The organism is Bartonella sp. B30(2025) (assembly GCF_053793825.1).
This window is the reverse complement of sequence record NZ_CP200034.1, coordinates 865,072-980,414: the sequence shown is the minus strand read 5'-3', so window position 1 is coordinate 980,414 and position 115,343 is coordinate 865,072. Positions and strand designations below refer to the sequence as shown.

The following is a 115,343-nucleotide window of genomic DNA, read 5'->3' as shown; positions in this document are numbered from 1 at the left end:
GTGTGAGTTCATGGGCTGGGCGCAGTAACTTGAATGATACATCTATTGGGATTGAAATAGTGAATTTAGCAATTGAAAAGGGGGGAAAGTTTGTATTTCCTCCTTATAATCCAATACAAATTGATGCAATTAAAGAGCTTGCGTTGAATATTCTTCAACGGTATCCAGATATTATGCCGACTTATGTTGTTGGCCACAGCGATATAGCGATTGGAAGAAAGGTTGATCCAGGCGCAGCTTTCCCATGGAAAAAACTTTATGAAGCTGGTGTGGGGGCATGGTATGATGATGAAAAAAAATGTCACTATATTGGACAGTTTTCTAAGGAGCTTCCAGTTAAAGCAGATGTCTTGGATAAATTGAGACGCTACGGATATGATATTTCAATGGCTGAAACTGATGCTGGATATAATGCTCTCATTAAGGCATTTCAGCTTCATTTTCGTCAAGACAATTATGATGGTATTTTGGATGCTGAAACAGCAGCGATACTTTATGCATTGGTAGATAAATATTTTCCTTCAAATTAGCTTAAGTAGGTATCATTTTACCAGAGTAGATTTTTTTATTGACAGTATGTTGTAGTTCTTTGCTAATGAAATTTGTATAAAAATGGTTCTTATGTGCATGGGTAAAGTTGCATAGAGTATCTATCTTTAGTGCGAAAGGACTAGGCAAAAAAATACAATATGACATATAGAAAAATTTAAAATTTTGTTTTTCATTGTAATGCCACGGGCAGTTTTCAAGAACTATAAAACTCAAGATGTTGTGTGCAGTGCAAAGAGATATATTTAAAAAATAGTGTATCAAGAAAGAAACATTCAATTTATTCTTACCCATTTACAATGTAAAATGCGAAAATAGAGATTATCAGTTTTGTATTTATATTTTATGGAAAAAGCTTAATGATAAAGATGAGAAGAGGATATATACTCTGGGGAAAAATGCTCTTCTCTTCACGTACTTTAAGATTTTATTTGAGCATAGTTGTTTTGACTAAGTTAGTGTCTATTGTTTTTTTAGATGTATGCAATTTATCTTAGATTTTTTCAAGGGTATGAGCCAAAACTCAACAAAGCCTTGTTTTAGTAATTATAAAATAGTCTCTGTTGCTTAAATTATATCAGCAAAAACTTGTAAAACACACTTATCAGCACTTTCCTGGTTATTTTGCTTGGAAATATTCCTGAAAAGCAAGAAGCTGTTTTTATCCAGAAAAAAGAGTAGTGTGTAAATATATAGAGAAAAAGATGATGATATGCCATCATAATTATCACGGATGGCTTTAAAATAAAAAGCTGGTAACTTACGCTACCAGCTTTTAGAAGAATAATTGAAGAAATTAGAATGAATTTTGGATACGGACTAGAAAACGTAAAGCATGTTTTCCATTCAGAGCATTTGTATACGTTTTACTGTCATCCACATTCTTGAAAGTACGATTATCGTTCCAAGCAACATAAGCTAGCTCAGGTGTAAGAACGAGACCTGGAACGAGCGTATATGAAACATTTACAGAAGCCGCAAAAGTTTTTACCGCACTATAAGAAACCTGAGCGTTCAAGTTCATTTGTGGGTTAATTTTATAAGTTGCACCAGACCATGCAGCCCATTTCCCGCCCCAGTTTGCATAGATTGTGGTATTTTGTCGTGACAATACAGTACCATCTTCTCCTTCTGTTGCGTAATAGTCAACGTTATTTTTATAGCCACCCATTGCCCATAGATTTAAATTATCATTGATATTTAAATCGACACGCAATCTTCCAGCCCATTTTTTATAGTAAGAGTCATGAGCAACAACCGTTGAAAAACCACCCCATTTTTGCATAAATTTCAAACCAGCAACAAAATTAGGAGTGTAATCTTTTATTTGTTTACTTAAATCTGGTAAACCATCATCGGAAATGTTAGCAATTTTGTCATTTTTATTGACGTAAAAATATTCGTTTTTAATACCTGAGGCATTTCCTAGTTCAAGTCCAATAATAGCAGAAAAACCACCTTCGCCATTAAAGGTATAAGAAATAAAGTTTGTTCGCGTAACACCAGATGGATCTATGCCATCATCGTTTATAACATTACCATAGCCACCAGTCCAATTGTTGAAAATGGTATCATCAAGACCTACGCGAAAGCCACCAAGTTCGAGGTAAGCAGCTGAAAGTGTTGCGCCGGCTTTGTCTTTACCATTACCCCATTGCGAGTAAACTCTTGCATATGAACGAAGTGTTCCAAATTCTGTTTCAGAAGCGGTTTGAAAAGCAAGAGTAAGACGTGATGATGCGCTATAGGTTTTTCCACCTTCTTCTAATTCTGAATCTGTTATTGCATCAATATTATCGCCAGCCATAAGATCAGCGCGAACACTTCCTGATAGACGTACACATGTTTCCGTTCCTGGAATGTAAAAATACCCCTTGCCATATGCATCGCAAACACGCACATATTTCATAGGCTCAGCTTTTGCAGAAGGTACAGAAGTTGCGTGTGCTCCCGCAATTGTTAAAAAAACTGCTGTGGAGCCTAAAAATAGGGATCTGATATTTATCATATTGGGGTCTCCAGTAGAAGATAATCTAACTTTGTTTAAAAACTCAATTAATTTATTTTATTAAGAACATATTGAAGTTCAAAAGAGAATCTTTGCAACTGCCTATACTAATTTTTGTTTATATACAAATATGAAATTGTCTTTTTGAATGATATTCATGTGTTATTCAATGCTAAGTTGTAAAAAAGTCACAGTTTTATTCGCTAAATCCTTATCTTATTGAAATAATGATAAAGAAAAATATTCGATATTTTTGAAAAAAAAGTGAAAATGTCTTGAACTTTCTTTTGATACCGTTTATTCACCAATCTTGGAGAGGTGGCCGAGTGGTCGAAGGCGCTCCCCTGCTAAGGGAGTAGGGCTCAAAAGGCTCTCGAGAGTTCGAATCTCTTCCTCTCCGCCATATATTATCTGCAGATTTTATATTTTTAAAAATTTTGTAAATATAGCTGAAAGCATTAATATTGCTAAAAATTTGTGTGAGTAAAAAGTCGCTTGTTATTTTAATTTAGCTAAAGGGTAGACTGTGAAGTCTAAAAATAAGTATATAAACTGTTTATTATATTTCATTGTTATATGAATATTGCCTAAAAGAGTACTCGTTTCTTTTTTCTTTAAAGTTTTTATACAGTTAAATAAGAGTGTTGCTTATCTTTTTTATGTAATAACTAATTGTTTTATTGTAATTTATTCTTTCTTTTTCTGTAATTTTGATCCCAGATAAAAATATCTTCAGTACCGTTTAAAAGGTGATTTTTAAGAATATATGGGATAAGTGATTTGTCTTAGCAGTCAAAATTGGTCAAAAATAAATATGTTGAAGGAATGATTTTATAGTTTATCAAACAGCGTCAGATTAAAGACGTTGAGTTTTTATATTTGATCTGAAATCAAAGGTGCTGTGAGATAAGAGTATCGCCTGTGATGATGATGTCTTTAAGAGAAACAAGATTTAATCTGCAGCTGGTTGTGAATTTTTAGGCTAAAGGATTAGTCTAATTCGCAAAAGAAAATTATAGCAGATTGGTCGGTGACGATCTTTATGAAAGATTGCTTTATGTGCTTTTAAGACAAAAATAAAGTAACTGAAGAATGAGAGGAAAAGCTGCAATATGGTTTGCATTTCTTGAGTTATACGTTTTTCTTACATTTGGAGATCTAGCAGTTAATGAATTAAATCGGTTCTATGTGATAGAAAATGTTTTTCTCTTGCTTATTCCATCATCTGTTTTTTTCAATAAAAATTGTCGCAACATTCTATAATGTTTTTAGCTAGATCACATATGACATAACAGTAATCAGGAACTTCTCCTAAAAGGATATTGGGCGCCTAGATGAATCTGTTATTTTACCTTTTCGAATTGTTTTTAGATAAGTTAAGAGTTGATGAATAGGATTTTTGTTGGAACCATCTCCATTGAACGTTTAATTCTTGTGATCGTGAGAAACGCTACAGGTTTATTATCTTTTTGTTTGAGATCAAAATAGGAGAGTCATACAAATTTAAAACACATATATCAGGTTTTGTTCTGCTTGTTGAATCTGTTATCTGGTTTTGATTTCTCATAAGATCGAAGCTAAATACGCATGAAAAACATTAGCTTTTCATCTATCAAACATAAATGACAGTTATTCATAGCAATAGTGTCAGAAATTTCTCTATTGGCACAATAAGGCGATAAATAACATTTTCTTTAACATACTTTTTCTTACTTTGATTACTGGTGTTTAAAAGATCTTTGAAAAATAAGAAAAAATCATTACACTGTTGGTGCCCAAAAGAGGACTCGAACCTCCACGCCTTGCGGCACAGGTACCTGAAACCTGCGCGTCTACCAATTCCGCCATCTGGGCTATAAAATTTCATCTAAGCTTACGCAGCAACTCTGTCAATAAAATTATGAATTCACGTTTCAGTTGAAAATTATTCAATGAATAAATTGTGTTTGTTACCGTTTTCAAAATTTAAGATGATAAGATTGTTTTTGATGAAATTGTTAAATCGGAATGAAATGTGTAAATAATAGGGATACCAGTTGCTAATTCCTGAGAGACAATTTCTTCGCTATCTAAGCCTTCAAGTGCCATAATAAGAGCACGAAGAGAATTGCCATGGGCTGCAACCAAAACAGTTTGAGAGCGCAGAATGTGAGGTTGGATATGGTAAATATAATAAGGCCAAACGCGTGCACCAGTATCACGTAAGCTTTCTCCATTAGGTGGTGCAACAGCATAGGAACGGCGCCATATTTGTACTTGTTCTGCTCCCCATTGTTGGCGTACTTCATCTTTATTTAAACCCGATAGGTCACCATAATTACGCTCATTTAATGCGGGGGTTTTTATTAATTGCAAATCTGGTTGCTCCGTTTGTTCTAAAATGTACTGGGCTGTTTTTTGTGCGCGTTGTAAGGCAGATGTATAAGCAATATCAAATTTTAAACCAGCTGCTTTGAGATTTCTTCCAGCTGTTATTGCTTCTGCACAACCTTTTTCCGTTAAATCTGGATCTTTCCAGCCAGTAAAAAGGTTTTTAACATTCCATTCACTTTGTCCATGACGGATTAATACCAGTGTGCGTTCCATTATGAATTTCCTGCTTTAACTTTTGATGATGGTTTATTATTCATCGTTCAATCCTAAAACATCGAGCATTGAATAAAGACCTTTTTTCTGATTTTTGGCCCATAATGCTGCTTTTAATGCACCATTAGCAAAAATAGAACGCTCTTGTGCTAAGTGTGAAAGAACAATGCGCTCATTTAAGCCAGCAAAGGTAACACTGTGGTCGCCAATAACGGTTCCACCTCTTGAACAAGCAAAACCAATAGTGCCTTTTTCACGCTTCCCTGTGTAGCTACTACGTTCATTAAGACTAACATCCTTTAGCATAACATTCCGCCCTTTAGCTGCTGCATTGCCAAGAAGAAGAGATGTTCCAGAAGGGGAATCAACTTTGCTGGCATGATGCATTTCGTAAATCTCAATATCAAAATCTTCAGGTCCTAATGCTTGGGCAGCTTTTTGTACAAGACTTGCTAAAAGATTAACTCCAAGGCTCATATTTCCAGATTTTACAATAGTGGTGTATTTCGCTGAATCTGCAATTTGCGTTTCCTCTGTTTGATTAAATCCAGTTGTCCCAATGATATGAATCAAGCCTTTTTGAGCAGCATGGTTGGCATAGAGAACACTGGCTTGGGGACGAGAAAAATCCAAAATCCCTTCTGTATTAGAAAAAGCACTTTCGGGATCATCAGTAATACGAATGTTAAGAGGATCTGAACCAGTTAATTTGCTGATATCTTTTCCTACAAAGGGCGATCCTTCACGGACAAGCACAGCAGAAAGTTGTACATCTTTTCTATGTTGGATAGCTGTAATGAGTTCACGCCCCATTTTTCCATTTCCACCAACAACTGTAAGTCTCATATTCCTCTCCTTATAATACTTTATTCTCTGAATATAGGAAAATTTTCTTTTTTCTTAATGGTTATCTTTTCACATAAGAGGAAGTTTTAATGATTCATAGTTATTTTATAAGAGGTTATTTAAAAAATGCATGCGTTATCTTGATAAAATAGATTAGCACAAATGGAGGCGTAATAAATTTTAAAACGCGCGTTTGGAAATACTTTAAGAATCATACATTGTATGTAAGCGCATAATTTTTTGTAGTGGAGATGTTAAAAGCTTTCTTATCTACTATAATGTTGTTTTGATTTCCAAAGGAAAGATGTTTAAAAATCAAGATCTGTATAATGAGGGCTAGCTGCAATTCCTCGAATGCGATCCGTTAAAAGAGAACGAAAAGAGGGCCGTGATTTAATTCTCATATACCAGTCTTTGGCTGCTGGGGAATGTTCCCAATCAATTTCTCCCAAAAAATCCAGTACAGAAACAGTAGCAGCAGCGGCTAAATCTGCGTAGGATAACTCAGAACCAACTAACCAGTCGCGAGATGCGCAGAGCCAATTAAGGTAATTCATATGCGGTGAAATATTAGCACGTGCATTGCGCAAAATTTGTGAATTTGGAGCGCCTCCACCAATAGCTAGCGGCATTTCACGCTTATAGATTCGTTCTCTCACAATATGGCGTGTGGCTTCATTTTCAAATTTATTTAAAAACCAGTCGTTGAGACGTCGCACTTCTGCACGATCTAAAGGATTTGCTGGAAAAAATTTAGTCTCTTGTCGCAAACTTCCACGTGTTTCATCTAAATATTCAAAAATAACGTTAGCTCCTGATAAGGGAACTTCATTTTCAGCTAGAAGAACAGGGACATGTCCTGCTGGGTTAAGTAAAAGAAATTCATGTCTTCTTGCCCATTCATGTTCTTCAATCAGTTGCGTATTTACAGCGTATTCTCCAAGAACAAGACGTATAAAGCGAGAAGCAGAAGATAGAGGTGAGTGAAAAAGCGTTAGCATAATTTACACTATTAAATAGAGTTGATGAATTTTGCAAAAAGTAACAAACTCTACTTTATAAAGATGCTTTACTGGAAGTACAAGATCATGAACCGCTGTAAACAACCATATTTAATAATTAATAACAGAGATATACTTTGATTATAAGAAAATCATACTTTATTGTGTGACTGATTGTAAAATTGCAGCGCGCAATTCATCTAGACCTAATGCTTTTTCTGAAGATGTTACAAGAAGCTCAGGATAAGCTGCTGGATGTTTAAGGAGTGTTGTTTTCGTGACCATTACTAATTTTTCAAGCGCGTTTGATTTAACTTTATCACTTTTTGTCAAGACAATCTGGTAGGAAACTGCTGATTTATCAAGAAGACTGAGAACATCTGCATCATTCTTTTTGATTCCATGACGTGCATCAATTAAGACATAAACACGTTTCAGTGTAGTACGTCCTCGTAAATAGCTAAAAATCAGATTTGTCCACGCATCAACCATATTTTTGGGGGCTTCAGCAAAACCATAGCCTGGCATATCGACCATCGCTACAGGAGGAAGATCTTCAGATTGACCGCTAAAACCATCAGGTACAAAGTAATTAAGCTCTTGAGTCCGTCCTGGTGTATTCGAAGTGCGTGCGAGATTTTTTTGCTGAACAAGCGCATTTATTAATGATGATTTTCCAACATTGGAACGTCCTGCAAACGCAATCTCTGGAGGTCCTTCAGGAGGCAGCAGATGTATTGCAGGTACGCCACGAATAAAAATCCAATTGCGAGAAAAAATTCTAGAAAGAGAAGAACATGTTGTCATTCATGCATTTCTTTTTTTGGTGATTTTGTCCACATGGATTTCAAATTATTTAAAAGTTCAATTTTAACACCTTGGCGTTTCATCATGATACCTTGCTGAATCATTGATAATATATTGTTCCATGCCCAATAAATAACGAGACCAACAGGGAAGGAAGCTAGCATAAAGGTAAAGATGACAGGCATCCATGTAAAGATTATTGCTTGTGTTTGGTCTTGAGGAGCTGGATTCATACGCATCTGTAAGAACATTGTTATCCCCATGATGAAAGGCCATGCTCCAAGCATAAGAAATGAGGGAACCGTATAAGGCAAGAGTCCGAACAGGTTAAAAAGAGAAGTTGGATCGGGCGCTGCTAAATCTTGGATCCATCCAAAGAAAGGAGCATGCCGCATTTCAATAGTAATATACAAAACTTTATAAAGAGCAAAGAATATGGGGAATTGGATCAACATAGGCCAACAGCCTGCGAGAGGGTTGATATTTTTGCTTTTATACAATTTTATCATTTCTTGTTGTTGTTTGGCAGTGTCATTTGCATATTTTTCTTTGATTTCTTGTAGCATTGGCTGCAAGAGCTTCATACGCGCCATAGATTTGTAAGATTTATTGGCAAGAGGGAAGAGTAGTGTTTTTAGAAGCACTGTAACCAAAAGAATGGCAACACCAAAATTACCTGTTTTCTTATACAGTATATCAATGATGGCAAACATTGGCTTTGTGATGAAATCAAACCAACCCCAGTCAATTAAAAGAGCAAATTTTTTAATGTTTAATGCATTTTGGTAATGATTAATAATTTCAACTTGTTTGGCACCAGCAAAAAGATGATTCGTAATGGTTTTTGTTTCGTGTGGTCCGATAGTTAAAGGTGTGCCGAGCAAGTCAGATTGATAATGGGTGTTTAAACGATCAAAGTAAATAAAGCGACTAGTGTATTCTTTATCTTGTGGAGGAATAACTGTTACGGCCCAATATTTGTCTGTAATACCAACCCAACCTCCTGTCACTTTAGAAAAAGTCATACTTTTTTGACCATTCTCAGGGTTAGGGCTAAGCTCTGCCATATTTTTGTACTTTTCCGTTTTAAGCGTATCACCCGCAATTGCTATCATACCTTCATGTAGCAAATAGGTTGCGCTTGCATCTTCTGGCGGAGCTGCCCGTGCAACACGGGCATAGGAAGAAAGATAGATCGATTCGTTACTCTCATTGCTAATAGAATCTTTAATGGTAAACATGTAATGATCATCAACAGAAAGAGTGCGGCGGAAAATCTGTCCCTGTCCGTTATTGTAGATTAAAGTGACAGGTGTTGAAGGTGTTAGTGTCGTGTTATTGCCTTCTATTTGCCACTTAGTATCAGACTGGGGTAATGCTTTTTTTGAAAAAGAAGCACCTGTAAAACCAAACTCAGCAAGATAAGTTGTATTAAACCCTTTAGGGTTAAGCAGAGCGATTTTTGGTGATTGCTTATCCACTGTTAAGCGATATTTTGTGAGAAAAAGATCATCAAATTGTGCACCAACAAGATTAATGGAGCCTTCAAGCTCTCCTGTTTTTATCGCAATACGGTTTGTTTTAGCCAATTCAACGCTCCGAGTTTCAGGAGTCATTGGAGAATCAATTATAGGTACCGACCCATGCTCATATGTTGATGCAACGTTAGGGGAATTTTCTTCGATAGTGGAAAGTGTAGATTGCTGTTGTAACGACTTTTGAACATTCATTTGCTGTTGTTGCAGTTCGTTTTGTTTAGGAGCAATGTAAAGGAAATGCCATGCGATAAGCACTAAAAAAGACAATCCAATGGCGGTAAAGAAATTGCGGTTATATTCCATTCTCACTATCCTGTTGCCGTTGCTGATGTTTTGTTTTCGGCTTTGTCTGTATCCGTTTACTTAACTCGCTAATTAAAGACGTAAATGGTACGTGTAGTACATCTCGGTGGGCGACAATAACATAGTCTGTTCCTGCTTCCATGCTATCTGTTAAACCAACTCTAACCGCTTCACGCAAGCGTCTCTTGATACGATTACGCTTGACAGCATTACCATTTTTACGCGTGACAGTAAAACCTACACGCGCAACAAGAGGAGACTTCATTTTCACTGTCTGTTCACGAGGTTTAACTTCAAGCAAAAACAAAGGACCGCGTCGTTTTTCTCCTGTGCGTACAGCTAAAAAATCTGCTCTTTTACGGATACGGCAGGGATGTTTTTTTTTCATAAAAAACGTTTTTTAACTTTAATCAGTGCCTGAAAAGCAGGCATTAGAATTTCACAAAAAAAAATCACAAAAGAAAATAGTGAATATATTTAGCCTCTTGTGAAAAAAATGGCTAAGCAGATAATCGCTTACGTCCACGAGCACGTCTTGCTGCAATCACTTTACGACCACCGGCTGTTGCCATGCGAGCACGAAACCCATGACGGCGTTTACGAACAATTTTAGAGGGGTTGTAAGTACGTTTCATTTATTTTGATACCGCGGTGTGCGGCCCTTCTTATTTCTACAGGAAATTAGGCGTCAGATAAACAACCTTACTTCTATCAGACGATTGCCAATCCATAAGGAAAAACACCAAAAAAGTCAATCTCAGATTGTTTTTCTATTGCATCAAAAAGTACAAAAAAGTCAATAATGGGTATTCATTTTATATGTGATATTTTCAAGTTTCAAAAAATAATTATTAGCTAATTGGTTAAATTTAAGTTTATTTTTTTCACATCACAGACAAATAATCAGCAAAAAATGATAATAATTTATTGTTATGCAATTATAAAATGCATTATTTTGAACATATATTTTTATTTGCACTGTGAAAAATCCATTCTTTTTTGTAAGGTGTTTATCACAATATTCATGAAGTGAATGTATAACAAAACGCCATCTACGCTGGATTGGATTTTATAACAGATTTTATTATCAAAGTTCTCTATTTGAGATTGGTTTCGTATTTTGAAAAAAATGAGATATCTCTTTAGTCGCACTCCAAAATGGAAAACTTTTCGATAATTAAGTTTAATTTTTTAGCTTCATTGCTGTGTTATTTGGCATTTATTTAATAAAGAGGAAAGAGTGTGAATTTCGTCACAAGCGAGGCTATTCGCAAAGAGTTACAGAAAATTAAAGGACTAGATTTTGAACGTGATATTGTATCGTTGGGACTTCTTTCAGAAATATTAATTGTTAATGGTAAGGTTTTCTTTTCCATTACTGTTCCTGATGGACGTATACGGGAATTTGAATTGTTGCGTCGTGCGGCTGAAGAAAGAGTCAACGCTATGGATGGAGTTGAATCTGTTGTTGTTACACTTACGGCAGAAAAAAAAGCCAAGCCATCTTTGTCATCGCGTAAAGATGCGATTTTGTCTACGCGTAGACGCAAAGCAAATTCACTTCCTGCTAAAACAGCGATAGAAGGTGTACAACATGTCATTGCAATTTCTTCTGGAAAGGGTGGGGTTGGTAAATCTACCATGGCAATCAATATTGCCTTAGCTTTACAAGATTCAGGTTTTAAAACAGGTGTGATGGATGCAGATATTTATGGTCCATCTTTGCCGCGTTTAACAGGGCTTGTTAACGAAAAACCACAGCTAATTGGTGAGAAAAAACTTCAACCACTTGAAAAATTTGGTCTTAAATTAATGTCAATGGGATTTTTGGTTGAGGAAGAAAAGCCCATAGTTTGGCGTGGACCAATGGTGATGGCGGCTGTAACACAATTGCTAAGAGACGTTTCATGGGAACCGCTTGATGTCTTGGTGGTTGATATGCCACCAGGTACAGGAGACGCACAATTGACACTGGCACAACAAGTGCCATTAACGGGCGCGTTAGTTATTTCTACTCCACAAGATCTTGCTTTGATTGATGCTCGTAAAGCGATAGAAATGTTTATGAAGGTCGATGTTCCCATTTTAGGGCTTATTGAAAATATGAGTTATTTTATTGCTCCTGATACACAAAAACGCTACGATATTTTTGGTTATGGCGGTGCCCGTGCAGAAGCTGAGCACCGAAAAGTTCCTTTCTTGGCAGAAGTTCCGCTTGATGCCGCATTGCGATCTTCTTCAGATGATGGGGTGCCAATTTTTGTTGCTAACCCCAATGGAGAGCATGCAAAACTTTATCGTACAATCATTGATCAGATAAAACACAATTTTTTTTAAAATTGTGTTTTTCTAAAAGATTTTCTTAAGATACAATCACAAAAAACATAAAGGAATCTCGTATGGAAACGGCAGAAAGCGATCGTCTTATTGTTGGATTAGATGTTCCGAACGTGAAACAAGCGGAAAAATTGGTCATGCAATTGGGCGATCATGTCTGTTTTTATAAGATAGGCTATCAATTGGCTTTTGCTGGCGGCATGGGGTTGATTAAGGATCTTGTTCGAGCGCGAAAAAAGGTCTTCTTTGATATGAAGTTGCTGGATATAGATCATACCGTTGAAAAGGCTGTGGAAAATATTGCTAAATTAGGTGTTTCGATGCTAACGGTTCATGCTTATCCAAAAACAATGCAGGCTGCTGTTTCTGCTGCTCAAGGAAGTGATTTGTGTGTGCTTGGGGTGACGGTTTTGACGTCGATGGATGAAGATGATTTAAGAAATGCAGGTTATAAAGATAACGCAGAAAATTTAATCTTGAAAAGGGCTGAACAGGCTCGAAATATAGGAATGGGTGGAATTGTAGCTTCGGCTCTTGAAGCAGAAGCTGTGCGGAGAGTGATCGGTGCTGATATGTCTCTGGTTACACCAGGAATTCGTCCTGCTGGAAGCAATCATGATGATCAAAAGCGGGTTATGACGCCAAAACAAGCATTAGCAGCTGGGGCAAGCCATCTTGTTGTGGCAAGACCGATTATTCGTTCTGATGATCCTTTAGCAGAAGTGAAGAAAATTTTGGCAGAAATGGCCGATGATGATCATGATAAAGGTCTTGGAAAGATTGAGTAGTGAAGGAATATTTGGTTATGAAAGAAAGGTATGAGTGAAAAAGTATATTTTATAGGTGCTCATGCTTATTCTGCTCCCATTATAGAACCAGCACTTTATTTGGTAGCAACACCTATTGGAAATCTTGCGGATATAACAATTCGTGCTTTGCAAGTGCTTGCAGGAGTTGATATTTTGGCATGTGAAGACACGCGGGTAACACGTGTTTTGTTAGAACGTTATGGTATCCAGAAAAAAACATTTCTTTATCATGAACACAATGCGCAAAAAGCAGGGTCAAAATTACTAGCAGCTTTGGCAGAAAATAAAGCTGTTGCGCTTGTTTCAGATGCTGGAACACCACTTATTTCTGATCCTGGTTTTAAATTAGTAGAGCAAGCACGTGAAGCGGGTTATAAAATTGTTCCCATTCCTGGTGCCTCAGCTCTTTTAACAGCCTTAGTGGCGACGGGACTTCCCACGGATAGCTTTTTCTTTGCAGGTTTTTTAAGTGCGCGTAAGACACAGCGTCAAAAACGATTGGAACAATTAAAAACTATTCCTGCAACTATGGTTTTTTATGAATCGCCTCATCGTCTTGTTGAAACTCTACAGGATATGGTCTCTATTTTTTCAGCGGATCGTCCTGCTGCAATATGTCGTGAATTAACCAAAAAATTCGAAACAGTGGATGTTTCCAATTTAGGAAATTTACTTGAAAATTATAGAAATCAGTCACGGATTCGCGGAGAAATTGTTGTGCTTGTTGGAGCGGTATTTTCTCCTTTGAAAGTAATGAGCGACCAAGAAATTGATGAAATGTTATTAGAACTAGCGAATGCGCATCCTGCGGCAAAAGCAGCGGCAATCGCTGCAAAAAAAACAGGACTGAAAAAGCAGGAACTTTTTCAGCGGTTGACTCTTTTAAAAGGTGCATAAGTATTGTGCAAAAAGAGCGCAGACATAGACAAAAAGAGCGTAGGAAAAAGTCTTTTTATAGAGGTGTTCGTGCAGAAAAATGGGCAGCTTGGTGGTTACGTTTCAAGGGATTTCATATCGCTGAAACTCGTTTTAAAACAAAATGTGGTGAAATTGATTTAATTGCACGGCGTGGAAATCTTGTTTTAATTGTTGAAGTAAAAGCTCGTCCAACATTGGCTGAAGCTATGATTGCGGTTTCTCGAATGAGCGAGAAACGCATTGAGGCTGCAGCTGATATCTGGTTAACGCGGCAAAAAGATCGTTCTCTTTTATCTATACGTTTTGATTTGATTGCTATATCGCCTTGGCGTTTGCCTCGTCATATTCCAGCGTTTTTTATGTCCGATAAATGAGGTGCTCTCTATTGTCTTAACTATTAGGCAAAAACAAATAACAGCTTGGATATTATTATAAGGAATGAAATATGGACGATTATGAAAAATTTGCAACTAGTTTATTGATTGTTTTGGGAGCGCTGATTATTGGTGGTTTAATGGCAGTTCATATTGTACTTATGAATAAGCCAGGATTCTTATTTGCATTAACTGCTGCTATTGTTGGTTGGTTTTCTGCTTTTGCAGTTCTTTTTGATAAGCCAAAACTCTATTTGGGGTTGGTTATTCTTGCTGTATTATGCGTCGCTTCTTCAATTAGCATCTATGTTAGTTAAAATAAATAAAGCGTTGGGTAAGATTCTATTTAAAAGTATAAAAGCGAGGAATAGAAATGAAAATTGGCTTTTTAGGAACAGGTACAATTAGTACCGCAATGGTGGATGGCTTAATGGCGAGCACTTTTGAGGACTTTTCAATTATCATTTCGCCACGCAACGCACAAACAGCAGAACGTCTTTCGCGTAAATATGATAAAGTTACAATTGCTGAAAGTAATCAAGCGCTATTGGATGAGAGTGATTGTGTTTTTTTATGCCTGCCTAACCAAACTGCAGAAGAGATTTTGCGTTCTCTGCGGTTTCATCCAGAACAGCTTGTTGTTTCCGTTCTTGCTATGGCAAAAGCAGCAGAAATTGAGGAGTGGATAAATCATAAGGTTTATCGTGCTGTTCCACTCCCTTTTGTTGCAGAATGTAAAAATTTAACACCAATTTATCCCGATCATCCATTTTTATGCACTGTATTTAATGCTTTGGGTGGTACAGTGGTATTAGAGGCAGAAGATCAGTTTAATCTTTTTATGACGGCTGGTTCATTAATGGGAGTCTATTTTAATTTTATAGGAACAGCACATAAGTGGTTTGTTGAGAAAGGGTTAAAAGAACAGCAGTCAGCAGAGTTTCTTACCATGATGTTTGGTAATCTTACAGATGAAATGCGTAAAATTATAGCAACTGATCGTATTGCATCTCTTGATTTTGCATTGCTTGAAAAAGAGTTTTCAACAAAAGGGGGAACAAATGAACTTTTGTCGAATTGTTTTTCTCATCAAGGAGGAAGCACTGCTTTGATCACAGCTCTTGAGACCACTTTGAAAAAAATGAATGATTCGCGTAAAAGTTAAAGCTATTTGCTCAGTATTTTTGGTCTCAAAGTTGTAAGATATTGATTAATTTGTTCACATTCATATAGAGGCAAAAGCCATAAAATTTTTTGCCGGGCATGTCCAAGAACAAAGAGATTGATAGTTATGATTCTCTGTGGCGCACTAAAATGTTTAGTATTTGATTATTGTTTTGTCGTTGGGAGATAAAATATAACAGATTTTCTTTATCGAAAACTGCATATAGTGAGTCAAAGATTTTATTGTAGGTGAGATATCAAAGTGCATTTTACTTTATACAAAAATTATGCAGATTGATGGTTCAAAAAAATTGAGCTGAAGTGATTGAATTTTTTTGATCTAAAACTTTAGAAAAATGCAAAATTACTACATATTTGGATAAAGAGGGCCTTCACCGCCTTGCGGGCAGGTCCAAGTGATATTTTGATTAGGGTCTTTGATGTCACATGTTTTGCAATGGATGCAGTTTGAAGCATTGATAACATAAGTCTCGTAATCATTATATTCGAGCCATTCATAAACTGCGGCAGGACAATAGCGTGCAGAAGGTCCTCCATATACAGCGTATTCAGAGTTTTTTTGTTTTTCAAGTGAGGCGATTTTTAAATGAGAAGGTTGATTCTCTTCATGGTGCGTATTTGAAAGTGCAACACTGGAAAGACAATCAAAGGTTACAACACCATCAGGTTTTGGATAAGCAATGGGATGGAATTTTTTTGCTGGTTCAAGATATGCATAATCTGCTTTCTCGTGGGAAAGTGTTCTAAATAAAGAGAATCCAAACAGTTGTTGCCACCACATATCAAAACCGGCGAGTTTCATTCCGTATTTTGTGCCGTACTTTGTCCAGAGTGGCTTGACATTGCGTGCTTTGTAAAGATCTTTCCCAATAGGACTTTTGCGCCAGTGCATTTCTATTTCTTTTACTTCGTCATGGGCTCGTCCTTGAGAAAGAGCTAAAGCGATTTTATCTGCTGCTAGTATGCCAGATAAGATTGCATTATGTGATCCTTTTATGCGAGGAACATTGACAAAGCCTGCTGCACAGCCAATAAGTGCTCCACCGGGGAAGGTGAGTTTTGGTACAGATTGCCAACCGCCTTCATTGATGACGCGTGCTCCATAAGCGAGACGTTTTGCATCCTTGAAGATCTCATATAATTTGGGGTGTGTTTTAAAACGCTGAAACTCTTCAAAAGGAGAGAGGTAAGGATTTTTATAATCTAAGTGTACAACAAGACCAACAGAAATTAAATTATTTTCTTGGTGATAGAGAAAACCTCCTCCTCCCGTGTTATCATCTAGGGGCCAACCTGTAAAATGCTGAACTAAACCTTGCTTATGTTTTGCAGGATCAATTTCCCAAAGCTCTTTGATGCCAAGTCCAAATTTTTGTGGGTCACGACCTTTACTGAGGTCAAACTTCTGTATTATTTGCTTTGCGATTGAGCCACGTGCTCCTTCGGCAATGAGAACATATTTGGCCATTAAGGCCATCCCTGGCATATAATTTTCTCCGGGTGTTCCATCTTTGTTTAATCCCATATCACCTGTGAGAACACCAATGATTGCTCCGTTATCATTTTGGATGGTATGCGATACAGCAAAGCCAGGATAAATTTCAACGCCGAGTTCTTCGGCTTTTTTGCTGAGCCAGCGACAAACATCACCAAGTGATACGATATAGCAACCATCATTTGATAAAATTTTAGGGCGGAAAATGTTGGGAAATATTGTGGCGTGTTTTGGTTTTAGAAAAAAAAACTGGTCACTGGTGACAGGGGTTTTAAAGGGATGATTGAGCTCATTTTTCCATTCTGGCAAGAGGGTATCTATGCCGATAGGATCAACAACTGCACCAGAGAGAATGTGAGCGCCGACTTCAGCGCCTTTTTCAATGATTGTAACAGACAGTTCAGGATTAATCTGTTTTAATCGTATTGCCGCGGAAAGCCCAGCAGGACCAGCCCCTACAATGACAATATCAAACTCCATACTTTCCCGTTGATGTTGTTGAGATCCAGTCATAGCTTATAAAGCTTTCTCCAATTCAGGAATGATTTGGTGAAGATCACCTACAAGGGCATAATCAGCGATCTGCATAATAGGAGCTTCTTCATCCTTATTAATAGCGACAATGATCTGGGCGTCCATGATACCAGCTAAGTGTTGGATAGCACCAGAAATACCAACGGCTATATAAAGTTTAGGAGCAACGATTTTACCAGTTTGTCCAATTTGCCAATCGTTAGGAGCATAGCCTGCATCAACCGCGGCTCGGCTAGCACCTAAGGCTGCTTCTAGTTTATTTGCAAGGGGGGAAAGAAGTGCCATAAATTGCTCTTGCGAACCAAGACCACGTCCGCCAGATACAATAACACGTGCTGAAGTAATGTCAGGGCGATCACTTTTATTGGTATCTTCTTTGATAAAAGACGACAGATTTGGATTGGGAGCTGGCGTTATTATTTTAATAGGAGCGTTATTGTCCTGAGATGGGGTTTGATTAAAGCAGGCAGTGCGAACTGTTATCACTTTTTGACGATCATTGGTTTGTACAGTTTCGATGGCATTTCCTGCATAAATTGGTCGCTTGAAAGTATCAGGTGCAACAATAGCGATAATATCTGAGATTTGCATAACATCGAGGAGAGCAGCCACGCGTGGCATAACATTTTTGCCAATGCTGGTAGAAGCCGCCATGATGACTTCATAATCATTGGCTAATTGAATGATCGTATCTGCCACAGGTTCAGCAAGTTGATGAGCTAAATAATCTGCTTCAGCGACAAGAACTTGCCGTACACCAGAAAGTTTAGCACTTTTCTCAGCAAGTGTTTTCGTGTTTTCTCCGCAAATTAAAATATCAATATCACCATTAATCGCTTGAGCAGCGGTAAGTGCTTTTGCGGTTTCTTCTATATTATGTTCGGCTAATAAAAGAATTGCCATAGATTAATACCTTTGTATGCGTCGTTATTTTAGACTTATTTGTTATCAAATGTTAAATGCACTTTGCGCGCTTTAGTGCACTGACAAGTTCTGTTACATTGGCTACTTTGACACCAGATTGACGAGATTGTGGTTCTTCAACGCTAAGGACAGTTAAGCGCGCTTGCGTATTCACATGAAGATCAGCAAGAGCCTTTTTTTCAATGGGTTTCTTTTTTGCTTTCATAATATTAGGAAGAGAAATATAACGTGGTTCATTTAATCGAAGATCAGCTGTCATCACTATGGGCAGAGGAAGATAGAGGGTTTGTGTACCGTTATCCACTTCTCGAGTAACCGTAGCATGTCCATTGTTTAACTCTAGATGTGAGGCAAAGGTCGCTTGTCCCCACCCAAGAAGGGCGGCTAACATTTGTCCAGTTTGGTTGCTGTCATCATCGATAGCTTGCTTGCCTAAAAAGACCATATCTGGTTTCTCTTCATGAATCACTGCTTTGAGAATCTTTGCAATTGTTAAAGGTTCAAGTGTTTCTTCCGTAGCGACAAGGATAGCTCTGTCAGCACCCATTGCAAGTCCTGTCCGTAAAGTTTCTTGTGCTGCTTCTGGTCCAATGGAAATAAGAATAATTTCTGAAATTTTTCCAGCTTCTTTTTGAAGCACGGCTTCTTCTACGGCAATTTCGTCAAAAGGGTTCATAGACATTTTTACATGAGACAGATCAACTCCTGTGTGATCAGGTTTGACGCGGACCTTGATATTATAGTCAACAACACGTTTAACAGCGACAATTACCTTCATAATGATCCTCTTTGTTTGTATGACCACGAGTTTATAATAATCTTTAAAAGAAACCAAATCGTTTAAAGCTAAATTTTATTACAATTTTTTTCGTTATATAAGCTTTGTATACTTGCTTGTATTTTTTCATTATCGTTCTCGATTTACATTTTTCTTTTTTGCCCTTTTAATAAAACCTTGTTCATTTGCATAAAAAATTAATGATCATATTAAAAAAATTCAGTGTGTTTAGCATAGTTTCCGAGATAGTTTACAAAGGACGTCTGCAATAAGGATGGGAGCTGAGAATATTCTATATAAAATGGGAATATCATTTTTGGGTTCCACATACCCATTTGGTAACGGATATGTAGCACGTCCGTTCAGTGCAGTGCTATGATAAATAATAAAGTGATTTCTTCACCTAAATATGAGAAATAAGTAAATCAACAGTTATTTTTTTTAAATATTTTTCGTAATCTTTAAAGCTCTGTTTACGAAAATAAAGCATATTCCTCATTTATTTATTTGTGTGTTTCTCTTTCCTTAGAGAATATAAATGAGGGGATAGCGTCTGTGAATAAGAAAAATCATATTATAAAACATGCAGCGCACGATAAGTCTTCTTTTTCTACTGTTGGAAAAAAGGGGATTGTGGGTGAATCTACTGAAATAACAATGTCGGATATTGCTAAAAAATTACATTATGTTTCAGCACAATTGCAAATGAAACACCCGCTTCATTCTCAAGCTTCGCAGCGTTTGGCAAAAGATGATTTAAAATCTTATTTAGATGATATTAGTCGAGCAATTTTGGCTGAACATTACATACGTCGTCAGAAAGAGAAAACGCTTTTTGAGCATTTAGAGCAGATTAAAACGCTTATTAGAGATTTGCATAACGAAAAAGTAAATTTACAAAAAACGACCATAACAAATCCTGTGACTCGCGCAAAATCGTCCGATTCTATTGTGCATCATCTTGCTCATATGCCATGTGAAAAAAGCCAAGAAAGCGCGTCACTTCAAAAAAGACAAAATATTTTAAGGAAAAACACTGTACCAGCTCAAACGAATGTCCCAAATTCGTCGCAACAAAGTAAAAAAAAATCTTTGCCAACAGAAGTTTCGCAGCTTGTTGTAAAAGAGTCTAAAAATTTTGCAGCGCATTCTGTCGTAAAAGGAGTCCACTCTGATGTGCAAACATCTACTTATTGCATTAAAAATGATCAATATACGCTTCCATCACAAACAAAATTGTTGAAGTCTTTGTTTTTTTCACGCTATTCTGTTAAAAAATGGTGTACTCGTTTTTTAATTATTGCATTTATAGCTACGATAACGTTATGCTTCTATGGTTTTAGAGAAGCTCATTTTTTTAATTTTATGATGTTGTGAGTAGATGAATAGCACGTGGGAATGCGCAGTATATTATTTTTTGCGTACCGGTTTTTCAAAAACACAACAGAGATATAAAAAAAGAGTTTTGACATTATCCAAAACAAGCCTCAGAGTGCGTTGAAGGTTGTATCAGTGAGTATCTATTTACCAATTGCTGAAATGTCGCTCAATATGCTAATCTTGATTAGTATGGGGGTGGTTGCTGGTTTTTTTTCTGGTCTCTTTGGGATTGGTGGTGGTTTTTTAATCACGCCTTTTTTGATCTTTTATAATATTCCTCCTGCTATTGCTGTTGGAACAGGGGCAAATCAGATGATTGCATCCTCTGTAACTGGAGCGATTACACATTTTAGACGACGTACTCTTGATATTAAACTTGGCATTTTTTTGACGATTGGAGGGGGTATTGGTTCATTTGTAGGGATTCAGATATTTTCCCTTTTAAAAGAAATGGGACAGTTAGACCTTATCATTTCGCTTCTTTATGTGTTTCTTCTTGGAAGTGTAGGAAGTTTGATGATTATTGAAAGCTGGTTCGATATGAGAAGACGGCGCAAATCACAAAAAGTTTCTGTTCGTCTTGCTGGCAGACATAATTGGATTCATAAATTGCCGTTAAAGATGCGTTTTCGAACATCGATGATATATGTGAGCATCATTCCAGTTTTAAGCATTGGTTTCATTGTCGGGTTGTTATCTTCTATTATGGGAATTGGAGGAGGATTCTTTACTGTTCCAGCTCTGGTTTATCTTTTGCGTGTTCCCACTAGTGTTGTGATTGGAACTTCACTTTTTCAGATTACATTTGTTTCCTCCTTTACGACAGTGTTACAAAGCGTAAGCAATCAGTCTGTTGATATTGTTTTGGCTTTTTTGTTGATGCTTGGGGGAAGTGTCGGTGTACAGTATGGAATCCGCGCCGGACAAAAGTTAAAAGCTGAACAATTGCGTATGGCGTTTGCATTTTTAGTGTTGGTTGTGTGTATGCGTTTAGCTTTTCAATTATTTATACGCCCTGATAACCTTTTTTCTTTGGCTATTCTTACGGGATAAAAATGGGTAGACTCTTTCCTTTTTGCATATTTGCCAATTTGTTTTGTCTCATTTTTTTCCCCACGTGGGTGTATGCTGACAAAGAAGCTCCATCAGTTAATTATGAGACCCTCCAAATTATCGTAACAACCAGTACGATTATGGTTGATACACATTTTGATGGTCGTGATCTTTATATTGCCGGTGTTCTAGAAAATACTGATCCACTTTATTCTCGACAAAAACTCTATGATATTGTTGTTAGTTTGGAAGGGCAATCCCGATCAATGGTTATGCGAAAAAAGGAGCGCAATGCAGGGGTTTGGGTTAATGCAGATTCTCTTGTTTTTGAAAATGTTCCTCTTTTTTATTCAATGGTCACAACGCGTGAGGTTGAAGATATCACTAGCATTGAAAATTATAAACGTTTAAAGTTGGGATTATCTTATTTCCCATTGCAAACGAATGAGCAGAATCAAGAAAGAGTACAAAATTTTCGTGATGAACTTATAAAATTGCAAAAAGCTAAAAAACTTTATAGTGAAGAAGTGGGTGGTGTGCGTTTTGGCTCTGGTTCACTTTTTACAGCGCATTTTCAACTACCAGCAAATATTCCTGTTGGACATTATCAGGTTCGTGCTTATCTTTTTCGTGATGGACAATTTATTGATAGTGCGGAAACGAATCTTGAAATAGTTAAAGCGCATATTGCTTATACAATTTTTTATGGAGCTCATAGATATAGCTTTTTATATGGTATTATTGCGGTTTTTGTAGCTATAGTTACGGGCTTTGTGTGTCGTTTTATTTTTCGAAAAGATTAATGATAAGAAAGGTTATACAGAGGTTCTTTATTTTTTGCATTTTTTACAAAAAATACGTAAAAGAAAGAAAATAGGCAAAACAATAACCGCTCCCATTAAAGTAGTGTGGAATAAGTTTGTAAAAAAAGCGGCAAATCCTATTTCACATAAAAAATTTATTGTTTTTTGTAAGAGACTACGAGGGGTCCAGGAAAAAAAGTTCATCACGATACCAACGAGAAGTGAAATGATGAGCAATCTTACAAAAACATGCCTTAATGCACCTCTAAAAAATGAATGCAAAGAATTGAATGTTTTTTTCTTTTTGTTCATTTTATTATACTCTCAACTCTATTTTATTGTACTTCAGTTATAAAAGATATCATTGTTATTTCTATAAAAAGGACAATAGAGTCCTTTTTAATTCTTTCTCAAGTTTAGTGCCTTGTGTTATTCGTTTGTTTTTTTTGTGGCATTTCTTAATGTTTTCTTTTTTAATTTTCAAAGGGGTACGATAAATTTTAACGTTTTTTATAAGAGGTAAAATTTTTTGAGTGTATTGATAGTTTTTTCTCGTCTCAAGAGAGTCTGTTTTGTATAGAATATGATTTCAAAACATCCTATTTTATAAAGATATTTTTCATTTTTGTGAAGATATGTTTGTGCCAATATTAGGATTGAAGATTTTATTATCCCTAGAATTGAAAAAAAATGACAAATTTATTTTCTGAAAAACCAGTGTTCACAAATGTAGTGGAATTTAGTGTTTCTGAAATAGCAGGAGCTTTAAAACGCGTTGTTGAAGAAAAGTTTGGTTATGTGCGGGTGCGTGGAGAAATATCAGGTTATCGCGGTGCTCATGCTTCAGGTCATGCTTATTTTGCCTTAAAAGATGATAAGGCGCGGTTAGAAGCTGTCATTTGGCGCGGCGTTATGGAAAAGCTTAAATTTCCTCCGGAAGAAGGGATGGAAGTGGTTGCTGTTGGCAAGCTTACAACTTATCCTGGATCGTCAAAATATCAAATTATTATTGAAGCACTTGAGCCAACAGGAGTTGGCGCTTTAATGACACTTCTAGAAAATCGTAAAAAGCAGTTTGCGGATGAAGGTTTATTTGATGAAACCAAGAAGAAGCCTTTGCCTTATATGCCCAGAATTATAGGTGTTGTAACATCACCAACGGGAGCTGTTATTCGCGATATTATTCATCGTATATCAGATCGCTTTCCGTTACATATTTTAGTTTGGCCTGTACGGGTTCAAGGAGAAACAAGTGGGAAAGAAGTGGCTGCTGCTGTTGAAGGTTTTAATGCGTTGCCTGCAGGAAGTTTTATTCCAAAACCTGATCTTATTATTGTTGCTCGAGGAGGAGGAAGTTTAGAAGACTTATGGGGGTTTAATGACGAAGCTGTTGTTCGTGCTGTTTACGCATCGTCCCTTCCGGTTATCTCTGCTGTTGGGCATGAAACGGATTGGACTTTGATTGATTATGTAGCTGATTGGCGTGCACCAACTCCCACGGGAGCAGCAGAGAAGGCTGTTCCTGTTAAACTTGATCTCGAAGTGGAAGTGGCTTCGCTTGGTGCACGTTTACGCAAAGGAATAGTCCGTTATTTTGATTTTCATAAACAAAAATTGCGTGCAGTTGCGCGGGGTTTGCCAACAGCTGATCAGCTTTTTGCTGTTCCTCGGCGCGTTTTTGATGAAGTTTCAAGCCGGTTACAGCGTGCTTTTCATGTAAACTTTGATAAAAAACATTCTTATTTTTATATGCTTTGTGTACGTTTATCGCCACGTTTATTGAATGTTGAAAAAACACAACATAGTTTTAATGAAATTTCAAGTCGGCTACAGCGCGCCTTTCATGTAAATTTTGATAAAAAATTCTCTTATTTTTATGTGCTTGGTATACGTCTTTCGCCACGGCTATTGAATACTGAAAGAGTTAAGCAAAAAAACAAAGAATACACTGTGCGTCTCCGCCGTGCTTTTTTGCGCATTGTTGAAAAACAACGAGCTCAAGCAGAGTTAGCATTTAGACTTTTAAAAAATACATCATATCAAAGTATTTTAGAGCGTGGTTTTGTTTTGGCTTTGGAGAAAAATAATAAGCCTATTAAACGGTTAGTACAATTTCCAAAAACAGGATCAATAAATTTGCGTTTTTTTGACGGTGAGATCAGTGTTTCCCCACAGAATCATGATTCTAGTCGATCTCCAAAATCTAAACACATAAAACCAAAACAAGATGACCAAGGAACGCTCTTTTAGTAAACAAAATGTCATTCTTAATGAAGGGCTTCTTATGGGAGCGGATGGAAAAGTTCGCTGTTCGTGGGCAGGAACTGATCCACTTTATTGTGCTTATCATGATCATGAATGGGGAAAACCTGTTTTTGATGATTATCATTTATTTGAAAAAATTTGTCTCGAAGGTTTTCAGGCGGGGCTTTCTTGGATAACAATTTTAAAAAAAATTTCCTCTTTTCGAAATGCATTTGATCACTTTGATTTTGAAAAAATTGCGTATTACGATGACGTAAAGGTGCAAATATTGATGCAGAACAAAGGTATTGTTCGTCATAAAGGAAAAATTCAATCGGTGATTAATAATGCTATAAAAGCGCGAGAAATAGTGACAGAATGGGGTAGTTTGTCTGATTACTTCTGGTCTTTTCAGCCACCGCAGTCTGAGCGTTATGAAAAGGTAACTTTTCATATATTGCGGGATAATCCTATTACTCCCACCTCTATTCGTCTCGCAATAGATTTAAAAAAACGTGGTTGGACGTTTGTTGGTCCTACGACTTGTTATGCTTTTATGCAGGCAACAGGGATCGTTAATGATCACCTTGAAGGATGTTTTTGTCGTTAATCTTTTAATGCAATGGAATAAAAGATATTTTTATTATTAAGTGTTTGTTAATGCAGTATAAAAAAATGATGATAATGAAAAATTGATGTCAATCACTTAGAATACTTGTGTGACGCATTATTATCTGATAGCTTTCTCTTTAAACGCTGTTTTTATGTATATGTTTCAGCTTTTTAGATAAAAGGCTGAAGGGATTATTGGCTACAGTGCATAGTTGAAGCTTTAGCATTTGTCATTGAAGCCAGTGATATTGGTATATGGCTGTATGAGTACATAAAACGGTGGTAGAAGCCGAAATTAAAATTTGAAAAGATCGATTCGGCTTTTTATGGGGAGTAGAAGATGAACTTTAACTTTATCAGTAAAAGCGTGTGTTTAATTGTACACTTTTTTCTGCGTGATTTTTTTTCATGTTTCACTCACTACTCAATTCAAATCTGACAATACAAGAGGGATAGGTGTTTGCATTTTAAGAAGCTACTATTATTCTTTTACAATTCAATGAAATGAATGATCAATCCGTAGGTTTTCATGTAAAAATTTTATCTATGCTTTACATTTTTTATGATTGGTTTAAAGATAGTCTCTGCTTGTTGCGGCTAATAGGGGGATATTATAGAGTATAGATAAAAATTAATAAAATCATCCATATCGTTCGTTTTTTATGGTTTTATATAAGATACAAACTAGTGGATTGAAAATGAAACAGATATGTGCAGACTATTCATTATATTGGTTCAGTTTTGATTATGTTATTTAAAAATAATAAATTAATTAAGATATTATAAAGGGAAGAATTTATGAGTTTGAAGAAAAAGATATTGAGAGGGAGTATTTCTTTTGTTGCGGCTTGTATGGTTATGAATGCGTCTTTGCAACAAGTATCTGCAAAAACTCCTGCTAATACACTTGTGATGGCTTGGAATATTGATTCCATTGTTACGTTTGATCCAGCACAAATCAACGAAGTTATTCCAGCTGAAATTATTTCCAATCTTTGTGACAGTTTGGTTAGTTCTTCTCGAGATAATGCAGCTCAAGTGGTTCCATCTTTGGCAAAAAATTGGGATGTTGTAAGAGACGATCACAGCTTAACGATTACTTTTCATTTGCGTGATGGTTTAAAGTTTGATGATGGTCGTCCTGCAAATGCATATGATCTTCTTTGGAGTATGAAGCGAGTTATCAAATTAGGTATGAGTAATGCGGCGACATTTACTGATTACGGGATTACCACCGAGACAATGGATTCTGCTCTTCAAGCGCCAGATGAAAAAACTGTGGTAATGAAATTTGATAAGCCTTACCCAGAGGAACTTATTCTTGGTAATATTGGCGCTCGATATGCTACGACCTTGCTTGATCGTGAAACGATTATGCAAAATGAAAAAGATGGCGATATGGGAAATCGGTATTTGGCTAGCCATGTTGCTTGTGTTGGTCCTTATCAGTTGGCGAGTTGGCGTTCTGGAGAAGCGGCTTTATTGCGTGCAAATCCAAATTATTGGGGAGAAGCGCCCAAGATTAAGCAAATTTTAATTCGTCATGTTGCTGAGTCAGGGACACAACGCCTCTTATTACAAAAACACGATATTGATATTGCACGTAATTTGACATCTGAAGATTTAGAAGATGTTCAAAAAACAACAGATGTTAAAGTGGAAAGAATATTAAGGCCATCTATAATGTATTGGGGCTTTAATGTGACGAATCCTATTTTTGCTAACGAGAAGGTTCGTTTAGCAATGCGCTACCTTATTGATTATGAAGGTCTTGCAAAAACAACCCTTAAAGGAATTGCTGTTCCGCGTGCAAGTTTTCTCCCTCTCGGTACTTTAGGAGCTTTGAATGAAAAAGAAGGGCAACCTTTTAAAGTAGATTTTCAAAAAGCTAAGCAACTTTTGACTGAAGCGGGTTATCCAAATGGATTTGAGGCAAATGTTATAGTCGCAGAATCTTCTAGTAATTTGCCTATTATACAATCTATTCAAGATAATGCTGCAAAGGTCGGTGTGAATTTGAAAATTGAACGCTTAGGAGGCGCACAATTATTTTCAAAAGTTTATGCGCGCTCTTTTGATACTGCTTTTGTTGGTTGGAGTAATGATTCTGCTGATCCTCATACAATGGCTTTACGTCTTATTTACAACCCTGATAATCGATTTGAAGCTAGAAATACAGCTTATCCAAGTTGGCAGATGGGGTATCTTGATGTAAATATGAATCAAGAGGTCTATGATGCCTTATTTGCAAAGACCCCTCAAGAAAGAGCAAAAATATATGGTGATTTGCAGCGTGAACTTATGAAAAAAGGACCTTATGCGTTCATTTTCCAAAATTATAGTGTTGTTGCTATGTCTCCTGTTGTCAAAAAATGGGTTTGGAACAATGCTCCGCATATTTTTTATAGCGCAATTGAGAAATGATGCACTTTTAATGCATAATACAGAAAAAATGTAGTATGACATAAGTAATGCTTCTGTTCCCTGCATAGCAGCAATTCTAGAACCATCTAAAATAAGAAATTGCAGGGAACCCATATGTTGCTTACTATTGGTGCAATTTATAATAAGGGAAGTAGTCTATATTTATCACCATTAAATAGTTTTGGGAGATTTCTGTTTGGGTGGTTAAAGTGGTATAGACTTCAAAATTCTATTTTAATGAGAACTAGAATAGAAAAGTTATAAATATTTTGCGTATCATATGCTCAAAATAAAAAATGGGGGAAATGCAATGCAAAAGCTAAAAGCTTTTAAAAGGCTTTGCCTTTTATTAGGTGGGATGGTTTTTGTTAATGAGTCTACATCCCCAGCATTGAGTACATCATTGCCAGATACATTGGTCATGGCATGGAATATTGATTCAATCAGTAGTTTTGATCCAGCACAATCACTTGAGAGTGTAATGAGTGAATTATTGCTGAATATGTGTAGTGCGCTGGTACAATATGATAAATCTGATGCTACAAAAGTTCGTCCTGCGATGGCTCGGTCTTGGGATGTTTTCGATAATGGTAAAAGAATAGTTTTCCACCTTCGTGATGACTTAAAATTTAATGATGGAAGAGCAGCAACAGCACAAGATCTTGCCTGGTCTATGCAGCGTATTGTTAAATTAGGGTTTAGTTATGCTCGGTTTTTGGTAGATTACGGATTTACTAAAGATAATATCGAAACAAGTATTCAAGCTTTGGATAATAAAACGCTCCAATTAAAATTAGATGAGCCTTACCCTGTCGAGCTTATATTGACTATGATTGGTCAGTCCTATGCTTCTGCTTTACTTGATCGAAAAACGATTGAAGAAAATAGTGTTAATGGTGATATGGGAAATAAATATTTGGCAACCCATTCAGCATGTGTTGGTCCTTATAAATTGGTGCGCTGGACACCAGGAGATAGGGTTATATTAGAAGCAACCCAACATTATTGGGGAGAAAAGCCAAAAGTTCAGAAAATTATGATACAGCATGTAGCTGAATCTGCAAGTCAGCGATTTCTTTTGGAAAAAGGTGATGTCGATATCGCGCGTGATCTTTCTTCAGAGGATATTTTGGATATTGAAAAACAAGAGGGACCTATCAAAATTAGTCGTGTTTTACGACCACAGTCTGTTTATTTATCTTTAAATAATAAACATGCGATTTTAGCTAATGAAAAAGTAAGATTGGCACTTCGTTATTTGATTGATTATGAAAATCTTGGAAAAACTGTTTTAAAAGGTATAGCTATTCCACGTGCAAGTTATATGCCATTGGGCATTCCAGGAGCTTTAAATGAAAAAGAAGGATTGCCATTTAAATTAGATTTGGAAAAAGCTAAGCAGTTAATAAGTGAAGCTGGCTATCCTAACGGCTTTAAAGTTAATTTTTTAGTTGGTAGTCTTCCTTATATGTCCCCTGTTGCACAATCTATCCAGGAAAATGCACGTAAAGTTGGTATTGAACTTATAATTAAAAGAATGGCACAAAATCAATTGTTGAGTCATGTCCGTGCTAGAAATTATGATATTGCTATTATGAGATGGGCGAGCTATGAGCTTGATGGACATCCTGTTTCATTAAATAGTATTTTTAATCCTGGTTCAGCATCTAAAAAAAAATACAGTATATATGGTGCTTCGCGTTCTGGTTATTATGATGAAAAGGCTAATAAAATGGTGATGGATGCCTTATTTGAGCCAGATCCCAAAAAGCGTATCGAGCGATATCATGCTTTACAGCATTATATGTTTGAGCATGGACCTATGGTTTATTTATTTCAGACATATTATACCGTTGGTATAGCGCCTACAGTTAAGAACTGGGTTTGGAATAGCTATAGAATTTATTACAACGATCTAGAAAAATATGCATAATCGCATGGATGAAGTGAGCTCTATGTCTATAAACAGAAAAAAATCATATTTTGAAAAGTATTTTTGTACTATAGGGTCTATATATCAATTTGTGGATTAATACTTGAAAATATGCTTTTGAAGGGTCAGTAACTATGATCGTGCTTTTAAGGAATGAAATAAAAGGATTAGGGTTTTCTCGCGTACTAAAATTTTCAAAGGATAAAATACAATGCAAATTTAAAAGAGAGAAAAAAATCAAAAAGAACAAGTCATTTAAAAAATTTTGTCTTTTATTAGGGATGGTAGGTTTTTTTAATGAATCTATATCCTCAGCATTGAGTACATCATTGCCAGATACATTGGTGATGGCATGGAATATTGATTCAATTAGTAGTTTTGATCCAGCACAGTCATTTGAAATTGTAACAAGCGAATTATTGCTGAATATGTGTAGTGCGCTGGTACAATATGATAAATCTGATACTACAAAAGTTCGTCCTGCGATGGCTCGGTCTTGGGATGTTTTCGATAATGGTAAAAGAATAGTTTTCCACCTTCGTGATGATTTAAAATTTAATGATGGAAGAGCAGCAACAGCACAAGATCTTGCTTGGTCTATGCAGCGTATTGTTAAATTAGGGTTTAATTATGCGCAGTCTTTAATAAGTTATGGATTTACCAAAGATAATATCGAAACAAGTATTCAAGCTTTGGATGATAAAACTCTCCAATTAAAATTAGATAAGCCTTACCCTGTCGAGCTTATATTGACTGTGATTGGTCAGTCCTATGCTTCTGCCTTACTTGATCGTAAAAGGATTGAAGAAAATAGTATTAATGGTGATATGGGGAATAAATATTTGGCAACCCATTCAGAATGTGTTGGTCCTTATAAACTGGTGCGCTGGACACCAGGAGACAGGGTTATATTAGAAGCAACCCAACATTATTGGGGAGAAAAGCCCAAAGTTCAGAAAATTATGATACAGCATGTGGCTGAATCCGCAAGTCAGCGATTTCTTTTGGAAAAAGGTGATGTCGATATCGCGCGTGATCTTTCTTCAGAAGATATCTTGGATATTGAAAAACAAGAGGGACCTATCAAAATTAGTCGTGTTTTACGACCACAGTCTGTTTATTTATCTTTAAACAATAAACATGCGATTTTAGCTAATGAAAAAGTAAGATTGGCACTTCGTTATTTGATTGATTATGAAAATCTTGGAAAAACTGTTTTAAAAGGTATAGCTATTCCACGTGCAAGTTATATGCCATTGGGTATTCCAGGAGCTTTAAATGAAAAAGAAGGATTGCCATTTAAATTAGATTTGGAAAAAGCAAAGCAGTTAATAAGTGAAGCTGGCTATCCTAACGGCTTTAAAGCTAATCTTTTAGTGAGCAATTTGCTTTATGCATCACCTGTTGCACAATCTATCCAGGAAAATGCACGTAAAGTTGGTATTGAACTTACAATTGAAAAAATGGCACATACTCAATTATTGAATTATGTGCGCAATGGAAATTATGATCTTGCTATTATGAGGTGGGGGAGTTCTGATCCTGATGGGCATCCTGTTTCATTAAATAGTATTTTTAATCCTGATCCAACATTTACAAAAAAGTACAGTATGTATTTGGCATGGCGTGCTGGCTATTATGATGAAAATGCAAATAAAATGGTGATGGATGCTTTATTTGAGCCAGACCAAAAAAAGCGTATCGCGCAATACAGCACTTTACAGCATTATGTTCTTAAGCACGGTCCTATGGTTTATTTATTTCAGCCATATTATACCGTTGGTATGGCGCCTACAGTTAAGAACTGGGTTTGGAATAGCTTTAGAATTTATTATGATGGAGTAGAAAAGTAAGCTCAATGACATGGATAAAAATTGTGTGTGGTATTTAATTACAGTTTGTTTGGGTGTGTGGCGGGGGAAAACGCCATGCTCATATTTTAGTAAGTGTATAGGATCTATAAGATGACTTTATCATTTTCAGAAACTAATGTAACAAACTTCTCAAGGCAGAGAAGTTTGTACTTATGGACCTTTTGTTTAAAGGTATTTAAGTTATTGATTTCGATATTTATAACATTGCTTGGCTTAGTGACCATTACTTTTTTTATTGGTCATATTCTTCCTTTAGATCCTGTTCTCTCTATTCTTGGTGATAATATTAGTCAAGAAGCTTATGATGCAATGTATTATAAGCTTGGTCTTGATAAGCCATTGATAGTTCAATATTGGAATTATCTGCGTGATGTATTTTCTCTTAATTTGGGAGACTCATTAACTTCTGGGCGTCCTGTCTTAGAAGATATTGCACACGTATTTCCTGCAACGTTAGAGCTTGCAACAATTTCTACTATTTTAGGTACAAGTTTAGGTATTCCGCTTGGTATTTTTGCAGCAATGTATCGTGATTCATTCATTGATCATTTTGTTCGTGTTTTTACGCTTCTTCGTTATTCAACACCAACTTTTTGGCTTGGGTTGATGGCGTTATTAATATTTTATGCTAAGCTTGGTTGGGTTGGTGGTCCTGGGCGGATTGATTTTATTTATGAATATTCTTTTGAACCAAGAACTGGATTTTTTCTTTGGGATACTGCTCGGCAGGGGCAGTGGGAGGCTTTTCGCAATGCTTTCAGCCACATTATTACTCCGGCCTTAATTTTAGCTCTTGGTTCTATGGCTTACATCACACGTATGACTCGTGGATTTATGATTGAACAGCTTAACCAGGAATACATTATTACTGCACGTGTGAAGGGATTATCTTGGATGCGAACGGTTTGGGGGCATGCTTTGCGCAATGCTGCTGTTCAGATTATCACTGTTGTTGCGCTTTCTTATGCTTCTTTATTAGAAGGTGCTGTTTTAACAGAGACAGTTTTTGCTTGGCCTGGTTTTGGGCGCTACTTAACGAGTGCTCTTTTGGCTGGGGATATGAATGCAGTCGTAGGGTGCACTTTGATTATAGGATTTATCTTTATCGCTATTAATTTATTTTCTGATTTTCTTTACAGTATATTTGACCCGAGGACACGTTTATGACAACAATTAATCATCATAATTTGCAATCATCATTTTCTTTGAGAAATTGGTTAAATGACCCTATTCCAAAATCAATAATTCAAGCAAATGTACAAAAAATTTATTACTCAGCAATAAAATTTTCTCATAATCTTTCGGCTGTTTTTGGTTTGATGATTATTCTTATTATTGTCTTGTGCGCGATATTTGCTCCTTGGATTACTTCTTATGATCCTTTGAGTAATGATCTGTTGCATCGGTTGCAACCACCATCTATGCAGCATTATTTTGGAACAGATGAGCTGGGGCGGGATATCTTTAGTCGAATTGTTTTTGGTACACGAATCACGCTTTATATTGTTTTTCTCACCACAATTATCGTAGGTCCTATAGGATTGATTGTTGGTACTGTCTCTGGTTATATGGGGGGGGTAGTTGATACTGTTCTGATGCGTATCGTCGATATTTTTCTTGCTTTTCCAGGTTTGATTTTAGCGCTAGCGTTTTCAGCGGCTTTTGGACCAGGGATTGAAAATGCAGCTATTGCGATTTCAATTGCAGCGTGGCCACCAATAGCACGTTTAGCACGTGCTGAAACTTTGACCATACGCTCCTCTGATTATGTCTCAGCAATCCGATTGCAAGGCGCATCTATTTGGCGAATTATTTTGTTTCATATTGTCCCTATGTGTATTCCCTCGGTGATTGTACGATTAGCATTAGATATGTCTGGAATTATTTTGACAGCTGCTGGTCTTGGTTTTTTGGGACTAGGCGCACAACTACCAAGCCCTGAATGGGGCGCAATGCTTTCAACCGGTCGTGAATTTATGATGACAAGTTGGTGGTTAGCAGCGGTGCCAGGTTGTGCAATATTGCTTGCAAGCCTAGCTTTCAATCTTTTAGGTGATGGACTTCGTGATATATTGGATCCACGTAATGGCTAAAAAAATATTAGAAATAGAGAATTTGCGTATTGCTTTTCCTACAACGCGTAGTGCTACAGAAGTTGTACGCGGCATTAGTTTTTCTGTTGGAAAAGAAAAAATTGGAATTGTTGGCGAGTCTGGGTCTGGAAAATCAACGACTGGACGCGCAATATTAAAATTAAATCCAAAGTCAGCAATCGTTAAAGCTGATAAAATGTACTTTGATGATATCGATTTGCTAAAAGCAAATGAACAGCAAATGAGAACTATTCGTGGAAAACGTATTTCGATGATTTTACAAGATCCTAAATATTCGCTTAATCCATTAGTGAAAATTGGGGATCAGATCATGGAGGCATATCGTATTCATTATCGTGTTTCAAAGACGGAGGCATGGGAAAAAACAATTTCTATGTTAGAATCTGTTCATATTCGTAATCCTGAACATGTTATGCGACTCTTTCCTCATGAAATATCAGGAGGAATGGGACAAAGGGTTATGATTGCAATGATGCTTATTCCTAAACCTGATTTGATTATTGCAGATGAACCAACTTCTGCACTTGATGTTACTGTGAGATCTCAAGTCTTATCAGTGTTGGATGAGCTTGTGACAAAATCTGGAATGGGGCTTATTTTTATTAGTCATGATTTAAATATGATTGCAGATTTTTGTGATCGTATTTTGGTGATGTATGCTGGTCGGATATTAGAAGAATTGCCTGCGCGTGATTTATCATGTGCATGTCACCCTTACACTCAGGCTTTATTAGAGAGCTTACCGCGGCTTGATAAAACAGTAGATGTTTTGGCGATTCCTGAGCGTGATCCAGCTTGGCTAGATGGTCCAACCATTGTTAATGGTGTTGAAGGGGGGATGACATGAACCGTTGTCAAAATATTATTGATGTTTCTAATTTATCTGTAACCTTTGAGCATGGGCATAAAGCAATAACAGTTGTTAAAGATGTCAATTTCCATATTAAGCGTGGTGAAGCTTATGGCTTAATTGGTGAATCTGGATGTGGAAAGTCAACAATTTTAAATGCATTGGTAGGGCTTATTTCTCATTATAGCGGGGACTTTATTTTTCATGGAGACAAAATATTACAGAAAAGAAGAAAAGATCTTTTACGGCGTATTCAAATTGTTTTTCAAGATCCTTATGCTTCACTTCATCCAAGAAAAATGGTTTACACTGTTCTTTCTGAATCTCTAAAAATCCATAATATGGATAATCGAAAAGAGCGGATAAAAAATGTTTTGGATTCTGTTGGTTTGAATTCTTCTTTCCTTTACCGGTATCCACATGAGTTATCCGGAGGGCAGCGTCAGCGTATTGCTTTAGCGCGCGCTTTGATTATTGAACCAGAAGTTTTGTTACTTGATGAACCAACATCTGCTTTAGATGTATCGGTGCAGGCTGAAATTTTGAATTTGTTGAAGTCATTACGAGAAAAGCATCAATTGACTTATTTGATGGTATCTCACGATCTTCCCGTTATTGCTCATATATGTGAGCGTGTTGGTATTATGCACCGAGGAATTATTCTTGAAGAACTGAGCAATAGTGATCTACGCCATTTACGTGCAAAGAATGATTACACAAAGGTATTTTTTGAAGCCAGTATCGATCCCATAATTCGCAAAGAAGAAAGAGAAGTAAGAAAAGAAAGAGCGTAATATTTTTTACTCTTGAGAAAATAAAAAACTATGTACATGCAAAGGAGTACAAGAGTTTATTTGTTTCTGTTTTTTAGTGTTCTCTAACATAAATTTTAAAGTGTTGATTAGCGCTACTAAAACAGAAAGTTATCAATTTTTGAGTGCCTATTTGGATATCATTATTTTATATTGAACATAAGTATTTGTTTTATTTATTGCGTGGTAGATAATAGTTATATTTGACTGTTCATAGAGTATCACGCAATATTTAAATTTATATTCTTACATTTTTTATATTTTAAAATAATAGAATTATTTTTGAAATTTAGTTTATAAATGTTATTAAAACAATTTTCTTGTTTTTACTTTGTATTATTTTAAGTGTAAATCGTATTTATATATTATAATTTATTATATATAAAATATAATTAAATTTAATATTAAATGTTTTTATTATTAATAAGTATATGATAATAAAATATAAGTATCAATTGTAATTTTTTGTTATTTTTCTTGATAATCTGAAATTAATTTCAGTAAGAAGATTTGTACATTTTTCAAATTAATCTTAATATTTTTGTATTTTATTGGAGCAGAAAGAGTAAATAGTAACGTGTTTTCATTTTAAAATATTGATGTTGCGAAAATACTTTATCAAACAATATGTTTTGATATACAATATTATTAATATAATTTTTTGTTATATTCTATGATATGTTACTTATACTATGGTTTGTATGATTTAAAAAAAGAATGTATTATATCATTTTATGAAAATGGTTTTATTTTTAACGGATTTTAATATTTTATTTGTATTAACATTTTTATTCTTATAGAAATACTTTTCTATTGTTCAGTATAACAAGTATAAGTCTCTATATAATTATTTTAAGTTTCTATTCAATTACGTAACTGTGAATTAAACTATTACATAAAACTTTATTATTTTTTATGAAATAAATTATTTCATTATTATAATAATGTAGATTTAATAAGTCTTATCATAATTATTTTTAATTACACTATATACCATTTTATTTAACATTAAGTCGTGTTTTGTCATTTTACAAGTAGAGAGAAATAGCTTTAAAAAAAACTGTTAAAGAAATATTATGAAGTGTAGAACAGCTTTTAGAAACTCTATAAAATCAATTGAAAAAATAAACTATTACAAAATTCAGTAAAAATTATACAAAAAAACATAAAATTTTCAAAATACGTTATACATAAAGAGGAAAATGGTAGCGGAGGAGGGATTTGAACCCCCGACACAAGGATTATGATTCCTCTGCTCTAACCTACTGAGCTACTCCGCCACAAAAAACAAGTATCTCGCGACGCATCTTATCCTTTGGCGATATAAGAGGTAGAATAGTGATATGTCAAGCATAGTTTTTAAGCTTTTCTCTTGTCATTCTACTTTATCCTCGATATGGAGTAGATGGAGATATATTTTTTTTATGATAGGGTGGGGAAAAGCGTAAGAATGTTGCCACGTGTAGCGGTTTTAGGGTGTGGAGCATGGGGTGGGAATCATATACGAACACTTCATAGTCTTGGAGTTTTATCAGCTGTTTCTGATATTGATTTTAGTCGTGCTAAAGATTTTGCTAGCGTGTACGATGTAGAGGCTATTGCACCTGATGGTCTTTTTGTTCGTGATGATATTGATGCGTTAGTGTTCGCATTACCTCCGCAATTTCATACAGAAAATGTGTTACGTGCTATTAAAAGTGGCAAAGATGTTTTGGTTGAAAAGCCGATTGCCTTGAATGTAAGGGATGCTGAACAGCAAGTTCAAGTCGCTGGTGAGTATGGGCGAATTTTTATGGTAAGCCATATTTTGCGTTTTCACACGGCTTTTGAGAAAATGTGTGAATTAGTAGCGGTAGGAGAACTTGGCGATGTGCGGTATATTTATTCTCATCGATTAGGATTTGGAAAGTTTCATACACAAAGTGATGCTTTATGGGATCTTGCTCCTCATGATCTCTCAATGATTTTGGCGTTAACAGGGTGTGAACCTTCTAAAATTCAGGGAGAAAAAGCTGCTGTCATTGATAAGCTTGCTGATTTTGCTCATATTCATATGACTTTTCCAAATGGTATACGTAGTCATCTTTTTGCTTCGCGTTTTAGTCCTTATCGTGAAAGACGTTTAACCGTTGTCGGTACAAAGGCTGCGCTTGTTTTTGATGATATGGAGCCTTGGAGCCGTAAATTGGCACTGTATCGTTTTTCTATTTGGAAAAATGGTGAAGAGTGGGCGTTTGAGAATGATAAGCCCAATTATATTGGTCTTTGTGAGAATTTGCCGCTTACTTGTGAATTACAGCATTTTCTTCATTGTATAAAAACACGTCAATTACCCCGTACCAATGGTAATGAGGCTATTGCTGTTTTACGGATTTTGGCTGCTGCCAGTGTTAATAAAGAATAAACAGTGCTTTGCACTATTGTAATTATCGGGGGGAGTGAATATGCAATTCATAGATCTTAAGACTCAACGTGTACGCATTGAGGACAAAATTCATGCTGCAATTACAAGTGTTGTCGAGAGTGGAAAGTATATTTTAGGACCAAAAGTAACAGAATTTGAAGAACAATTGGCAGATTATCTTGGTGTAAAACATGTGATTGCGTGTGCTAATGGAACTGATGCTTTAAAAATGCCACTTATGGCTAGAAATATTGGTTTGGGTGATGCTGTTTTCTGTCCTAGCTTTACGTTTTCTGCAACGGCTGAAGTTGTTGCTTTAGTGGGAGCTGAACCTGTCTTTGTTGATGTTCTGCCTGATACATTCAATATTGATGTTGAGAAGTTGTATGATGCGATAAATATGATTAAAAAAGAAGGGCGTCTCAAACCAAAGGCTATCATTGCTGTTGATTTGTTTGGGCTTCCTGCCAATTATTCCCAGATTACTGCAATAGCAGCAAAAGAGAATCTTTTTGTTATTGAGGATAGTGCTCAATCGATAGGGGGGAGAAGTGGTAATGTTATGTGTGGAGCTTTTGGTGATGTAGCTGCAACCAGCTTTTATCCTGCAAAACCATTAGGATGTTATGGTGATGGAGGTGCTATGATGACCAATGATGATGATTTAGCTGCACTTTTACGTTCTATTCTGTTTCATGGCAAAGGTGAAACGCAATATGATAATGTGCGTATTGGTATAAATTCGCGTCTAGATACAATTCAAGCAGCAATTTTGCTAGAAAAGCTTGCTATTTTTGAAGATGAGATGGAAAAACGTGTGGCAATTGCACAATATTATTCTGATAATTTAAGAGATATTGTTACAGTTCCAGAAGTAGATGAGAAAGACCGCTGTGCTTATGCACAATATACCATTAAGGTGAAAAATCGCGATAAATTAAAAAACTATTTGCAAGAAAACTCTATTCCTACAATGATTTATTACAAAACGCCATTACATCAACAGCCAGCCTATAAAAACTTTCCCTATGTAAAGGGATCTCTTTCTGTTTCAGAATCTCTGGGAGATTACGTTTTAAGTTTACCTATGCACCCTTATTTAACACAAAATGAGCAAGATACAATTATTCAACGGATAAGAGATTTTTATCATACTTCATAAAAATGTCTTTATCTTTAAAGTGATTTAAGAAAAAAGTCTTCTTGTTATGTTCTAGAAGAACTTTTTAGGCTAAAGTCAGAATTATAAAAAGTACTTTGTTCATAAAGTCAGTTTATATGAAGAGTCTATCTTACATGCGTTTTGAATGCGATTTATGTAGTGGACGCTTTAGAGGTGTGGGCGATTTTTTGTCGAATACAGGATGCTAGATCATTTTTGCTTTTAGAGTTTTGTATCAATGTATTAATAGGGGAAGATGGACCTTCTTGTAGAGCGACTTGGGCGGCTAGTGTTGCAGCTAATTCTTTTGTTTCTTCGCGCAGTTCATCCATGATTTGAGGAGTAGCAGAATTCTCAGATTCATTGTTTTGAATTTTTTCTAAATGCTGCAGATTTTTTTCTAAACGCTGCAGATAGTGTGTAATTTTCTCACGCATAGTTTTGATTTCCGTTATAAAATTATTTTTTATATGTGCGTCTTGTGCATTTTTTATTGTGGTAGATTCCTTTTTATGAGGAAAAGAAGCAGTATATTGCGTGTGGAAACATAATCGATAAAGCTGTTCTGTTGTTTGGCTAAGTTGTATTTTTTGTTGAGCGTATTTTTCTTGCAAAGAGTCATATTTTTGTTCGTTACGCACTCGTTCTACAGCATGCTGAGCAAGAAGAAAATCATAATTTGCTTTCATTTCAGTAACAGATGATGGAATTTGTGCAGAAATGAATTTATGTGCAAAATAGACAGCTCTTCTCCAAATAAGAGGAGAAAAAAGTACTAATAGCCAAGAAATGGAGGCAACTCCAAGAATAAAAAAAAGAAGTGATTGAATAAGCATAAGTGTCCCCCTTTAAATGAAGCTCCATTTAAAATGGATTCCACGTTGGTGCTGATGTTAATTTTAAATATCCGACGTTAATGCCAAGGCGTGCACCAATTCCTGTACGAATTGGAATTAACAAGACATTTTTCCGTTTTAAAACATGAAAACCAACTCCTGCAATTAAGTAGGCCGAACCTGAAACACCTCCATAGCGTCCCCACAAATTATTTATATTTTTAAGATCATAAACTAAAATCATTAAGCGTGAACCTTGACCACCGAAATCCCATCCAACAGAAGGACCTTGCCAAAAAACTTTATGCCGACCATGAAGTTTGGTAAAAAGCTGTCCTTCTCCATAGGTTAACCCTGCAAAAAAAGCGCCAGAAGCTTCTTCGCCTAAAATATAAGCATTGGGATAACCATATTGCGAAAAGATGTTTTCAATTGCAACTGCTATACTACCTGCAGTTTTTCCAAAAAAAATATGACCAGAATCAATAATTTCTTGCAGAGAATAATGTGGCCCATTTTGTTCTGTTTGCTGAGGTTGGGTATAAGATTGGATATGCGGATGGGTATGAGGTTGAATATAGGGTTGAGAGTATGCGGTATTCATCGTTATGAATAAAAGAAATATGAAAAATATGCCACCTTTGTATGAGCGCAACAAGAGAGAGAGAGTCATGAGATGTTCCCTTTTATTAGTTATAAACAAAGAGATAATATAAAAAAATAATATTAAGATTTTTATTTGATTCAAATAAAAAATAAAATGCAAGCTTATTTAAATTGCTGAATTTATTTTTAAAAAATTTATCGCATTTGTTAAATTTGCATGTATGTATGAGATATTAAGACTTTTTCTTTAGAATGATATTATTTTAAAATCTGGAGTGATCAATAATTATGACGTTAGCTGTTTCTTTAAAGTCTATAGATCTTGCCGCTATGCTTTGTAGCCGAATTTGCCATGATTTGATTTCACCCATTGGTGCCATTCAAAACGCAATGGAGCTCTACGATGAAGGAGGAGCTGAGGAAGATGCTTTGCAATTGGTACGTTGGTCTGTTGCAAGTGCTTCTGCATGTTTACAATTTGCACGATTAGCTTTTGGTTTTTCAGGAACTATTGGATCCCAAATAGATACGCGCTCTGCTGAGAAAGTTGCTGAGCAATATATGAAGGAAGAAAAAGCGGTTTTAAAATGGCAAGTTCCCGCGCTACTCTTACCCAAAGATGAAGTGAAGCTTTTGCTTAATTTATTATTGATTGCAAACGCAACAGTTTCGCGTGGTGGTGAAATAATTGTTACAATTTTGCAAAATGAGAATAAACAGACTTTTCGATTAGAGATTCACGGCAAAACTTTACGTATTCCTTCTCCTTTCCTCGAATTATATCACGGAAAAGTACAAGAAGAATTTATCGATGCTCATGTAGTTCAGTTTTATTATACGCTCTTACTTATTGAGATGACAGCGATGAAACTCAACATAGATGTAAGTGATAATTGTGTTATTTTAGAAAGTGAGAAGAATTTTTGATTCAGGTAAAACAGTTTAAATTATATCATTATACCTGAGAAAAAGAATCTTAGATTTTATTGGAATGAGGGAAAATCTTTTAATCTCTTAGGCTGAAGAGGTTTTTTATAGAAAACCTTTTTTGTTCGTTTTTTTAATAGAGGATAAAAAAAATCCCGGCCCGCTCTCCGAGATTTTACAATATGTATTTCATTGCGTTTTAAGCGGTTTTGCGTACATTTTCCTCAACTGGATCACGTAAGACATAACCGCGTCCCCAAACTGTATCAATGTAATTTGCACCAGAAGATACTGCTTCCAATTTTTTTCGCAATTTACAAATGAATACATCAATAATTTTTAGCTCTGGCTCGTCCATTCCACCATAGAGATGATTGAGAAACATTTCTTTTGTTAGTGTAGTCCCTTTGCGTAGAGATAACAGTTCTAGCATTTGATACTCTTTACCCGTTAAATGAATAGGGTGTCCTGCAACTTCGACTGTTTTCGCATCAAGATTAACGACAAGATCACCAGTAGTAATAACTGATTGTGCATGACCTTTAGAGCGACGCACAACTGCATGAATACGTGCAACTAATTCATCTTTGTGGAAAGGCTTTGTCATATAATCATCGGCACCAAAGCCAAAACCGCGCACTTTATCTTCAATGGCTCCCATGCCAGAAAGAATAAGAACAGGAGTTTTTATTTTTGCTAATCTTAATGTTTTTAAGACATCGTAACCTGACATATCAGGTAAATTAAGGTCAAGCAAGATAATATCATAATCATAAAGCTTACCTAAATCGACACCTTCTTCACCTAAATCTGTGATATAAACATTAAAATTTTCTGATTTCAGCATTAACTCAATGCTTTGAGTGGTTGCTTTATCATCTTCAATTAACAATACGCGCATCTTAGATCCCTCACTTCGCTCCTTTGGAATCAAGCGGAGCTGTTTTGTTTTATAACAGTGGATAAAACCACTGTTTATAAAAATGATTCATAAAAACAGACACTTAGTTATTACAAAGAGTCCATAAATATTTCAGCAGTACGCGTAACAATCACCACTGAACTTCCCAATTTACGATAACTTCTTACTATGTACGATAGTGGTTAACAAAACATTTTTATTTTTAAAAGAGGTTAACAAAATTATTTTTTAAAAATCGTATATTTTGAAATTTATTAAAAAAATAAACTGTTTTGTATACAGTAAGTTTTCTGTACCATCTTCACGCATTTTCTGATTTAAAAAAAAATTATAATATTTGACAATTTAATTATAGTGTTTGTTTACCGAGCTTTAAATTTCTTCATTTTATAACGGAAGTGAAATTTTATAGTGGGGACAAAAAGTAAAAGCATGATTATTATTTTTAAGCAGATTTTATGTTTGCAGATGCTTTAATAGAAGTCAAGAAAGCTATAATTTCACTAAATAATAGTTTGTTTTTCTTAAAAGATGCAACTAAAAACATGCGTAATAATGTGAATGCGAATGTGGGGTTGGCGCAAGCAAGGAGTAATGAGTATGAAGTCACGAAAAAGTCTGGTGCAATTAAAGACGTTTCAAGTACGTGAGAAGCGTCGTGAGATTGCACAGCTTGAAATGATGATCACAGAATTTGAGAGAATGGTGCTAGAGCTAGACGAGCAAATTACGAATGAAGAACGTAAGTCTGGAAATAGTGATATTCATCATTTCGCGTATTCAGCTTTTGCACGTGCAGCACGGCAAAGGCGTGATAATCTTATAAATTCAATTCGTGATTTGCAGCTTAGAAAAACAGATGCTGAAATTGCTCTTCATGAAATCGATACAGAGTTGCAAAATGCACAGCCTTTAAAAGTGCGGAAATGTGCAGTAGCCGCAGATGATGAAAATGTTTTGATACAATCTCGTTCTATGACTAGATAGTAAAAGCAGTTATTTAAGGATGAATTTCTTTTAATTTATGTATCAAAATAAAAAAAACAGCCAAACTTTGTAAAGTCGTGGCTGTTTTAGATAGCGTTTTAAAGCTGTTGTCCAAAATTAATAGCAATTAGTGCCTATAATTTTGGATTTTAGTTGTTCGCAACCCAGCTAAACCGTGCTCGTCGATTAAACTCTGCCATGAAAGAAATTCTTCTACAGTCAAACTATAGCGTTGGCATGCCTCATCAAGACTTAGCAATCCACCTCTGATAGCTGCAACAACTTCAGCTTTGCGACGAATCACCCAGCGTCTTGTTGTTTTCGGAGGGAGATCAGCAATTGTGAGTGGACTTCCATCCGGTCCAATAACATATTTTATTTGTGTTTTTATCAAATCAGTCATGCTACCCTTCTACCTTTTCGAGGATTTAACTTAATTGATAAAACATGAACTTTTAAAAAAAGCTAAACGCGTTATACTTAAATAGAAAAAAATGAATAAAATAATCCACTAACTAAAAGATATGGTATAAAATGAAATAGTCTATTGTGATGTTTTCATATAATTTTTAATAAAAGAGCAAAAAAATATTTTTTATATTTATTTATCTTCGTCTGCTTTTCAGCATCAGGCTATTGGTTGTGGAAAGAATAAAAAAATAATATAAAAAGATGATGAAGAGCGATCACAAAATATTACCTAATATAGTGCACATTTAAAATAGAGAATGAATTTATGTCTTTAAATAGTCTTGATTTGCCGGGACGTCCTGAAGATTCTCGGATAGTTGTTGCAATGTCTGGTGGGGTTGATTCATCAGTTGTTGCAGGTCTTTTAAAAAAAGAAGGTTACAATGTGGTTGGAATTACATTGCAGCTTTATGATCATGGTGCTGCAACACATCGCGTAGGTGCATGTTGCGCTGGTCGAGATATTGAAGACGCACGTCGTGTGTCAGAGATGTTAGAAATTCCTTATTATGTGCTTGATTATGAGAGACGATTTCGTGAAGCTGTGATTGATCCTTTTACAGAAAGTTATGCACACGGAGAAACACCAGTGCCGTGCGTAGCGTGTAACCAAACTGTCAAATTTGCTGATTTATTAGCAACTGCACGCGCACTTGGTGCAGATGCTTTAGCAACAGGTCATTATATTCGTAGCCGTTCTCATGGTGTACATCGAGCACTTTTTCGCCCTGTTGATTCTGAGCGTGATCAAAGTTACTTTCTTTTTGCGACGACACAAGAGCAGATTGATTATTTGCGCTTCCCTCTCGGGAATCTGCCTAAAGCACGTGTTCGTGAAATAGCAGCAGAAATGGGGCTTGTTGTTGCCAATAAGCATGATAGTCAAGATATTTGTTTTGTGCCGCAGGGAAAATATTCTGATGTTATTACAAAATTACGGCCAGAAGCAGCAAATCCTGGGCTTATTGTGCATATTGATGGAAAAATTTTGGGCAAACATTCGGGAATTGTTAATTATACTGTTGGTCAACGCCGTGGTATTGGTGTAGCGACGGGTGAAGCACTTTATGTCATTTATCTCGACGTGGACAATGCGCGTGTCATTGTTGGTCCACGTGAAATGTTAGAAACGCATAAACTTTTTTTGCGTGATGTAAATTGGCTTGGTGATGAGTCGTTGGATAATTTTCCTTCCGGTGGTGTTGAGGTAGCTGTCAAGGTTCGTTCAACACGTCCTCCACATCTGGCACGCTTACATTATAAAGATGGAATTTTTTCTGTTGATTTGTTGGAGCGTGAAAGTGGTGTGGCTCCAGGGCAGGCATGTGTTTTTTACAACGAAAACAGTAATGACGCACGTGTTTTGGGAGGTGGATTTGTTACGCATTCAAAACGTGCGGCGGGTGCTGAAATGATGTTGCAGCGTGTTTTATGTAACTTAGAAACAACAATGACCCCTCCTTCCGAGTTTAGAACAAAAGTTTCTTAAATAAAATCAATAGTGCTCATAGAACGTTTTTTTAATTATGCGTGTTATCGCTTTTAGAAAAGTTTATTAGGATCAGCAAAGTGTGCTAATGCGAGACTGGATGCTGTGGCAACATTAAGACTGTCAAAGCCGTAAGCCATAGGGATACGCAGACTTTCTGACTGTTGCAAAACATGAAGTGGTAGGCCGTTGCCTTCTGTTCCCAAAATAAGAGCTATCTGCTTTTTTGCTTTTGCTTGCTTGAGGGTAAGTGAACCAGAAGGGGAAAGCGCATAAAAGTGAAAATTCGCATGACTTAACACCTTTATAATGCTGGTTATATCAGCGCCTTGTGTATAGGGTACTTTTAGAGCGGCACCCGCAGAAACTCTAATTGATTTGCGATAAAGAGGGTCACAAGAGGTTTTATCGATAATAATGCCATCACTGGCAAAAGCAGCTGCGTTGCGAAAAATTGCTCCCATATTATCATGATTAGAAATACCACATAGAACCAAAATTAAAGCTTTTTCTGGAAGATTTTGCAAAAAAAATTCCAATGATGGGAGCGTTTTGCGTCTACCGATACCAAGTATACCACGATGAACATGGAAGCCTGCAATATCATCCATAATTTTTTGTGGAACACAGTAAATGGGGCATGTTGGCCGTGTTGCTTCTAAAATAGGCATAAGACCAGGAAGACGCTTTGTTTCTGTGAGTAATGAGAGAGCAGAAAATCTTTTGGAATGCAAGAGTGCTGATAAGATTACTTTGCCTTCAGCAATAAATTGATGTTGCCGTCCAACAAGATCTCTTTCACGAATGTTGTGATAGTCTTTCAGACGTGGATCATCAGCTTCGTAGATTGTTGTGATATTCAAGTTCATCGGGGGACTTGTAACGTTATTTTTTCTAAATTGCTAGATTTTTTCTAAGCTGCGGAATGTAGATCATTGACTTGTTTTTTTAAGAAAGAAAAAATTTACCATTTTTAACTTATGGTAGAATTCTTGTTGACATAATACAACCATAGGTATAGTGTAGCAAATACCAGGTGCGGTGCAAGACATTGTATTCGTACCGGCACGGGGTCTTAGGTCCCCGCTATTTCCTAAGCCCTGTGCGCCTTTACTTGCTAAGGGAAAAGAATCTGGGTTCCCCAATGCCCAGATTCTTTTTTGAATTTTGTTCCGTTTTTATTCCTGTTAATAATTTCAAAGTTTTAGCTTTTATAATATTTGAATATAAGGGTGTTGTTGCGATAAAATGCAGAAAAGACTTTTCGTGCTTTTCGCGATTACATTTATGGTTGTATTCTTTATCAAAAAGATTGAGAGTTGATGTGTGAGCGCCGTGTATTTTCATGACAATAAAAATATGAAAAAAGAATAGATAATTTTCTTAGGGATTGCTTGTTTTTTTTAAGAATATCTACGTTATGAGATTTATCACGCTATGGTAATGACGTTTTTTAAAATGACAATAGAGAGAGGGATGAAACCGTCTGATTGTATTTAAAGTTTCTGTTGTTTTAAGTAAATATGAAGAAGATGTCAGAACATCATGGATATATAATTAAAAGTGTTATGACTATCCGGTTTTAAAAAGAGTGCGTGCGGTTATGAAGGCAAAAATCAATATACAAAGCTTAACTCTTTATTCTATTTTTGTTACTTGTGTTGTTTTTGCTTTGAAATATTGGGCATATTATATCACTGGTTCGGTTGCACTTTATTCTGATGCGTTAGAATCAATTGTAAATATGCTTGCAGCATTAGCAACGTGGTTGGCTATTAAAGTAAGTATGAAGCCGGCAGATCAAGACCATCCTTTTGGGCATTATAAAGCAGAGTATTTCTCTGCTATTCTTGAAGGGATATTGATTATCGTTGCGGCAATGATGATTTTAAGAGAAGCATGGTTAGCTCTCTCGACTGCTGAATTATTGCAAAAACCTGGAATATGGCTCGTTATTCATATTTCTGCAAGTGTTATAAATTACGTATGGGGTTGGATTCTCATTAAGCAAGGAAAAATCTATCGCTCACCAGCTCTTAAGGCTGATGGAGTGCATTTCATAACGGATTTTTTTACTTCACTTGGTATTTTAGTTGGTCTGATTGCTGCTTTTATAGGGGACTGGGCTATTCTAGATCCCATTTTAGCAGTCATTGTTGCTGTTAATATTCTTTTTCAGGGAGGAAAGGTAATTAACAATGCTGTTCAAGGGTTAATGGACGTTGGCGTTGAGTTAAGCGAAACCATAAGGATTCGTGATCTGATTTCCGCAAATGCACATGGTGCGCTTGAAGTACATGATTTACGTACGCGTGTTGCTGGCAGAGTCACTTTTATAGAGTTTCATTTGGTTGTGCCAGCTATAATGCAAGTAGGAGAAGCACATCAGATTTGTAATAAAATTGAAAGCGTACTTGAAGAAGAGTTTGACAATGTACGTATCTCTATTCATGTAGAACCTGAAGATGAAGCTAAATTACCTCCCGGTACAACGGCTATTCCTTTTATATAAAGATTTTTTGTCAACTATTTTAAAGATATTTTTTGGGGAACGAGTCCAGCGTTAAAGATCAATTGTTTCGGTACATGCTATTTCATTGTTTTGATTGATAATATTATAACGCTGTAACTGGCAATGCCATTGATGATGAGACTGCTCAATAGCAAATAAGTTAAAACCAGCGGGAGGTTTTTTGTTACCAAAAGCTTGCGATGCGGAAGAAACTCCAACAATGGGAACTTTTCTCTTTTTCCCTTCGATAGTGTTTAATGTGGGCAGATGGGTGTGCCCGTGAAGAATAAGCTCACAGCCGTGATTTTTTATAACGTCTAGAAAACGTCCTATCCCCCATAATTTTTTATGCCAATAAGTTGCATGATGAAAGGGAGGATGATGTATCATTACGACACGAAAAAGGTTGCGTTCTGCAGCTTCATTGAGAAGTTTCGATAAAAGTTTCGCTTGCTTTTTACCAAAATATCCAGAAGCCTGAAAAGGAGGTGTCGCAATAGCAGAAGAAGCTCCTATAATAGCGATATTATCGCGAATGCGCATATAAGGAAAAGGAAGATCAGGTTGTTGAGGAAAATCTCCTTTAATCCAAGGTTGAAAGAGTGTACATGCTTTTCGGAAGGCTCCACGAACGTAAGCATCATGATTTCCAAATGTTAATGAAATGTTTTGAGGTTTCCCTTGGTTGAGCAACCAAGTATGTGCTTGCTCAAATTCTTTATCTAAGGCAAGATTGACTAAATCTCCAGAGATAACAATATGATCAGGGTTTTGCTGATTTAAGATATTTATTAAAATTTTTAAGACATTTGTTTCCATTTGTCCTTTACGTTTTTTTTGCCAATTAAGATAACCTGTAAGACGTTTACCCAAAAGCTCGAACAAGGAAGGTTGTGGTAAGGGGGAAAGATGTACATCTGATATATGAGCAAGATAAAACATAGATAATAGCATAGCGCTGAAAACAATTTAAGCAATAAAAAAGTATAGCAATACTTGTATACTGGAAAAAAAAGAGATTTCTTAATGAAAAGCAATTTATAAAAAATGCAGAAAAACTTTTATGAAATTTGTATTTTTCTTGATTTTTTAAACTGTTAAAAGACGAATAATACAAGCAATGTTCATTTTCGGTGTAAAATTTTCTACACATGGTAATAGTGGACGCGTCTAGTAAAGAAAATTTTCAAGATTTTGAATGGCTTTCACGATGCCACATACTGCTCAACAGGAAAAAACAGGTGATGAGTGCAAAAAGACCAGAAAAAATGGGAAAATAAGATACATTGATTAAACGGGTTTCCGTTGCATCTTTTAGAACAATTGAACGATCAAAAGGAGGAGTCTGTTCAGTTTTTGATCGAAGCAACTTGATGGGAGGAAGATGAATATCTTCTTTTCCTTCATCATGTAAGCGCACAATATGGCCGCCAGTGTGTTTACTAATAGGCTTTAATTTTTCCTCCGTTGAAATTAAGTCAAACAATTCGAGATTATTAAGTGCCCCCATGGAAGAAAGCACTGTAAGGTCATCGTTTTTGATGGTAAAAACCCCCATTTCATGAGTATTAACAGTCGCTGTAAAGACACCTTCTTTTTCTTTAGTAAAAGCAATAGTTTCTCTTTTTCCAGAAGGAAAGATGACTTCGGCTGGATTTGGTTGATCTTGAAGAGTTTGGCGACGAATAGTGAGATGAGGGTAGTTACTTGTAGCACTTAATTTTTCTTCTTCAAGCTCTGGTTCTTTCATAAGCCAATGAAAAATTCGACGATAAAGAGCTGCATAGGGACCTCCCCCCTCAAAACCTCGTGCCCAAAGCCAACTTTCGTCAGAAAGCAACATACCTACACGCCCTTTACCAACATGAGAAAGCAGTAAAAGTGGTTGTTCATCTGCACCTTTCATAAGTGCAGTAACTTCATTTGCATTTTGAATTGCAATTTGCCGTAGCCATTTTCCCCACTGAGTAGCTGGATAAGTAGGTGTTGCAAGATCTCGCGTAACAGGATGACGTTCGCCTTCACGTGTAATTTGTGGGCGAAAAGGTTTTTGAATAATAACACCATTTGGTAATGCAGGTAAAATACTTATCAAAGGCGTTTTGGCAAGCGAATGTTTTTGGGTAAATTCAGGTCCCGTTACCATAAGCAGTGCGCCACCATTTTTTACATATTGAGCGATATAGTCATAATAAATTAATGGAAAAACAGCGGAATGTTGGTATCCATCAAGGATAATGAGATCAAAATTATCGATATCTTCAACAAATAACTTTGTTGTAGGAAATACCACAAGTGACAATTGATTTAATGGCGTATTATCGGCTTTTCCGGGAGGACGCAAAATAGTAAAGTGAACGAGATCAATATTCGAATCTCCTTTTAAAAGATCTCGCCATGTACGCTCACCATTATAAGGTGCTCCTGAAATGAGGAGAACGCGTAAATTTTCTCTTATACCTTCAATAACGGTTGTAGCGCGGTTATTCTCAAAGCTTAATTCACCTTTATGCGGATCGGTTTTTACTTGAATGATATTCTTTTCAGTGTGAGGAAGAGTAATTTCAGTTTGAAAAATGACGCCTGGGGTTACAGAATAATGGCCAACTTCTTGACCATTAACACTCACAGTAATGTTTGCTTGTACTGGCAAGAACTTTTGAGATTGTCCTTTATCTTCTATTAAAATAGAGAGCGTTTGTGGTCTATTGATTAGGGCAAAACGTGGAGGAGAAATGAATTTAATTTGACGATCAAATTCGTCTGGTTTTCCTGTTATGAGAGCATTGATAGGCGCTTTATGGTAAAGATCTGATATTGGTGGAATGTCATGCACTTGTCCATCGGTAATTAAAATTGTTCCTGCATAACGAGATGGTGGTATATCAGATGTAGCTTGTGTTAAAGCATGAAACAAATTCGTTGTAGGTGCATATTGATTATTTTTAAGTTTTCCAGCTTCAATGAAGCGTGGTTCAAATTGTGAATAATGGGCTAATGTGTCTGTTAATTTCTCAAGTGCTTTTTCGCTATCGCTTTCACGTGTGCCAAATGTTTGGCTTTGGCTGCGATCGATCACAACACCAACAGTGCTTTTGAGTGGTTCGCGTTGTTCTTTTATAATCATCGGGTTAAGTAAAGCGAGGATCAGTGAGGCTAATGCCATAAGGCGCAGTAAAGAACCTTTACGTTGCAGAATAAGACCGATAATGACAAAAAGAGTAGATATCCCCCCTAATAAGAGAATCCAAGAAAAAGGTAAAAAAGGCTGAAAAGTTAGGAATGATATCATTGCCTTCTTTCTCTATTAAAACGCTCTAATAGTGCAGGAACGTGAACTTGGTCTGCTTTATAATTTCCTGTGAGCACATAAATAACAATATTCAATCCTGCTCGAAATGCCCATAAACGTTGCATAGCGTCATTGGAAATAAGTGGATATTTCCACTTACCATTTTCATCTAATGCCCAAGCTCCAGCAAAATTATTAGCAGTTATAAAGAGAGAACTTACGTTATCACCGGTGGTGAGGAAATGTGTATTTTTTTTATTCATTGACGATGATTCAGCCCATAAAGGAGAACCGCGGTAGAGACCGGGAAAATCTGGCATAATGTAAAAGGAACGCGCAACAACATGATCAGAGGATGCTGGTTCAATAGTTGGAATGTTTAATCCTTTTAATATTGTCCGTAATTTTTGTGTTTCTGGTGTGGCATCCCCTTCCAGACTAAGATTAGCGTTTATTTGATCACGCGTATCAAATAAAACGGTTCCTCCATGTTTCATAAAATTATTTATTTTTTCAAGACTTTTTTGTGTTGGTAGGGGACTATTAGCATCGATGGGCCAATAAATGAGAGGATAGAAGGAAAGTTCATCTTTATCAAGATCAAGTGCTACCACAGATCCTGGTGAGAGCATTGTACGTTCTGCGATAAATTGGCTGAGAGCTTCCAGACCGCTTTTACTTGTCATATCAATTTCATGATTGTTGGTCACGACGTAAGCAAGATGCGTAGCACCCGCTGCTTGAACTAGGGCGTCATCATCATTTTTTGTTTCCTGTGCATGAATGATTGGCACATGTGAGAACAAGATGAAGAAACCTATTATGAAGGGAAAAAAGAGAAATACATTGCTTCGTTGACGAAGAAAAAAAGAGCCTCCCATCCATAAAACTAAAAAATTATCAAGAGCAAATAATAAGATGGCTAATCCTAGCAGTGGTCCAATAAGATGTTTTTCTTTTGTGTCATAAGAGAGGGGACTCGTACTTAAGGAGCTTGGTAATGGCGATTGTTTTATTAAATGTGCTGAATGATTCAAGAGATTAAGAGCGTAAAGATCGTTTTTTAAGCCGTAAAATCCAGGTGGGGTATGATAAGAAGGCAAAGGAGAGCTTTGTGCATCAATAACAAGGGGAAGAACGTAAGATGGTGGTGTTTGCAGCTGACCATCACCACTCAGCGTTTGCCAAGGACGCTGTGCAACTGTAGTGTTCACTTGTGTTTGTTTTTTGTTTTCATAAGGGCTGATCGTTATTAATTTTTGCAACATTTGTGCAAAAAAACCAGAAAGTGGGAGATTTGACCATGTGATGTCAGGCATAATATGAATAAGTATGAGGGTGCCTTTGCCACGACCTGCTGCTGTGATCAGAGGTGTTCCATCTGCAAGACTGAGCCATGTTTTTTCAAAAAGATCTGAGCTTGGTTCTGCTAAGATTTGGCGTGAAACTGTAACGTCTTCGGGAAAAGGAAAACCAAAGAAGATACTATTTTTTGCAAAAGGTGCAAGTTTTTGTGGCTGAGCCCAAGACATAGCACTCCCCAGCAGACGTTTGCCAGGACGCAGTGGCACTGGGAGTAGGCTATCATGATGTTCTGTAGCACTCAAATTGTCTCCCGCAAAGCGGATGAGTGTTCCCCCGTTATTCACGAAATCAGATAGCTTTTGTTCTGCTGTTTGTGACATATTGACAACGTCACCCATAATAAAAACAGAAGGGTTTTGTTGAAGTAAGTGATCAATATCAGCTGAAAGTTCTCTTCCTCCTGCTGTTATAAGCTGTGTGTGACCTTGCAATGCTTTTATAATATAATAAAAAGGTGAAAGCAGGGGCTGTGCCATTTCATTGATATTTGGTGATAAAAGGGCAACACGGTTTACGCGATAACGGCTACCAACTAGGAAGGTTGCTGCGGCATAAGCGTGGTTTTCAATTTTTATTGATGCTATATCATTGCGTAATTCAAGGGGTAAATTAAAAGGTACAACAGCTGTTGTTTCTCCTTCAATAAAGTTGTTTGTAAAACTTCCAAGGAACTGATTATTTAAATCATAAAGGTTCAACCTGATTGCATCTTCACCGTGTGAGGTTGCACGAATGATGTGCGCTGTTATATTTCCATTTTGATTATTTAAGGCTGTTATGCCAATTAGATCAGAAATATCAGTTGAGTACCACAAAAATGTTTTAGATTTTAATTGTTTAATCAGGGCAAAAGCCTGATCATCTTCGTTTGTTTGTAATCCATCACTTAAATAAGCAATATCAAGCAGTTGTCCTTTTGTCGCTTCAATAAGTTTTTTAAATGCTTGTACACGGTTGACCGGCAAAGGTTGAGGTTGCAAATGCATTAAATTCTGTTTTACAGCTTCTGCAGGTAAAGGGTCAATATTGGAAATATCATTTTCAGCAGTAACGAGAAAATAAACATTTTTTTTGTGCTTTTCTGCTTGTGTCAGGATGGTTTTAGCAACAGCAATACGTTTTTTCCATTCTTTTGCAGACGCCCAACCATTATCGATGATGAGTGCAAGAGGTTGAGGTCCAGAGAGTACAATGGGTTTTTGATTCCAAGTAGGCTGTGCCAAAGCGATAATAACGAGCGCTGCCATAGTTAAGCGTAACAATAGTAACCACCAAGGTGCATGGTTGGCGGATTCTTGCTGATTTGTTGGTTTAGGCAAAAAGCGTAAAGGGGGGAAAAGCTCTTTACGTGGAGCAGGAGGCATGACTCTTAGAAACCACCAAATGGCTGGTAGGAATAAAAGCCCTAATAGAAGCAGGGGAGCACCAAAACTCAAAGTGACCTCCTTGCGGAAGAGGAAGAACCGCTCATGTTATTTATAAGTTGTAAAATAGTTTTTGTTAAGGACTGATCGGTTGTACTTACTTGATAGGTCCAGCCTTGGCGGATACAAAAATTTTCTAATTCTTTTCGTCTTGCGTTATATAGTTTGCAATATTGCTCACGTAGGTTTTCTGCTTTTTTCAAAATACGTTTTTCTTGTGTTTCAGGATCAAGAAACTCTGTATGCCCTGTGTAGGGAAAATCGGTTTCTGCAGGATCTGCAACCTCGATCAAATGAGCCGTAACCTGTTTTGCAGATAAAATTTTAAAATCTTGAATAATCTTTTCAGGAGCATCGAGAAAATCACTTATTATGATGACATGTGAAAAACGCGTGATAGTTGAAAAATCTGGCAATGGATTTTCTGCTTGATAATTTGTTAAAGCGAGCGCCATACGTTCTACGACATTAGATGTTATCGTAGGAGGCATTAAATTGGGGAGGGCTACATGCTCGCCACTTCGTGCAAGTAGTGTTGCTAATGCAAGGGCAAGAATAATGGCATGATCACTCTTAGAGTTTTCAGAAAAGCGTGAACAGTAGTGCATAGAAGTGCTTTGATCAGGCCAAATCCAAACTGTTTGTGTCATTTCCCATTCGTGTTCACGTAGATAAGTATGTTCATCACGTGCTGAGCGTCGCCAGTCAATGCGTGTAATGGATTCTCCTTCAACATAAGGACGAAATTGCCAAAAATTCTCTCCGTTACCGCGTTTACGTCTTCCATGTCCTCCTTTTATCAAGGTATTAGCGATAAAGCGTGCTTTTAAAAGAAAATATGACATTTTTGCTGCATCTTTATGCAACTTGGTAGCAAGTGACAATGGAGATTTTTTTACAGCTTTTTTGCCAATAGCCATTAGAGGATATCTTTCACAAGATTTTCGATAATATATTGTATGCTTATATCTTCAGCGCGTGCGGAAAAATTAAGCGCCATGCGGTGTTGTAATACGGGTTGAGCCAGTTGTTTAACATCATCAAGAGAGGGGGCTAAACGTCCATGATAAAGAGCACGTGCACGCGCACAAAGTGAAAGTGCTTGCGATGCCCGAGGACCAGGACCCCAAGCAATGTAAGTGCTTGCGAAGGTATTATCTTTATGGGGGCGGGCTGAACGAACTAACTTTAAGATGGCTTCTATAACATTTTCGGAGATAGGCATTTTGCGCACAATTTTTTGAATTTTTTGCAGTTTTTTTGTCGATAAAATTGGTTTTGCGTTTTGTAATTTTTCTGCTGTTGTTTCTAAAATAATCCGTCGTTCTGTTGTTAAGTCAGGGTAGTCAATATCGATTTGCATCAAAAAACGATCCAATTGCGCTTCAGGAAGTGGATAAGTTCCTTCTTGTTCCAGAGGATTTTGAGTTGCAAGTACATGAAAAGGTTTTGGTAATTTATAATGTGTGCCTGCAACGGTGACATGATATTCTTGCATAGCTTGTAAAAGAGCTGATTGTGTGCGTGGAGAGGCACGATTAATTTCATCTGCCATGAGCAGTTGGGTAAAAATAGGTCCTTGAATGTAACGAAAAGAACGTTTTCCGTTTTCATCTAAATCCATAATTTCAGAGCCAATAATATCCGATGGCATTAAATCGGGTGTAAATTGAATGCGTTTTTCGCTAATTCCTAGTACTGTTCCCAATGTTTCAACAAGGCGTGTTTTTGCAAGCCCTGGAACTCCAACGAGAAGAGCATGACCTCCAGCTAAAATAGCGGTTAAAGCATATTCAATGACGTGAGCCTGTCCAAAAATAACTTTATCAATTTCTTGTTGCAGGGTATCCAATTGTTTGTGTGCTTCGTCAATATCATCAATCGTTATTTGATCTTCATTACTGATATTGGCCTTCTTAATAGAATTGGATAATGTATCACTTTGACTCATGTTTTTTCCTTAAGGCATTTATCGCAAAATTGATGATTTTTTGCATAATTTTTTTGCATAATAATGGACATTCTATAATTTGTAGCAGAAAATGAGGAGAAAAGAAGCATAATATTTTTTGCTTTTATGTACGGATAAAGACCCTATTTTTGAGCATCTAGCTTGTATTTTATAAAATGAGATATAATGAGGGGTTTGCTTGACAAGGATGTCAGTCTAAATAGGCTATTAAGAGTGTGTTGTGGTTTGTTTAAAGGGATAAAGGGTGAGCATAAAACCAAATTTTAAACATGTTGATTGGTTACAGAATAGTTCCATCCAAACACTACTTCATGTCTTGTCTTTAGAGAGTGAAGAAGCGCGTATCGTGGGGGGAGCGGTGCGTAATCAACTGCTAGGACAACCTATTAGTGATATTGATATTGCGACAACCTGTTTGCCACAACAGGTCATAGCGCGTGCGGAAGAAGCAGGATTTAAAACTGTTCCTACAGGTGTTGCATTTGGTACAGTGACCGTGGTTTCTAAATCATGTTCTTATGAGGTTACAACACTCCGCTCTGATGTTGAAACGGATGGTCGTCATGCAAAAGTAGCGTTTGGTCGTGATTGGGAAAAAGATGCTGAACGACGTGATTTTACTATTAATGCACTTTATTGTGATGCTGCTGGTAAACTTTACGATTATGTGGGGGGCTTAAACGATATTGCTAACTGCACAGTGCGGTTCATTGGTATTCCAGAAAACCGTATTTGCGAAGATTATTTGCGTATTTTGCGCTTTTTTCGTTTCTTTGCATGGTATGGGGCAGGGAGACCTGATGCAGAAGGATTAAAAGCGTGTGTTCGTTTCAAACACGGTCTGAAAAAACTTTCATCTGAACGTATTTGGGGGGAAATGAAAAAACTGCTCGCTGCTTCTGATCCAACACGCGCTCTTTTATGGATGCGCCAAAGTGGGATTTTGACCCTCATTTTACCAGAGACAGAAAAATGGGGCATTGATGCAATCCATTCACTTGTTAAAGTAGAACAGGCTCTTGGGTGGAAAGCGGATCCATTGTTGCGGCTAAAGAGTATTCTTCCTCCTGATCCCATACGCCTTGATGAAATGGTACATCGTTTGCGTTTATCTAATAAAGAAGCGATGCGATTAAAAAAATGGGCCGAATTGGAAAAGATTAGCCAAGGCAGTTCAGATAATTTTGTGCAAAAACTGATTTATTTACATGGCCGACAACCAGTTTTAGATCAATTATCTTTATCTATAGCTTCCGCGCATGATGATGCGCAGGAAAAAAGCAAGGCTTTGCAAGAAGCAGAAGGTTATATAAAACTTTATCAGCTTGCTCAAAAATGGCAGATTCCAACTTTTCCTATCAATGGTAAGGATTTGATAAAAAAAGGTTTGGAGAAAGGCGTGTTTATAGGGCAAAAGCTTAAAGAGCTGGAAAAAATATGGATTGAAAGCGGATTTTTAATAGATCGCAATGAATTATTGAAAAAAATTAACTTATAATATTACTTGTATTGATAACAGAAATGAGATGAAACTTTAGTGTATTGTGGCTTCGATAGTTCTGTGTCACTTTTTTAAAAGTTGCTTATCATGAACATTGCACAAGAATATTTATATTAATAGTTGGAGAGTTTTATATTTTTTCATTATATCCAATTTGGCGCAGTGCTTCTCCTGTTGTTAGGGCTACGCTCATTGCAATATTAAGAGAGCGTGCATGGGGTTGCATGGGAATTTTTAATGCACAATCAACATCTTTACAGACATAATCCGGAACGCCTGCCGATTCACGACCAAAAAGCAAAACATCATTTTTTTTATAATTCATATCTGTATAATGCATGTTTGCTTTTGTACTTAAAAGCAAAAGACGACGATTAAAATATTTCATTGCGGTTACAAAATGTTGCCAATCAATATGTCGTTCCAGTGAGACATATTCGAGATAATCCATACCAGCTCGCTTAAGGTTGCGATCCGACAGATTAAAGCCAGCAGGCTCAATAATGTGCACATGTAGACCGAAACAAGCACTGAGGCGTAAAATTGTTCCGGTATTGCCAGCAATATCAGGTTGAAAAAGAGCAATGTGAAGTGTCATGTGCTGTATATTATGGTTTTTTCTTTATAATGAGTAAAGGAGCTGTATCGACTATTTTGGAAATATGATTTTGAAACATATAATTTTTGTACTTGTCTGTCCTTTCTTTTAAACTTTAAAAGAAAATCCCTTCCTTTCTTATACATAAAAATTTTGCAGGACGTAAAAAAGTTTAGATATTTAATGACATAGAATGATCTTCTAAGCATTGAAGAATAAAAATTATATGAAGATTTTATAGCTGATTTCCGCATAAAGTATGATGACAATATGAAATGAAGCTTTTTATAAAAAAATTTATTCTAGTTATTGTGAACTATAAAATACGCATTTTTTCGTAATTTGAAGGTATTTTGTTGTAATTTAAATGCAGATTAAAGCTTTTTCCACCGATATAATGTGGGAAAATAAGAAAAGTTTTTAAAACGCGCTGGTTTCCTATAACAGAGTGTTTCTTAACTCTGTTTTATTTATGCAAAAAATTTGATGATGCGCTTATCTTTCAAATTTGTCATTGATAGCGTGTATGCATGCAATATGTGTTCTGTTTCTTTCCTTTCTTATATGACTTGATAGTCTAGGTGATAACAGTTTTAGAAACAGGATATCAGAAGATAGCTAGAGAGTATAAAATTTGCCGAATAGTTATAGGTCTCACTTTTGCTTCATTGCAAATGATATTTGGGCATTTTTTATAATAGATTTGTTTAGAATAAAGGTAAAATTTAAAAAAAGTAAACATTATGCATATGGCATTTTTTCTTTTTTGATATGGGCATATGATCTATGCAGAGAAATGTGTAAAAAAACAATCTCTATATTCTCTTATGTTTCGTTATTATGAGGGAAAATATGTGTCATAGATTTGCATTTATGGCTCTAGAGAAAAAATTTTAGGATAAGAAAAGATCGAGGAAGAGAAAGTAAGAGTTCTTGATACGAGAAAGAGCATAGGGAACAAATCCGATGATAACGCATTGAAGTTTTATAAAATAAAAATGGAGATGTTAATAAAATGAAGAAAATTGCATTTGCTACTATGTTAGCTGTGATGGCTTCTACTCAGTCTTTCGCAGCTTTTTCTGAACCTGAAGTAATTACTGCAAGTGGTGTTGTACAGGTTACTTCGGCTATGTCTGCACATTATATTACACCTTTAGCAACTGATTTTGTTGCTTCAAGCCTTATTGGTGCAAAGGTATATAACATAGAAAATGAACACATTGGTGAAGTAAAAGATATTATTTTGCGTGAAAATAACATTGCAGGATTTGTTATTGGTGTTGGTGGTTTCCTTGGTATAGGAGAAAGTTATGTGGTCGTTGATCCAGAAACAATTCAGATGACGAATGACTATGGTAAGTGGAAACTTACTACGAATGCGACAAAAGATTCTTTAAAGGCAGCTCCAACATTTAAATATGAAGGACGTTGGGCACGCTGATTTTGTGTTTTAATTCTCTACAAATAGAACAGTCGCTATCATAAGACGGTATGATGGCAACTGTTTTTTGCGCAAAACCTCTGTTAAAACCTCTGTTGAAGGTTTGATAATAATTTTATATGTGAGACTGTTTCATTTTCTTTAAGATCAAAGATTCAAATAAAGTGAACATTAGACATTATGTTTAAACAACATGATATCACCGTCTTGTACGATGTACTCTTTGCCTTCATCGCGGACTTTTCCGGCTTCTTTTGCGCTGTTTTCTCCACCTAAAGCAATATAATCATCATAGCTGATGGTTTGTGCACGAATAAAGCCGCGTTCAAAATCTGAGTGGATAACACCAGCTGCTTGGGGTGCCTTGGTGCCACGCACAATTGTCCATGCTCGTGTTTCTTTAGGTCCACATGTAAAGTAAGTAATTAAGTCTAACAAATGGTATCCTGCACGAATAAGCCTGTTTAGCCCCGGTTCAAAGAGTTCTAAGGCATTAAGATATTCTGTGGCTTCTTCGTCACTTAGTTGAGCAATTTCAGCTTCTATAGCAGCAGAAATGATAATGCTTTGAGCATTTTGCTCTATTGCCATTTTCTCAACCATTTTGGTCAGGTTATTTCCATGCGTAGCATCATTTTCATTTACATTGCAAACATAGAGCACAGGTTTAGAGGTTAAAAGATTCAAACTATCTAGGATATAGCGTTCATCAGGAGAGATATCTTTGAGCAATAACCGAACAGGACTTCCTTTTTGTAGCAGATTTAATGCTGCTTCCATTACGGGAAGAATTGCTAGTGCTTCTTTATCTTTTCCAGTTGCGCGTTTACGAATTTGTGTGATTCTTCGCTCAAGACTTTCAAGATCTGCGAGCATAAGTTCTGTTTCAACAGTTGTGGCATCAGAAACAGGATCAATACGTCCTTCTACGTGAGTAATATCTTCATTTTCAAAACAGCGTAAAACATGAAGAATAGCATCAACTTCACGAATATTGGCTAAAAATTTATTACCTAAACCTTCACCTTTTGAAGCACCACGTACGAGTCCTGCAATATCAACAAAATTAATGCGTGTGGGGATAATCTCTTTTGAACCAGCGATTGATGCGATTTTTTCCATACGTAAATCTGGAACAGCAACTTCGCCAGTATTGGGTTCAATTGTACAAAAAGGATAGTTAGCAGCTTGCGCTGTGGCTGTTTTTGTTAACGCATTAAAAAGGGTTGATTTACCAACATTAGGTAAGCCAACAATACCACACTTTAAACCCATGAGCTGTCTTCTTTTCTATTTCTTTTATGGTTGAGATAATGTTTTTTTTTATAACATATTTTAAAAAAGTTATAGTTTCTAGTTGCGGCAAAAACACAAAAAAAGTTATGCTAAGAAATAGTTAACTTTTTATCGCCATATTCTAAATACTTTTTATCTTAATCATGGTAAAATTTTAACTTAATTGTTAACAACTTATAAAACTTTTCTTAATATACAGATTTTTATGATGAATTAATCGGGGAAAATATGAGAATATTGTCTCGTCGTATTTTTTTTATGCTAACTCCTTTAGCTTTAGCTGCATGTGTTACGAATCCACCATTAGATATGTCAGATATTCCTTATCAGCAACATTGGTATGTTCCAGCAGAAATGCAGGACTTGTATGGACCTGTGATCAATGAACCTTATCCATTACCGGCTGCGGATCTTTCCACAATTGATCCCAAATTTTGGCGTCAGGAAGTCATTTATCATACATCTTATCCCCCTGGTACATTGGTTATAGATACTCAGAAACGTTTCCTCTACCTCATTGGTGAAGATGGAAAAGCTATGCGTTATGGTATTGGTGTTGGTAAGGAAGGGTTAGAATTTGAAGGTGAGGGCATTATACAGCGTAAGCGTCATTGGCCTAGCTGGGTTCCAACTCAGGCAATGATGAAGCGAGAACCAGAACGTTATGGACATTTAGGAAAAGGAATGCCGCCAGGACCTGAAAATCCACTAGGGGCACGGGCACTTTATCTTTATAAAAATGGACAAGATACACTCTTTCGCATTCACGGTTCAAATGAAGCTTGGTCCATTGGTCAAGCTGTTTCAAGCGGGTGTATCCGTTTACTCAATCAAGATATCATTGATCTTTATGATCGTGTTCCTATTGGAGCGCGCGTCGTTGTATTACAAAATCACGAAAATACATCTAGCACGTTGAATCAACAATCAAGCTCTAGTGATCCACTCTTATCAACTATCTATTCAAAAGGATAATTTTATTTTGTAATTTTTTCTTACTATTGATTTATTTTCTTTAAAAAAGAAACTGTGCAAAAATTATGTCTTTAAGATGTTGTCAGGAGGTAGTTGGTTATTGCAGTTTTTTGTTTTTCATTGTTTGCGATATTTTATCCAAAAATGAACTGCTATTGCCGTTTATGAGAAGAGTAATATTTTTTGCAAGCGTATCTAATAGAGGGAGTAGCCATTGTTGGTCAGATTTTGTAAAATTTCCTAAAACATGTTGAGTGACAAGATCTTTAGAACCAGGATGTCCGATCCCGAGTCGGACACGGCAATAATCAGTGCTGCAATGAGAATCGATGGATTTTATACCGTTATGCCCATTACTGCCTCCACCAATTTTTACACGCACTTTTCCAGGCTGTAGATCCAATTCATCATAAATAACAATCAAGTTTTTTGACTCTAATTTATAAAACCTCAAAATTTCACCAATAGCTTGTCCAGAACAATTCATAAAAGTTTGAGGTTTTATGAGAAGGGTTTTTTTCTCATTTATAAATCCATTAGAGATTTCGGATTGGAATTTTTTTGACCACGGAGAAAAAGGAAAAGATTGGTAAATAGCATCGATTGCCATAAAACCAATATTATGACGGTTATTTTGGTAATGCGAACCAGGATTGCCAAGACCAACAATAAGCCACATTATGTGCCTTTAGTAAATGTTATATGTTTAAAAATATTTAAGTAATGGCGGGAATTTCTTCCCGTCATCTTAAGTTTACTAAGATTTTGTATCGTTTTCGATACTGTCTTGTTTTGAGGTTGCATCACTACTCTCTAAGTCAGCAGGAGCTGCAATGGTTGCGATAGTGAAATCTCTATCTTGAATTACTGGTGTAACACCTTCTGGGAGTTTTACTGCTGAAATATGGATAGAGTCACCAATAGAGCATTCAGAAAGATCAATTTCAATTGCTTGAGGAATCGCATTTGCTGGAGCAGTACATTCAATTTCATGGCGAACAATATTTAAAACACCCCCTTGCTTAATACCAGGAGCAATATTTTCGTTAAGAAAGTGTACAGGAATACTTACTTCCACAACGGATTCCGCTGAAATACGCAAAAAATCCACATGCATGGGGAAGTCACGGACTGGATCGAGTTGATAATCTTTTGCAAGAACCCGAATTTTCTTTTGACCAACAACAATTGTAGCAGTTGTTGTACGAAATCCCCCGGCGTGAATTTTGTAAAAAATTTCTTTATAGGGAACTGCAATTGCCAAAGGCGGTTGTTTGTCACCATAGATGACAGCTGGAATGAGACCGTTGCGGCGTAGTTCACGGGAGGACCCCTTACCAACCCGCTCGCGTATTTCGGCCTTAAGAGTATAGCTTTTGCTCATGATTTAGGTCCTTTGTACATGATTGGAGATTCATTAAAACTAATAGTAGTTTTTATATGAATATGAAGATATGCGCTTTAAGAATTAGCGATTGCTCCATTCTGCGTTGCCTCCAAGGGTGTCTACGCAGAAGACTACTCTATAGTTCAAACCTTTTAAAGTTTCAAGAGTTGTGGGAAAAATTCAGGATTTCTATCGTTAGGAAAGAAGAAATGTTACAAGTTTTATAACAGTTGGGGAATCAATTAATACGAGCCTATGTATTTATAATAGGATACTGGAGACGTTCATGAAGGTTGAGATTGCCTTGGGTGAGGTGTCGGAATCTCGTGCTTTGCACAAATCGGTGCCAGCACTGATTGATCTTGAAGAACTATTGGCGACACGTCTTTTAGTGCAGGGAAATTCTGGTTCAGGAAAATCACACCTTCTTCGGCGTCTTCTTGAACAAAGTGCTTCATGGGTTCAGCATTGTGTGATTGATCCAGAGGGTGATTTTGTAACTTTGGCAGATAAATTTGGTCATGTTGTTGTCGAAGCTGAACGTAGCGAACAAGAATTAACGCGAATTGCTCATCGGATTCGTCAACATCGGGTTTCTGTCGTGTTTAATCTTGAAGGTTTAGACAATGAACAGCAGATGCGCGCTGTTGGTGCTTTTCTTGGAGCCTTGTTCGATGTGGAACGCGATTATTGGTATCCTATGCTCGTTGTCGTTGATGAAGCACAGTTATTTGCACCAGCTGCAGCAGGGGAAGTTTCTGATGAGGCGCGTAAAATTTCACTTGGTGCTATGAGCAATCTTATGTGTCGAGGGCGTAAACGTGGTCTTGCTGGTGTCATTGCGACACAGCGTTTGGCTAAGCTTGCCAAGAACGTTGCTGCTGAAGCTTCAAATTTTTTAATAGGGCGAACTTTTTTAGATATTGATATGGTACGTGCTGCCGATCTTTTAGGAATGGAGCGTCGCCAAGCAGAAATGTTTAGAGATCTTGAACGTGGTCATTTTATAGCTTTAGGTCCCGCTTTATCGAGACGTTCCTTACCTATCATCATTGGACCTGTGGAAACATTGGCACGCTCTTCCAGCCCAAAACTTATGCCACTTCCCATAGAAAGGGATGATGTAAAGGAGTTAGTTTTTACGGTTTCACCAGATGAAATTTTAAGTCCATCTAAATATTCACAAGAGCCTGTAAAAAAACAGTCTGTTCATGAAATGCTAGAAGAGGCTGTGCACAAAAAACAAGAACTGTTGGAAGAAGAGCCAAATTTATTTTCTGAATTTTCTTCTGCTGATCGCAATATGCAAGTAGAGCGCGTTGTTCGTGAAATTGTGGATGATCCCGATGCTGCTTATCGTTCAACAGCGGTACTTTATCAAGATTTTTTGGTTCGTTGTCGTATTCATGGTATTTTAGGAGTTTCTCTTAATCTTTCGCAATTTCGGCGCAAATTGGCTATTGCCCAAGCTGCTATTGATGAAGAAACCGCTGAAAGTGAAAACTGGAAACGTATTTTACAGATTTCAGAAAGTTTAGAAGATGATATCCAAGGTATTTTCTTAAATGTGGCACAAGCCGCCCTTACTGGAAAACCCTGTCCATCAGATGCTTTTTTAGCACGTCTTTATGGAACTCATTCTCTAAGTCGTGTACGTTGGCTTTTAACGCACTTCGAAGAACGCGGACTTGTCGTGATTCGTACACATTTTGGTGGTCAACGTGTTATAGCCTTTCCTGATATTGGTATAGAAACAGCACCAGGGGATCCAAAATCTTCAGTTTAATAAAATAAACTTGAGACAGACTGTTCTGCTGCTGTTCTTGCAATGGCTTCCCCAAGCAAATCGGCAATTGGCAAAACACGGATATTATGCGCATTCTCAATTTCTACTGTCGGCATAATCGAATCGGTTATAACTAATTCTTTCATTTCTGAGTTTTTAATGCGTTCGATAGCATTTCCAGAAAGAACACCGTGCGTAATATAAGCTGTAACACTATTTGCGCCGTGTTTCAGTAGAGCACTTGCCGCATTGCAGAGGGTTCCACCAGAGTCAACAATATCATCGAGCAAAAGGCAATCTTTTCCAGAGACATCTCCAATGATATTCATGACTTCTGATTCTCCTGGACGTTCGCGACGTTTATCAACAATAGCTAATAAACTGTTCAAGCGTTTAGCTAAAGAGCGTGCACGCACTACACCCCCTACATCAGGTGAAACAACAATAACATTTTCAAGAGAGTAATGTATTTTTACATCGCGAGAAATGACTGGAACAGCATAAAGATTGTCTGTTGGGATATCAAAAAAACCTTGAATCTGCCCTGCATGAAGATCCAATGTCAAGACACGATTGGCTCCTGCCTCAGTAACCAGGTTAGCAACGAGTTTTGCGGAAATTGGAGTACGTGGACCAGGCTTTCGGTCTTGACGAGCGTATCCAAAATAGGGAATTACAGCTGTAATACGGCGCGCTGAAGAACGACGAAGCGCATCAATCATGATGAGCAATTCCATTAAATGATCGTTTGCAGGATAGGATGTGGATTGTAAAACAAAAATGTCCTGTCCTCGAACATTTTCTTGCAATTCTACAAAAATTTCTTGATCAGCAAAACGCTTAACCGTTGCTTTTCCTAAAGGAATATTTAAATATGTTGCAACTTTTTCCGCAAGGCGTGGGTTGGAGTTACCGCAAAAAAGTTTCATTGTAGAACCTCTGAATAGTCATGACCGCGTGTGATTCAGTTTTTAACTTTTTATTATCAGATTGCAAGAAAACTCTCATAAGAGTGCTACAATTTTATGTATCATTATTAACAGGACTTAATTTTTAAAAAATTTTTAAGTTCGAAGAAAAATAATCCATCCTGATTAAAATTTTTTGCAATCGCTTTGTAAAAACAGTTTCAGAGTTAGCAATATTTATCTGTAAGGTAAATGAGGAGAGCAGATTAAACTAAAATATTTTTTATAAATTATTGCAATTAAATCTTAAAAACAAAAATAGACGAAACCACCTTTTCTTTTAGATGAATTCATAGTTGATTGTATAAAAGAAAGTAATCATTAGATTTATTTTTTTAGAACAATAGCAGAAATTTGTCGTCCATAATCTGGTTCTTTGCGATGCGTTGCACGGCGATAGGAAAAAAAACGCTGTTCATCTTGGTAAGTGCAAAGCTTTACGCAAGAAGCATTGACTTTTGCTTTCGTAAGTTGATCCATAATGAATGTCCATAGGTTAAAGCTAAAGCAATTTACTTGATCTGTTTTAAAAAAATATTTTTGGAATTTGCTATTACAATTGAGAAATTGATCATAAAACTCACTTGTCACTTCATAATGGCATGGTCCAAGACAAGGTCCAAGAACTGCTGTTATTGATTGCCGTTTTGCACCTTGCTCTTCCATAACAGAAATTGTTTTTTCTACAATTCCGTCTAAACTCCCTCTCCAACCAGCATGCGCAGCAGCGATAACACCTGCTTGCGGATCAGAAAAAAGAATTGGACCACAATCTGCGGTCAGAACGCCAATGACTAAATTTTTGGTGGTTGTAACAAGAGCATCAGCCTTAGGCGGTTTCCCAGGGAAGGCTTGATGAACAACAACGACTTCGCAAGAATGTATTTGGTCGACAGTGATTAAATTTTGTACTTCAACACCAAAGTAATCGCTGATTAAAGCGCGATTTTGTGCGACATGTGCAGAGTTATCATTTGAACCTTTTCCTGTGTTAAGACTTTGATAAATCCCCTGTGAGACACCGCCCTGACGTGTAAAAAAGCCATGCCTTATCCCTTGTATGTGTAAATCAGAAAGATTTTTTGCCAGTATGGGGTTAAGGACAGGCTGCATAAAAACTCCTTAATTCCTTATTGGATTTTTAGTCAATAATAATGGTGTGCGAGATGCTTGTATTTGTCAATATATGTTATTTGGGGCAGTTAAAATTTAGGAGGCAAGGGGATCTTTTTATCGCTTATGTGTAAAACTTTAAACAGTTTTCCCATTTTATCTGGACCAGCTAATCGTTCAACATCTTCGCGTATTTTATTTTGTAACACAGTACTTTTGTTGGTTCCAAGCTGTTGTGCGCGCTCCAATAAACCCATTTTTAAAAGAAAGTCTCCTTGTTCCAAAATTTCAGCAAAACAGCTTTGTTCAAGGGCTATCATTTTTAAAGGAAAAAAGCTCACATGTGATGTGAGATCATGTTCTCCTGGAGCATCAAAGATATCACGAAATTTATGTTTTGAGACAGCTTGCAATGTATCACCAAACGCAAAATCAGAAGCTCCATAGTCAATAAGTAAAGCAGAACCTTTCATTTGCAATAAACGGTTACTGATTTGATGTACCAATTGATGTCGTGAAGGGGAATGTTCAAAAATTGTTCCATCAGGGATATTACAGCTGTAAGATTGTAAATAAGAAAAGGGAGGAGTACATTGTTCGGCAATAAATGTGAAGTTTCCATCTTTATTAACGGTAATACGGCGTTCTCTCCATTCTCCATCAAGTTTAATATATTGGTTGATGGGGAGTGCATCAAAAAATTCATTGGCAATCAAGAAGAGAGGTCCTGAAGGGATTTGATCAAAGTTTTCAACGCTATTTATCTGTTTTTTATAAGATGCAAGGCGATTTTTTTGTTCTTTTGCAAGATGTTGACTTATTTCAATAAGAAAAACTTCAACGGCATTGAATGCTGTGGTACATAATTTTTGAATGGTACGTAAAATATCATCCATAAGAGTTCCACGTCCCGGACCCATTTCAGCTAAAATGAAAGGGCGAGGACAATTATGGAGCTTCCAACTTGCGAGGGTCCAAATGCCGATCATCTCTCCAAACAATTGGCTTATTTCAGGGGCAGTAATAAAATCGCCAGCGCGTCCAAAGGGTGCTTGTGTTTGATAATAGCCAAATTGAGGGTCTGTAAGTGCCAATGTCATATATTCATTCACAGTAATTGGCCCATTAAGTGCAATAATCTTTTTAATTTTCTCTTTGAGTGTGCTCATTATTCTGGAGGTGAAGATTGATGCCTGAAAGCTTTAAAAATGAGATAAAAGCCTAAAAAAAACATAGGTAAAGACAAAGCCATTCCATAGGTAAATCCAGTGGAATGAAAAAGTATAGAAAACCATTCTGGGTCTTCTTGAGGAGCACGATAGAGTTCTGAAATGCTACGTGCTATTGCATAGCCCATAATAAATGTTCCTGCTACAGCTCCAGGGCGTTTGAGTGCTTTGAAGAAAAAAATAAGAACGAATAGAATGATAAAAAGAAGAAACCCTTCCATGAATGCTTCGTAAAGTTGGCTTGGATGGCGTGGTAAATATTGAGGATCTTGAGGGAAGCAAACTGCCCAAGGTACGCTGGTAACATTGCCCCATAACTCTTGATTAATGAAGTTGCATATTCGTACAATGCCGATACCAATAGGGGCGCCCGCAGCGATGATATCAAACATTGCTAACATCTTGATATTATTTTTTCGAGCAAACAAAATCATTGCAATGCAAATCCCAATAAGCCCGCCATGAAAAGACATTCCTCCATTCCATATGGCAATGATAGAACCTGGATGATTAAAGTAATAAGCCGGGTCCCATACAAGAACTTGCCCTAAACGACCACCAACAACAATGCTGATAACAGACCAAACAACAAAGTCTTCTATCTTTCCTTTATCCATAGGAGGTTGGTTTGCATACCATAGAGGTGCCCTTTTTAATAGCTGTTGCGCATACCACCAAGAAAAAAGAATGCCAACTACATAACCTAGCCCGTACCAATGGAGAGCTATAGGACCTAAACGAATAATCACGGGATCTAAAAAATCTGGAAAAGCAATAGCAGGACAAAAATTCATGAAGAAGCGCTTTAATATGTATAAGAATTATATGATGCTTAGGAATGACAGATGAATGTACAATGGTCAAGAGTCAAGAAAAAGATATATAAGAAGGTAATAATAAAGTCGTTGTTATTTATAGAATGTAAAGAGATAAATATTTATAGTGCAAAAGGAATATAAAATTTTTTTAATTGATAGAAAAAATATTGAATCTATGAAGTGTAAAGGAACAAATACGGTATCCAAATGTTATGAAAACGCGTTATAATATATATGTTAATAATGAAAATTAAAGGAAACCCATATGCGTAATGGATCAAACCGTATTCTTGATGAATTAGCAAAATTAGCAACAGATGCAGCTGATGTTGCCCAAGGCGTAAAACATGAAGCGGGAACAGCTTTTCGTTTGCAGGCTGAAAAGATGGCGAATAAACTTAATCTTGTTTCACGCGAAGAATTTGAGACTTTTAAGGAAATGCTGTTGAAGCTACATGATGATAATGCTGATTTAAAAAGGCGTCTTGATGATTTGGAAAAAGTGCAGACGCAAGAAGAATAAAATAGTTTTCGCAAAAAATGGTAGACTCAAAAAATATCCCCAATTTTTGAATGTGGTGCATAAATTAAAAAAATGCTTAATCTTGAGTCTGTTAGGACAGATTGCCCGTTTATTTTTTACAAAAAAAGCATTTTTTTGAATCAGGGGGGCTGGCACTATGAAATTGTATCAATACACTTAAAAATCTTAGTGATTCGTTTTAATTGCTTGGTTCGTTATCGAAAATGGGGAGCGTTTATCGTTTTCCAGTATCGGGTGGTGTTTTGCGTTTTTAGTGTGCATTTGTATGGCGTAAAGGCTGTCATTGTAGCAAAAGGTGCGACAGTTTCAGTATTTTGAGTTTTATTAACAACGTTTTTCATATTTATTGAGGATTCATGATGAGGCTTGCATTTTGCGCCACAGAAAGAAAAGAGCATCCTGTTGATTTCATTGAACAAATTGCTTATAAGCATGATTGGTCTTTTGAGCGGAATGTTGAAGATGAAATTAATGTTTGTGTGGAAGGGGCACGGACGAATTACCGCATTGCTTTTTCATGGATGGAAAAGCAAGAGGCTCTTCATTTAGCTTGTGCATTTGAGCTTTTTATCGATAATGCTCGAATAGCTGAAATGCATCGTTTGTTGTTGGCTATTAATGAAAAACTATTGCTAGGACATTTTGATTATTGGCAGGGAGACAGTTCGGTTATTTATCGGCAAGGACTTCTTTTGGCTGGTGGCTTGCATCTATCTCATATACAGGTTGAAACACTGTTGGTACATGCGCTTAAAGTTTGTGAAAGCCATTATGCTGCATTTCAGATGGTTGCTTGGGCTGGTGAAAGTGCTTACAAGGCACTGCAATATACTTTGTTTGAAACTGTAGGCAACGCTTAAGCTACTGGAGCGTGTTTGTTTAGAATTTGCTGTTCTATCCTTAATTTACAAAGTATTTTATTGATCAAGGGAAATGTCGATAATCAGTAGCACGTAATTCTCCTAATGGTGTCCACTGATTGAATATTGTCTTTATGGTTATATATTGATCTTGTGCAATGGAGAATGTTCAAGACTCGTGTCTGGTATTCATGAGTATTTTGATTTCGTATGTTCTCCAGTCTGCAAAATGGTTGAAAAACTTCTGTACGTGTATTGTTTGAATATGAAATCCATCTCTTTAAATAGTGGCTATAAAGATTTTTGTTGAGAAAGGGCTGTTAGCTTAAAAATGCTATTATAGTAAGATGCATTTGATACAAAATTGCTGATTAAGCGTGTAAGACATTGTGAGTATGTTTATATTTCTCTAGGCTTGTCAATATTATAGAAGGTTGACACTTATAAAGATGAGGTTAGCGGAAAAATTTTGTATTGCATAAGAGTATTTAAAGTAGAAATTCTAGCATTCTCAGTAATGTGAAGGGGAGTGAGGTGTTATGAAAAACTTGAACTTGATTGATAATGCTTTAAAATTTTTATAAAGTCTATTTTACGAAAATTTCAATTTTACAGAAGTTGCATTATACTGTCGAGCCGGCTATTTGTTTATTGAAGAGCTGAGAAGTATATTTAAAATAAGCAGTGTTTAACTTTTGAAAAGGATATTATGGGAAAGCTCAGTGTACATATTATCCCAGTTACACCTTTCCAGCAAAATTGCACTTTGCTTTTTGATACGAATCTTAAGACGGGTGTTTTAGTTGATCCAGGTGGTGATTGGTTTCGTATTCAAGAAGAAATCCAAAAGATAGGCATGACCGTTGAAGCTATTTGGATAACACATGGCCATTTTGATCATGTGGGGGCAGCAATGCAAGCTAAAGAGGCGCTTAATGTTAAGATTATTGGTTCGCATCGCGATGATAAGCCTGTAATGGAGAAAATGAATGAAAGTGCTAAACGCTATGGTATGACTGAATCTCGTATTTGTGTTCCTGATCAATGGTTGGAGGATGGCGCTAGTGTTAATTTTGCGGGACATGTCTTTAATGTTTTCCATACACCAGGGCATTCTCCTGGTCATGTTATTTACTTCAATAAAAAAGAACGTTTAGCTTTATTAGGAGATGTACTTTTTCGTGGTACTATTGGACGTACGGATTTTCCCTTTTGTTCTCATGAAAAATTAATGAAATCTATCAAGGAGAAGATTTTGCCTTTAGGTGATGATGTTCGTTTTATCTGTGGTCATGGTCCGGGAAGTTGGATAGGTTACGAGCGACAGTGGAATCCTTTTCTCCAAGAAATTAATAGATGAATAAAGACAAAAAAATCGCCATAAGGCGATTTTTTCGTCGCTAAGAATTTCTAAAACGCGTTTGGCGCAATAGATCAGGGGTTAATTTAATGGAGCATAACAAAAATGTTCTTTGCCATCATAACCTTTAAAGGTTCCTGTTTTTTCATTAAATGAACGATATTTACTTTTGCAGTATTGTAGCCAGCTCCAGTGAGATGGTGATGGCTGCTGGACAGTTTGGTATCCTGCTGATGGCTGTGCTTGATAAATGACTTGAGTTTGTGGAACTGCTTGATAGACGATTTTGCGTTCTGGTTGTGGTACAATTTGGTAAACAACCTGAGGCGCCTCTGGTTTCTTTAAAACATTACCCAGAAGTGCGCCTGCTGCAAGACCAAGAAGCCCAGCTGCTATAGTTTCTCCAGAGTCACCACGGTCTACATAGTGATGGTTGTGTACATGTTTATGGTGTTCTGTATGGGTATAATGATGTGTTTTTTCTTCATGATGTACTTGGTGACGTTCACGTCTAATATGTGTTTGTTCTTGGGTTGGGTGATGATGACCAAAAGCAGGATAAGAAGGACTGATTATTGTTGTGCTTGTAATACGTTCATCAAAAATTGATTTTGTATTTGCAAAAGTTGCACCTAATGGGACCATAACGGTTGCAGTTGAAGCTGCTAATAATACCGCTAGCTGAGAAAGTTTTTTCATAGCGACACTCCTTTATAAATTCATTATTTGCATCATACATATGTTAAACTGAATACAACCTGAACAATTTTAGACTTTATTGAGGCATAACGAATAAAGAGCAATTTAGTTTAGTTAAATTATTAAGTCATAAAATAAAATTTAAATTTTTATTCAAAATAGTACAACTTATTGAGACTAACTTACAGATATTATATTGATATTTATGACTTTCTTATTATTTGTATTAAAATTCTATAATAGATAATACTATATATTATTTGAATGATTGAATATGTATTTTTTAAGATATTTAAAGTTTAATATGATTTAATATTCATATTTTTGTTGTTGTATATTTCACTAATAATGTTTTTTATATTTATTTTTTGATTTATTATTTCTTGAAAATACTACATCAATAATTGTGCTTGTGAATCAAATGCCAGTTTAATGAAAAAAATTACTCTATAGTGAGTATATAGAGAAATCATTCATTATGGTGGGAGATATAATCGTTAGCAATTGTTAATTCCATTTTTTTTAGCTGTTTAATTTTATCACGAAGTTTTGCTGCTTCTTCAAAGTTGAGATCAGCTGCGGCTTCACGCATTAATTTCTCAAGATGTTGAATATGAAGCGTTAAATTATTGCCAATCATACTATTGGATGAGATAAAGTCAGGAATATTAGCCTGAACTTGATTATTTTCTTGTCCTGAATTGAGAATATCGTTGATATTTTTTTTGATACTTGTTGGTGTAATATTGTGTTTTTCATTATAGGCTATTTGTTTTTGTCTACGTCTTTTTGTTTCTTGTAAGGCGCGCTTCATGGAACCAGTGATTATATCTGCATAAAGAATAACACGACCATCTACATTGCGTGCAGCGCGTCCGATTGTTTGTACGAGCGAAGTTTCGGAGCGCAAAAAACCTTCTTTATCAGCGTCTAAAATAGCAACAAAGCCACATTCTGGAATATCTAAACCTTCTCGGAGTAGATTGATGCCAACTAAGACATCAAAGGTTCCAAGCCGAAGATCACGAATAATTTCAATACGCTCTAATGTATCAATATCAGAATGCATATAGCGTACGCGAATCCCTTGTTCATGAAGGTATTCCGTCAAATCTTCAGCCATACGCTTGGTTAGGACAGTTACCAATGTACGATAACCTTTTTGGGTTGTTTTACGAATTTCGTTTACAACATCGTCGACCTGTGTGTTAACCGGACGAACTTCTGTTGGTGGATCTATCAGTCCTGTTGGGCGAATGATTTGTTCAGCAAAAATGCCGTGAGATTGTTCTATTTCCCAGCGTCCTGGTGTTGCAGAGACAGCAATAGTTTGCGGGCGCATAGCATCCCATTCTTCAAATCGTAAAGGACGATTGTCCATACAAGAAGGGAGGCGAAACCCATATTCTGCTAAGGTAGCTTTTCTTCGAAAATCGCCCCGATACATGCCACCAATTTGCGGAATGGTTACATGGCTTTCATCGATAAAAACCAGAGCGTTATTTGGAATATATTCGAACAAGGTTGGTGGTGGTTCACCAGGATTTCGTCCTGTTAAATAGCGTGAATAATTCTCAATGCCAGGGCATGATCCTGTTGTTTCCAACATTTCTAAATCGAAAATGGTCCGCTGCTCTAAACGTTGTGCCTCTAAAATACGTCCAGCTGTATTTAATTCATTGAGGCGCTGAGAGAGTTCCATTTTAATTGATTTTATCGCTTGATTTAATGTTGGTCGTGGTGTGACATAATGTGAGTTGGCATAAATTTTAATAGATTGAAGTTCGCCAGTTTTTTGACCTGTTAAAGCATCAAATTCAGTAATTGTTTCGACTTCATCACCAAATAATGAGATACGCCAAGCACTGTCTTCAAGATGAGCAGGAAAGATTTCAATTGTATCGCCTCGGACACGAAAAGAACCACGAATGAAGTTAATGTCTTGTCGATGATATTGTTGAGCAACTAAATCAGAGAGCAGTTTTCGTTGGTCAAGTCTATCACCTTTTTTTATTTCGGAAGTCATGGTCGTATAAGTTTCTACCGAACCAATTCCATAGATACAAGATACAGATGCGACGATAATGACATCATCACGTTCAAGAACAGCGCGTGTTGCCGCATGGCGCATGCGGTCGATTTGCTCATTAATAGAGGATTCTTTTTCAATATAAGTATCAGAGCGTGCAACATAGGCTTCTGGTTGATAATAATCATAATAAGAAACAAAATATTCAACAGCATTGTGAGGGAAGAAGTTTTTAAATTCTCCATAAAGCTGTGCGGCTAGAGTTTTATTTGGGGCTAAAATAAGAGCAGGACGTTGCATTTTTTCAATGATTTTAGCCATTGTGTAGGTTTTTCCTGATCCGGTAACTCCCAAAAGCACCTGAGTACGCTCATTTTTTTCAATGCCTTCAACCAAAGTTTTAATAGCTTGCGGTTGATCTCCTGCTGGCTCAAAAGATGTTTCAAGTTGAAAAGGAATGCCACCTTCAGATTTTTTAGGACGGACAGGACGGTGAGGTGTCCATAATACACCGTTTTTAAAAAGAGGATTTCCTGAAGAAATGAGTGCAGAAAGAGCTTCAACTGTTGCTGTGACGCCATTTTTCATTCTTGCATCCTTTAGTATAAAATATGCATAATTTTGAAGAAAATATCAAATTTTATTACTTATTTAAACGAATAGAAAAGTATTATGTAGAAATTTTGTTTCAGTTTATTTGATATAATTTGATTTTGTAGGATCTTTAGATAATTTAAAGTATTAAATTAAATTTTAGAAAAGATTTTTGGTGTTTTACTGTAATAAAAACTATGTTTATTTTTAATTTTGTTTACATTATTATCACATTGAATAGATTACTTATTACAGCTAAATGACTATGGATAATGGCTGTGATTGGTGATTGAAAGCATCGTATATGTGTGATAAAGGTCACTTCCATTTTTAAATGCAAGATAACGAGATGAAACCCATCCTGTTTTGGTGTTATATTTGATGTAGCACCAATTTCCTTTACATGTTTTAACAAATACAAATTGTCCTGCAGGAATGAAACCAAGACGCGGAAACCGTATATTGGGGCCTGATCTAAAATTAAGATCGGCTATGACAAAAGCATCAGCTGATTTGACTGCTTTTATGGATAAAAAGAGAGAGCCAAACATAAAAAAAATTATCAATTTTTTCATTTTTTTTTCAGAGGACTCTTTTAAAGGTTTTGCATTCTTTTATTTTTATAAATATCTTCCTGCTAGAGGTATGATAAAATGTAAAATAATACAATTATTTTTTTCACATATTTTTTATTATAGTTATAGAGATTAAGTAAGAAATTCTTAACTTTCTAGGAAGATGGTTAAGCGCAGTTGAGTTTGTAAAATACTTTGTGTTCTTTTTTATTTTGATATGGAAAACAAGAATGCTGTACTATATAAAGCTATACTATATAACAAGAAATATGGTTTTCGGATTCCAAAGTAATTTTGGAAGCCGTTTTTTGTGTTTTTATTGAACCTTCCGTGTAATAGAAAGGGACGGATTATGGAAAAAGTTCCGATGACTACAGCTGGTTTTGAAAGTCTTAAAGAAGAATTGCGTTGGCGCCAACAACAAGAGCGTCCGCGAATTATTGAGGCAATTTCAGAGGCGCGTGCACATGGTGATTTATCAGAAAATGCTGAATACCAAGCCGCTAAAGAGGCACAAAGCCATAATGAGGGACGTATAAATGAACTTGAAGACTATATTGCGCGAGCAGAGGTCATTAATGTTTCGCGGCTTTCAGGGGCTAAAATTAAATTTGGAGCGACCATTCAGCTTTTGGATGAAGATACTGACGAAAAAAAAGTTTATCAGATCGTTGGCGACCAAGAAGCTGATGTAAAAACTGGTAAAATTTCTATTTCTTCACCTATTGCACGTGCACTTATTGGTAAGCAAGAAGGTGATGTAATTGAGGTTAACGCACCAGGTGGTGCGCATAATTATGAAATCATTCAAGTGCAGTATATATAAAATAGGATGGGGGGATATACGAGATGAGATTACTAATCTAAGAAATGAGCTATTTCTAATTGCTATGCGTGCACATTTGCAAAAAACGGATGTTATTGCTCCTCACTTTAAAAAGCGTTTATCAGGAGTGACGTCTACAATTATTCAACTTGTTCCGCTGCAGCGCAAACAAGGTGTACGTATATCTGTTGTAGGGGCAGGGTTGCCAAAAAGTTTACCAGCTCTTACTTTTAAAAACTTTTTTGGGCTTTGGAAAAGTCCCATAGATAAGCCATTTCGTATTTGGCATGCACGGCGCAATGTTGAGATGCTTTGTGGTTTTTTTTTCGCGATATTTTGCGGATGAAACTTAAGCTTATCTTTACATCGGCATCTCAACGTCACCATAAGCCTTTTACCAAATGGCTGATTGGTCGTATGGATAGAGTGATTGCAACGAGTGTGCGCACAGGAGCCTATCTAAATGTTCCTCATCAGGTGATTATGCACGGGGTAGATATTAAGCGGTTTTCACCACCCAAAACGATTGATGATCGTTTTTCTTCATCTGGATTATTAGGAAAGTATGCAGTGGGGTGCTTCGGGCGCGTGCGCTATTCAAAAGGTACAGATTTATTTGTAGATGCAATGATAGAATTGTTGCCGCGCTATCCTGATTGGACAGCGATTATTGCTGGTCGTACTACGACACAACATTACCAATTTGAAAAAAAATTACGTCAAAAAATTGCTGAATCTGGTTTAAGTGATCGTATTATTTTTCTTGGAGAAGTACTGGATGCACCTTTATGGTATCGTCGCTTATCGCTTTATGTAGCGCCTTCTCGTATAGAAGGTTTTGGTTTAACACCATTAGAAGCAATGGCTTCTGAGACTGCTGTGGTAGCGAGTGATGCAGGAATGTATAAAGAGATGGTTGTAGAAGGAACAGGAACGGTTGTTAAAACAGGGGATGTGCTTGCCTTAACAACAGCGATTGAATCTTATTTAGCAGATATAGATCATACATTAATAGCAGGAAAAAGAGCTTTGTCCCATGTTCGTACTCATTTCCCTTTGGGAAAAGAAGCAAAAGCAATTGGAAATGTTTATGAAGAACTGTTGGCTGAAAAAACATTTTAAGTTTATTCGTAAATTTATTAAAAATAAGAATAAAATAATCATTTTATAGTTTAATAGTATTTCTAATAAAGTATATACACTGATAATTTACTTTTATAACTTTTGTTTAAAAGTATAGATCAGTTATTAACTTATTCATATGGATAGATTTCTTAAATTGTTTTTCTTGATTCTCTATTAAAAGAAACAATGTATCTTTTAGTAAACAGTTTAGGTTCGTGTGTAATATCATATAAAAAACATTGATATGCTACAGCTATTTAATGATACGAATTCATAGCACTTCATAGATATATTAAGATAGGAGACAGTTGTTTATCGGATAAGAAATGCTTTGTAAAATAGAGTGTTATAAGATTTTTTATTTATGTAACGAGAGTAAGTATTCTTTGATGTTTTTTGATGTCGTTTACTTATTCAAAGCAATCATACTTAAAATAAAGACGCTGTGAACAACTATTTTCTTATAAATTTTATATCAATTAATAGAGCCATCGCTTTCAATTTTTTAAGAAGTTCTTTCACTTCATCATAATAATAAGCAAATTTTACGGTACGTTTCGATTATTTTTTGTTTATGCTGTTAGCATTTTATCATTACATAAATCATAAGTATGAAATTTATTCACGCCAAAAAGTGGGAATAAAAAGTACAAATATAGTTATAATTTCAAGACGTCCGGCTAGCATTAAAAAACTTAAAATCCATAAGGCACCGTCATTAATTGTAGAAAAATTGCCTGCAGGGCCAATAATGTCCCCAAAACCGGGACCAACATTTGAAAGGGCAGTTAAAACGCCTGTAAAGGCTGAAGTAAAGTCGAGGCCTGTTGTAAGTAAAAGCGCCGTGCCAATAATAAGACAGAAGGCATAAAGAAAAATAAAAAACAGCACTGCTTTAGCAGCATCATTCGATATATTTGAATTATCATAATGTGTTTTTACAATAATATTAGGAGAAAGAAGTTTTGTCATATTTGTCTGTGCTATACGCCAAAGGATAATGAGGCGATTGATTTTCACGCCACCAGAGGTTGAGCCGGCACATCCACCTGTAAAAGAAATAATGAAAAAAATCCCAAGCGCAAAAGGTCCCCAAAGTTGATAGTCTTCAGCACTATAACCAGTGGTGCTAATAATAGATGAAAGGTGAAAAATTACATCAAGAAAAATCCAATGAAAGGTACGATGATCATGCAATCGCATCCATGCTGCTAATGCAAAGCTGAAGATAAAAACGATATTCAAAAAGATAACGACTTGCGGATCAATGAAGCGTTTATAGCGTCCAGGAAGGACCAGTTTAACATAAAGCACGAAAGGTAAAGCGGAGAGTAGCATGAAGATTGTCGCAACAATCAAAATTGCTGGTTTATCCACGAAGTAGCCAAAAGAAGCATCATGAGTTGAAAATCCAGCTGTTGCGACTGTACTCATTGCGTGATTGATAGAGTCAAATAAGGTCATACCAGAGGCAAAATAGGAAAGCATACAGGCAAATGTTAATCCGACATAGGCTATGATGATTCCATTGGCAATTTGATTAATGCGAGGGAGTATTTTTTCGGATTTATCTGATGATTCCATATGAAAGAGCTGGACACCTCCAACACGTAGTGAAGGCAAAATTAATAAGGCTAAACCGACGAATCCAACGCCTCCAATCCAGCACATGATAGAACGCCATAACAAAATACTTCGTGACAAATTATCAAGACCAGTAATGACTGTAGAGCCTGTGGTTGTAATTCCAGAGACAGATTCAAAAATTGCGCCTGCCAAAGAAATTGGAAGGGAAGAGAGGTATAGAGGTAAAGCGCCCATGATACTTCCCGTTAACCAAAGGCAAGTTGTAAGCATAAAGCCAAGCCGTGCTGAAAAATGGCAGGTTGCACCTCTAGTTGCCAAAAGGATCAGTGTTGATAACATAGTCGTCATGACACAAGAATAAAGAAAAACATTCCCATCATGATTACCATCACGCAGATCAACACACGCTGGCAAAAGCATTGCCACTCCCATGATTAACGCAAAACGCGCACAGACATTGATGATAAATTGAAAAATGATTACACCCTATCTTTTTTTATCATAATTTTGTATTCACTAAAATCTATGTTTCTATATTGCAAGATAAAGCCTAATTTTACCTTAGGTAGGTCTGTTTGAGCAAATTTTAATAATAAAACCTTTTAGCAAAAAGTGAGAAAAACACATATGCACTATAATTTAATACACTATAAAATTTAAGCTATTGAAAAATGTTTTTTTAAAGGCGACATTCTACTATAATTTATAAAGTAATTTAGCGATGAAAATGAAAGGGATTCTATGACGCAACTGCATACTCGTCTGCTTATTCTTGGATCAGGACCTGCTGGCTATACGGCGGCGATCTATGCGTCTAGAGCAATGCTAAAACCTGTTGTGGTCACTGGATTACAGCAAGGTGGGCAGTTGACGATTACAACGGATGTTGAAAACTATCCAGGTTTTTCTGATCCAGTTCAAGGACCATGGCTGATGGAGCAAATGGCAAAACAGGCTGAGCGTGTGGGCACAAAAATGGTCTATGATGTTATTGTAAAAGCAGACTTATCAAAGCGCCCTTTTATTTTGTATGGAGATTCTGGAACACAGTATTGTTGTGATACATTGATTATTGCAACTGGAGCAAAAGCGCGATGGCTTGGCTTGGAAAGTGAACAGACATTTATGGGTGGGGGGGTTTCTGCTTGTGCAACATGTGATGGTTTTTTTTATCGCGACAAGGATGTTCTTGTTGTAGGAGGTGGGAATACAGCTGTTGAAGAAGCTCTTTATTTATCTAATTTAGCTAAAACCGTCAGCATAGTGCATCGGCGGGAAAACTTTAAGGCAGAAAAAATTTTACAAGATAGATTGTTAGCTTGTGATAATGTGCATATTCTGTGGAATCATGTGGTAGAAGAAATTGTTGGTGTTCCTGCCAACAATTCAACGGGAGCTGTTGTAACAGGGGCACGTCTTAAAAATATTAAAACGGATCAGGAGATCAAGATTGATGTAGATGGCATATTTATTGCTATTGGGCATGATCCTGCTGTTTCTTTATTTGAAGGACAATTAAAACAAAAAGTGGGTGGATATTTATGGACGGCGCCAGATTCAACAGCAACAAGCATTGCTGGTGTTTTTGCTGCAGGGGATGTTTCGGATGATACATTCCGCCAAGCTGTAACAGCGGCAGGAAGAGGGTGTATGGCAGCATTGGAGGCAGAACGGTTTTTAGATTTACAGATATAGAAAATTTAAAAAAATCGACACCTATAAAAAGCAAAAATATTTAAAGGAAAAATTGTGATGTCACCATTGGATTGGGATAAATTAAGAATTTTTCATGCTGCAGCAGAGGCGGGTTCTTTTACACGTGCTGCCCAAGAACTTCATTTATCTCAGTCAGCAATTTCACGACAGGTTTCGGCTTTAGAGCAGGATGTTGGTATGTCTTTGTTTCAGCGTCACGCACGTGGTTTGATTTTAACAGAGCAGGGTGAAGTTCTTTATCGTACAGCGCATGATGTTTTGATAAAACTTGAAAATGCGCGTTTGCAATTATATGAAAGCTGTGAAAAACCAGCAGGGCGTTTACGTGTTACATCGACCTTTGGAATGGGAGCAGGATGGCTTGTGGAGCGTATGCCTGAATTCCTTGGCCTTTATCCTGATGTCCGTATTCAACTTTTATTTAACGATGAAGAAATGGATCTAGCAATGCGCTATGCAGATTGTGCAATTCGCTTGCATCAGCCTCAACAGCCTGATCTTATACAAAAAAAACTATTTACAATTCATATGCATGTTTATGCTTCAAAAAATTATGTTGCAAAGTACGGTAGACCAGAAAAATTGTCAGAATTAGATACTCACCGTATTATTTCATTCGGTAAGCCTGTGCCTTCTTATTTATCTGGTTTAAATTGGTTAGAAAAGGCTGGAAGAAATGATGGATCTTTGCGTACACCAGTATTACAAATAAACAATATCATTTCAATTAAGAACGCGATTATACATGATCTCGGTATTGCTGTGCTTCCTGATTATATCGTGGATAATGATGAGCGTATTTTGCGTCTTTTTCCAGATATGACCGATATTCCTTCTTTTGATACATTCTTTTGTTATCATAATTCTTTGAAAAATTTAGCAAAGCTCAATGCTTTTCGAGATTATATTTTTCTGAAAGCTCGCGCGTGGCCTTTTTAGTAACATAGTGATGCTTAAGCTATGTGATTATTGCATGGCAGATACGCATAAGTTATTATTGTGCTTTTTTATATAAAATGACATAAAGTGTTATCTCTTGATTATGTTACCTCCCATTGCATTGTCTTGAGTATTCCCTTATAAAAGCCTATCAGATTGAATTTATCTCTGAAGGTCTATGAAATTTGCCGGGCATTGGTTTGTCCGGTTTTTTTTTGCTTTTATATCTAAAATAAAAATTGGTACACCTTAAAAGACTAAGAAAAAAAGCTTACAGATATCTCATCATTTTTTACCAATATGCAGATATTAAACTAAAATAAGCACTATGAGGAGAAGTTATTATAAATAAAGATTGTAAAATAGCAAAATATGATAAGCTAACAGTATTTATAAGTGCTAAATTTTCAGCGTTATAATTTTAATTAAGATGTTTTAATCTTCACAGGCATATAACAATGTCCTTTTTATAACAAAATCAACATCAGTTATTTCTTAATCATAAACTTAAAATAGACAATGCCACCATTGCAGCATGGAAAAAAGAAACATGCATCGTGCTCATATCATTTTAAAAAGGTTGTGCATCATCAGTATGAATGAGGTATTTTAAAAATTGAGGTCTTCCTATGCTATCTATTTAGATACAATTTCATTAACAAAAATCTTTTACAGGGTTTTTGTCACAACTTAACTTGCAGAAAACACTATAAGAATGCTCTCACAACAACAAAACTGTCAAGATAATTATTTTCAACTTTTAGCGTAAATTATTACAAAAACGTTGGATACGTAAGCAAGCTTCTTCAAGTAATTTTTCTGATGTTGCATAAGAAATGCGAAACGCTGGTCCAAGTCCAAAAGCAGACCCATGAACAACAGCGACAGATTCTGCCTCTAAAAGAGCAAGTACAAAATCTTCGTCATTTGTAATAACTTTACCTTCAGGTGTCTTTTTTCCAATAAGTTCTGCACAGGAGGGATAAACATAAAATGCACCTTCTGGTGTTGAACAATTAATGCCAGGGGTTCTATTTAATAGGGAGACAACGAGATCTCGACGTGCTTGGAAGATGCTTTTATTTTGAATAATAAAATCTTGCGGTCCATTAAGTGCTTCAACTGCTGCCCATTGAGAAATAGAACTTGTTCCGGATGTTTGCTGTCCTTGAATGATGTCCATGGCTTTAATTAATTGTTGTGGACCGCCTGCATAACCAATTCGCCAACCAGTCATGGCATAAGCTTTAGAAACACCATTCATTGTAAGTGTACGGTCATAAAGTTCTGGCTCTACCTGAGCTGGAGTGACAAATGTAAAGCCTTCATATGTCAAATGTTCATATATGTCATCGGTAAGAATGTGCACATGAGGATATTTCACCAAGACATCCGTTAACTTTTTTAATTCATCATGTGTATAAGCAGCACCTGATGGATTGGAAGGAGAATTAAAAATAAACCACTTGGTTTTATTGGTTATAGCAGATTCTAAATCTTGTGGTTGAAGTTTATAAAAGAACTCAGCTTTTGTTTTTACAAAAACGGGTGTTCCTCCGTTAATGGCAACCATTTCTGGGTAACTCACCCAATAAGGAGATGGAATAATAACTTCATCTCCTTTATTTAAAGTTGCCATCAAGGCATTGAAGAGGATTTGTTTTCCTCCAGTACCAACAATAATTTGCTCTGGTTTATAAGTGAGATTATTTTCCCTTTTAAATTTTGCAGAAATTGCTTGGCGTAATTCTGGAATCCCAGATATTGGTGTATATTTTGTCTCACCCCGTCGAATAGCTTCAATTGCAGCATTTTTAATATTATCTGGTGTATCAAAATCAGGCTCTCCAGCGCTCAAAGCAATGACATCACGACCTAATGCTTTTAAATTACGTGCTTTTTGAGAAACAGCGATGGTTGCAGAAGGTTTTATATAAGAAAGCTTATCGGCGATAAAGGCCATAATTTTAATTCCTCACATAGTATAGGTAAATAACTGCTGATTCAAAAATATTTTATAAAAGGTGACGTTGTATGCAATAACAAATTATAAAAAAATCTTATTTCAACTCAAAATTCCATATTGTTACTCTGTGGACTTTTATAAAAAATAATTTTTTAACGATCGATAAAATTGAAAGACAAAGAACAAGAGCATTTTAAAAGCCATTGCAAAGCTTTTAATAGTGTTTGGTATAGTAAAATCAATATTGTATAAAGATCAATACATTGTTTCAAATAGCAAAAAACCCTTACCTTCGTTAAATGAGTAAGGATTTTTCAATGATATTAAATGGTTCAAATATTAAAGAGCTGTTAAGTTGCTCGCCGCGAATTTTCCTGAACGACGATCTTGCATAACTTCATAAGAGACTTTCTGTCCTTCCTTGAGATCGCTTAAACCAGAGCGCTCAACAGCAGAAATGTGTACGAAGACATCTGCACTTCCATCACTGGGTTGAATAAATCCGAAGCCTTTTGTAGCGTTAAACCACTTAATTGTTCCTGTAGACATAGGAAACTCCTTAAAATAATAATTACTACATACTGAAATAAAATTTCAGCATAAATTTAGATCGAAATTAGGTGGAGAAAGTCTCGTCAAAAGCGCGCATTGCATACAGCATGCTACACAGGGAAGAAAGTTACATAACCGAAAGTCCGACGGAAAAAACAGTAAAGAATTTTAGGAAAAAAAGCAAGTCCTAATTGGTATTTTTTATAAAAAAAATCAAAAATAGTGCAAATAATAATGGCATAGTAAAAATTTTACATGAAGTAACTTTGTAGTGAACGTACTTCGAGATTGCTTTTTTTGAGTGCTTCTATAGCGTGTGCTGCAGATTCAGCGCCAGCTGTTGTTGTATAATAAGGAACTTTTTGCATAAGTGCTGCCTGACGCAATGATTTAGAATCTGAGATAGCGCTGGCAGTATTTGTTGTATTAAAAATTAGATGAATTTGTCGATTACGAATCGCATCTTCAATATGAGGGTGGCCTTCTAGTACTTTATTGATTTTTTTTGCTTTAATATTATGCTCAGAAAGGAATTTTTGTGTTCCAGATGTTGCCAAAATAGAAAAACCAAGTTCCATTAAACGTTTCACGGGGGGCAAAATGCGTATTTTGTCTTCATCTCTCACAGAAACAAACAAAGTTCCTTCTTGTGGAAGTTCAACACCAGCTCCAAGCTGTGCTTTAGCAAAAGCAAGCGCAAATTCATAATCAAGTCCCATTACCTCCCCAGTTGAGCGCATTTCTGGGCCAAGAAGTGTGTCGACACCTGGAAAGCGAGCAAAAGGAAAAACAGCTTCTTTTACGGCGATTCGTTGTTGTTGTTTTTGAGACGGTGGTCCACCATAAGCTTGAAGGGCATTTTGGAGTGTTTCTCCTGCCATAATACGTGCAGCTATTTTAGCAATTGGACGACCAATTGTTTTGGCAACAAAAGGAACAGTTCGCGAAGCACGTGGATTAATTTCTAAAACGTAAATTATGTCATCTTTAATGGCGTATTGTACATTCATAAAGCCACGAATATGAAGTGCTTGTGCTAACGCTTTAGTTTGACGCTCTAATTCAGTGACTAATGTATGTGAAAGTGTATGTACTGGTAGAGAACATGCTGAATCACCTGAGTGGATTCCTGCTTCTTCAATATGCTCCATAATACCAACAACCAGCGTTTCTTCTCCATCACATAAACAATCAACGTCAACTTCAATTGCTTCTGTTAGATAGGTATCAAATAAAAGTGGATTGTTTCCAAGCAATGTATTGATCTGTCCAGTTTTGTCGTTTGGATAACGGGCTTTGATATCTTCCGATATTAATTCAGGGACGATTTCGAGCAAATAATTCTGCAAGCTGCGCTCATCGCGGATAATTTGCATCGCACGTCCTCCTAGCACATAGGAAGGGCGTACCACCAATGGAAAACCTAATTCATGAGCGATAAGGCGTGCTTGTTCAATTGAATGGGCAACACCATTTTTAGGTTGTGTCAAATTAAGTTTGAATAGCAATTTTTGAAAGCGATCTCTATCTTCTGCTAAATCAATAGCGTCAGGTGATGTTCCTAAGATGGGGATATTATGTTTTTCTAGTGCGCTTGCCAATTTTAGTGGTGTTTGTCCTCCAAATTGAACAATGACTCCAATCAATTCACCTTTTTCTCGTTCTGTTTCTAAAATGGCGAGAACGTCTTCTGTTGTTAAAGATTCAAAATAAAGACGGTCAGACGTATCATAATCAGTTGAGACAGTTTCAGGATTACAGTTAATCATGATAGCTTCAAAGCCTGCATCACGTAGTGCAAAAGCAGCATGACAACAACAATAATCAAACTCAATCCCTTGACCGATTCGGTTTGGTCCTCCACCTAAAATAGCAATTTTTTTACGTTCAGAAACTTGTGCTTCTGAGCGTTGTACACCTGCAAAGGGTGCTTCATAGGTTGAATACATATATGCTGTTGGTGAAGAAAATTCAGCCGCACAAGTATCAATACGTTTGAAAACACTTTTAACATTGAGGGATTTGCGCAAAGCTGCAATATCATCAGGTTCTTGTTTTGTAAGAGTAGCTAAGCGTGCATCTGAAAAACCCATAGCTTTCAACATGTGGAGATTATTTGCATCTTGGGGCAACCCATGGATGCGGATGCGTTGTTCCATTTCAATAATGGAGGCTATTTGTTCTAAAAACCAAGGGTCAATTTTGCTTATTTGGTGAATTTCACTTAAAGGTAAGCCCATCCGCATTGCTTGAGCTACATAGCGCAGACGATCAGGGCTTGGTATTGCAATGGCGGAGCGTATAGAATTTCTTTCATCGCCCTCAGCATGTTCAGGAATCACAATGTCATCAAGACCGGTAAGACCTGTTTCAAGCCCACGGAGTGCTTTTTGTAATGATTCTTGAAAAGTGCGTCCAATGGCCATTACTTCTCCTACAGATTTCATTGCTGTAGTTAAGACAGATGATGAACCAGGAAATTTTTCAAAGGCAAAACGAGGAATTTTAGTAACGACATAATCAATAGAAGGCTCAAATGATGCTGGTGTTGCTCCGCCTGTAATATCATTTGTTAATTCATCAAGTGTATAGCCAACAGCTAATTTAGCTGCTATTTTGGCAATGGGAAAACCTGTCGCTTTTGAGGCAAGAGCGGAAGAACGGGAAACACGAGGGTTCATTTCAATAACAATTAAGCGACCATTTTCAGGGTTAACGGCAAATTGTACATTGGATCCCCCTGTTTCAACACCAATTTCACGCAGGACTGCTATTGAAGCGTTACGCATGCGTTGATATTCTTTATCAGTTAAGGTGAGGGCAGGGGCTACGGTGATGGAATCACCAGTATGGATACCCATAGGATCAATATTTTCAATGGAACAAACGATGATACAGTTGTCATTCTTATCGCGAACAACTTCCATTTCATATTCTTTCCACCCTAGGACACTTTCTTCAATCAAAACTTCTGTTGTTGGCGAGGCTTCAAGCCCACGTTCAATAATTTCATAAAATTCAGAGCGATTGTAGGCAATTCCACCGCCAGTGCCACCAAGTGTAAATGAAGGACGGATAATAGCTGGAAGCCCGATGATCTCAAGAGCTTGAACCGCTTTTGCAGTAGCATGTGCTATATAACGTTGTTTACGATCATCTTGCATGTGACGCCAATTTTGCTCAAACTCTTCTAATGCTTTATCTAGTGCATCTCCTGAGAATTTAGCTTTAATTTGATTGCGTTGTTTTGTGTATAGTTGGCGATTTTCTTCTTTAAGTTCAGTTGCATTGGCTAACATAGAACGTGGTGTTTCCAAACCTATTTTTGCCATTGCTTTTCTAAATAGGGCTCGGTCTTCAGCTTTATCAATAGCATCAGCATTTGCACCTATCATCTCAACATTATAGCGATCTAAAATTCCCATACGCTTTAATGATAAAGCGGTGTTAAGTGCTGTTTGCCCTCCCATAGTTGGGAGAAGGGCATCTGGGCGTTCATGAGCGATAATTTTCGCAACTATTTCAGGAGTGATAGGTTCAATGTAAGTTGCGTCAGCTAAATCTGGATCTGTCATAATGGTGGCGGGATTTGAATTCACCAGAATGATGCGGTAACCTTCTTCTTTTAATGCTTTACAAGCTTGTGTACCAGAATAGTCAAATTCACATGCCTGACCAATAACAATAGGTCCTGCTCCAATGATAAGAATAGATTTGATATCTGTACGTTTTGGCATGTTTTTTCCTATAGACAAGCATTTTTGCACTGCAATTGTGGCAGGCAGAGTATTTTAATTTTTAAGCTAAATACAGTTTTATAGATTAATAGATAAAGAAAGTAAGCTATAAAATGCCTTTTTTCCATGTTTTTTTATCAAGTAGATATATTTTCTGTAATGAGTAAAACATAAACTGATTGTTTAAAATTTTGTAATCTAGCATAAGTCGTTTGTAATATGATGGTAAACAGAATGCACTTCTTTCTTTTGTTGCATTCATTTTTTAGTTTTATTTTGGTGCTGTATCATCCTTTGATTATATAGGATTTTATAGAGAGTCGGAAGAGACAGAGTTAAGATGCTCTATTGTTAAAATTATCTATAAGGATGTATTCAAAATTTTTTTGAAGTATATCAGAAGTTAAGCAATTTAATGATCAGGATGAAGTGAATAGTCGTTATTTTTAAACTTTACATTTTAATTATGCTTTACCTACAGAATTACTTTCTGTTTTTGTAGGTAAGAACTCTAAAACCTTTGAAGAACAGAGACTATTTTTTTTAGGTACTTTTTTATCACCGCAGTAAGAGTACTTTTAAAAAATAAAACCTTAAAATTTTAATGAATAAATGAAAGTAATAATGAAAAAAATGAATACAAAATTTTTAAATTAAGATGCTTTTTTATAATCTATAATGAGATTACAAAAACGTTGAAAGAGATAGTGGCTATCTTGTGGTCCAGGGGAAGCTTCAGGATGATGTTGAACAGAGAAAACAGGCTTTTCAATAATGCGAATACCACAATTCGAGCCATCAAAGAGAGAGATATGCGTTTCTTGAACATATTTGGGTAAGGTTTTTGTATCTACCGCAAAACCATGATTCATTGACACAATTTCAACTTTTCCAGTAGTAAAATCTTTCACAGGATGATTAGCACCGTGATGTCCTTGATGCATTTTGATGGTTTTAGCTCCAACAGCAAGTGCAAGAAGCTGGTGCCCAAGACAGATACCAAAAATTGGTATATTACTCTTAATGAGTGCTTGGATGGTTGGAACAGCGTAATGAGCTGTGGCAGCTGGATCTCCTGGTCCATTTGAAAGAAAAATACCATCAGGTTTCAATGCAAGAATTTCCTCTGCACTTGTGTCTGCTGGTACAACAGTTATGCGTGCACTTTGTGCAGCTAAAAGGCGAAGAATATTACGCTTAATACCATAATCAATTGCAACAATGTGGAAATTGTGCACGTCATTTATACTATAACCCTTATCCCACCCCCATGGTTTTTCGTTCCATTCTCTTGATTGTTTTGATGTTGCTTCTTTTGCAAGGTCAAGATTGATGAGACCTGTCCATTTTTGTGCGCGCTTTTTTAGAGCGTCGATATCAAAGTTTCCATCTGGGTCATGAACAATAACGCCATTCAGTGCACCTTTTTCGCGAATAAGGGCTGTCAATGCTCGTGTGTCAACACCACAAAGTGCAATGATTTTACGTGTTTTGAGCCATTGATTAAAATTTTTATGGGCACGATAATTTGAGGGATGAGTAATGTCTGCTTTAAAAACAGCACCAACGGCTCCGTGGCAATTAAGAGGTGTAAGATCTTCAATATCTTCACTATTCGCACCTACGTTTCCTATATGAGGAAAAGTGAAGTTAATAATTTGTTGCTTATATGATGGATCTGTAAGGATCTCTTCATAGCCTGTCATGGCTGTATTAAAACATATTTCTGCTTCAGCAATACCTGTTGCACCTGCTCCTTTTCCCTCAATAATTGTTCCATCAGCCAGTACTAAAAGGGCTGTAGTCCTGTTTGCACTCCAAGGAATGGGAGATAGGATCATTTCTGTCATAGTATGTGCCTAAAATTTGTTATTTGAGAGATACAATGACCAATATTATACAGAACACGCAATGATAACGGATGTGCTATATTGCCTATTGTAATGTTTCTCTTAGGAGAAAGAAGTATAAGTACATTCTACGAAGAGGTAAAGTCCTGTTTTAGAATTTTTTTAAGACAATATTAATTGTTTTTTACGTGTCACAAGATATGCCAAAAGCTGATGGTGTTATTTTTATGCTTGAATGCGAGCAGATGAACTTATGTTGTATGATAAAATTGATGAGGGGTGCAAAATTGTTTTAAAAGTGAGAGAACGTGGCGCATCTTGTTATATTTATTGATGCTTTGATTAGGAATTGTAATCTTTTTATTATGTGAAAAAGAAAAGAATAGAGTTTTTTGCTCACTTCGTTAAAATTTAAAATTCTTGAATAAAATAATATGAAGAGATGGTGTGCATATTTATAACTATAAAGAATAAGACAGGATGGTATGAGTGAAGATAAAACCAAGAGAAAGTAATAATTATTCATAAATGTCTTTTCTTCTAGTTTTATAGAGGAAAATTAAACAGTTCCTTTATAAAATTTTGACGCAAACAAAAATGCAAGAACTGCGTGATGTGTAATATAGATATTGGTAAGCGGTAAGGTTATTGTGTGATTAAGCAGAAAAAGTGAAGTTCTTTAAGATGAAGTAAAAATAACCTGTATCAAAAATTGTAATAAAGCTTCATAACCTGCAAAGAATATCTAAAAATACTTTTATTCTTAGCATCGTATTATAAGATGGGTATAGAGGAATAGGATTAGCAATATTCATAGAACAAAAATAATAGTTTAGTTTAAGTGGGAGAATTTGTAATTTTTGCGCTGGTGGATAAACGAAACATCTCCTGTCTGTTTTTCGTTATGTTTTTTTATTTGTGTTTTCCCTTGGGATAAGATTTGTTTTGTACAGAGGTGAAGATGATAAAAATAGCTCAGTTAGTAACAATGGTTTACCGGCTAATCTTAGACGGGAGCGGCGTGCCCACAGTGTATTTTGTCGACCGATATGAATATAATCGCGAGTCAATTTGTTATTACTGAATAAATATCGCCCTAGTGGCACAGTCCCTAAATGCATTAAAGCTTGATTGTGATCAAATAGGGTCTCTTGTGGGATCACAGTGCGCCCGAAGAGCCAAGGTTGATTATCTCCCATAAGTATAATTTCGCGTAGCCAGTAACTTGCACTATCTGGTAGATGTTCAGCTTCTTCTCCTAGGTTATCGCGTGTAATAAAACCTTCATATTGTGGTTCGACACGTATGCAAGTGCAGTAAGTTTCAAGTCGACGTGTCATGGATCCTTGTTCCATGAGCCAATCTCTTATATTGGCTGGAATTGGAGGATCTTGATCTGATAACCATTTAAGAGATGGCAAGATAGAGCCTATAAGATCAGATGTCATTTTTTCCGTATCGAAAACTGTATTGCATGTAGTACGTTGAATAATAAGACAGACATCATTATTTTAGTGCAGAAATATAAATGCAACAAGATTCTAAAAAAACACATAAAAGAGAAACATGCTTCTTTTTAGAGTCTATATTTTTGCCTCCTGTTAATATTAGAAAAACATTGTTTCAGCTATAGATTCAAAAAGGCAGTGAGGTTTTCTGTAAAATGGGACTGTTTGTGAAATATTGAAATATATTGATTCAATATTGTGCGAAGAGAGTGTAGCATTAAAAACAGTTTTACTTAATACTACTTAATTAGGCTGTATTCCTGCTATCGTTGTTTTAGAAAGATGAGATACTTTATGGTTGTCTCACTCTATCAAAATTTTAATTGTCAGTAAACATCGCGCGTAGCGATCACATATTAAAATATGGGTAATATTTTAATATGTTATTACAGAAATAGCAGTTTATATTACGTAAACGCCAGTATAGAAATTACTGCAAAATGAGAATGCTATTTTATAATATGGAATCATGGTAAGCAATGATTTGCTAAAGATCTACCAATGCTTTCTTTAACGATAGCATAAAGATCATCAAAAGAAGCGGTGGGTTAGTTTAGGTGCTAAAGACTGTGGCTAATAATGGTCACAATCTCTAAGGTTATAGTGCAAATATTTCAAAACTTTAAAAAGACATTTATAAAAAAACGAGTAAACGTTTTATAACTAAGCTTTTGGATGCATCTCTATGAAAATGTAGGTTTCAATAAAGTCTGCAATGCTATCGCTAAGCTAATTAATAAAATTAATGTCTAACAGTTTCTCAAAATTTAGCTAATGCAGCTGCAACAATTGTTCAGAAAATGTTCGTAATATTCTTTGCTTAACTTGTTAAGATTAAAATATTGTGTCACCCGATCGACAATACTGTAGGCAATAATGCCTGCAATATAGTTAATGTTTGTATTTTTTATGCTTATTATTTCTTGCATGAAAATCATTCATTTTTTCATGTAAGGAGTCAAAAGTCATGATTTTGCTGTTTGTTATCCAGAAGGATTACATAGGCGAGAATTTTTAAGAAGTCCCTGTGCTTCTAAAATTGGATAGATCATTGAGGTTAAAAGGGAATTAATCTGTTTCAGATTGCGTACGGTATCTAGATGAAGACTAGATGATTCTACATTTTGAAATTCATTTTCACTAAGACACTTAAAATGTTTGAGACTCATCTCTTTTTCTAAATTTCTAAGCTGGTCTTTTTTTTGCACCAACAAATGCGCAGTGTGTGTATCACGCGAGACAAGAGCATTAAATGCGATATGCGCATTGGCTAAAACAATAGCGTGAAAATGAAGTAAGTCATTCCATCCATCTTTGCTGAATTTTAGATCTTTTTTCTGTTTCTTTTTAACCAGTGTAAGCATATTATGGATAATAATATCTCCTGTTTGATCCAATTTTATACAGGCATTTAAAAGTTCTTGTGTTTGAGCCGCTTCTTCAGCGGATAATTTCTGTCCAGCTAATCGTGCAAGGTAAAGTTTGATTGCTGTATGCTTTTTGTCTAAAATGAAATTAAGGTGGTTGAGTTCACGCATAACCTCAGGATCAGGATTCTCATAAAGTTCCATAATTTTTTCTAACATGATATCGACAAGATCACAAATATGGATAACTTCACGCATGACGTTAGAAAGTGCTAAAGTTGGACGCTCAATAACGCTATCATCAAGAGCTGTTTGATCAGATAAATTGATAATTTTATTGGTTTGTGCTTTTTTTGAACTCACATAAATGATTTTAGTTGTTAGTTTTAAAATCCATTTTGACAATGGTATTCCAGCAAAAAGGATGAGAACATTAAAAATAATATGCGCATTAATGACTTGAGTAGGGGCATCATAGCCAAGCCACGTGATTGGTGGCTGAAGAGAGAGAAACAAAATAAGGATAAGAATTGAGCCAGCTCCGCGCATAAGTAAATTTCCTAATGGAACAATACGAGCACGAGGAGAGGCATTGCGTGTTAAAAGTGGAGCTATGAAAGAAGAGCCAAAGTTAACACCCAGGACCATTATGACACACAATTGAGCATGAATAAGGTCATAGTTAGCAAAATTAACCAATAGAATAATCCCAGCGATGGAAGAATGTAAAAGATAGGTCAATATTGCTGCTAATAAAAAAGAAGATACAGGATCAGTTGAAAGATAAGCAATGATGCTAGGCAAAATTGCACTATCACGTAAAGGTTCTGTAGCTGCACTGATCATTTGTAAAGAAAGAACTAAAAGACCAATACCGATGATAATTCGTCCTATTTGACGCCAACTACGTTTTTCAGTTGCCATGAAAATAAAAGTGCCGATTAAAAGACATAGCGGCACTACAAGGGTAAGGTTATAGGAGAGGATTTTAATAACCAGTGCTGATCCTAATTCGCCTCCACGCACAGCCAGAAGTCCAGCTAAACCAGAAACAAAACCAGAATCAACAAAAGAGCCAACAAGAAGCGTGACCGCTGTCGAGCTTTGCAGCACCATTGCTGTAAACAGTCCAAAACTTACAGCGAAAAATGGATTAGACATGATGTAGCGCATTTTTAGTTTTAGCCTATCTCCATAAGCACGCTCAACACCTGTGCGCACCATACGTGTGGCCCAAAGAAGCAAAGAAATAGCACCTGCAAGATGAAGGAGTACCAATGAACCATTCATGATACTGTTTTCTTTCTATTGTTATGGATATGGGTTAGTCTAAAATTTGCTAAAAAATTTATCATTCCACTTTATTTTCAAATGCTTGCATAATATCATTACCACTTGGATTTTGAAAAACTTTTAGACCAAAACTGGGAAGAATGGAATAAAGATGATCAAAAATATCAGACTGAATTGTTTCATAATCTGACCAAACAGTTGTATTCGTAAAGCAATAAATTTCCAATGGTAAACCGCTTGATGTAGGAGAAAGTTGTCTCACTATTATGGTGTCGTTTTGTTTAATATGTGAATTTTTTTCTAGATATGATAAAACATAAGCACGAAAAGTTCCTATATTGGTTAAGCGGCGCTTATTTACAGACACATCTTGATTCTTATCTAATTGAGCGTTCCATTCATTAATTTGTGGTATTTTTTGCGCTAAATAGCTTTCTAACAGGTTAAATTTAGAAAGATATTTTTGTTCTTTTTCTGTATGAAAACGGATACTTAACTGATCAATAAATAATGATCTTTTAATGCGTCTTCCTCCTGATTCTTGCATCCCGCGCCAATTTTTAAAAGAATTGGTCACAAGCTTACGGATAGGGACTGTTGTGATTGTTTTATCAAAATTTTGAACTTTGACAGTATGAAGTGCAATTTCAATAACATTACCATCTGCACCTAGGTCAGGGATTTCAATCCAGTCGCCAACGCGTACCATATCGGTAGAGGAAATTTGGACACCTGCAACAAGAGAAAGCAGTGTGTCTTGAAAAATCAACATAAGGACAGCCGCCATTGCACCAAGACCAGAAAAGAGAATAAGAGGTGAGCGGTCAAGCAATGTTGCGACCATTAAAATGGCAGCAATAGCAAAAAGCGCAACTTTAGCGATTTGAATATAACCTTTAATTGGTTTCAGTTTTGCTGTTGGACGCTGTTCATAAATTGTGTTAATAATATTGAGAAGAGCCGAAGCCGTTAAGGCGACGATAAAAATAATGAAAGCATTAGAAGCATTGCGGATAATAATGCTGAGTGTGTCAGGCAACATTGAGATAAAATCAATACCGATTGAAAGAAGAAGAGCTGCAATGATATTTGCTATATAGCCAATGATCTGCTCAATATCAGTAGTGGTATTTTTGGGCAGAAAAGAAGCCAGTTGTTTTGTTCCGTTGACAAGTAAGTTGCGTGCTAGCACATTGGCTAAAAATATTGTGAAAGCAAGAATAATGAGCCAACAAGTGGCTTCTAGCCATGGATGTTCAACAAGAAACTCAATCACTTTTATCTCCATTTTTTAATTACAGATGCGGTTGATTCTTTAAATTTTTTAAATCATTTAATTTTTAGCCATTTAATATAATTTTTAGTCATTTAATATGAAGTATTGGCTTTATGTTTTAAAGCCGTTAAATATGCAAAAAGAATTTTACAACTCTGTGAGAGATAATGCGTTTTCCGTCTGACTTCCTTGATGAAATTCGTGCCAGGTTACCCATTTCGGCTGTAATTGGCAAAAGGGTGACATTTGATTCTAAAAAAAGCAAGCCTTCACGAGGAGATTTTTGGTGTTGTTGCCCGTTCCATGGTGAAAAAACACCAAGCTTTCATTGTGATGATCACAAAGGTCGTTATTATTGTTTTGGCTGTGGTGTGAGTGGTGATATTTTTACTTTCCTTTGCGAGCTTGATGGATTGCACTTTTCAGAAAGTGTAGAGCGTTTAGCTGATTTTGCGGGAATAAAATTACCTGTATTTGATCCCCAAAGCTATAAACGTCAAATGGAAAAAGCTGACCTTTATGATGTTATGAAAATAGCTACGGATTTTTTTCAATATAGTTTGAGAGAAAAAAGTGGGGAACAAGCACGTCGTTATCTTGATGAGCGTGGCGTAACGCCAAAGCTTGCAGAGCGGTTTCGGATTGGTTTTGCCCCAATTGGGCGTACAGCTCTGAAAGAAGCTTTAAGTTCGCGCGGTATCTCAATAAAACAAATGGAAAATTGTGGGCTTCTGACATTGAATGAAGGAAGTGCAGCTGCGTATGATCGATTTAAAAATCGTATTATGTTTCCTATTGAAGATTTACGTGGACGTGTGGTGGCTTTTGGTGGGCGCGCATTAGATAAGAATACGTCGGTAAAGTATCTCAATAGTCCTGAAACAGAACTGTTTCATAAAGGAAATATTCTTTATAATGCAGCAGCTGCACGTAAAAATAGTTTTTTAATTGGCGATAATAAAGTTCGTTCACTCCTCGTTGTTGAAGGCTATATGGATGTGATCGCATTAACTAAAGCTGGTTTTGAAGGGGTGGTTGCGCCTTTGGGGACAGCGTTAACAGAAGCTCAAATTAATCTTCTATGGCAGATGGGGGCTGATCCAATTTTATGTTTTGATGGAGACGATGCCGGCTTAAAAGCGGCTTTTCGTGCTGCTGAGCGTGTTCTTCCTCTTTTAAAGGTTGGGGTATCTGTACGCTTTGTTTTGCTGCCACAAGGAAAAGATCCAGATGAAATTATTTGTTCTGGTGGAGCAGAGCTTTTTGCTACTTGTTTGCAAAAATCAATTTCACTCATTGAGCTTTTGTGGCAGCGTGCTACCTACGGCAAACATTTTGAAACTCCAGAAGCGCGCGCAATGTTGGAAAAACAACTCAAACAGCAAGCTTTTATGATTAAAGATGAAGATATACGCCGCTATTATTTGCAAGATATAAAAAAGCGGCTTTTTAATTTTTTTCGTCCATCTTTTTCAACAAAGAAAAGGGCAAGAGGATATGATCAAAATCAAATAGATAAAGTATTTAAAAATCAATCTTTTTCTACGTTAGCAAATTCTGACATGGTACGTAATTCATCACGCTCTCTTCCTTTACGTGAAGCTGTTATTTTACTTATCTTAGCGCATTATCCTGAATTATGGTACGAGAACTTTGAAACTCTTGCTGAATTAGAGTTACAAAATACGCAATTAATGAATTTTTATCAATCGATGTTAGAAATTCTTGGAAGCCGGCAGTCTCATTGTAAAGAAAAAATGATTGCATCTTTAGAAGAAAAAGGGTTAAAATCCTTTTTGGAGCATATGAAAAATTTAGTGAAAAATGTTGGTATGCATATTGTTTTTTCTGAGGGGAACATAGAGGATGCCCGTGCCGTATTAAAACAAGCTCTCTACTTGCATCTTCAGGAATACCACCTACATAAGAGATTGCAAGATATTGAAGAGCAACTCATGAAAAATCCTAATAGTGAGGTTTTTGATCTGCTTCGTGAAATAAAAGTTGAACTAGAGCAGATGCAAGCAACAGAAGCTTTAATTGAAGGATTTGGAAGTTGGTTTAATGAAAAAATAGATGGGAATAAGCAAGATGAAATAAAATGATTCGCTTTTTTGTAGCGAATCAGTCACCTAGAGCTAAGTATTGTAAAATTGGTATGGAGTGTGTCGTTTTTTTAATGACAGTTAGATTTTGGAAAAAGCGGGAAATTGGTTCTTATTATATGGTGCGAAATTTTCTCAGAAAGGCTGAGAGGTGTCGGGGAAGCTTCTAGGGGTTTTTCCGTGTTTTTGTGTGAATAAAGAGCGTGTGCGATATGTATTCTTTGTATTTTAATAGAACTCTCCTTTAAGAAGGGACGTACGAGGAGCTTCTAATATGCTAAGTGAGAATGCAAAAAAGCTGGTCACATGAAAGCTGGGTAAGTGATCAAGTGGAGTGAAAACGGTATGGCAACAAAAATTAAACGGAAAGATAATGTGGAAGTAACGAGCCAAGCAAGTATGGATCGTCCTCTTCTTGATTTTTCTGATGATGCCATCAAAAAAATGGTTAAACTCGCCAAAAAAAATGGTTATGTGACGATGGATGAACTCAATGCGGTTCTTCCTTCTGAAGAGGTAACGTCTGAACAAATTGAAGATGTTTTGGCGATGTTTTCTGAGATGGGCATTAACGTTGTAGATAATGAAGACGAAGTCGACTCCGAGCATTATGAAGAGGAAGTTGCTGGAGAGAGTGATGATTTAGTAGAAGCTACTAATTATGCTGTTGCAACGACTTCTAAACGTGAAGTATCAGATTCTATTGATGATCCAGTCCGCATGTATTTGCGCGAGATGGGAGCCGTTGAACTGCTTTCACGAGAAGGTGAAATCGCTATTGCTAAGCGTATTGAAGCAGGACGTGAAACAATGATCGCAGGGCTTTGTGAGAGCCCTTTGACTTTTCAAGCCCTGATTATATGGCGTGAAGAATTAAAAGAGCAGCGTATTCTTCTTCGTGAGATTATTGATCTTGAAATGACTTATGCTGGTCCAGAGGCTAAGCAAGCGCCCATCATTGAGAGAAGTGAAGTTGAGAAACTGAAAGAAGAAAAATTATCTTCTGGAGCGCATGAAATGGGGCTTCTTTCAGGAGATATGGGACTTGATGAAGATGATGATGAAGATGATGAGGCCAATCTGTCGCTCGCAGCAATGGAGAATGAGCTATGTCCTCAAGTTATGGAAACATTGGATTTCATTGCGGATACTTATGTAAAATTACGAAAATTACAAGATCAGCATGTTGAAAGCAGTTTAGCAGAGCGAAAAGAAGGGGCTCTTTCACCTTCTCAGAAAAAGAGATGTACCCAATTAAAGTGTGAGTTGGTTCAGGCAGTAAAATCTCTTTCTTTAAATCAAAATCGTATTGAAGCCTTGGTTGAGCAACTTTACGATATTAATAAAAGATTGATTCATAATGAAGGTAAATTGAAGAGGCTTGCCAATAATTATGGTGTTAGTCATGAAGATTTTTTAAAAGAATATCAAGGGCGTGAATTAGATGCGAATTGGGTTGATTATATTGCAACTTTATCGGGGCGAGGTTGGAAAGAATTTTCAACACATGAGGTTAAAGAGATTCAAAATTTACGCAGCGAAATACAAAATCTTGCACAAGAAACTGCTATTTCAATTGGTGAGTTTCGCAGAATTGTGACACAAGTCCAAAAAGGTGAACGCGAATCAACTATTGCTAAAAAAGAAATGGTGGAAGCTAATTTGCGTCTCGTGATTTCAATAGCAAAGAAATATACTAACCGTGGTTTGCAATTTCTTGATCTTATTCAAGAGGGCAATATTGGTTTGATGAAGGCAGTAGATAAGTTCGAGTATCGACGTGGATACAAATTTTCAACTTATGCTACGTGGTGGATTCGTCAAGCAATTACACGTTCAATTGCTGATCAGGCGCGCACTATTCGTATTCCTGTTCATATGATTGAAACGATTAATAAAATTGTTCGCACATCTCGTCAAATTTTACATGAAATTGGACGTGAGCCAACATCAGAGGAGTTGTCTAGCAAGCTTTCTATGCCGTTGGAAAAAGTGCGCAAAGTGCTTAAAATTGCAAAGGAGCCGATCTCACTTGAAACTCCGGTTGGTGATGAAGATGATTCTCATTTGGGTGATTTTATTGAGGATCGTAATGCATTATTACCGATTGATGCAGCTATTCAGGCTAATTTGCGTGATACAACGACTCGCGTACTTGCTTCATTAACGCCACGTGAAGAACGTGTGTTGCGGATGCGTTTTGGTATAGGGATGAACACTGATCACACATTAGAAGAAGTAGGACAACAGTTTTCGGTTACACGAGAGCGGATTCGTCAGATTGAAGCAAAGGCACTTCGTAAATTAAAACATCCAAGCCGTTCACGGAAATTACGCAGTTTTCTCGATTCTTAGAGAAGGTATCGTTTACTTTAAAGCGTATGGTTTTTTTTATGCGTAAAGTTGAGAGACGTGTCGCGTATGTTGCTTGGAAAAGACAATAATGCGACTTTTCAGTGATTTTGGAAAAATTCTCATATCGAATTTTAGGTTTTGATAAATGTGCTGTGATCTATGTGATCTATCAAGCTATAAAGGTTTATAAGACAATTTTGAAAAGAGTAACTGATGTTTGGAGTGTTATAATTGCGTGCACCTGAGAGTTTATTGATAGAAGTGATATAAAGTGTTGTTATTGTACGTTATTTTTATGGATGTTTTGTTGAAGGTCTTTACAAAAATGGTTGATATGATGTGAAAGGTATGTCCAAATTTTCATTTGGATTATGCTAAGGCCTGAAGCTGTAAAATATTTTAGACTCATACATTAGCTTGTTGTACGTTTTCAGTTACATAGCTATTTTAATGGATTATTTTTCATTGATACGAAATGTATGCTTGAGGTTTATTTCATTCCATTAAATTGAATTTTGTTTATTTTGCTTTTGAGTAGATTGTTTTTCTTAAAAAAGGTACTGTCGGTTTTATGAGTGAAGAGACACCTTTTTGGAAAGTGAAAAAGTTGGAAGAGGTTTCTGTTTCTGAGTGGGAGAGCCTCTGTGATGGTTGTGGGCATTGTTGTTTACACAAAGTAGAAGATGATTGTTCTGGTGATATCTACACGACTAGTGTTGCGTGTCATCTTTTAGACGGTGAGACTTGCCGATGTCGAGATTATGTGCATCGTAAATCAATCGTTCCAGATTGTATATCACTTGACATAGCAACGATCCGGACAGCTCGTTGGCTTCCGGAAACTTGTGCTTACCGACTTATTAATGAAGGAAAAAGCCTTCCGTGGTGGCATCCATTGGTATCAGGAAATTCTCAGACGGTGCATTTAGCACAATTTTCTGCACGCGAACAGATAGAAATTTATGACGATGAATTGTCATCTGAAGAAGATTATATCTACCATATCACCGGGCTTCTAAGTAAAGGCCGATGATGTGGTATTCTTCATATAATAGATTTTTTATGAGGCTTATTCGACAGCAAATGTCACAGTGATACCGACATGATAACTTAATTCACCACTTGAAAAATTTGTATTTGTATCATTTGTATCTGCGGACATTCTTGTTAGACGAGGTGTTGGCAGGTAGTTATCATTATTTTCACTGATTTTAATAATTTTTCCTAATTTTAAATGGGCTGTTTGTGCTATAGTTTCTGCTTTCTCAATAGCTTCAGAAACAGCTTTTTTTCGCGCTTCTTGATAAAATGGCTTTGTATCACCATTGATAAAGTGAATGCCACTAACGGAATTAACACCGAGCGCCATTGCTTGATCAAATATTTTACCAATTTTAGAAAGATCACGAATACGTACTGTTAAAGAGTTAGAAACATGATAGAGTTTCTCGTTTTCCTTTTTTTCGTTATTATATTTATCTTGGACGGATTGATAAATGGATAATCCTGATGTTTGCAAATCATTTGCTTGAATACCGCTATTTTTTAAAGCATCTATAATATTGTTTATAGCTTTATTATTAGTTGTTAATGCTTTTTGGGCAGTTTTGTGTTCAGTGACAACAGCTAGGTTAATAATTGCTATGTCAGGTGTTGTTTGACTTTCGCCTATTGCGGTAACTGTAATGGTTGAGTTTTTCGGTTTGCTATCTTCAGCGTGTGCGGTCAATGGAGTCGCTAGCAATGTGAATGCTACCATAGTTATAATTGGGTAGCCATTCAGTGATTGGAAAAGGGTTTTTTTCATTTCTATTCCTTTTTTTGCCGATTTATTATTTTGTTTGTTCATGTATCACTCTCTCACTTTTTAAATATATTGTAAAGAAGCTAGAATATTAGAAAAAATAGATGTGAATGAAAAAAAATAGCTTATAATTTAAGCGAGCTCTTGTATAACAAGATATTTTAGTTTAGAGAAGGACAGTCTGTGGGGCCTGTAGCTCAATTGGTTAGAGCCAGCGGCTCATAACCGCTTGGTTGGGGGTTCGAGTCCCTCCAGGCCCACGCTAACCCAATAAAATGGATAGTCTGTTGCAAGGTATGAAGAAATTCTGTAACAAGTGTCTTTTGTACATTTTTTCTATTCATCATTGATTTGAAGCTGATTTTATTCTTTATTTAATTTTTTTCTGAGAGAAAATTACATTCGGAAAATCATATATCTGGGTAGAAAATTATACAAAAAACAGTAATGAGGAATTGCATTTTCTCATTTGATCTCATCTTTTGCCACTTAATAAATAAAATCTATTATCAAACTGCACTGATGCGAGATGATGATTTGTGCCCTACCTATAAGGGAAGAGTGTGTTTTCTTTTGAAGATCAACTACTTAGGACTCATTTAAGTTCTTAAACAAAATTTACTTTATTCATTATAAAAATTCATCGATAAATTTATTGTTTTAGAATATTTGGATAGAAATGTTTATTTTGCGCAGAGTCACTTGTTTTTTTATATTTAAATAATTTTACTCCTCCGCGTTTAAATTAAATAAGAATTTTCAAATATACTTTCTTATAAGAATAAAATCGATTTATCTTCTTTTAAAATAAGGGCAATAGTATCACTGTTGCTTATTAGTAATTTAAATATAACCTTATGATTAATTTTAAATTGATTTTGTGAAGGCAATAAAAGAAAAGGACAATATCAGTGATAAAGTTAGAAAATACTTGCAAATCCCTCGCAGTTATACAAAAGTATGACTCTTTACCATAAAAAAACGCACCACCTTTTTGTTAAATCATAAAAAGGTGATGCACCTCATACGTAAAATAAATTTTTCTTTAAATAACAAAAAACACTAAACCCGTAATTCTCTAATAAGAGCCTTATGTGTAATTCTTTTGATATGTTCAATCTTCATAAGAGTATCCTGCTTTGTTGGATATCCTTTACTAGAAAAAGCAATCTTTTCTTCATCTCTTGAGATTAAACGCCAGTACCATTGATTGTGAACTCCTTGAAACACTTCAAAATACATGCTTCTTACCTCATAAAATAGCTTACAATTCACGGTATAAGTATCATTTGACCATGAATATTAAGTACATCTAAAGAATAAGTAGTCAACAGTTTTTTAAAATTTCATAAACTAAGTTCTAATATACAAACATCTACTCTCAACAACCGTAAAACGACTATTGATCTTTTACTGTCATTAGGAAAACATTTATTTCATTATAAAAGTGAATTCTACAATACAACTCCCATTCTCTACTCCGTAAAGAATTTAGGATGCCTTTTCTATTTTAGTAAAATTCAAGTTTACTTTTTATTCCATTCCCTTTGACATTGGCATTTACTGATTTGTGATAACCTCCTTTTGCGATATGCTTCGAATAAGTAAATCTATGAATAGACTAAGAGTATAGGAATTCGCCATTTTTGCTTTCATATCAATCAAAGAGGTTGATGTTTTTGAATTAAGGCTATCGGACGAACCCTGTGTTAATAAATATTGTTGTAATTTTTCATAAGAGCTTTCGATTTTTTCTTTGTTCAATTCCTTATTGCTATCGCTGTTGACAAGGATTTCTTCAAGTCCTTCAAGTTTTTTAATAAAATAATTCCAATCGAAATCACCTTTAGTATATTCAGTGTCAAACATTTTGCCTTGTCCAGTCAAAAGCCAATTAATATTGACCCCATACAATGTACGATATGTTTGCAAAACACTGAGATTTGGTTCTCTTTCCCCACGCTCATAGAAGGCAATGGAATTTTTCGTCATGCTAAAACTTTTAGCCAATGTTTCACGTGATGGATCCCCTAAAGCGAGGCGTACATAACGTAAACGTTTTCCAAATATAGTTTTTGCTTCAGTTTCAGGACGTGCCACGAATTATCTCCCTCAGTAAATCATCATAGTGAAAGCTATAGATGATAAATGCACACTGTGTATTAATGTCTCATTATGCAATGTCAATATTTGTAATCAATATTTAAACAATTTATAACATTTATTTCTTTTTATATTTAATTTTAGTGGGTAAAAAGCGATTTTCAATGTATTATTTCCTTTATTTGTATTATTTCTTTTATTATTGAATGATGGTGTTCATTTCGAATAAAAGGTGCTCTTATCTGATTCTTCACTTGTTTTTTAGGAAAAAGATTTCATATAAATAAACTCGCTGTGTGCATTTTATTATTATATGAACAGATCATTTTAAAATGTGCTAAAATGGATTCAAGAAAGATTTTGAGGAATGACCATGGCCCTATTAGGCTGTTTTAAATGGGCTTTTTTTTTTACAATTGTTGGCATTTTTGCAGGAGGGGTTGTTGGTTGGTTTGAAACAGGAAATATTGTAGGTTTTTTTAAATATCTTTTCATTTGCTGTGCTTTAGGAATTTTAGAAATTTCTTTATCTTTTGATAATGCTATTATCAATGCACGCATCCTTGAGAACATGAATCCATTGTGGCGCCGTCGTTTTTTAGTATGGGGTATTTTAATAGCGGTGTTCGGGATGCGGATTATTTTTCCATTGTTGATTGTTGCTATTGCTATTTGGATTAACCCCATCGCCGCAATGAAATTGGCAATATGGGAACCACATCAATATGCCGCAATTTTAACGAATGCTCATGTAGGAATTGCCGCTTTTGGAGGAACTTTCCTCATGATGGTTGGTTTAAAATATTTTTTAAATCCTGAAAAAGAAGTGCATTGGTTAACTTTCATTGAGAAACCAGCGAAAAAGCTTGGAACATTTGTTGGGATTGATATTGCAATTGTTTTGATTCTGATCCTATTTTTTTTAGGGCAGATTATAACAGAAGATAAAATAACCTTTTTATTGGCAGCTCTTTATGGACTTTTGACATTCATTGCAGTTGAAGCTGTAAGCTCACTTCTGGATGCTCCTAATGTTGCTGTATCTGCAGTTATTAAAGGAGGAGCAGGTTCATTTCTTTATCTAGAAATTCTGGATGCTAGTTTTTCTTTTGATGGTGTTATTGGTGCTTTTGCTTTTTCACATAACATTTTTATTATAGCAATTGGCCTTGGTATAGGAGCACTTTACGTTCGTTCTATGACTATTATGTTAGTCAAGTCAGGAACATTATCGCATTATCGTTATTTGGAACATGGTGCTTTTTATGCAATTTTGATACTTGCAGTTATTATGTATATGCAAATCATTACATCAGTTTCTGAAGTATTAACGGGCTTTATTGGTGTATTTGTTATTGGAATGGCATTGTATTCTTCTATTCGCGTTAAGCATGATTCCTTAAAAAAGCAAGTTGTGTCCAGATAAACAGTTTTTATTATTATCATTGTAATCGTTAAGAAAAACGATAAACTCTAAGAAGCCATCAAGAGCTCTATGCCTGTCTCATTCATAGTTTTTAGTATTGTGTTAAGCGACCCATTTAGATCAATACCAGCACAGGCATTGAGTGAAACGCTAACTTTAAAGCCGCATTCTACAGCATGGAGTGCGGAAAATCCGACACAAAAATCTGTTGCTAAACCACACATTGCTAGCTTTGTAAAACCATGTTCTTTAAGATAAGCATGGAGACCTGTTGGAGTTTTTTGATCATTTTCAAAAAAGGCAGAATAGCTATCAATCTTTTTATTATAGCCTTTTCGAAGAATAAGTTGTGCTTTATCAGTTCTGAGAGATGTGTGAAATTCTGCTCCTTTTGTTCCTTGTATGCAATGATCGGGCCAAAGCGTTTGGACCCCATAATCAAGCTTAATTGTATCATAAGGTGCTTTCCCTGGATGAGACGAGGAAAAACTGCAATGATTTTGGGGATGCCAATCTTGGGTTAAAATCACATTATCAAACTGATCGATAAGATGATTAACTGCAGGTAAAATGATATCACCTTGTGGGACTGCAAGTGCTCCACCTGGCAAAAAATCATTTTGAATATCAATGACGATTAAGACTTTTTTTTCCATAAATACATTCCTATAAAAGATTCCTTCTATTTTGATGAAGGATTTCTTCTTTGTAATGATTCTTGAAGATTAGATTTCATTTTTCAGATTTGAAATAATTTGATGAAGGTTGGTGCTGTTTTTGTAATCATTAAGCCAAAAAACTGGGAGCGATAAGTTTTTACAACTTATCTTATAGTTTTTCACTAACTCTAACCATGTGCCAATGGAAAGCGCATTGTAATTGCTATTAGTAATATGCTCGTGTAAAGATTTAATAATCATAGGGCTTGGTACATCAGATCCCATAAGACGACGGTCATTTTTTAAACGTAATTTTAGCCACATTAATGCGGGGGGTGAAATCCATTGCTTCCTATGACACAAAAGCGCTGAAAAAAGATGGGGATTTTTGACTGCGTAATGTACAGCCCATAAAGCCAGAAAAGAAGGGGCGTAGAGAATTGGTTTTTGTTGTGGGACTACATTACATTGATAGGTTGGATGAATACGATAAAAACATAATATTGTATTTGGTATAGAAAGGAGAAAGGACGTCTGATGACATGTCTCAGGTATAGCGAAAAAAATTTTTTTCTTGCTTTGAAGAGGTTTGTTTTTATGCATTCAGAATTGTAGTAGGGCTTGTGAGAAGAGAAAAAATGTATCAGTATAAAGTTAATAATTTTTAGTAACGCAACTGTTGTTATCGCGAAATTAAAGAAAGTAAAAGTATTTTTTAAAATTCTAACCTTTAAATACTTAAAAAAATAAAGAGAAATTTATGGCACGTCAATTTATTTATCACATGGCTGGACTTAATAAAGCTTACGGCAATAAAAAAATTTTAGAAAATATTCATTTATCTTTTTACCCAGATGCAAAGATTGGTATTTTAGGGCAAAATGGTGCAGGTAAATCAACCATTTTACGTATTATGGCTGGGCTAGATAAAGAATATACAGGAGAAGCATGGCTTTCTGAGGGAGCACGTTGTGGCTATCTTCCGCAAGAGCCTGTTCTTGATACCAGCAAAGATGTGCGTGGCAATGTAATGGAAGGTGTTGCGGAGAAGCAGGAAATCTTGAATCGTTATAATGAATTGATGATGAATTATAGCGAGGAAACAGCGGATGAAAGTGCACGGCTTCAAGATATCATCGATAATCAAAATCTTTGGGATTTAGAAAATCAAATAGAAATGGCTATGGCGGCTCTTGATTGTCCACCAGCAAATGCGGATGTAACAAAACTTTCAGGAGGTGAAAAACGGCGTGTTGCTCTTTGTAAGTTGCTTTTATCCAAACCTGATTTATTGCTTTTGGATGAACCAACAAACCACTTGGATGCTGAAACGACAGCTTGGCTTGAGAGGCATTTACGTGAATATCCAGGCGCTGTGCTTTTGATTACGCATGATCGTTATTTCCTTGATAATGTAACGGGTTGGATATTAGAATTAGACCGCGGTAAAGGTATCCCTTATGAAGGAAATTATTCTGCTTATTTAAAGGCTAAAGCTAAACGGATAGCTCAAGAAGGCCGTGAAGAAGCTGCTCGTCAACGTGCATTAGCGCGTGAACAAGAATGGATAGCATCCAGTCCAAAAGGGCGGCAAGCAAAGTCAAAAGCTCGTATTAAGGCATATGATGAGTTAGTTCGAGCTGCACATGAACGTCGCCCTGGAGAGGCGCAAATCATTATTCCTATTGGCGAAAGGTTGGGGCAGGTGGTTATTGAAGTTGATAACTTAACCAAAGCATATGACCAGCGTATGTTAATAGATTCTCTTTCTTTTAAGCTTCCTGCTGGTGGGATTGTTGGAGTTATTGGTGCTAATGGGATGGGAAAAACAACTTTATTTAGAATGTTGACAGGGCAGGAGCAACCAGATTCGGGACAAATACGAATCGGAGAAACTGTTCAAATGAGTTATGTTGACCAAAATCGTGATTTATTGGCTGGTGACAAAACTGTTTGGGAAGAAATTTCTGGCGGAAATGACATTATCAAGTTAGGTAAATATGAGATGAACAGTCGCGCTTATTGTAGCGCATTTAACTTTAAAGGTGCAGATCAACAGCAAAAAGTAGTAAATTTGTCAGGAGGGCAGCGTAATCGCGTACATTTGGCTAAACTTTTAAAAGAAGGAGGGAATGTTCTGCTTCTTGATGAACCAACCAATGACCTTGATACTGAAACGTTAGGTGCATTAGAAGATGCATTGGAAAACTTTGCTGGTTGCGCTGTTATTATATCGCACGATCGTATGTTTCTTGATCGATTAGCGACTCATATTTTGGCTTTTGAAGGTAATGGTCATGTAGAATGGTTTGAAGGTAATTTTGCTGAATATGAAGCTGACAAGATTCGCCGTTTGGGTACAGATGTTCTTAACTCTAAACGTGTGAATTATAAACCGCTTACGCGATAGCGTTTTTTATTTAATTTGAGCTTAAATTTAAAAAAATCGATGGCATAGTTTGTTTTTTATTTGCTTTATTTTTAAGGGATATGTGCCATATTATGATGCTTTTATTTGCCGTGTTTAAGATAAAAAGCGGGTAGAATTTTTTTTGTTATATTTTTCATAGAGCAGACTTATGCTTTAGAAATGAAAAAATGGTGGATTATACGGACGCAGTTTATTGCTCATATAATCCACAATAAAGATTTAAAGTACTGTGTAGATGATATAAAGTAGTGCATTGAAAGCAATTTCTGCATGAAAATGAATTTTTCTTAAGCTTACAATTCATATTTTATATTCTTATTAACCACATTTCAAATTTAATTATGGTATGTGGTGGATAATTATTGTGTTTCTTGGATTGGGCTTTCTTACCGATGTTAAAACGATAAAAGTTATGTATTTTTTTAAATTTCTAGAGAAATAAATTTAGCAGTCAATCTTTTAGTCAATTATAATGGAAATTTAAATATAATGGAAATTTAAATATAATGGAAATTTAAATATAATGGAAATTTAAAAAGCACTTATTGGTGCGTTCAAAATAAAATTGCTCCAAATTGGATCATTTTTCGCTTTATTTTGCCAATATTTTGACACTTTTAAGTCAATTTGCAACTTTTTTATATTTTTTTTACAAAGGACAACAAGAAATTCTTGTTGTTTAGAATATTTTATTTCATAGCAGGAGTGCATCGACTGTTTAGTGGATGCAGCGACGATCAGGGAACCTCCTCCCCTCCCCCCGCGTGGATCCCTTAGATTGTCTGGCCTGACTGAGGGAAACCTCAGCCGGGCCTTTTTAGGGCTCATAAATAATAGACTTAAAGAATGGTGAGTAGCGGGTGAGATGCAGAGTAAAAAATGTAATAAAAAACGTTTATGAGAGATATTAGATGTCATTGAAGGGAGGTTTATACGATAATTAAGAGTGAGGAGCTTAGTGTGCTGCAGAATTTGTAAATGAAGTTATTATTTGCGAGTAAAGTAATGAAATCTTCTGGGCAGCGTAGTATATTTTTGATTTTGTTTGTGTTTTTACTTTTTGGGGGAAGGTTTTTTGTTTTTCGGGATGGGGGAGAGCGTGGTTTTTTACTTTCTAAGCTGTTTTCTTTTAGTCAAGCTAAGGTAGTTCCTGTAAAGGAGAGTTTGACAGAAGGTATGATCTTGGAAAGATTGTTAATATCTTTTCCCGATCTTGCTGTGAGACTTTCTAATTTAAATCCTCAGCAAAAAGAACAAGCAGTTAAGCTTATACGTCAAAAAGCAATTACTGCCGCTTATGCAGACGGTTTAAGCGATGAGCACGCGCAAAAATTTGGTAAATTTGTTGCTGCTGTTATATCGAAAGTGACTTCCAATCCTTCCATTGGTGATGAATATTTTTAGTTTTTCATAAAATTTTTGTTAAGTTTTTATTGACTCAGCATTTTAATTATGTTTTCTACACTGAAAACGTGTAGAGGAGAAGTATATTTCTAAATTTTGTAATATTTGTGTTAAATGTGAGTAAAAAGTTAGATTAATAAAGTAGTTCTTTTTACCAGTTTTTTCGTATTTATTTCTCTGTTTAAAAATTGCTGTGTTATTGTATAGATATATTATTTCCTACAAAATGATTAGTTTTTGAAGAGAGTATTTTCTTCTCTGTAGGATGCTGAGAATATTCTGATTTTGTTAAGTATGGTGCTATTGAGCGGCATTTTTATAAAAACTTGCTCATTGTGTTTGCTATTTTTATGATGAGAGATCTAACACATTAAGTGTCTAATAAATATGCATAGAAATAATAAAGTTTTTCAAAAGTTTCTTATCGCTAAAAATTACTAATATGGCAGATGTGTCAATATAAGTAGCTTGTATATTGTATAGTTTTAATTTGATACATGAAAATTTGTGTTGTAGATTTTTACTTTTCAATATTTGATAAAATACAATTTATATATTTAATAAATTGATTATTTTTCTTTTAACATGAAAAATGAACTTGAAATTTTCTTTATATTTTCATTTTTAGAACACTTTTTGGCTTTTTTTTACATATAATACATCAACAAAGCTATTGTAGTTGTAATTTAGGAAGGTCTTATTGAAGAGAAAGAGAATGAAATTTTTAAAGATCCTTTTAAGTGCGGCATGCGCTGTGTTTTTGGTGATTGACATAAGTATAGCGCGTGCAGTGTTAAATACTGTAAAAGATTCAAGCGAAAATTTAGTAAGTGTTGCTTCTAAAGTGTCTGCTCGTCCTTATGAGTCTCTTATTAAGAAATTCGCGAATAAGTATAATGTTCCCGTTAATTTAGCGCATGCTGTTGTAAATGTTGAAAGCAGTTATAAAGCATATACAAAAGGAGCGGCTGGTGAAATAGGTCTAATGCAAATTAAACCATCTACTGCACGGGGATTAGGTTTTAATGGTTCTGTGAAAGAACTTTACGATCCTGCAACTAATCTCGAATATGGTATGCGTTATTTAGCACGGGCATATCAATTAAGTGGCGGTAGCACATGCGGAACAATTCTTAAATACAATGCAGGTCACGCTGCAAAGAAAATGAATTCCACTTCAGCAAAATATTGCTCAAAAGTAAAAACTTATCTCGCCTCATTAAAATGATAATATCTTTTAAGGTTAGTCAGTTTTTTATAAGATTTATAAAATATCTTTATAGAGCTATTTTCATGGAATAAAAAATGTTTTATAAGTAGCACGTCAGTCGGCCGGGCAGCCGCGCTTGCTCAATGCCTAAAGGCGGTAAGTGAGGAAAGTCCGGGCTCCATGGAAAAACGGTGCCGGGTAACACCCGGCGGGGGCGACCCTAGGGAAAGTGCCACAGAAAGCAAACCGCCTATTTTTATAGGTAAGGGTGAAAGGGTGGGGTAAGAGCCCACCGCACATTCAGTAATGAATGTGGCAAGGTAAACCCCACCGGGAGCAAGACCGAATAGAAATGACGTGCAAGATTTAACTTGCAGCCAGTTTCCAGGTGAGTCATTTGGGTAGGTTGCACGAGGCGGATGGTAACATCCGTCCCAGATGAATGGTTGCCATGTAGAGTGTGAACTTTACCATACAGAACCCGGCTTACAGGCCGACTGATATTTCTGTAATTGGTGTTATACACGTCTTGATTATGAAGATTTGTGTCTTTGTTTGCGTACTTAGACAGAAAATGCTTTTTTAAAAATCATAACATTTTTTTAAGCATAATACGTTAATATGTGTGTCGGATCAACTTTAGCTTTGTGTCCGTTCATTATAATAGTGATAGGATCTGAAAGTTAAAGTTTTGGGTATCATGACATGAGTTATTATGAATAGCTATTGATTTGAAAAAACATAAAGCAAGACGAATTATTTTGAGACAACAGAATAACAGAGCTGAGCGCCATATTCCAGTGTTATTACAGCAGGTTTTAGCTGGGCTTGCACCGTTGGCTGGAGTAAAGATAATTGATGGTACCTTTGGTGCTGGTGGTTATACGCGCGCTCTTTTAAATGCAGGCGCAGATGTTATTGCTCTTGATCGAGATCCCCAGGCTATTCGTGAAGGACAACCGCTTGTTGATGAGTTTTTTCCACGACTTCGTTTGGTGCAAATAGAATTTTCACAGTTGGATCGCGTAGTTCAAGAGAAAGTAGATGCAGTTATTTTAGATATTGGTGTCTCTTCAATGCAAATTGATGATGCTGAAAGAGGATTTTCTTTTCAAAAAGATGGTCCATTGGATATGCGAATGGCGCAGACTGGTTTTACTGCAAGTGAGGTTGTGAATAATTTAAAAGTAAACGAGTTAGCTAAGATATTTAAAATATTAGGAGAAGAGCGTTATGCAAATCGAATTGCGCGAATGATTGAGCAACGCCGCTCTGTTCGTCCTTTTTTACGCACAGGTGATCTTGCTCATGCCATTGAAACATTGGTAGGTCGTAGTCCAAAGGATCGTATTCATCCTGCAACACGTGTATTTCAAGCACTTCGCATATATGTTAATGATGAAATGGGCGAGCTTGCACGTGGTTTATTTGCTGCTGAGCGTGTTTTGAAAGTAGGAGGTCGTTTAGGCGTAGTGAGTTTTCATTCTCTTGAAGATCGCATGGTTAAAAGATTTTTTTCTGCTCGTTCAGGAAGACGAGGAGGATCACGTTATCTTCCTGAAGTAGAAACACCACCAGCGACATTTTTTCCTTTGTTCAAGGGGGGAATAACAGCAAGTGAAGAAGAAATAGAACAAAATCCTCGTGCACGTTCTGCAAGGTTGCGTATTGGTGTGCGTACTAAAGCCGATGATCTTGCTGCAGATATGAAATTATTTGACTTGGGTGAGATTATTCGTTTTGAAGGTGACAAAAAATGACAGTTTTTCGCACCTTGGATATGATTTTAGTCATGCTTATGATTTGTATGGCAGGTTTTACTTATAAGGTGAAATATGATGTGCAAAAACGTATGAGCGAAATTCATAGTCTTGAACAGAAAATTTTAGCAGAAAAAAATATGGTTAGTTTACTTCATGCTGAGTGGGCTGTAATGATAGAGCCTTCGCGGATGCAGAAACTGGCAAAGCGTTACCATAAAGAGCTTGAGTTAGAAATAATTCAGCCTCGACAAATCGTAAAGTTTGAAGATATTCCGACACGTGTGCATGAAGAAATCGAAGAAATTATTCAAAAAAATACTGTGAAAGAGAGTAAAGAATTTTTAGCAAATAATGCAAATAATCATGTCTTACGTATAGATGATATTATTCAAAAGGGCGTACAGTGATAAATCTATCATTTTTATTTTCGCGAAAAAAAAATCGCTTAAATAATAAGCTAAATATTCATAATCTTTCTGTTGACCGTCTATATTCTATTCGTGCGCGTTTGCTTCTTTCTTTGTTAGGTTTTTTTACTGTGTATAGCGTTATGGGGGTGTGCCTTATTTCTTATGGATTTCAAGGTGGGCAGATTGAAGAAGCAAAAGGTCCAGCAGTTCTTCAATTATCTGTTCGTCCCGATATTATTGACCGTAATGGGCGTTTATTAGCAACGGATATTAAAACCTATTCGCTTTTTGCTGAACCACGACGCATTATTGATGTGGATGAAACAATAGAACTGCTTTCAACAGTTTTGCCTAATCTTAATTGGCATGAAACTTATAAGCGCTTAAAAAGAAAGACTGGTTTTTCTTGGATACAACGTGGATTAACTCCAACGCAAAAGTCGCAAATCATGGCGCTTGGTATTCCAGGTATTGGTTTCCGTACTGAAATTCGTCGTTTTTATCCAGGTGGCTCTGTAGCTTCGCATATTCTTGGTGTAGTTAATGTTGATAATCAAGGTATAGCGGGTATGGAAAAATATATTGATGATTCCGGTTTAAGCATTTTGCGTGCCGCTGGTCTTGCAACTGAATCGTTATTAAAGCCTGTTCAGCTTTCACTTGATATACGTATTCAGACAATTGTACATGATGAATTGATCCAAGCAATGAAGCGTTATAAAGCAATCGCTGCTGGAGCAATTATTTTAAATATTCACACGGGTGAAGTTTTGGCTATGGCATCTTTACCTGATTTTAATCCTATTAATCCTGTTGATGCTTTAAAAAGTGATCGCTTAAATCGGATGACTGCTGGCGTGTTTGAAATGGGATCGATTATTAAAAGTTTTACGACTGCGATGGCACTTGATTCAGGTATTTTTCATTTAAACAGCATCATTGATGCTTCACAACCTTTGCAAGTAGGTCGGCATTATTTTATTCATGATTTTCATGGAAAAAATCGTTCTTTAAAATTATGGGAAGTTTTTATTTATTCTTCTAACATTGGTTCTTCTAAAGAGGCATTAGCGATAGGGGTTGATGGGCATCGTAACTTTTTAAAACGGTTAGGTTTACTCGATCGTATAACAACTGAATTGCCTGAAGTTGCTCATCCTGTTGAACCGCGTCATTGGCATGATATTCATTCTATGACAATTTCATTTGGGCATGGTATGGCAACAACGCCTTTACAAACAGCAGTAGGCGCTGCTGCTTTAATGAATGGTGGTTGGTTGATTACGCCTACCTTTTTAAAACGCACAAAAGCACAAGCTTTAAAACATGCAAAGTCTGTTTTGAAACCTAAAACAAGCCAAGATATGCGTTATCTTTATCAATTAAACAGCAATATTGGTTCTGGACGTAATGCTAAAGTAGAAGGATATCGGATTGGTGGTAAGACGGGGACAGCTGAAAAAGTTGAAAATGGAAAATATTCTAAAACAAAAAATTTAAATAGTTTTCTTGCAGCTTTTCCGATTGAAAACCCTTCTTATGTGATCTTAACAATTATTGATGAACCTAAGCCTGAAGATGGGAAAAAATCGGCAACAGCAGCGATGAATGCAGGACCAATGCTTGCTAATATTGTTCGCCGTTCGGCTATCTTTTTAGGAATTAAACCAGATTTTGAGAAAGAATATGAAACAATTTTAAAACCTAATGGTGATATGAAATTGTTAAAACAATAGTAAATTAACATAAAGATAGGTGTTAGAGCATGCTACTTGGGACATTGTTTCCGGAATACATCAAAGATGAATGTCTTGGACAGATGGAAATTACAGGAATCAGTGCGGATTCTCGACTAATAGTGCCGGGTTATGTTTTTGTGGCTATTCAAGGAAATAAGGGAGATGGCAGAGAATACATAAACGATGCAATAAATCGAGGTGCACGAGCTATTGTTACAGATTATAATTTCACTCTTGATAATTTATCTGTTCCAGTTTTACGTGTTGTAGATGTCCGTCATAGTTTAGCGGTAGCAGCTGCACGCTTTTATGATCTTCAACCTGAAACTGTCGTAGCTGTGACAGGCACAAGTGGAAAGACATCGGTTGTATCTTTTGCTCAGCAAATTTGGACATATGCAGGGTTTTGTGCCGCTAGCATAGGAACAGTAGGTGTTGTTTCTCCAAAACGGAATGATTACGGATCTCTTACAACCCCAGATCCGATCATTTTACAGCATTTATTATATGAAATTGCAAATGAAGGTGTTACGCATGTAGCTCTTGAGGCATCTTCGCACGGACTTGATCAAAGTCGGCTTGATGGGGTCCACTTTGCGGCAGCGGCTTTTACGAATTTAGGACATGATCATATGGATTACCATATGTGCGTGGAGGATTATTTGCGTGCTAAAATGAAGTTATTTGATACGCTTTTGCCGCAGGATTTTCCCGCTTTAATTTTTGCAGATGATGTTTATTCGCAACAAGTTATTGAGTATGTTGAACGGTCACACCGCCGCGTATTAACAATAGGACGCAAAGGGAAATTTATTACGATTAATCGTGTTGAACATCAACGTGCTAAACAGTCTGTTGAGTGTCGTATGGGAAACAATATTTATGCTTTTAATTTGCCTTTAGCTGGAGATTTTCAAGTAGCCAATGCACTTATAGCTGCGGGGCTAGCAATTGTG

93 protein-coding genes, 4 tRNA genes, 1 other RNA gene and 1 pseudogene (2 of these 99 only partly in view) are annotated in these 115,343 nt (G+C 36.2%); 51 read left to right on the top strand and 48 right to left on the bottom strand.

What is annotated here, in order from left to right:
- Nucleotides 1-530: the 3' portion of an N-acetylmuramoyl-L-alanine amidase gene (locus V4P55_RS04210; RefSeq protein WP_455473872.1), read on the top strand. Its footprint begins 241 nt before the window's first position; the window shows 530 of its 771 coding nt (coding positions 242-771); the start codon falls outside the window, past its left edge; its stop codon occupies nucleotides 528-530.
- Between the two features lie 815 nt (nucleotides 531-1,345).
- Here V4P55_RS04210 and V4P55_RS04205 read toward each other — a convergent pair.
- Nucleotides 1,346-2,554 carry a porin gene (locus V4P55_RS04205; protein ID WP_455475039.1) on the bottom strand — a complete coding sequence of 403 codons (1,209 nt, stop codon included), beginning with the start codon at nucleotides 2,552-2,554 and terminating at the stop codon, nucleotides 1,346-1,348.
- A gap of 315 nt (nucleotides 2,555-2,869) precedes the next feature.
- Between V4P55_RS04205 and V4P55_RS04200 the strand changes: the two genes are divergently transcribed.
- Nucleotides 2,870-2,960 (top strand) — tRNA-Ser (locus V4P55_RS04200).
- Between the two features lie 1,366 nt (nucleotides 2,961-4,326).
- Here the strand turns inward: V4P55_RS04200 and V4P55_RS04195 are convergent.
- The 8 genes from V4P55_RS04195 to rpmH all read right to left on the bottom strand — a co-directional run bounded on the left by V4P55_RS04195 (nucleotide 4,327) and on the right by rpmH (nucleotide 10,273).
- Nucleotides 4,327-4,411, bottom strand: a tRNA-Leu gene (locus V4P55_RS04195).
- Between the two features lie 111 nt (nucleotides 4,412-4,522).
- Complete coding sequence (locus V4P55_RS04190) at nucleotides 4,523-5,143, bottom strand: 2,3-bisphosphoglycerate-dependent phosphoglycerate mutase (RefSeq protein WP_455473871.1); 621 nt, start codon at nucleotides 5,141-5,143, stop codon at nucleotides 4,523-4,525.
- Nucleotides 5,144-5,179: 36 nt separating this feature from the next.
- Nucleotides 5,180-5,989, bottom strand: a complete 810-nt coding sequence (dapB, locus tag V4P55_RS04185; RefSeq protein ID WP_455473870.1) for a 4-hydroxy-tetrahydrodipicolinate reductase — start codon at nucleotides 5,987-5,989, stop codon at nucleotides 5,180-5,182.
- Nucleotides 5,990-6,297: 308 nt separating this feature from the next.
- On the bottom strand, nucleotides 6,298-6,990 hold the full coding sequence (locus V4P55_RS04180) for a glutathione S-transferase family protein (RefSeq protein ID WP_455473869.1): 693 nt from the start codon (nucleotides 6,988-6,990) through the stop codon (nucleotides 6,298-6,300).
- Between the two features lie 159 nt (nucleotides 6,991-7,149).
- Entirely contained in the window at nucleotides 7,150-7,797 is a 648-nt protein-coding gene (gene yihA, locus V4P55_RS04175) for a ribosome biogenesis GTP-binding protein YihA/YsxC (protein ID WP_455473868.1), read from the bottom strand.
- On the bottom strand, nucleotides 7,794-9,638 hold the full coding sequence (yidC, locus tag V4P55_RS04170) for a membrane protein insertase YidC (RefSeq protein ID WP_455473867.1): 1,845 nt from the start codon (nucleotides 9,636-9,638) through the stop codon (nucleotides 7,794-7,796). Before yidC ends, yihA begins: the two co-directional genes overlap by 4 nt.
- Nucleotides 9,628-10,026, bottom strand: coding sequence for a ribonuclease P protein component (rnpA, locus tag V4P55_RS04165; protein WP_455473866.1), 399 nt, complete (start codon nucleotides 10,024-10,026; stop codon nucleotides 9,628-9,630). Before rnpA ends, yidC begins: the two co-directional genes overlap by 11 nt.
- Before the next feature lie 112 nt (nucleotides 10,027-10,138).
- Entirely contained in the window at nucleotides 10,139-10,273 is a 135-nt protein-coding gene (rpmH, locus tag V4P55_RS04160; protein ID WP_455473865.1) for a 50S ribosomal protein L34, read from the bottom strand.
- A 607-nt stretch (nucleotides 10,274-10,880) separates the two neighbouring features.
- Between rpmH and V4P55_RS04155 the strand changes: the two genes are divergently transcribed.
- From V4P55_RS04155 to V4P55_RS04130, 6 genes are all read left to right on the top strand, one after another.
- A complete protein-coding gene (locus V4P55_RS04155) occupies nucleotides 10,881-11,975 on the top strand; it encodes an Mrp/NBP35 family ATP-binding protein (protein ID WP_455473864.1) in 1,095 nt (364 codons plus the stop codon).
- 62 nt (nucleotides 11,976-12,037) lie between these two features.
- Nucleotides 12,038-12,763 (top strand): orotidine-5'-phosphate decarboxylase, encoded by a 726-nt coding sequence (pyrF, locus tag V4P55_RS04150; protein ID WP_455473863.1) that lies wholly within the window; start codon nucleotides 12,038-12,040, stop codon nucleotides 12,761-12,763.
- A gap of 30 nt (nucleotides 12,764-12,793) precedes the next feature.
- On the top strand, nucleotides 12,794-13,681 hold the full coding sequence (gene rsmI / locus V4P55_RS04145) for a 16S rRNA (cytidine(1402)-2'-O)-methyltransferase (RefSeq protein ID WP_455473862.1): 888 nt from the start codon (nucleotides 12,794-12,796) through the stop codon (nucleotides 13,679-13,681).
- Between the two features lie 5 nt (nucleotides 13,682-13,686).
- Complete coding sequence (locus V4P55_RS04140; protein WP_455473861.1) at nucleotides 13,687-14,076, top strand: YraN family protein; 390 nt, start codon at nucleotides 13,687-13,689, stop codon at nucleotides 14,074-14,076.
- 71 nt (nucleotides 14,077-14,147) lie between these two features.
- Complete coding sequence (locus V4P55_RS04135) at nucleotides 14,148-14,393, top strand: hypothetical protein (protein ID WP_455473860.1); 246 nt, start codon at nucleotides 14,148-14,150, stop codon at nucleotides 14,391-14,393.
- 56 nt (nucleotides 14,394-14,449) lie between these two features.
- Nucleotides 14,450-15,241: a pyrroline-5-carboxylate reductase gene (locus tag V4P55_RS04130; protein ID WP_455473859.1), complete on the top strand. Its 792-nt coding sequence runs from the start codon at nucleotides 14,450-14,452 to the stop codon at nucleotides 15,239-15,241.
- Between the two features lie 366 nt (nucleotides 15,242-15,607).
- Here the strand turns inward: V4P55_RS04130 and V4P55_RS04125 are convergent, their stop codons facing one another.
- The 3 genes from V4P55_RS04125 to V4P55_RS04115 are packed head-to-tail and all read right to left on the bottom strand — an operon-like array spanning nucleotide 15,608 to nucleotide 18,992.
- The gene (locus V4P55_RS04125) at nucleotides 15,608-17,269 is read right to left on the bottom strand and encodes a 4Fe-4S dicluster domain-containing protein (RefSeq protein ID WP_455473858.1); all 1,662 of its coding nucleotides are present in this window, start codon (nucleotides 17,267-17,269) and stop codon (nucleotides 15,608-15,610) included.
- 3 nt (nucleotides 17,270-17,272) lie between these two features.
- The gene (locus V4P55_RS04120; protein WP_455473857.1) at nucleotides 17,273-18,193 is read right to left on the bottom strand and encodes an electron transfer flavoprotein subunit alpha/FixB family protein; all 921 of its coding nucleotides are present in this window, start codon (nucleotides 18,191-18,193) and stop codon (nucleotides 17,273-17,275) included.
- A gap of 52 nt (nucleotides 18,194-18,245) precedes the next feature.
- On the bottom strand, nucleotides 18,246-18,992 hold the full coding sequence (locus V4P55_RS04115) for an electron transfer flavoprotein subunit beta/FixA family protein (protein WP_455473856.1): 747 nt from the start codon (nucleotides 18,990-18,992) through the stop codon (nucleotides 18,246-18,248).
- Nucleotides 18,993-19,547: 555 nt separating this feature from the next.
- Here V4P55_RS04115 and V4P55_RS04110 point away from each other — a divergent pair.
- From V4P55_RS04110 to V4P55_RS04100, 3 genes are all read left to right on the top strand, one after another.
- Nucleotides 19,548-20,369 (top strand): hypothetical protein, encoded by an 822-nt coding sequence (locus tag V4P55_RS04110; protein WP_455473855.1) that lies wholly within the window; start codon nucleotides 19,548-19,550, stop codon nucleotides 20,367-20,369.
- 135 nt (nucleotides 20,370-20,504) lie between these two features.
- A complete protein-coding gene (locus tag V4P55_RS04105; protein ID WP_455473854.1) occupies nucleotides 20,505-21,425 on the top strand; it encodes a sulfite exporter TauE/SafE family protein in 921 nt (306 codons plus the stop codon).
- Between the two features lie 2 nt (nucleotides 21,426-21,427).
- Entirely contained in the window at nucleotides 21,428-22,228 is an 801-nt protein-coding gene (locus tag V4P55_RS04100) for a TIGR02186 family protein (RefSeq protein WP_455473853.1), read from the top strand.
- A gap of 27 nt (nucleotides 22,229-22,255) precedes the next feature.
- Here the strand turns inward: V4P55_RS04100 and V4P55_RS04095 are convergent, their stop codons facing one another.
- Complete coding sequence (locus tag V4P55_RS04095; RefSeq protein WP_455475038.1) at nucleotides 22,256-22,432, bottom strand: DUF6460 domain-containing protein; 177 nt, start codon at nucleotides 22,430-22,432, stop codon at nucleotides 22,256-22,258.
- A gap of 486 nt (nucleotides 22,433-22,918) precedes the next feature.
- Here V4P55_RS04095 and xseA point away from each other — a divergent pair, with 486 nt between their 5' ends.
- The 9 genes from xseA to V4P55_RS04050 all read left to right on the top strand — a co-directional run bounded on the left by xseA (nucleotide 22,919) and on the right by V4P55_RS04050 (nucleotide 35,073).
- Complete coding sequence (xseA, locus tag V4P55_RS04090) at nucleotides 22,919-24,478, top strand: exodeoxyribonuclease VII large subunit (RefSeq protein WP_455473852.1); 1,560 nt, start codon at nucleotides 22,919-22,921, stop codon at nucleotides 24,476-24,478.
- Nucleotides 24,456-25,082: a DNA-3-methyladenine glycosylase I gene (locus tag V4P55_RS04085; protein WP_455473851.1), complete on the top strand. Its 627-nt coding sequence runs from the start codon at nucleotides 24,456-24,458 to the stop codon at nucleotides 25,080-25,082. The genes xseA and V4P55_RS04085 overlap by 23 nt, the downstream gene beginning before the upstream one ends.
- 800 nt (nucleotides 25,083-25,882) lie before the next feature.
- On the top strand, nucleotides 25,883-27,508 hold the full coding sequence (locus V4P55_RS04080) for an ABC transporter substrate-binding protein (RefSeq protein WP_455473850.1): 1,626 nt from the start codon (nucleotides 25,883-25,885) through the stop codon (nucleotides 27,506-27,508).
- A gap of 310 nt (nucleotides 27,509-27,818) precedes the next feature.
- Entirely contained in the window at nucleotides 27,819-29,441 is a 1,623-nt protein-coding gene (locus tag V4P55_RS04075; protein ID WP_455473849.1) for an ABC transporter substrate-binding protein, read from the top strand.
- A gap of 281 nt (nucleotides 29,442-29,722) precedes the next feature.
- On the top strand, nucleotides 29,723-31,294 hold the full coding sequence (locus V4P55_RS04070; RefSeq protein WP_455473848.1) for an ABC transporter substrate-binding protein: 1,572 nt from the start codon (nucleotides 29,723-29,725) through the stop codon (nucleotides 31,292-31,294).
- 111 nt (nucleotides 31,295-31,405) lie between these two features.
- Nucleotides 31,406-32,482 (top strand): ABC transporter permease, encoded by a 1,077-nt coding sequence (locus V4P55_RS04065; protein WP_455473847.1) that lies wholly within the window; start codon nucleotides 31,406-31,408, stop codon nucleotides 32,480-32,482.
- Nucleotides 32,479-33,408: an ABC transporter permease gene (locus V4P55_RS04060; protein ID WP_455473846.1), complete on the top strand. Its 930-nt coding sequence runs from the start codon at nucleotides 32,479-32,481 to the stop codon at nucleotides 33,406-33,408. The genes V4P55_RS04065 and V4P55_RS04060 overlap by 4 nt, the downstream gene beginning before the upstream one ends.
- Nucleotides 33,401-34,276, top strand: coding sequence for an ABC transporter ATP-binding protein (locus V4P55_RS04055; protein WP_455473845.1), 876 nt, complete (start codon nucleotides 33,401-33,403; stop codon nucleotides 34,274-34,276). Before V4P55_RS04060 ends, V4P55_RS04055 begins: the two co-directional genes overlap by 8 nt.
- A complete protein-coding gene (locus tag V4P55_RS04050) occupies nucleotides 34,273-35,073 on the top strand; it encodes an ABC transporter ATP-binding protein (RefSeq protein WP_455473844.1) in 801 nt (266 codons plus the stop codon). Before V4P55_RS04055 ends, V4P55_RS04050 begins: the two co-directional genes overlap by 4 nt.
- A gap of 1,221 nt (nucleotides 35,074-36,294) precedes the next feature.
- Here the strand turns inward: V4P55_RS04050 and V4P55_RS04045 are convergent.
- Nucleotides 36,295-36,371 (bottom strand) — tRNA-Met (locus tag V4P55_RS04045).
- A 170-nt stretch (nucleotides 36,372-36,541) separates the two neighbouring features.
- Here V4P55_RS04045 and V4P55_RS04040 point away from each other — a divergent pair.
- Together V4P55_RS04040 and V4P55_RS04035 are read left to right on the top strand one after the other, a co-directional pair.
- The gene (locus V4P55_RS04040) at nucleotides 36,542-37,495 is read left to right on the top strand and encodes a Gfo/Idh/MocA family protein (protein WP_455475037.1); all 954 of its coding nucleotides are present in this window, start codon (nucleotides 36,542-36,544) and stop codon (nucleotides 37,493-37,495) included.
- 40 nt (nucleotides 37,496-37,535) lie between these two features.
- A complete protein-coding gene (locus V4P55_RS04035; RefSeq protein ID WP_455473843.1) occupies nucleotides 37,536-38,657 on the top strand; it encodes a DegT/DnrJ/EryC1/StrS family aminotransferase in 1,122 nt (373 codons plus the stop codon).
- 152 nt (nucleotides 38,658-38,809) lie between these two features.
- Here V4P55_RS04035 and V4P55_RS04030 read toward each other — a convergent pair whose 3' ends face one another.
- Both V4P55_RS04030 and V4P55_RS04025 read right to left on the bottom strand, forming a co-directional pair.
- The gene (locus V4P55_RS04030; protein ID WP_455473842.1) at nucleotides 38,810-39,493 is read right to left on the bottom strand and encodes a hypothetical protein; all 684 of its coding nucleotides are present in this window, start codon (nucleotides 39,491-39,493) and stop codon (nucleotides 38,810-38,812) included.
- A gap of 28 nt (nucleotides 39,494-39,521) precedes the next feature.
- Nucleotides 39,522-40,166, bottom strand: a complete 645-nt coding sequence (locus tag V4P55_RS04025) for a DUF1134 domain-containing protein (RefSeq protein ID WP_455473841.1) — start codon at nucleotides 40,164-40,166, stop codon at nucleotides 39,522-39,524.
- 221 nt (nucleotides 40,167-40,387) lie between these two features.
- Here V4P55_RS04025 and chpT point away from each other — a divergent pair, with 221 nt between their 5' ends.
- A complete protein-coding gene (chpT, locus tag V4P55_RS04020) occupies nucleotides 40,388-41,026 on the top strand; it encodes a histidine phosphotransferase ChpT (protein ID WP_455473840.1) in 639 nt (212 codons plus the stop codon).
- Between the two features lie 199 nt (nucleotides 41,027-41,225).
- Here chpT and ctrA read toward each other — a convergent pair whose 3' ends face one another.
- A complete protein-coding gene (ctrA, locus tag V4P55_RS04015; protein ID WP_455473839.1) occupies nucleotides 41,226-41,927 on the bottom strand; it encodes a response regulator transcription factor CtrA in 702 nt (233 codons plus the stop codon).
- A 479-nt stretch (nucleotides 41,928-42,406) separates the two neighbouring features.
- Between ctrA and V4P55_RS04010 the strand changes: the two genes are divergently transcribed.
- Nucleotides 42,407-42,598 carry a hypothetical protein gene (locus V4P55_RS04010; protein WP_455473838.1) on the top strand — a complete coding sequence of 64 codons (192 nt, stop codon included), beginning with the start codon at nucleotides 42,407-42,409 and terminating at the stop codon, nucleotides 42,596-42,598.
- On the top strand, nucleotides 42,549-42,935 hold the full coding sequence (locus V4P55_RS04005) for a flagellar export protein FliJ (protein WP_455473837.1): 387 nt from the start codon (nucleotides 42,549-42,551) through the stop codon (nucleotides 42,933-42,935). The genes V4P55_RS04010 and V4P55_RS04005 overlap by 50 nt, the downstream gene beginning before the upstream one ends.
- A gap of 127 nt (nucleotides 42,936-43,062) precedes the next feature.
- On the opposite strand, the gene sciP is transcribed toward V4P55_RS04005, so the two are convergent.
- Entirely contained in the window at nucleotides 43,063-43,338 is a 276-nt protein-coding gene (gene sciP / locus V4P55_RS04000) for a CtrA inhibitor SciP (protein WP_455473836.1), read from the bottom strand.
- A 333-nt stretch (nucleotides 43,339-43,671) separates the two neighbouring features.
- Between sciP and mnmA the strand changes: the two genes are divergently transcribed.
- The gene (mnmA, locus tag V4P55_RS03995) at nucleotides 43,672-44,895 is read left to right on the top strand and encodes a tRNA 2-thiouridine(34) synthase MnmA (protein ID WP_455473835.1); all 1,224 of its coding nucleotides are present in this window, start codon (nucleotides 43,672-43,674) and stop codon (nucleotides 44,893-44,895) included.
- A gap of 53 nt (nucleotides 44,896-44,948) precedes the next feature.
- On the opposite strand, the gene V4P55_RS03990 is transcribed toward mnmA, so the two are convergent.
- The gene (locus V4P55_RS03990; protein WP_455473834.1) at nucleotides 44,949-45,764 is read right to left on the bottom strand and encodes a TrmH family RNA methyltransferase; all 816 of its coding nucleotides are present in this window, start codon (nucleotides 45,762-45,764) and stop codon (nucleotides 44,949-44,951) included.
- A gap of 734 nt (nucleotides 45,765-46,498) precedes the next feature.
- Between V4P55_RS03990 and V4P55_RS03985 the strand changes: the two genes are divergently transcribed.
- Complete coding sequence (locus V4P55_RS03985) at nucleotides 46,499-47,407, top strand: cation diffusion facilitator family transporter (protein WP_455473833.1); 909 nt, start codon at nucleotides 46,499-46,501, stop codon at nucleotides 47,405-47,407.
- A 51-nt stretch (nucleotides 47,408-47,458) separates the two neighbouring features.
- Here the strand turns inward: V4P55_RS03985 and V4P55_RS03980 are convergent, their stop codons facing one another.
- The 5 genes from V4P55_RS03980 to V4P55_RS03960 all read right to left on the bottom strand — a co-directional run bounded on the left by V4P55_RS03980 (nucleotide 47,459) and on the right by V4P55_RS03960 (nucleotide 55,439).
- Nucleotides 47,459-48,361, bottom strand: coding sequence for a metallophosphoesterase family protein (locus V4P55_RS03980; protein ID WP_455473832.1), 903 nt, complete (start codon nucleotides 48,359-48,361; stop codon nucleotides 47,459-47,461).
- A 232-nt stretch (nucleotides 48,362-48,593) separates the two neighbouring features.
- Entirely contained in the window at nucleotides 48,594-50,699 is a 2,106-nt protein-coding gene (locus V4P55_RS03975; RefSeq protein WP_455473831.1) for a glutamine amidotransferase, read from the bottom strand.
- The gene (locus V4P55_RS03970; protein ID WP_455473830.1) at nucleotides 50,696-53,500 is read right to left on the bottom strand and encodes a DUF4159 domain-containing protein; all 2,805 of its coding nucleotides are present in this window, start codon (nucleotides 53,498-53,500) and stop codon (nucleotides 50,696-50,698) included. Before V4P55_RS03970 ends, V4P55_RS03975 begins: the two co-directional genes overlap by 4 nt.
- Nucleotides 53,497-54,408: a DUF58 domain-containing protein gene (locus V4P55_RS03965; RefSeq protein ID WP_455473829.1), complete on the bottom strand. Its 912-nt coding sequence runs from the start codon at nucleotides 54,406-54,408 to the stop codon at nucleotides 53,497-53,499. The genes V4P55_RS03970 and V4P55_RS03965 overlap by 4 nt, the downstream gene beginning before the upstream one ends.
- The gene (locus tag V4P55_RS03960; RefSeq protein ID WP_455473828.1) at nucleotides 54,408-55,439 is read right to left on the bottom strand and encodes an AAA family ATPase; all 1,032 of its coding nucleotides are present in this window, start codon (nucleotides 55,437-55,439) and stop codon (nucleotides 54,408-54,410) included. Before V4P55_RS03960 ends, V4P55_RS03965 begins: the two co-directional genes overlap by 1 nt.
- Before the next feature lie 265 nt (nucleotides 55,440-55,704).
- Between V4P55_RS03960 and V4P55_RS03955 the strand changes: the two genes are divergently transcribed.
- Entirely contained in the window at nucleotides 55,705-56,958 is a 1,254-nt protein-coding gene (locus V4P55_RS03955) for a CCA tRNA nucleotidyltransferase (RefSeq protein ID WP_455473827.1), read from the top strand.
- Nucleotides 56,959-57,091: 133 nt separating this feature from the next.
- Here V4P55_RS03955 and V4P55_RS03950 read toward each other — a convergent pair whose 3' ends face one another.
- The gene (locus tag V4P55_RS03950) at nucleotides 57,092-57,559 is read right to left on the bottom strand and encodes a tRNA (cytidine(34)-2'-O)-methyltransferase (RefSeq protein ID WP_455473826.1); all 468 of its coding nucleotides are present in this window, start codon (nucleotides 57,557-57,559) and stop codon (nucleotides 57,092-57,094) included.
- 1,015 nt (nucleotides 57,560-58,574) lie between these two features.
- Between V4P55_RS03950 and V4P55_RS03945 the strand changes: the two genes are divergently transcribed.
- Nucleotides 58,575-59,003 carry a PRC-barrel domain-containing protein gene (locus tag V4P55_RS03945; protein WP_455473825.1) on the top strand — a complete coding sequence of 143 codons (429 nt, stop codon included), beginning with the start codon at nucleotides 58,575-58,577 and terminating at the stop codon, nucleotides 59,001-59,003.
- 171 nt (nucleotides 59,004-59,174) lie between these two features.
- On the opposite strand, the gene ychF is transcribed toward V4P55_RS03945, so the two are convergent.
- Nucleotides 59,175-60,278 (bottom strand): redox-regulated ATPase YchF, encoded by a 1,104-nt coding sequence (gene ychF / locus V4P55_RS03940; protein ID WP_455473824.1) that lies wholly within the window; start codon nucleotides 60,276-60,278, stop codon nucleotides 59,175-59,177.
- A 255-nt stretch (nucleotides 60,279-60,533) separates the two neighbouring features.
- On the opposite strand from ychF, the gene V4P55_RS03935 reads away from it, so the two are divergent.
- The gene (locus V4P55_RS03935; protein WP_455475036.1) at nucleotides 60,534-61,274 is read left to right on the top strand and encodes a L,D-transpeptidase; all 741 of its coding nucleotides are present in this window, start codon (nucleotides 60,534-60,536) and stop codon (nucleotides 61,272-61,274) included.
- A gap of 97 nt (nucleotides 61,275-61,371) precedes the next feature.
- Here the strand turns inward: V4P55_RS03935 and pth are convergent, their stop codons facing one another.
- Both pth and V4P55_RS03925 read right to left on the bottom strand, forming a co-directional pair.
- On the bottom strand, nucleotides 61,372-61,953 hold the full coding sequence (pth, locus tag V4P55_RS03930) for an aminoacyl-tRNA hydrolase (RefSeq protein WP_455473823.1): 582 nt from the start codon (nucleotides 61,951-61,953) through the stop codon (nucleotides 61,372-61,374).
- Between the two features lie 78 nt (nucleotides 61,954-62,031).
- Complete coding sequence (locus tag V4P55_RS03925; RefSeq protein ID WP_455473822.1) at nucleotides 62,032-62,658, bottom strand: 50S ribosomal protein L25/general stress protein Ctc; 627 nt, start codon at nucleotides 62,656-62,658, stop codon at nucleotides 62,032-62,034.
- Between the two features lie 289 nt (nucleotides 62,659-62,947).
- On the opposite strand from V4P55_RS03925, the gene V4P55_RS03920 reads away from it, so the two are divergent.
- Nucleotides 62,948-64,447, top strand: a complete 1,500-nt coding sequence (locus V4P55_RS03920; RefSeq protein ID WP_455473821.1) for a helicase HerA domain-containing protein — start codon at nucleotides 62,948-62,950, stop codon at nucleotides 64,445-64,447.
- Here V4P55_RS03920 and V4P55_RS03915 read toward each other — a convergent pair.
- The 4 genes from V4P55_RS03915 to lgt form a co-directional block, all read right to left on the bottom strand.
- Nucleotides 64,444-65,376 (bottom strand): ribose-phosphate pyrophosphokinase, encoded by a 933-nt coding sequence (locus V4P55_RS03915; RefSeq protein ID WP_455473820.1) that lies wholly within the window; start codon nucleotides 65,374-65,376, stop codon nucleotides 64,444-64,446. The genes V4P55_RS03920 and V4P55_RS03915 overlap by 4 nt on opposite strands.
- A gap of 366 nt (nucleotides 65,377-65,742) precedes the next feature.
- On the bottom strand, nucleotides 65,743-66,528 hold the full coding sequence (pgeF, locus tag V4P55_RS03910; RefSeq protein WP_455473819.1) for a peptidoglycan editing factor PgeF: 786 nt from the start codon (nucleotides 66,526-66,528) through the stop codon (nucleotides 65,743-65,745).
- Between the two features lie 89 nt (nucleotides 66,529-66,617).
- The gene (locus V4P55_RS03905; RefSeq protein WP_455473818.1) at nucleotides 66,618-67,697 is read right to left on the bottom strand and encodes a class I SAM-dependent methyltransferase; all 1,080 of its coding nucleotides are present in this window, start codon (nucleotides 67,695-67,697) and stop codon (nucleotides 66,618-66,620) included.
- Entirely contained in the window at nucleotides 67,697-68,551 is an 855-nt protein-coding gene (lgt, locus tag V4P55_RS03900; RefSeq protein ID WP_455473817.1) for a prolipoprotein diacylglyceryl transferase, read from the bottom strand. The genes V4P55_RS03905 and lgt overlap by 1 nt, the downstream gene beginning before the upstream one ends.
- Nucleotides 68,552-68,840: 289 nt before the next feature.
- Here lgt and V4P55_RS03895 point away from each other — a divergent pair, with 289 nt between their 5' ends.
- The 3 genes from V4P55_RS03895 (at nucleotide 68,841) to V4P55_RS03885 (ending at nucleotide 71,339) form a co-directional block, all read left to right on the top strand.
- Nucleotides 68,841-69,098, top strand: coding sequence for an accessory factor UbiK family protein (locus tag V4P55_RS03895; RefSeq protein ID WP_455473816.1), 258 nt, complete (start codon nucleotides 68,841-68,843; stop codon nucleotides 69,096-69,098).
- 380 nt (nucleotides 69,099-69,478) lie between these two features.
- Nucleotides 69,479-69,979, top strand: coding sequence for a YbjN domain-containing protein (locus V4P55_RS03890; RefSeq protein ID WP_455475035.1), 501 nt, complete (start codon nucleotides 69,479-69,481; stop codon nucleotides 69,977-69,979).
- A 709-nt stretch (nucleotides 69,980-70,688) separates the two neighbouring features.
- On the top strand, nucleotides 70,689-71,339 hold the full coding sequence (locus V4P55_RS03885) for an MBL fold metallo-hydrolase (protein WP_455473815.1): 651 nt from the start codon (nucleotides 70,689-70,691) through the stop codon (nucleotides 71,337-71,339).
- Between the two features lie 81 nt (nucleotides 71,340-71,420).
- Here the strand turns inward: V4P55_RS03885 and V4P55_RS03880 are convergent, their stop codons facing one another.
- From V4P55_RS03880 to V4P55_RS03870, 3 genes are all read right to left on the bottom strand, one after another.
- Nucleotides 71,421-72,038, bottom strand: coding sequence for a BA14K family protein (locus tag V4P55_RS03880; protein WP_455473814.1), 618 nt, complete (start codon nucleotides 72,036-72,038; stop codon nucleotides 71,421-71,423).
- Nucleotides 72,039-72,507: 469 nt separating this feature from the next.
- Nucleotides 72,508-74,655: an excinuclease ABC subunit UvrB gene (gene uvrB, locus V4P55_RS03875; protein ID WP_455473813.1), complete on the bottom strand. Its 2,148-nt coding sequence runs from the start codon at nucleotides 74,653-74,655 to the stop codon at nucleotides 72,508-72,510.
- Between the two features lie 269 nt (nucleotides 74,656-74,924).
- Nucleotides 74,925-75,236: an SH3 domain-containing protein gene (locus tag V4P55_RS03870; RefSeq protein ID WP_455473812.1), complete on the bottom strand. Its 312-nt coding sequence runs from the start codon at nucleotides 75,234-75,236 to the stop codon at nucleotides 74,925-74,927.
- Between the two features lie 352 nt (nucleotides 75,237-75,588).
- Between V4P55_RS03870 and greA the strand changes: the two genes are divergently transcribed.
- Together greA and V4P55_RS03860 are read left to right on the top strand one after the other, a co-directional pair.
- Nucleotides 75,589-76,062 carry a transcription elongation factor GreA gene (greA, locus tag V4P55_RS03865; RefSeq protein ID WP_455473811.1) on the top strand — a complete coding sequence of 158 codons (474 nt, stop codon included), beginning with the start codon at nucleotides 75,589-75,591 and terminating at the stop codon, nucleotides 76,060-76,062.
- Nucleotides 76,063-76,126: 64 nt separating this feature from the next.
- A pseudogene (locus V4P55_RS03860) lies at nucleotides 76,127-77,184 on the top strand (glycosyltransferase family 4 protein).
- Nucleotides 77,185-77,805: 621 nt separating this feature from the next.
- On the opposite strand, the gene V4P55_RS03855 reads toward V4P55_RS03860, so the two are convergent.
- Nucleotides 77,806-79,194: a TrkH family potassium uptake protein gene (locus tag V4P55_RS03855; protein WP_455473810.1), complete on the bottom strand. Its 1,389-nt coding sequence runs from the start codon at nucleotides 79,192-79,194 to the stop codon at nucleotides 77,806-77,808.
- Between the two features lie 321 nt (nucleotides 79,195-79,515).
- Between V4P55_RS03855 and trxB the strand changes: the two genes are divergently transcribed.
- Both trxB and V4P55_RS03845 read left to right on the top strand, forming a co-directional pair.
- Nucleotides 79,516-80,469: a thioredoxin-disulfide reductase gene (trxB, locus tag V4P55_RS03850; protein ID WP_455473809.1), complete on the top strand. Its 954-nt coding sequence runs from the start codon at nucleotides 79,516-79,518 to the stop codon at nucleotides 80,467-80,469.
- 54 nt (nucleotides 80,470-80,523) lie between these two features.
- On the top strand, nucleotides 80,524-81,429 hold the full coding sequence (locus tag V4P55_RS03845; RefSeq protein WP_455473808.1) for a LysR family transcriptional regulator: 906 nt from the start codon (nucleotides 80,524-80,526) through the stop codon (nucleotides 81,427-81,429).
- 760 nt (nucleotides 81,430-82,189) lie between these two features.
- On the opposite strand, the gene V4P55_RS03840 is transcribed toward V4P55_RS03845, so the two are convergent.
- The 7 genes from V4P55_RS03840 to V4P55_RS03810 all read right to left on the bottom strand — a co-directional run bounded on the left by V4P55_RS03840 (nucleotide 82,190) and on the right by V4P55_RS03810 (nucleotide 94,978).
- The gene (locus tag V4P55_RS03840; RefSeq protein ID WP_455473807.1) at nucleotides 82,190-83,392 is read right to left on the bottom strand and encodes a pyridoxal phosphate-dependent aminotransferase; all 1,203 of its coding nucleotides are present in this window, start codon (nucleotides 83,390-83,392) and stop codon (nucleotides 82,190-82,192) included.
- Nucleotides 83,393-83,734: 342 nt separating this feature from the next.
- Nucleotides 83,735-83,944 carry a cold-shock protein gene (locus V4P55_RS03835; protein WP_455473806.1) on the bottom strand — a complete coding sequence of 70 codons (210 nt, stop codon included), beginning with the start codon at nucleotides 83,942-83,944 and terminating at the stop codon, nucleotides 83,735-83,737.
- A 254-nt stretch (nucleotides 83,945-84,198) separates the two neighbouring features.
- Nucleotides 84,199-87,684 (bottom strand): carbamoyl-phosphate synthase large subunit, encoded by a 3,486-nt coding sequence (gene carB / locus V4P55_RS03830; protein ID WP_455473805.1) that lies wholly within the window; start codon nucleotides 87,682-87,684, stop codon nucleotides 84,199-84,201.
- A 653-nt stretch (nucleotides 87,685-88,337) separates the two neighbouring features.
- Entirely contained in the window at nucleotides 88,338-89,534 is a 1,197-nt protein-coding gene (gene carA, locus V4P55_RS03825; RefSeq protein ID WP_455473804.1) for a glutamine-hydrolyzing carbamoyl-phosphate synthase small subunit, read from the bottom strand.
- A gap of 902 nt (nucleotides 89,535-90,436) precedes the next feature.
- Nucleotides 90,437-90,982: a chorismate lyase gene (ubiC, locus tag V4P55_RS03820; RefSeq protein ID WP_455473803.1), complete on the bottom strand. Its 546-nt coding sequence runs from the start codon at nucleotides 90,980-90,982 to the stop codon at nucleotides 90,437-90,439.
- 1,043 nt (nucleotides 90,983-92,025) lie between these two features.
- Complete coding sequence (locus V4P55_RS03815; RefSeq protein ID WP_455473802.1) at nucleotides 92,026-93,699, bottom strand: Na/Pi cotransporter family protein; 1,674 nt, start codon at nucleotides 93,697-93,699, stop codon at nucleotides 92,026-92,028.
- Nucleotides 93,700-93,760: 61 nt separating this feature from the next.
- Nucleotides 93,761-94,978 carry a mechanosensitive ion channel family protein gene (locus V4P55_RS03810; RefSeq protein WP_455473801.1) on the bottom strand — a complete coding sequence of 406 codons (1,218 nt, stop codon included), beginning with the start codon at nucleotides 94,976-94,978 and terminating at the stop codon, nucleotides 93,761-93,763.
- Between the two features lie 167 nt (nucleotides 94,979-95,145).
- On the opposite strand from V4P55_RS03810, the gene dnaG reads away from it, so the two are divergent.
- The 3 genes from dnaG (at nucleotide 95,146) to V4P55_RS03795 (ending at nucleotide 100,471) form a co-directional block, all read left to right on the top strand.
- Entirely contained in the window at nucleotides 95,146-97,083 is a 1,938-nt protein-coding gene (gene dnaG, locus V4P55_RS03805; RefSeq protein WP_455473800.1) for a DNA primase, read from the top strand.
- Between the two features lie 345 nt (nucleotides 97,084-97,428).
- Nucleotides 97,429-99,438 carry an RNA polymerase sigma factor RpoD gene (gene rpoD / locus V4P55_RS03800; protein ID WP_455475034.1) on the top strand — a complete coding sequence of 670 codons (2,010 nt, stop codon included), beginning with the start codon at nucleotides 97,429-97,431 and terminating at the stop codon, nucleotides 99,436-99,438.
- Nucleotides 99,439-100,009: 571 nt separating this feature from the next.
- Entirely contained in the window at nucleotides 100,010-100,471 is a 462-nt protein-coding gene (locus V4P55_RS03795; RefSeq protein WP_455473799.1) for a YcgN family cysteine cluster protein, read from the top strand.
- Between the two features lie 36 nt (nucleotides 100,472-100,507).
- Here V4P55_RS03795 and V4P55_RS03790 read toward each other — a convergent pair whose 3' ends face one another.
- Complete coding sequence (locus V4P55_RS03790; RefSeq protein WP_455473798.1) at nucleotides 100,508-101,245, bottom strand: SIMPL domain-containing protein; 738 nt, start codon at nucleotides 101,243-101,245, stop codon at nucleotides 100,508-100,510.
- 183 nt (nucleotides 101,246-101,428) lie between these two features.
- Between V4P55_RS03790 and V4P55_RS03785 the strand changes: the two genes are divergently transcribed.
- Nucleotides 101,429-101,502: transfer RNA gene (locus V4P55_RS03785), tRNA-Ile, on the top strand.
- An 802-nt stretch (nucleotides 101,503-102,304) separates the two neighbouring features.
- Here the strand turns inward: V4P55_RS03785 and V4P55_RS03780 are convergent.
- Together V4P55_RS03780 and V4P55_RS03775 are read right to left on the bottom strand one after the other, a co-directional pair.
- Nucleotides 102,305-102,484 (bottom strand): YegP family protein, encoded by a 180-nt coding sequence (locus V4P55_RS03780; RefSeq protein WP_455473797.1) that lies wholly within the window; start codon nucleotides 102,482-102,484, stop codon nucleotides 102,305-102,307.
- Nucleotides 102,485-102,802: 318 nt separating this feature from the next.
- Complete coding sequence (locus tag V4P55_RS03775; protein WP_455473796.1) at nucleotides 102,803-103,342, bottom strand: helix-turn-helix domain-containing protein; 540 nt, start codon at nucleotides 103,340-103,342, stop codon at nucleotides 102,803-102,805.
- Between the two features lie 376 nt (nucleotides 103,343-103,718).
- Between V4P55_RS03775 and V4P55_RS03770 the strand changes: the two genes are divergently transcribed.
- Nucleotides 103,719-104,771 carry a DUF475 domain-containing protein gene (locus V4P55_RS03770; protein WP_455475033.1) on the top strand — a complete coding sequence of 351 codons (1,053 nt, stop codon included), beginning with the start codon at nucleotides 103,719-103,721 and terminating at the stop codon, nucleotides 104,769-104,771.
- A 47-nt stretch (nucleotides 104,772-104,818) separates the two neighbouring features.
- Here V4P55_RS03770 and pncA read toward each other — a convergent pair whose 3' ends face one another.
- Nucleotides 104,819-105,427, bottom strand: a complete 609-nt coding sequence (pncA, locus tag V4P55_RS03765) for a bifunctional nicotinamidase/pyrazinamidase (RefSeq protein ID WP_455473795.1) — start codon at nucleotides 105,425-105,427, stop codon at nucleotides 104,819-104,821.
- Nucleotides 105,428-105,496: 69 nt separating this feature from the next.
- A complete protein-coding gene (locus V4P55_RS03760) occupies nucleotides 105,497-106,033 on the bottom strand; it encodes a hypothetical protein (RefSeq protein WP_455473794.1) in 537 nt (178 codons plus the stop codon).
- Between the two features lie 157 nt (nucleotides 106,034-106,190).
- Here V4P55_RS03760 and ettA point away from each other — a divergent pair, with 157 nt between their 5' ends.
- The 8 genes from ettA to V4P55_RS03720 form a co-directional block, all read left to right on the top strand.
- Nucleotides 106,191-107,840: an energy-dependent translational throttle protein EttA gene (ettA, locus tag V4P55_RS03755; RefSeq protein WP_455473793.1), complete on the top strand. Its 1,650-nt coding sequence runs from the start codon at nucleotides 106,191-106,193 to the stop codon at nucleotides 107,838-107,840.
- Between the two features lie 999 nt (nucleotides 107,841-108,839).
- Complete coding sequence (locus V4P55_RS03750; RefSeq protein WP_455473792.1) at nucleotides 108,840-109,265, top strand: hypothetical protein; 426 nt, start codon at nucleotides 108,840-108,842, stop codon at nucleotides 109,263-109,265.
- A gap of 715 nt (nucleotides 109,266-109,980) precedes the next feature.
- Nucleotides 109,981-110,493: a lytic transglycosylase domain-containing protein gene (locus tag V4P55_RS03745; protein ID WP_455473791.1), complete on the top strand. Its 513-nt coding sequence runs from the start codon at nucleotides 109,981-109,983 to the stop codon at nucleotides 110,491-110,493.
- 96 nt (nucleotides 110,494-110,589) lie between these two features.
- An RNA gene (gene rnpB / locus V4P55_RS03740) (RNase P RNA component class A) lies at nucleotides 110,590-110,980 on the top strand.
- 214 nt (nucleotides 110,981-111,194) lie between these two features.
- Nucleotides 111,195-112,235 carry a 16S rRNA (cytosine(1402)-N(4))-methyltransferase RsmH gene (gene rsmH, locus V4P55_RS03735; protein ID WP_455475032.1) on the top strand — a complete coding sequence of 347 codons (1,041 nt, stop codon included), beginning with the start codon at nucleotides 111,195-111,197 and terminating at the stop codon, nucleotides 112,233-112,235.
- Nucleotides 112,232-112,645 carry a cell division protein FtsL gene (ftsL, locus tag V4P55_RS03730; protein WP_455473790.1) on the top strand — a complete coding sequence of 138 codons (414 nt, stop codon included), beginning with the start codon at nucleotides 112,232-112,234 and terminating at the stop codon, nucleotides 112,643-112,645. The genes rsmH and ftsL overlap by 4 nt, the downstream gene beginning before the upstream one ends.
- On the top strand, nucleotides 112,645-114,384 hold the full coding sequence (locus tag V4P55_RS03725) for a peptidoglycan D,D-transpeptidase FtsI family protein (protein ID WP_455475031.1): 1,740 nt from the start codon (nucleotides 112,645-112,647) through the stop codon (nucleotides 114,382-114,384). Before ftsL ends, V4P55_RS03725 begins: the two co-directional genes overlap by 1 nt.
- Before the next feature lie 29 nt (nucleotides 114,385-114,413).
- Nucleotides 114,414-115,343 carry the 5' portion of a UDP-N-acetylmuramoyl-L-alanyl-D-glutamate--2,6-diaminopimelate ligase gene (locus tag V4P55_RS03720; RefSeq protein WP_455473789.1) on the top strand. The gene runs 519 nt beyond the window's last position, so only the first 930 of its 1,449 coding nucleotides appear in the window; it begins with the start codon at nucleotides 114,414-114,416; its stop codon lies beyond the right edge, outside the window.

What these genes read in the sequence shown, in the direction of transcription:
- V4P55_RS04190 (WP_455473871.1), bottom strand. Translation starts at nt 5,143, where the DNA reads ATGGAACGCACACTGGTATTAATCCGTCATGGACAAAGTGAATGGAAT.
- dapB (WP_455473870.1), bottom strand. Translation starts at nt 5,989, where the DNA reads ATGAGACTTACAGTTGTTGGTGGAAATGGAAAAATGGGGCGTGAACTC.
- V4P55_RS04180 (WP_455473869.1), bottom strand. Translation starts at nt 6,990, where the DNA reads ATGCTAACGCTTTTTCACTCACCTCTATCTTCTGCTTCTCGCTTTATA.
- yihA (WP_455473868.1), bottom strand. Translation starts at nt 7,797, where the DNA reads ATGACAACATGTTCTTCTCTTTCTAGAATTTTTTCTCGCAATTGGATT.
- yidC (WP_455473867.1), bottom strand. Translation starts at nt 9,638, where the DNA reads ATGGAATATAACCGCAATTTCTTTACCGCCATTGGATTGTCTTTTTTA.
- rnpA (WP_455473866.1), bottom strand. Translation starts at nt 10,026, where the DNA reads ATGAAAAAAAAACATCCCTGCCGTATCCGTAAAAGAGCAGATTTTTTA.
- rpmH (WP_455473865.1), bottom strand. Translation starts at nt 10,273, where the DNA reads ATGAAACGTACTTACAACCCCTCTAAAATTGTTCGTAAACGCCGTCAT.
- pyrF (WP_455473863.1), top strand. Translation starts at nt 12,038, where the DNA reads ATGGAAACGGCAGAAAGCGATCGTCTTATTGTTGGATTAGATGTTCCG.
- rsmI (WP_455473862.1), top strand. Translation starts at nt 12,794, where the DNA reads ATGAGTGAAAAAGTATATTTTATAGGTGCTCATGCTTATTCTGCTCCC.
- V4P55_RS04135 (WP_455473860.1), top strand. Translation starts at nt 14,148, where the DNA reads ATGGACGATTATGAAAAATTTGCAACTAGTTTATTGATTGTTTTGGGA.
- V4P55_RS04130 (WP_455473859.1), top strand. Translation starts at nt 14,450, where the DNA reads ATGAAAATTGGCTTTTTAGGAACAGGTACAATTAGTACCGCAATGGTG.
- V4P55_RS04125 (WP_455473858.1), bottom strand. Translation starts at nt 17,269, where the DNA reads ATGACTGGATCTCAACAACATCAACGGGAAAGTATGGAGTTTGATATT.
- V4P55_RS04120 (WP_455473857.1), bottom strand. Translation starts at nt 18,193, where the DNA reads ATGGCAATTCTTTTATTAGCCGAACATAATATAGAAGAAACCGCAAAA.
- V4P55_RS04115 (WP_455473856.1), bottom strand. Translation starts at nt 18,992, where the DNA reads ATGAAGGTAATTGTCGCTGTTAAACGTGTTGTTGACTATAATATCAAG.
- V4P55_RS04100 (WP_455473853.1), top strand. Translation starts at nt 21,428, where the DNA reads ATGGGTAGACTCTTTCCTTTTTGCATATTTGCCAATTTGTTTTGTCTC.
- V4P55_RS04095 (WP_455475038.1), bottom strand. Translation starts at nt 22,432, where the DNA reads ATGAACTTTTTTTCCTGGACCCCTCGTAGTCTCTTACAAAAAACAATA.
- xseA (WP_455473852.1), top strand. Translation starts at nt 22,919, where the DNA reads ATGACAAATTTATTTTCTGAAAAACCAGTGTTCACAAATGTAGTGGAA.
- V4P55_RS04085 (WP_455473851.1), top strand. Translation starts at nt 24,456, where the DNA reads ATGACCAAGGAACGCTCTTTTAGTAAACAAAATGTCATTCTTAATGAA.
- V4P55_RS04080 (WP_455473850.1), top strand. Translation starts at nt 25,883, where the DNA reads ATGAGTTTGAAGAAAAAGATATTGAGAGGGAGTATTTCTTTTGTTGCG.
- V4P55_RS04075 (WP_455473849.1), top strand. Translation starts at nt 27,819, where the DNA reads ATGCAAAAGCTAAAAGCTTTTAAAAGGCTTTGCCTTTTATTAGGTGGG.
- V4P55_RS04070 (WP_455473848.1), top strand. Translation starts at nt 29,723, where the DNA reads ATGGTAGGTTTTTTTAATGAATCTATATCCTCAGCATTGAGTACATCA.
- V4P55_RS04065 (WP_455473847.1), top strand. Translation starts at nt 31,406, where the DNA reads ATGACTTTATCATTTTCAGAAACTAATGTAACAAACTTCTCAAGGCAG.
- V4P55_RS04060 (WP_455473846.1), top strand. Translation starts at nt 32,479, where the DNA reads ATGACAACAATTAATCATCATAATTTGCAATCATCATTTTCTTTGAGA.
- V4P55_RS04055 (WP_455473845.1), top strand. Translation starts at nt 33,401, where the DNA reads ATGGCTAAAAAAATATTAGAAATAGAGAATTTGCGTATTGCTTTTCCT.
- V4P55_RS04050 (WP_455473844.1), top strand. Translation starts at nt 34,273, where the DNA reads ATGAACCGTTGTCAAAATATTATTGATGTTTCTAATTTATCTGTAACC.
- V4P55_RS04040 (WP_455475037.1), top strand. Translation starts at nt 36,542, where the DNA reads ATGTTGCCACGTGTAGCGGTTTTAGGGTGTGGAGCATGGGGTGGGAAT.
- V4P55_RS04035 (WP_455473843.1), top strand. Translation starts at nt 37,536, where the DNA reads ATGCAATTCATAGATCTTAAGACTCAACGTGTACGCATTGAGGACAAA.
- V4P55_RS04030 (WP_455473842.1), bottom strand. Translation starts at nt 39,493, where the DNA reads ATGCTTATTCAATCACTTCTTTTTTTTATTCTTGGAGTTGCCTCCATT.
- V4P55_RS04025 (WP_455473841.1), bottom strand. Translation starts at nt 40,166, where the DNA reads ATGACTCTCTCTCTCTTGTTGCGCTCATACAAAGGTGGCATATTTTTC.
- chpT (WP_455473840.1), top strand. Translation starts at nt 40,388, where the DNA reads ATGACGTTAGCTGTTTCTTTAAAGTCTATAGATCTTGCCGCTATGCTT.
- ctrA (WP_455473839.1), bottom strand. Translation starts at nt 41,927, where the DNA reads ATGCGCGTATTGTTAATTGAAGATGATAAAGCAACCACTCAAAGCATT.
- V4P55_RS04010 (WP_455473838.1), top strand. Translation starts at nt 42,407, where the DNA reads ATGTTTGCAGATGCTTTAATAGAAGTCAAGAAAGCTATAATTTCACTA.
- V4P55_RS04005 (WP_455473837.1), top strand. Translation starts at nt 42,549, where the DNA reads ATGAAGTCACGAAAAAGTCTGGTGCAATTAAAGACGTTTCAAGTACGT.
- sciP (WP_455473836.1), bottom strand. Translation starts at nt 43,338, where the DNA reads ATGACTGATTTGATAAAAACACAAATAAAATATGTTATTGGACCGGAT.
- mnmA (WP_455473835.1), top strand. Translation starts at nt 43,672, where the DNA reads ATGTCTTTAAATAGTCTTGATTTGCCGGGACGTCCTGAAGATTCTCGG.
- V4P55_RS03990 (WP_455473834.1), bottom strand. Translation starts at nt 45,764, where the DNA reads ATGAACTTGAATATCACAACAATCTACGAAGCTGATGATCCACGTCTG.
- V4P55_RS03985 (WP_455473833.1), top strand. Translation starts at nt 46,499, where the DNA reads ATGAAGGCAAAAATCAATATACAAAGCTTAACTCTTTATTCTATTTTT.
- V4P55_RS03980 (WP_455473832.1), bottom strand. Translation starts at nt 48,361, where the DNA reads ATGCTATTATCTATGTTTTATCTTGCTCATATATCAGATGTACATCTT.
- V4P55_RS03975 (WP_455473831.1), bottom strand. Translation starts at nt 50,699, where the DNA reads ATGATATCATTCCTAACTTTTCAGCCTTTTTTACCTTTTTCTTGGATT.
- V4P55_RS03965 (WP_455473829.1), bottom strand. Translation starts at nt 54,408, where the DNA reads ATGGCTATTGGCAAAAAAGCTGTAAAAAAATCTCCATTGTCACTTGCT.
- V4P55_RS03960 (WP_455473828.1), bottom strand. Translation starts at nt 55,439, where the DNA reads ATGAGTCAAAGTGATACATTATCCAATTCTATTAAGAAGGCCAATATC.
- V4P55_RS03950 (WP_455473826.1), bottom strand. Translation starts at nt 57,559, where the DNA reads ATGACACTTCACATTGCTCTTTTTCAACCTGATATTGCTGGCAATACC.
- V4P55_RS03945 (WP_455473825.1), top strand. Translation starts at nt 58,575, where the DNA reads ATGAAGAAAATTGCATTTGCTACTATGTTAGCTGTGATGGCTTCTACT.
- ychF (WP_455473824.1), bottom strand. Translation starts at nt 60,278, where the DNA reads ATGGGTTTAAAGTGTGGTATTGTTGGCTTACCTAATGTTGGTAAATCA.
- pth (WP_455473823.1), bottom strand. Translation starts at nt 61,953, where the DNA reads ATGTGGCTTATTGTTGGTCTTGGCAATCCTGGTTCGCATTACCAAAAT.
- V4P55_RS03925 (WP_455473822.1), bottom strand. Translation starts at nt 62,658, where the DNA reads ATGAGCAAAAGCTATACTCTTAAGGCCGAAATACGCGAGCGGGTTGGT.
- V4P55_RS03920 (WP_455473821.1), top strand. Translation starts at nt 62,948, where the DNA reads ATGAAGGTTGAGATTGCCTTGGGTGAGGTGTCGGAATCTCGTGCTTTG.
- V4P55_RS03915 (WP_455473820.1), bottom strand. Translation starts at nt 65,376, where the DNA reads ATGAAACTTTTTTGCGGTAACTCCAACCCACGCCTTGCGGAAAAAGTT.
- pgeF (WP_455473819.1), bottom strand. Translation starts at nt 66,528, where the DNA reads ATGCAGCCTGTCCTTAACCCCATACTGGCAAAAAATCTTTCTGATTTA.
- V4P55_RS03905 (WP_455473818.1), bottom strand. Translation starts at nt 67,697, where the DNA reads ATGAGCACACTCAAAGAGAAAATTAAAAAGATTATTGCACTTAATGGG.
- lgt (WP_455473817.1), bottom strand. Translation starts at nt 68,551, where the DNA reads ATGAATTTTTGTCCTGCTATTGCTTTTCCAGATTTTTTAGATCCCGTG.
- V4P55_RS03895 (WP_455473816.1), top strand. Translation starts at nt 68,841, where the DNA reads ATGCGTAATGGATCAAACCGTATTCTTGATGAATTAGCAAAATTAGCA.
- V4P55_RS03890 (WP_455475035.1), top strand. Translation starts at nt 69,479, where the DNA reads ATGAGGCTTGCATTTTGCGCCACAGAAAGAAAAGAGCATCCTGTTGAT.
- V4P55_RS03885 (WP_455473815.1), top strand. Translation starts at nt 70,689, where the DNA reads ATGGGAAAGCTCAGTGTACATATTATCCCAGTTACACCTTTCCAGCAA.
- V4P55_RS03880 (WP_455473814.1), bottom strand. Translation starts at nt 72,038, where the DNA reads ATGAAAAAACTTTCTCAGCTAGCGGTATTATTAGCAGCTTCAACTGCA.
- uvrB (WP_455473813.1), bottom strand. Translation starts at nt 74,655, where the DNA reads ATGAAAAATGGCGTCACAGCAACAGTTGAAGCTCTTTCTGCACTCATT.
- V4P55_RS03870 (WP_455473812.1), bottom strand. Translation starts at nt 75,236, where the DNA reads ATGAAAAAATTGATAATTTTTTTTATGTTTGGCTCTCTCTTTTTATCC.
- greA (WP_455473811.1), top strand. Translation starts at nt 75,589, where the DNA reads ATGGAAAAAGTTCCGATGACTACAGCTGGTTTTGAAAGTCTTAAAGAA.
- V4P55_RS03855 (WP_455473810.1), bottom strand. Translation starts at nt 79,194, where the DNA reads ATGCTTTTGCCAGCGTGTGTTGATCTGCGTGATGGTAATCATGATGGG.
- trxB (WP_455473809.1), top strand. Translation starts at nt 79,516, where the DNA reads ATGACGCAACTGCATACTCGTCTGCTTATTCTTGGATCAGGACCTGCT.
- V4P55_RS03840 (WP_455473807.1), bottom strand. Translation starts at nt 83,392, where the DNA reads ATGGCCTTTATCGCCGATAAGCTTTCTTATATAAAACCTTCTGCAACC.
- V4P55_RS03835 (WP_455473806.1), bottom strand. Translation starts at nt 83,944, where the DNA reads ATGTCTACAGGAACAATTAAGTGGTTTAACGCTACAAAAGGCTTCGGA.
- carB (WP_455473805.1), bottom strand. Translation starts at nt 87,684, where the DNA reads ATGCCAAAACGTACAGATATCAAATCTATTCTTATCATTGGAGCAGGA.
- carA (WP_455473804.1), bottom strand. Translation starts at nt 89,534, where the DNA reads ATGACAGAAATGATCCTATCTCCCATTCCTTGGAGTGCAAACAGGACT.
- ubiC (WP_455473803.1), bottom strand. Translation starts at nt 90,982, where the DNA reads ATGACATCTGATCTTATAGGCTCTATCTTGCCATCTCTTAAATGGTTA.
- V4P55_RS03815 (WP_455473802.1), bottom strand. Translation starts at nt 93,699, where the DNA reads ATGAATGGTTCATTGGTACTCCTTCATCTTGCAGGTGCTATTTCTTTG.
- dnaG (WP_455473800.1), top strand. Translation starts at nt 95,146, where the DNA reads ATGCGTTTTCCGTCTGACTTCCTTGATGAAATTCGTGCCAGGTTACCC.
- rpoD (WP_455475034.1), top strand. Translation starts at nt 97,429, where the DNA reads ATGGCAACAAAAATTAAACGGAAAGATAATGTGGAAGTAACGAGCCAA.
- V4P55_RS03795 (WP_455473799.1), top strand. Translation starts at nt 100,010, where the DNA reads ATGAGTGAAGAGACACCTTTTTGGAAAGTGAAAAAGTTGGAAGAGGTT.
- V4P55_RS03790 (WP_455473798.1), bottom strand. Translation starts at nt 101,245, where the DNA reads ATGAAAAAAACCCTTTTCCAATCACTGAATGGCTACCCAATTATAACT.
- V4P55_RS03780 (WP_455473797.1), bottom strand. Translation starts at nt 102,484, where the DNA reads ATGTATTTTGAAGTGTTTCAAGGAGTTCACAATCAATGGTACTGGCGT.
- V4P55_RS03770 (WP_455475033.1), top strand. Translation starts at nt 103,719, where the DNA reads ATGGCCCTATTAGGCTGTTTTAAATGGGCTTTTTTTTTTACAATTGTT.
- pncA (WP_455473795.1), bottom strand. Translation starts at nt 105,427, where the DNA reads ATGGAAAAAAAAGTCTTAATCGTCATTGATATTCAAAATGATTTTTTG.
- V4P55_RS03760 (WP_455473794.1), bottom strand. Translation starts at nt 106,033, where the DNA reads ATGCATAAAAACAAACCTCTTCAAAGCAAGAAAAAAATTTTTTTCGCT.
- ettA (WP_455473793.1), top strand. Translation starts at nt 106,191, where the DNA reads ATGGCACGTCAATTTATTTATCACATGGCTGGACTTAATAAAGCTTAC.
- V4P55_RS03750 (WP_455473792.1), top strand. Translation starts at nt 108,840, where the DNA reads ATGAAGTTATTATTTGCGAGTAAAGTAATGAAATCTTCTGGGCAGCGT.
- V4P55_RS03745 (WP_455473791.1), top strand. Translation starts at nt 109,981, where the DNA reads ATGAAATTTTTAAAGATCCTTTTAAGTGCGGCATGCGCTGTGTTTTTG.
- ftsL (WP_455473790.1), top strand. Translation starts at nt 112,232, where the DNA reads ATGACAGTTTTTCGCACCTTGGATATGATTTTAGTCATGCTTATGATT.